Consider the following 115,343-nt stretch of genomic DNA (forward strand, 5'->3'; position numbering starts at 1 on the left):
ACTGGCCAAGGACAAGAACCGTGAAGGGCGCGGTTACTCCTTCGAGGTGATGCGGGCACGAATGCTCTACACCACGAAGCACAAGAAGAAGGCACCGACTGCGAAGGTCTCTCCTTTCTACAAGAAAACCATCGGTTACGGACTGCCGGACTTCGCAGAGGAACTCAACTACGGAGTCGATCTATCAACCATCTGATAATGGTATCAGGTTGGTGGGGTAAAGGTGCCCCATCAACCATTAAATCCGTATACCCCTTTATTACTGACGGCCTGAGTGTATCACTGGGTGTGAAAAACCTGACTGACGAAGAGCCATCACGTGTTGCTAATGGCAGCGACGGTGGCACAGTGCCGGAAGTGTTCGACACTATTGGCCGTCAGATCTATGGTGGCGTAACTTACAAGTTCTAAGTTTTTGTTGGTGTAATACGAAACCCGCCGTAATGGCGGGTTTTTTGTTTTCAACTTTTGGTTATTTGGTATTACCAATTCTGTTGCCGCTTTTGTAATCAATCATAGTTGAGTACCAGTACATAACGCGCTAGGGTGGTGTAATACGTGGTAACAGAGGCAACGACAATGGATCATTACGCAGCACTAAAAGCCAATGTTGGCTTGCTGGGAACAAAGCTGGGCGACACTATTCGTAGCCAGTTGGGCGATGCACTGCTGGAGCGGGTCGAGCAGATCCGGTTATTATCCAAGGCCGCGCGGCAGGGGGATGAATCACAGGCTGACAAGCTAAAGCAGGTACTGCGCAGTTTAACCGACGACGAGTTATTGCCGGTAGCACGGGCCTTTGCCCAGTTTCTGAATTTAGCTAACCTGGCTGAACAGCACCACACCATCAGCCGTATTGGCCATACCAGTATTGAAAAACCCGAGCCGCTGGCGGAATTGTTTAGCTTGCTGGACGACAAACAACTCGACGCTGCTCAAGTGCAACAAGCAGTAGCAAATCTGTCTATTGAGCTGGTATTAACCGCGCATCCAACCGAAGTATCGCGCCGCACCCTTATTCATAAACTGACCGAAATTGCCGCCTGCTTAACCGAGCTGGAGCAAGAGCTAAGTGCAGCGCAGCAACAAAAAGTAGAGCTGCGTTTAAGTGAACTGATTGCCCAGGCCTGGCATACCAATGAAATTCGTGAGCAACGGCCTACGCCGGTTGATGAAGCTAAATCGGGCTTTGCTGTTATTGAAAGTTCGCTGTGGCAGGCGATACCTGACTTTTTGCGTGAGCTGGATACCAAGCTGATTGACGCTACCGGCAAAGGGCTGGCACTGGATGCCGCGCCGGTGAAATTCTCATCCTGGATGGGCGGCGATCGTGACGGTAACCCTTTTGTTACCGCTAAGGTTACCCGCCAGGTATTGCTGCTTAGCCGCTGGAAAGCTGCAGACTTATTCGCTAAAGATTTGGATTTACTCAGCAGTGAATTATCGATGTATCAGGCCAATGCGGCGCTGCGCGAAGTGGCCGGCGATGCCAGCGAGCCGTACCGGCTGGTGCTGAATAAACTGCGCACCGGCTTATTGCACAGCCGCGACTGGTTAACCGAAGCACTAAAGCACGATCGTTTACAGCGGCCTAACGATTTAATCTGGCATAACCAGCAGTTACTTGAACCCTTGCTGCTGTGTTATCAGTCGTTACTGGACTGCGGTATGGCCGTTATTGCCAATGGCAAGTTGCTGGATACCCTGCGCCGCGCTTATGCCTTTGGCCTGACCTTATTAAAACTGGATATCCGCCAGGACGCCGGCCGCCATGCACAGGTGTTTGGTGAGTTAACCCAGCATCTGGGCCTGGGTGATTACGCAGCCTGGGATGAAGGCGCCCGTCAGGCGTTCTTACTGGCCGAGCTGGCTAACCGGCGGCCACTGTTTCCGAAAAGCTGGCAGCCGTCTGCTGATGTGAAGGAAGTGCTGGATACCTGCGATATTGTTGCCCGCCATGGCAGCGAAGCGCTAAGCACCTATGTTATTTCCATGGCCGGTAAACCGTCTGATGTGCTGGCCGTGCAGCTGCTGTTAAAAGAAGCCGGTATCAGTTTCCCGATGCCGGTAGCGCCATTGTTTGAAACCTTAAGCGATTTACAAAACGCACCGGATTGTATGCGCAAGCTGCTGAGCATCGACTGGTACCGTGGTTACATTAATGGCAAACAGGAGGTGATGATTGGCTACTCTGACTCAGCCAAAGACGCCGGGGTATTTGCTGCTGCCTGGGCACAATACAGTGCCCAGGAGGCGCTGGTAGCCATTTGCCAGCAAGCCAAAGTACAACTTACGCTGTTTCATGGCCGTGGCGGTACTATCGGCCGTGGCGGCGGCCCTGCGCATGCCGCTATTTTGTCACAACCGCCAGGTTCGTTAGCTGGTGGCTTGCGGGTAACCGAGCAGGGCGAGATGATCCGCTTTAAATTCGGCCTGCCGCAATTAGCCGAGCGCAGCCTGGCATTGTATGCCAGCGCCGTGCTCGAAGGCATGTTATTACCCCCTCCGGTGCCAAAACAAAGCTGGCGCGATTTAATGCAGCAACTGGCAGATGATTCCTGCGAGGTTTACCGTGGCGTGGTGCGGCACAATAAAGATTTTGTGCCATATTTCCGTGCAGCCACGCCCGAGCAGGAGCTGGGCCAGTTGCCGCTTGGTAGCCGCCCGGCCAAACGTAATCCCAGCGGCGGGGTAGAAAGCCTGCGGGCAATACCGTGGATTTTCGCCTGGTCGCAAAACCGTTTAATGTTACCAGCCTGGCTCGGGGCCGGCGGCGCCTTAGCCAACGCTGCGAAGCAGAACAAAGCCGCGTTGCTGGATGAGATGCAGCAACAATGGCCGTTTTTTGCTACCCGCATGTCGATGCTGGAAATGGTGTTTTTAAAAGCTGACAGCGAAATAGCTGCTTATTATGACAAAGTGCTGGTACCGGACGAACTGAAGCATTTAGGTCAAAGCCTGCGCAGCCAACTGGCCGATGATCGCCAGTTGCTGCTGAAGCTTATTCACAGCGATACCTTAATGGCAAAAGAAAGCTGGATTAGGGAATCAATAGTGCTGCGCAATACTTATGTTGACCCGTTGCATATTCTGCAAGCCGAGCTGCTGTACCGCGTGCGCCACCAGCCCGAGCGGGTAAACCCGATGATTAGCCGGGCGTTAATGGTTACCATTGCCGGTATTGCCGCCGGTATGCGAAACTCGGGCTAGGGGCTCGTTAGTTACTGAGAAAACCGGCATAATCTGCCGGTTTCTAGCTTCGGGAATGGGTATGGGGTTATATGCGCTATTAGCGTTGGTGTCGGCAATGGCGATGGCCAGCAGCGGTATTATCGCCCGCTATAGCGGCTTGGCGGCGGCCGAGTTAACCTTCTATCGTTTAGCTGTTGGCGGTGTATGTTTACTGCTGTTTGTTAGTTTAACCGGCCGTTTTGCCTTATTAAAAGGCAAGCCCGACTGGCGTATGGCAGTAAACGGCGTACTGCTGGCCAGTTTTATGCTGAGTTTTTTAACGGCTATCGAATATATCAGCCTGGCCAATGCCATTATGCTGGTCTATCTGGCGCCACCGCTGTCGGCTTTTATTGCGCACTGGTTACTGCAGGAAAGGCTCGATTTACCCGATAGCAGCCTGATTGTACTGTCGTTTCTGGGTTTTGCCATGTTACAGCAGTTTAAATTTGACCTGGTGTTAGACGCTGCCCAGTTACCCGGGCTGATGTTTGGCTTGCTGTCACTGTTTGCCTACAGCGGCTTTTTACTGCTAAACCGCCGCGCCCAACCTGCGCATTCACAATTACAGCGCACTTTTTATCAGTTGATGATTGGTGCCTGTTGCGTACTGCCTTTTTTAACCGGCATAAGCTTACCCAGGCCTGATGATATTATCTGGATAGCGCTGGCCGGTATTTTCCCCGGTTTTATTGCTATTTATTGCGCCATAGTAGCATTGCAGCATTTACCAACACGGGTTTATGCCACCCTGGCCTATCTGGAGCCGGTTACCGTGATCATTGCCGGCTGGTGGCTGTTTAACGAAAGCTTAAGTGCATTGCAACTTGGCGGTGTGTTGTTGATTATTATTACCGGTTTAGCCCTGGCACTGCGGCATAAACCGGCGCCGTCAGTGCTGGTATTCGCAGACCGCGCTCAGTTGTAATTGGCCGGCTGCTATAGTTACAGTACTTTTAGCTAAAGCAAAACCGGAGAGCGGATGAAAACACTGCTAGTAGCAGTTATGTTGTTTTGGCTGCCAGGTTATGGCATTGCCATACCACAGGATCATACCGAAGCGGCAGCCATTAAGGTAGTTAATGCCCCTCAGGATCAAGCCATTGCTGAACGCCTGCGCGCTATTACCACTTCGATAGCCGGTATGGAGCATATTGAGATCAGTGTACAGGCCGGCGTGCTGACGTTGAGCGGCGATATAGCCAATACCCAACTGAAAAGTGACGTTGGCGCCATTGCCAACCGGCTGGAAGGTGTGGTGTATGTGCAAAACCAGTTGCAGGAACAACTGGCCGTGCGTTCCCGGCTGGAACCTGCCGCTGAGAAATTCCGCGAAATGCTTAGTACCACTGTGCAAATGCTGCCTCTGTTATTACTGGCAGTGTTGGCGGTGCTGGTTTTTTCACTCGGGGGGAGTTGGTTGGCTAACCGTGGTGCCTTGCTGCGCCGTTTGGGGTTAAGCGAGCTGGCTATCAATCTGGGTATGCGTTTTGTCCGCTTAATTATTACCGGTATTGGCATTCTGATCGCCCTTGAATTGCTAAATGCTACTGCGCTGGTCAGTGCCATGCTGGGGGTGGCCGGGGTTATTGGCATTGCATTGGGCTTTGCCTTTCGCAATATTGTAGAAAACTACCTGGCCGGTGTCTTGCTAAGTACCCGCAATCCTTTCGCTATTGGTGACGCGATCCAGGTCAACAACATGAACGGCAAAGTTGTACGGCTGACATCGCGTGATACCGTGCTGATGACATTGGATGGTAACCACTTACGCATTCCTAACAGCCTGATTATTACCTCGCCAATGACTAATTTTTCCCGTAACCCACTGCGCCGGTTTGAATTTAACGTTGGCGTGTCTGTCGATCTCGATTTACTTGTGGTAAGGCAGTTGGCTATTGCTACCTTACAGGTTATGCCGGGTATTTTAACTGAGCCCAGGCCCCGTGTACTGGTACAGGAGTTGGGCGACAGTGCTGTTACCGTGCGCGTATTTGCCTGGATCGATCAGCAGAAAACCGACTTTTTAAAGGCCCGCAGCGAAGCTATCCGGCTGGTTAAAGCCGCTTTTGATCATGCCGGTATTGAAATGCCGGAGCCGATTTACCGCATCCATATGGCTGAAGCTGACTCCGGGCACGGTAAGGCTCCGGCACAGCCTGTGGCATCGGCTCCAGCCAGGCCAAAGAAACCTGGCAATATTGACCCAACGGTAGATGTGAGTACCGATGACAGTATCGAGCAGCAATTTCATGCCGAATTAACTCAGTCGAATGAGGAAAACTTGTTACCAGCGGCTAAAAAAAGCAGCGCTGGCAGCACTTAGGTTAACCCTGACTGCGCGGTACAAAGTCCAGCACTGTGGCGTTAATGCAGTAACGTGGGCGGCCATTGGGGCCGTCATTAAACACATGGCCTAAATGAATACCGGATACTTTGGCGCGGATCTCAGTGCGGCGCATGCCATAGCTGTTATCCGGTTTTTCAATTACCGCGCCATTAACGGCCTTGGTAAAAGATAACCAGCCGGTGCCGGAGTCAAAGCGGTCGCGGGTGTCAAACAGAGGCGCCCCGCTTAGCTTGTCGGTAAAAACACCATCCGGGGTATTTTTAAAAATTTCATACTGTTGGCAAAAGCGGCTATCGGTGCCTTTATCAAACGCAACATCAAAAGCCTCAGTGTCGCCGAGTTTAAATTTACCCAGTAACAGATAAAACTCGTCCGGGCTTAAGTAGCCCTGGCGGCCAAATACTTCTTTGCCGTCTTGCAGCAGAATAATGGTTGGCGTAGCCCAGGTTGGGGTTTTTAGTGTTAAGCCATTCACTGCGTTGGCATAGCGAAAATGCAGCGGAATATCACCCTGATAACTGTTTGCCACTTCGGCTTTAAATTTTTCGCAATACGGGCAGTAGTTTTCAGCATCTATCACCAGTATATGTTTACCGCTGAGCAAAGCGCTGTTATCCACTGCTGCGGTTTGGCTTTTATTGTCGTTGGCAAAACGCACGCCGGTGGAATGATCGGGGCAATAGCCATTAGGATTTTTCGCAATATAGTCCTGATGATACTGCTCGGCCGGGAAAAACCCGCGTAGCGGCTTTATTTGCGTGGTAATAGCGCCGTAACCGGCCTGGCTCAGCAGCGGTTGGTAAGCGGTCAGCACTTGTTGTGCGGTATCGGCTTGTGCCTGGCTGTTGGTTAAAATAATTGAGCGGTATTGGGTGCCGATATCATTGCCCTGGCGGTTTAGCTGGGTCGGGTCGTGCATTTCAAAGTAGCGCTGCAGCAAAGTAGTCAGGCTGATTACTGCCGGGTTAAAAGTAATTTGCACTACTTCGGCATGGTTGTTCGGGTTATGCTGGTTGCGCTTTTGCGTAATAGCCCGGTATGTGGGCTGTACGCCATTACCATCGGCATAGCCGGATACGGCATCTATTACGCCATCCATAGCTTCAAAGCGTTTTTCTACCCCCCAGAAACAGCCCGCACCCACCACGATAGTGTCGGTGTGGCGTGTGGCCGGCATAGTGTTGTCCTGCGCCTGTGCGGTGCTGCCAAGCAGCATTAACGCTGTAAAGAGTTTGAATAACGTGGAGCGGGCCATAATTACCTCTGCCTGTTGTTACGTTTTACTGCTTACGTAACAGACAGGCAAAAGGTGCATTTGCTTTCAGGTTGGGGTTAATTCAGTTTGGCAAAATCGGTAATATGCTGCAGTGTTTGCTCAATATCAGCACTGCTTATTTGCAGATGGCACACCCAGCGTACGCGTTTTATGGCACCGTTGGTGCTCTGGTAATTACTGCTGGTAAGCCTGATACCACATTCTGCCAGATAGGGCAGTAGCCGCTCTGCCAGTTCAAGGCTGATGTCGGTAAATAAAATATTGCTCTGCACCGGTAAGACACTAAGTTGACCTTGCAGTGCCGGTAACTGTGCCGCTAATACGGCCAGGCCATCGGCTAAACGTTGGCAGTTAGCATGGTCGTCTGCCAGACGATTAATATTGTTCTCCAGCGCATACAGGCCGGCGGCTGCCAGAATGCCAGTTTGGCGCATACCGCCGCCGAGCATTTTGCGCACCCGTTTTGCCCGGGCGATAAAATTAGCTGAGCCCAGCAATAACGACCCTACCGGGCAGCCTAAACCTTTAGATAAACACAGCGATACCGAATCAAAACCCGTGCACAGCCAGCGAACCATTTGCTGTGGCGTTGTATTGTGTTGTGGTGCCAGCACCACAGCGGCATTCATCAACCTGGCACCATCTATATGGCAAGCCAGGCCTTTGTCTTTTGCCAGTGCCGCCACATCGCGCATATAGCTAAGCGGTAGCACCTTACCGCCAATGGTGTTTTCAATCACAATTAAACGGGTGCGGGCAAAATGCGGATCGTCGGGCTTTATTGCGGCAGCAATATCGCTTAGCAACAAAGTACCGTCGCTTTGCAGCTCCAGCGGTTGCGGCTGAATAGAACCCAATACCGCCATGCCACCGCCTTCCCATTTATAGGTATGCCACTGCTGGCCAACAATAGCTTCATCACCACGCTGGCAATGGCTCATCATGGCAATCAGATTGGTCTGGGTGCCGCTGGGCGCGAACAGTGCGGCTTCAAAGCCAAGCATGTCGGCAGCGTAACGTTGTAATTCCAGCGTAGTGGGGTCGTCGTTAAATACGTCATCGCCTAAAGCCGCGTTGAACATACGCTCTTTCATGGCAACAGAAGGTTGGGTTACGGTATCGCTGCGAAAATCCGGCATTTTATGCTCCGCGGTAACAGAAGGTGTTCAGCGTAAAACGATGCTGCCGCTTGTGCAATCAGAACAGGTTAAAGCGCAGGTTTTTTCGCCGGAAAGGAGTGGCTAAAAGCAGAAGCAAGCCAGACAGAATAGTACGAACCGGCTTGCCCACGTCAACGCGCCGTAAACCCTTCCGTGGGGGCTCGACTCAGGCATCCCTGCCTTCAACGGTTGACTTAGAGCAAGTCGATTCGTACTAACTCAGCGATTAATAAAAGCTGATTTTAAAATCGACACCAAAGGTACGTGGTTCGTTAACAAAACCGGTCAGGTTGCTAAAATCGATAGCACCTTTCAGGTTGTCCTGATCGGTAATATTGCGGCCAAACACGCCTACTTCGTAATTACTGTCGTAATTAACATAGGCTATGCGCAAACCGGCTTCGTAGTTATTGTTTGATTTAAACTCGGCTGACTCATACAGAAACAGGTTGGTTTTACCCTGTAACTGATAATCGCCGTACACATAAATCTCACCACCCTGTACCGGGAAATCATAGCGCGCGTTTAACGTCAGAATAGTTTTTGGCGCCTGCGGGAACGGGTTACCGTTAATTAGTGCTAAATCCTGCGCGTTAAGCGGGTCCAGCACGGTACACAGGCCAGAGCCGCACGGTGCTACTGTTAAGTTGTCGTCTTTCAGCTCGGTTTTATTGTAGCTAAAACCGCCGCCCAGGCTCAGGTTGGCCAGCACACGGTAATCGAAGTCAACTTCAAAGCCGTAACCGACGCCTTTGTCGGCGTTAATCAACTGGTTGCCCTGGGTTTCACCACCAATGGCAGATAACTGAATATCGTCAATGGTGTAGTAGAACACCGCGCCGTTCAGACGCAAGGTATTGTCCAGTAAGTCTGATTTAGCGCCTACTTCAAATGACGTAATGGTTTCTGAATCAGCGACTGACGGTGGTGCTTCAAACGCCACATCACGGCCCTGAATAGACTGGGCGCGAAAGCCCTCTGCTACGCGGGAAAATAAGCTGGTTTTATCGGTTAAGCGGTAGTTGGCGCTTAATTCCCAGCTGATTTGGTCGTCAGATACCTTGATGGGATCATACTGCTGAATTTGTGCAGCACCGATAACCAGAGCAAAGCCGTTAACATTTTGTTGGCCTACCGAGAAAGTTTTTACATCGTCGGTATAACGGATACCGGCGGTAACATCTAATTTATCGGTAAATTTATAGGTGGTTTGGCCAAACAGCGCCCAACTGGTATTGCCGTGGAACACTTCGGTAGCACCAAAAAAGCCGTCAATACTGTTTACGCCAAAGGTTGAATCGAAGTAAAAACCACCGGCTTGCCAGCTTAGCGGGCCAGAGGTGTCGCTGGCCAGGCGGATTTCCTGCGTGTACTGTTTTAAATCTTTTAACTGATCTTCAGTGACCGCATTGTCCGGGTTAGCAGGACCGGCCTGGCCGGGATTACCGCCGTCAATATCGCCAATACCACCACCATCTGCGCGCTCCAGTGCTGAAATGCTGGTAAGTGTCATGCCATTAAAGCGGAAGTCAAACTTCAGTGAGGCGCCCCAGGCATCGTAACTCTGGCGGTTGTAGCCGTCAGCGTCATAAGCCACCGTATCGCGATCATAATTTTCGTTTAGCTTGTCGCTGCCCGGAGTCAGAATATTTTTGCGAAACAGGCTCGATGTGCCGTCGTAATTACGGGAATGTACATTTAACAGCGCATCGAAGTCGGCTGTTTCATATAAAAACTGTAAGCGGCCGGCGCGTTCATTGTAGCCACCCATTACGTCGCTTTCGCCGGTGTAGCTGTTGTCTACCCAGTTGCTGCGATGCTGTGATAATAATGAAAGACGGGCGGATAATTCATCGGTTAATCCGCCGCCTGCCGCACCTTCGAGGTTAAATTGGCCAAGGGTGCCAGCAGTGGTTTTAACATAAGCATCAAAATCCTGGCTTGGCTTTACGCTGTCAAATTTAATAATACCAGCTGTAGTGTTACGGCCGAATAAGGTACCTTGCGGGCCGCGGATCACTTCTACCTGTTGCACATCAAACAGCGGGAAGCTTTTTAAAATTACGTTTTCCATCACCACGTCATCCATAATAATGGACACCGGTTGTGATGCAGCTAAGTCAAAATCAGTATTCCCTAAACCACGGATATAAAAACGTGGTGCCGCACGACCGTTAGAGGTTTCGGCATACAGGCCCGGTACCTTAATGGCCAGCGCGGTAATGTCATCACCGGAAGAGAAAATGGTGTCAAACTTTTCGCCGGACAGGGTGGCAATAGAGATTGGCACTTCCTGAATACTCTGGCTGCGCTTTTGCGCGGTAACAGTAATGGTTTCCAGTTCCTGTTGCTTGCCGCCTTGGTCTTTGTCACTTTCCTGTGCCAGTAACACAGGAGAAAAACCAACAGCTGCACTAAACAGGCCGGCCTGAATGGCCGCTGACAACACCGACTTAGTAAATAGCTTCATTAAGGTGAACCTTTTATTGAGGATTACGATTGTTTTGTATGCTTGTTGTAACGAACACTTTGCTGGAGTGACCACAGCGTTTGTTGCGTTTATACCGGCTTAATATAGCATTTTGTCGCAAAAAATACTCAACTTAGCGTAGTTTGGCGGTTATTTTGTCAGCGGTTTGATCAAAACCGGTGTAGGCTCGTATCGATACACAGATGCACTATTTGAGAGCGTTATATGAGAGAGCTATGCGCAAGGTAATTTTTTTGCTGTTTTATTGCAGTATGCTGATAAGTGGGCATGCAGCTACCACAGGCTGGCAAACGGCAAAACAGCTGAAAGCTGAACTGGTTAGTGAATATCAACAGGTAACGCCGGGGCAAACTGTGCGCCTGGCGCTGCATTTTGTGCCGGACGACCATTGGCATACCTACTGGCAAAACCCTGGCGACTCCGGCCTGGCGACCAGCCTAAACTGGCAACTGCCCGATGGTGTAACGGTTGGTGATATTCAATGGCCGGCACCACACGCCATCGCTGTACCGCCGTTGGTCAATTACGGTTTTGAGGGCGGCACGGTTTTGCTGTCTGATCTTAGCATTGCGGCTGATTACGCCTCTGACACTATTGATATTCAGTTGCAGGCCGACTGGCTGGTATGTGAGGAAGTCTGTATTCCGGCCGAGGCACAATTTAGCCTGACATTACCGGTGGGCCGCGACGCTATCTTAGCGCAAGAGTACAGCGCTTTATTTAGCCAGGCACAGCAGCAACTGCCGCAGCCGCTGAATATCAGTGGCCAGTTTGATACCTCCGGCGGGGCTTTTTCTGCCGTAATTGACTGGCAGCAACCTACAGAGATAAGCGCTTTTTTTGTGGCTGCAACAGAGTTGGTTGATCATGCCGCTACGCAGCAAATCAGCCAGCAAGGCGCGCAGTTACTGCTGCAACAACCATTAAATACCTATTTTTCCGGCGTGGATGATCAAATTGAACTGGTATTGGTGAGTGCAGACACCGCCTACAGCGTGCAACTGACAAAAAGTGGCCAACTGGCAGGCAATGGAAAAACTGCGGCGGAAATTCTGGTCACCCAGGGCCAGCAAAGCAGCACCGCACTATGGCTAATTTTACTGATGGCTGCAACCGGCGGCCTGATCCTGAACTTAATGCCCTGCGTATTTCCGGTATTGTCGCTAAAAGCGCTGAGTATTGCGGCTAACAGCACACAACAGGCACAGCAAAAACGTGATGCATTATTCTACAGTGCTGGTGTAATACTCAGTTTTGTTGCTCTGGCGCTGCTACTTATTACGTTGCGTGCCGCCGGGGCTGCCATAGGCTGGGGTTTTCAGTTACAAAGCCCTTACATGGTAGCGTTGCTGGTGTATTTGCTGTTCGCGCTGGGGTTAAGTTTATCCGGTGTTGTGCAATTTGGCCTGGGCTTGATGAACACCGGGGGAGCGCTTACTGCCGCTAAAGGTAGCAAAGGCTCGTTTTTTACCGGCGTACTGGCGGTAATAGTAGCTAGCCCGTGCACGGCGCCCTTTATGGGCTCTGCGCTGGGCTATGCGGTAACCCAAAGCGCCCCGGTGGCGCTGCTAGTATTTGCGGCGCTGGGGTTGGGCATGGCACTGCCGTTTTTGTTGCTGGCGTTTGTACCGGGTTTTGCCCGGCTATTACCCAAACCCGGCGCCTGGATGGACACATTAAAGCAGGTGCTGGCGTATCCGTTGTATTTAAGCGCTGTCTGGCTGTTGTGGGTATACGGCCGTCAGGCCGGGGTTGATGCTCAGGCATTGCTGTTAATTGGTCTGGTATGTGTGGCGGGCGCCTGCTGGTTGTGGGGCCGTAAGCAACTGGCTCAGGCGGGCCGTGTTGGTGCAGGTATAGCAGTGTTATTGGTATTGTTGGCATTAGCCTTACCCTTAGTGGCGCCACAACCAGCCGCACCACAGGCACAAAACGGTGATACACAACACTGGCAGCCGTGGTCTGCCGCTACGCTTAAGCAGCTGCGGGAGCATGGTAAACCGGTGCTGGTTAATATGACCGCCGACTGGTGTATTACCTGCCTGGTAAACGAGCGGGTGGCGCTAAATACCGACAGCAGCAAAGCCGCGCTGGCATTGTACGATGTCACTTACTTAAAAGGCGACTGGACACTGCGTGACAGCGCCATAACCGAGTATTTACGGTTGTATCAGCGTGATGGTGTGCCATTGTATGTGTTGTACTGGCCGGGGCAGCCGCCACAAGTGTTGCCACAGATTTTAACCCCTGACACTTTGCCGCAGACGTTAGCGCGACTGAGTAGTCAACCTTAACGGCCTGACAGGCCCGGATAATAAAGGAGTAAACATTATGAAATTACGTCATCTGGTACTGGCTGCTTCGGCAGCATTATTGTCGTTGGGTTTAAGTGCAGCACCACAAGTAGGTGCACCGGCCCCTGACTTTACCGTAGTGGATACCAAAGGTGCCAGCCACAGCCTGAGCGATTTTGCCGGCAAAAATGTGGTACTGGAATGGACGAACCATGATTGCCCGTTTGTAGTGAAACATTACAGTGGCAATATGCAGGCACTGCAGAGTGATCTGACCGGGCAGGATGTGGTATGGCTTACCGTTATTTCATCTGCACCGGGCAAACAGGGGCATGTTAGCCCGGCTAAAGCAGATGAGCTTACCGCCAGCCGCGATGCGGCACCTACGGCCGTAGTGTTTGATGAAAGTGGCGTAGTGGGTAAAGCCTATGATGCCAAAACCACGCCGCATATGTATGTCATAGATAAAGCCGGTGTACTGCAGTATATGGGCGGGATAGACAGTATTCCGTCTGCCAAAGTGGACGATATCAGCAAAGCCACACCACTTTTTGCCAACGCTGCCAAAGCTGTACTGGCCGGTGGAAAGCCCGATCCGGCCGTTACCAAGCCTTATGGTTGCAGCATTAAGTATTAATTAGCTGCCGGCACAGACACCACGGCCAGATAAATGGCCGTGGTGTCTTTTTGATGGAGGCCTTTTAATACCGGGTTAATTTTGCAGATATCGTACCAGCGTGAGTACCTGGTCAATACCTGCCAGCTCGTTACGCTGCAGAATCAGCTCGCGCCCCAGTTTCAGGGCTTTGCGCTCACTCTGCCCGCGTAAGGTGCCGTCGCTGATACTGTCTAAATCGGCAACATGCGCCAGGCCAACTGTACGGCGGATCAGCTCACAACCGGCATAACCCAGAGTATCGCGAAACACTTGTTGTATAAAGCGTTGCTGGTATAGGCTGTTTTGCAGTGTCGGTTCGCGGCATTCATTGCTCATCAACTGTTTAAACTGCTTTTCAAACTCCTGCCACAGGGTTTGCACTTGCGACAGCAGATAATCCTGATGGCGCTGGCGAGTCTCAGTGTCCTGTGTCAGGCCGAAATGGCCAAGGTAGTTCAGCAGCAAATTACCTGTCAGGCTGCCGACATCAAAGCCAATAGGGCCATAAAAGCCAAATTCAGCATCAATCAGTTTACAGTTCTCGTCGTTAATAAAGATGCTGCCGGTATGCACATCGCCATGCAGTAAGGCCTGTGGCTGAGATAAAAAGCCAGCTTTTAGCTGTGCCACTTCGGCTTGCAGTGCTTCGTCGTGCCACAGCTGCAGGGCATCGTTACGTATTTCACTGTGAATATTATTGCGCTCGTGGTTACAGTAGGGGTCGGTAAAGAATAAATCCTCAGTAATCAGGCACAGCTCCGGGTTTAAAAACTGGCCAACCTGCTGCTTCTTGTTCGGGCCTGTTAAGGCGAAATCACTGGTGTAGTACAGTGTATTCGCCAGGTAGGTTGCCAGCTGTGGCGCCAGATGTAAGAACTGCTTCCCGGCTACCAGTTCGGTGCGCAAAATGCGGTAATCTTTTAAATCTTCCATCAGGATGGCAGCCAGAGCGGCATCGTAATGCAGTACTTCTACCGTATGGTCCGGGCACAATTTGCGGTGTTTTAACAACACTTCGGCTTCAATACGGGCGCGCTCTATAGTCAGTGGCCAGCTTTCGCCTACACAGCGGGCATAGGGCAGAGCCTGTTTTACAATAAGGCTGGTGCCTTTGTCATTAATGACCCGAAATACCAGATTCAGATTGCCGTCACCGAACTCTTCACAGCTTAATTTACTGTGATCGCCAAACAGGCCGCTGTGCTCATCAGCAAAGCGCATTGCATCGTCAGTGGTAAAGGTACGGTAGTCTGTCATCCTGGCTCTCATCGCTTGTGTTGAAAATAGCAGGGCTGCATAATCGCAAACCTTATAGACGTCTGCAACGCCAAACAGGAATAAGCTATGAAAAACTTAACGGCACTGAGTCTGAAAACTGTACAGGGCGAATTGTATGTGCTGGATCAGACCTTACTGCCACAGCAGCAAAAATGGTTGCCTTGTCAGACAGTTAACGGCATGGTTGCCATGATTAAAGCACTACAGTTACGCGGTGCGCCTGCTATTGGTATTGGTGCTTGTTTATTATTGGCCTACCGGGCCCGCGTTGGCGACAGCCGTGAACAGTTGTTACTGGATGCCGAAGTGCTGCGCGCTGCCCGGCCCACGGCAGTTAACCTGATGAATAACCTCGACAGTATGATAGCAGCACTGCAGCAGAGCGATTTTAAAACGGCTGCTATTGACTGTGCCGGGCAGCTGTTCGCTGAAGATGTACAGCTATGCCTGAATATGGCGCGCCATGGCGCCGCTTTGGTACAACAGGGCGAACAACTGTTAACGCACTGCAATACCGGCGGCCTGGCCACAGCCGGTGTAGGTACAGCCCTTGGCGTAATTAATCTGGCACATCAGCAGGGTAAAAATATCCGCCTGTGGGTAGATGAAACCCGGCCATTGCTGCAGGGCGGGCGCTTAACCGCCTGGGAGTGTCTGCAGCTGGGTATTCCGTATCAGCTTATTTGCGACAATATGGCTGCTATGCTGATGGCGCGCGGTCAGGTTGATCGTATTTTTGTCGGCTCCGACCGCATTGCCGCTAACGGTGACTTCGCTAATAAAGTTGGCACTTACTCACTGGCGGTGCTGGCGCATTATCATAAAGTGCCATTTTATGTGGTGGCACCACATACCACGGTAGACTTAGCCTGCACCGATGGCAGCGCTATCCCGATTGAGCAGCGCCATGGCAATGAAGTTCGCGGTGTCAGCGGGGCTTTTGGCACTGCAATTTGGGCACCGGAAGATGCGGTGGTATTTAACCCGGCGTTTGATGTTACACCCGCAGCGCTGGTTACCGGCTGGGTGCTGGATACCGGCGTATATTCACAAGCTGATATCGCCGCCGGGGTGTTAATGCAGTTTGCTCAGGCATAGGAAAAAAGCAACAGCTGCAACACTCGCCTTGGCTCGTCACAGCAACTCGCTCGCGCTGGCGCGCTCACTCAGACACTCTGTGACGCCCAATTCGAGGTTCCAGCTGTTCGCTATCGCGTAGATTCCGACGCAAAAAAAGCAGAGTTACACCGGGGAGTAGTAACTCTGCATACACGGGGGAGTGTAATCTTTGTTGCAGTAAACAGGCGCTTACTCTGTTTACTGCCGGGGTTGCCTTACAAGTTAGTGCAGGCGCTTACTCCGCAATAACCTTTTGTTTCTGTTACTTTGCAGAAGTTACTTACTCTGCTGACACCATCGCGATGTCTAAGCCGCTGTTGGCTTTGTTCAGTGCTAACTCTAACCGTTGCAGGTTATGCTGACTTACGTCGCTGCGATTTAACTCAGCTGCGCGTTTAAAGTCGGCCAGTGCTGACAGGTTATTGTTTTGTAACAGGCGCAGTACGCCACGGTTAGTCAGGGCGTAAGCACGCATTTCGCGCTTGTCGCTGTTGCTGACATGGTGGAACTGCTGTGCTGCAGATACTGCGCTGTCACAGGCATCTGATGCCTGCTCAAGTTTGCCGCTTTTGGTAAAGCCAACGCACAGGCTCATCTGACGTGAGAACTTATCTACTTCAGCAGTGCTGTTTAAGGTTTCGCTGATACCCTGATCAAATTGACCGGCCTGTAAGGCTGCTACGCCAGGAGTATCTTCAATAAGTACCATTTTATAGCCATTGGTGTTGGCTGATGCGAGAAATGAACCCGAGGCCATCAGCATCAACGCCAAAGAACTGCCTAATTTAACTGATCTCGCTTTCATAGTGTGTTGCTCCCAATTTCCCATCCAGGCAGCCGCTATCGGTCTGCAGGTGTAAGTTTGAGCAAAAGCACTAAACTTGACAAACGATAAAAAAAAATGCGACAGGTGAAATAAATTCACCTGTAACTCGCTACTGTTTGTCATATAACGAAAGAGGGAGGAGCTTTACTTATCTAAATGAAAGCTCTGCAGGATCCAGTCGATCAACAACTGAATTTCCTCGCGGTGGGGGTCATTGTCGTGTCGCACCAGATAGTAGCGATCCCGGCTAAGCAGTTCTTGCTCGAATAAGCGTTGCAGGCTGCCATTGGTAAACCAGCCGTTGCTGATCGGTAGTGGGATTAGCGCTACACCTAAGCCCTGCTGTGCTGCACGCGCTACGCTGAACATGCTGTCCAGCTGAATAATTTGTTTGGGCCTGAAATTATGGTAACCCACGTGTTCTGCCCAGCGATGCCAGGCATAAGGGCGGGCCTGATGCAGCAGCAGTGGTACTTTCTCCAGAATGCGATAGCCCTGACTGTGCCATTGCTGGTATTGCTGAGCATTACAAGCTGGCACATAGCTTATGGGGAATAAGTCGTAGGCGGTGCTTTCTTCCGGTTTTTTACCCGACAGAATAATCGACAGATCGGTATATTTCTGGCTGTCGCGGCGTGATTTTACTGTTTCCAGCTTCAGGTTAATATTTGGGTATTGCTCGGACCAGCCAATAAGCCGCGGCACAAATAATTCACTGGCAAAAAACTCCGGCATCGAAATACTGACTTCCAGCATCCGTTGGACCTGGCTGAATTCGCCTATAGTAGCCGCCAGCTGCTGCATTAGTGGTTGAATAGACTGGTAAAAACGTTTGCCGGTTTCTGTCAGCACTATGGCACGGGTTTGGCGTTCAAATAATTGCAGGTTGAGGTTGTCCTCCAGCTGTTTAATCTGGTGGCTTACTGCAGAGGGTGTCAGGTACAGCCGTTTTGCCGTTTCTTTAAAGCTTAAACAGTCTGCCGCGACACAAAAACAACGCAGGCCGCGCATGGGTGTATGCATTGGCATTATGTAGCACTCAATCTCGTTTGTTAGTCGCTGGTTATAGTCGACGAAGGTTGCATTATCATTAACAACACTGAATTTATGCTTAACGCACTGCATAAACTGCACCAATGCTGAACCCAAGTAAAATCATAGCTGAGAGATTTGCAATGATGACTGACTGCGCCAGTTTAGCGCAGCGGCTGCATTAAAATATAGCCGCTGGCAAGAAAATATGTAGATAAATTGTTATTTAAATCAGTGTGCTGGCGCAGGGCTATGTTAGCAAGGGAAAATGGCGGGCTATGCTACTACCGGTGAAGTTGGCTACCCAGCCGTCGGCATTATTAAACAGCCGGATGGCGGTAAATTCCGGTTCGCTGCCCATGTCAAACCAGTGGGTAGTGCCGGCGGGTACGCTGATCAGATCGTTCTGTTGGCACAATACCTGGTACACCTTACCGGCAATATGCAGGCAGAACAGGCCCTGGCCACGGACAAAAAAGCGCACTTCATCTTCACTGTGAGTATGTTCTGCCAGAAACTTTTGCCGTAACGCGGTTTTGTCAGGGTGATTAGCGCTAAGCGAAATAACATCCACGGTAATATAGCCCCGCTCGCGCTTTAAGCGCTGAATATCTGCTGCATATGCCTGCAGGATGTCGTCGTTGCTGCTGTGTGCGGTGACCGGCGCATTGGCTTGCCATTGCTCAAAACGGATACCTGCTTTGGCCAGCTCGGCGCTGATATGTTCGTTGTTGCTGGTATCAAGTAATGAGGTTGTAGCGTTATCGCTGCTGTATACAGTTAGACGGCTCATGGTATTTGCTCCGGGATTTGGTCAAAACTATGGGCAATGGGGTGATCCGCAGCTGGCTGGCTTTCTCGGATCAACTGCACTGTGGCAATACCCAGTGCTCTGGCAGCATCAAGTTCTGCTACTACGTCAGACAAAAATAACACCTGTTTTGGCGGCAGCTGCAACTGCTGCAAAATAGCGGCATAAGATGAAATATCGCGTTTGGCGCCAATACGGGTGTCAAAATAGCCGTTAAACAGCGGCGTTAAATCGCCATAATCGCTGTACTGAAACAATAATTGCTGCGCCTGCACAGAACCCGAGCTGTAGACATAAAGCTTGATGCCAAGGCTATGCCAATGTTGCAACTGCGTAGCCGCATCGGCATACAGGTGGCCGGTAAAAGCACCGCTCTGGTAGCCATGTTGCCACACCATACCCTGTAAGGCTTTTAATGGCGTTATTTTTTTATCTTCAGCTATCCATGCCAGTAATTGGGTAATAATCAGCTCTGTGCTGGCGGCTGGCTGCTGCATCAGCTCGCGGCAGGCGGCCAGCGCTGCTGCAACGTCGGGCTGCACAGTATTGGCCCGGATAAAAGCGGGTAGCTCACGGGCGGCATAGGGGAAGAGTATATCAGTAACAAAACTTATCCGGCTGGTGGTGCCTTCAATATCAGTAATAACGGCGGAATACTTCACGGTTTACCTTGCTAGCTTTAATCGTTCCAGCTCGCAGTTTATAAGAAACTCCCAGCCTTCTAAATGCCTTTTTGCCTGTTCCAGGCTGTTGCCCCAAACATAAAGGCCATGGCCGCGCACCAATAAAGCAAAATTCAGCGGTTGCTGTTGCCAGCGCTGCGCTACTTGTTGCGCCAGTGCCGGAATGTCCTGGGTATTGTCAAACAGCGCCAGCGGGCAGGGTGTTGCATGACTGCTGTTGCCACTAATGGCTTTTTGCATTTCATAACCCTGAAAGTCATAGCTGTCCTGGTTTATCAGCCGCGAAAATACCGTAGCATGCACCGAATGCGTATGCAGTACGGCTTTAATCCGGCTGTCCAGCTGATAAAGCTGGGCATGCAGAGCGGTTTCGGCAGACGGTATGCCAGGGCAGGTTAGCTGACCATTTTGCCAGCTCACGGGGAGTAAATCTTGCGGGCTTAACTCGCCTTTGTCTTTGCCAGAAGCGGTAATCAAGGCGCTGTGCCCGGTGTTGCGCACAGAAAAGTTGCCGCCGGTAGCTGGCACCCAGTGCCGGCTGGCGATCCATCGCCCTAACGCGCATAAAGCGATGGCATTGGGGTTAATCTGATGCAGCTGGGCAGAGTCATTCATTATTATCGGGCCTGGTTGTTACACGTTTGAACGTTTAGATGTCTATACATAAAACGGGCTAAATGATAGCATTCAAGCCGGTTTTCGCAACTTTTTCTTGCCAGCATGACATTCAAAAGCAAACTGCCAACCGTTGGCACTACTATCTTCAGCCAGATGTCGCAACTGGCTGCACAGCATCAAGCCATTAATTTATCTCAGGGTTTTCCCGATTTTGCTCCCGACAGTTTATTGCTGCAGTATCTGAGTGATTACAGCCAGCAGGGGCTTAATCAGTATGCGCCTATGCCGGGTATAGCGCCGCTGCGCGAGCAAATTGCGGCTTTGGTGCAACGCTGTTATGGCCGTGCAGTGTGTGCCGAACAGCAGGTAACAGTAACCAGCGGTGCGACCGAAGCATTGTTTGTTGCTATTAGCGCTGTAGTGGCGCCGGGCGACGAAGTGATCGTGTTTGACCCGGCCTACGACAGCTATGCACCGGCGATTCAGTTAAACGGTGGCACAGCGGTCCATATTGCGCTTAATGCGCCAGATTACCGCATTAACTGGCAGCAGGTGGCTGATGCCATCACAGCCCGCACCAAACTGATTGTTGTTAATAGTCCGCATAACCCAACCGGCATGGTGTTTAACCTTAATGACTGGCAGCAGTTGCAGCAGCTGGTGCTGCAGCATAATTTGTACTGTATCAGCGATGAAGTATATGAACATATGGTATTTGATGCAGCGCTGCAGCTTAGTGCCAACAATTTTGCTGAACTGGCGCAGCGTAGTTTTATCATGTCGTCTTTTGGTAAAACCTTTCATGTTACCGGCTGGAAACTGGGGTACTGCGTGGCGCCGGGCGCATTAACGGCTGAGTTTCGCAAAATACATCAGTATGTCACCTTCTCCAGTTTTACTCCGGCACAGTATGCTATCGCAGGTATGCTGCAGCATCAGTCGCAGCAGGTCAGTGGTTTGGCTGCGTTTTATCAGTATAAGCGTGATCAGTTTGCCAGCCTGTTACAAGGCAGCAGGTTGCAGCTATTGCCTTGTCAGGGCACCTATTTTCAGCTGGCAGATTACAGTGCTATTAGTGAGCTGGACGACGTAGCGTTTTGCCGCTGGCTGACAACCGAGCACAAAGTGGCGGCAATTCCGCTATCGGTGTTTTACAACCAGCCACCACAGCGCCGAATCATCCGTTTTTGCTTCGCTAAACAAAGCGATACGCTAAAAGCTGCTGCGGAGGTGTTATGTCAGATATAACAATGCCGCTTAATGTTGCGCTGGTGCAAACCGCTCTGGTATGGCAAAACCCGTTAGCAAACCGGCAACAGCTGGCAGAGCAAATAAGCCGCATTGAGGGCGCGGATATCATTTTATTGCCAGAAATGTTTACTACAGGGTTTTCGATGCAAAGCCAGCATATTGCTGAACCCGAAGGCGACACCCTGGGTTGGCTGCAACAACAGGCGCAGCAGATTGGCGCGGCGCTGGTTGGCTCGGTGGCAACGCGCACAGATAAGGGTTGTGTTAACCGCTGCTATTTTGTGACACCAGAAGGCCAGGTAACGGCCTATGACAAAAAACATCTGTTTCGCATGGCAGGTGAGCATCAGGCTTATATAGCGGGTGATCAGCGTGTAGTGGTGAGCTGGCGCGGTTGGCGTTTTTTATTGCAGGTGTGCTACGACCTGCGTTTTCCGGTGTTTAGCCGTAATTGCCATGATTACGATGTCGCGCTGTATGTTGCTAACTGGCCGGCGGCCCGGCGCCATGCCTGGCGCACGTTGTTGCAGGCACGGGCAATAGAGAACCAGGCCTTTGTGCTGGGCTGCAACCGTGTTGGTAGCGACGGCAATAACGTGGAATATAGCGGTGACAGTCTGATTGTCGATTATCTGGGGCAGGCTGTCGCAGATCATGCCCCGGCACAAGCCAGTGTGCTGCGTGCTACGTTAGACTATGCACAGCTTAAACAGTACCGGCAACTATTTCCGGCCCATCTTGATGCTGATGCTTTTGTGCTGAGCTAAGCTTTTACAGTCCTGCAGTATTTTCATTTACCGGTATTACAAGGAGCGGCTATGTCGCGCTTACACCCCACCGCGGTGATCTTCAGCGGTTTTTTCTTATTGGGTAACCTTATTATTCTCTGGGGTATGTTACTGCCCGACATGGCAAAAGCGTTAAATATGGCACCGGCGATCAGTGGTGTGTTTTTCAGCCTAATGTCGATAGGTACTATTGTCGGCGCCATCATTGGCGGCAAATACGTGCAGAAGTTTCATTTTCTGCGCTTATTTGCATTTTTAGCTATTACTGAATCGATTTTGTTAAGCCTGCTATCAGTGGTGGGCAACTGGCAAGTGCTACTGCCCCTGATTGTATTGGTGGGGCTGACTTATTCAGTGATGTTTACCATCGGCCATACTCTTATTGCCCGGCTGTTTGCCAATAAACGTGCCGCCATGATGGGGCTGATGGATTTTATGTTTAGCCTTGGCACCTTAACGGCACCGCTGTGGGTGGTGATGCTGTACTGGGTGCTGGATGACTGGCGCTGGCCAATCCGCATTATTGCGCTATGCCTGTTATTTGTCGGCTTGTATAGCTGGCAGGTTGCCAGAATGCAGCCTGTATTGGCTGGGCGCAGCCCCAGTGGCGGTAAAAGCTTGTCTTATATTACCGTGCTCCGGCAGCCTATTTTTTTGCTGCTGTTACTGGTGATGGTGGGCTACGGGGCGGCAGAATGGGGCCAGGGTAACTGGTTTGTCAGCTATGCGGTAGACGGTTTGGGCTATCAGGCCGAAAATGCCCGCTTGCTATTGGCCTGGTTTACCGGCGGTATGGTGTTAAGCCGGCTGGGCTTTGCGCTACTGTTGCGCTGGTTAAGCAGTGCTCAGCTTATGTTGCTGTTAGGCGCTTTTACTGTTGTTGGCGCTTTTGTGGTTAAGTTAAGCGCGGGTAGCGAATTGCTGGCGCTGGGCAACTTGTTGCTGGGGCTGGGTGTGGGAGGCTTGTTTCCGCTAATGTTATCTACTGCGATGGATCTGGACAGTGACAATGGCCCGGTATTATCCGGCATTGCCAGTATTGGTAGCTCAATTGGCTTCCAGTTTGCCGGTTTGTTAACCGGTGTTTGGGCGCAGCAGGCCGGTATTGCGCAGGCATTTTGGCTGATACCACTGGCCAGCATCTGGCTATTTGGCTGTTTGTGGCTGTTTCAGCGCCGCTTAGGCAGGGCTTGACCACAGCCGTATTCGCAGTAACACTATACGGCCATAACTAACATGAGTTTAACCAGTGAGCGAAATTAACTGGGCTGCCCTGCAACAGGCAGCACAACAAGCCGCCGCGCAGGCTTATGCGCCTTACAGCAAATTCCCCGTCGGCGTGGCGATACTGGCCGAAAGTGGCAAAATTTATACCGGCTGCAACGTTGAAAACGCCTCATACGGTGGCACAGTGTGCGCTGAGCGCAACGCCATAGGCGCTGCCGTGGTGGCAGGTGAGCGCAAATTTACCGCGCTGATGGTGTACACACCGCAAGACATGCTTACGCCGCCGTGCGGTATCTGCCGCCAGGTTATTGCCGAATTTTTCAGCCCCAATGCACCTATAGCCAGTTGTAACCATTTGCATCAGCAACAAAACTGGAGCTTAGGTGAATTACTGCCAGCGGCTTTTACACCCACCTATCTGGCTAACAGCACAAAAGTTGGAGCTTAATAGATGATCCCACAGGAAATAATTAAAACCAAACGCAACGGCGGCAATTTAAACCAGGCTGAAATTCAGCAGTTTGTCCGCGGTTTAACCGACGACAGCTTCAGTGAAGGTCAGGTAGCTGCACTGGCAATGGCCATTTATTTAAATGGTATGCAAACCGACGAAATTGTAGCGCTAACGCTGGCCATGCGTGACAGCGGCACTGTGCTTAACTGGCAGGGCAAGTTAAATGGCCCGGTGGTAGATAAACACAGCACCGGCGGTGTTGGTGACAAGGTCACCTTAATGCTGGCGCCTATGGTTGCGGCCTGTGGTGCCTTTATGCCCAGTATTGCCGGCCGCGGCTTGGGCCATACCGGCGGCACGGTAGATAAGCTGGAAACTATTCCCGGTTACAGCTGCACTCAATCACTGGAAAAAATTCAACAGTTATTGCCACAGTTAGGGTGCGTTATTGTGGGCCAGAGCAGCCAGCTGGCACCTGCCGACCGGCGCTTATATGCCATTCGTGATGTGACTGCCACGGTGGAGTCTATTCCGTTGATTACGGCGTCTATTTTATCGAAAAAGCTATCTGAAGGTTTAGATGCGCTGGTAATGGACGTAAAAATTGGTAACGGCGCCATTATGCGTACCGTCGATGATGCTTCGGCACTGGCCAGCAGTATTGTTAATGTGGCCAATGGCGCTGGCGTGCGAACGCGGGCGCTGCTAACCGATATGAACCAGATTTTAGGCACTACTGCCGGTAATGCGCTGGAAGTGATCGAAACGCTGGATTATTTAACCGGCAAATACCGTGAGCCACGCTTGCACCAGGTTACGCTGGAGCTGGGCGCTAATATGCTGATGTTGGGTAGTTTATATCCGGACAAGGCCAGTGCTACTGTTGCACTGGAACATAGCTTAAGCTCGGGTAAAGCAGCTGAAATTTTTGCCAAAATGGTGGCAGCTTTAGGCGGCCCGGCTGATTTAATGGAAAAACCCCAGCAGTATTTAGCCGTTGCGCCGGTGGTGCAGGATATTATTGCCCCCCAAAGCGGTTACCTGGGTTACAACAATACTGTGGGCTTAGGTATGGCGGTAGTGCGTTTGGGCGGTGGCCGCTCGCATCCCAGCCAGCAGATTAATCCTGCAGTGGGCTTTAGCCATATTCTGCCAGCAGGTAGCAAGGTACAGCAGGGCGATGTGATCGCCAAAGTACATGCTGCCAGTAAAGATGCAGCAGTAGGTGCAGCAGGTGAGTATCTGGCTGCACTGAGTGTGGCAAGCACGACAGCGCCGTATCCGCTGGTGCACCATACTATTGGTTGAGTAAGTGACAGAATAAGTGGCTGATTGACGTTATGCCCCGTTATTGACTACAGTTAAACCAGTCAATTCCGGGGTGCATCCATGCTATTACGTTGTCTGCTTTTGCTGCTGGCCAGCAGTGCATACGCTAAGCCACAACTTACCTGGCTGCAAACCGACTGGCCGCCGCATCAGATTGTCAGCGGCCCGTTTCAGGGCCAGGGTACCTTTGATTTACTGCAACAACAGATTGTGACGGCACTGCCGCAATTTAACCATCAAACCCGTTTGGTTAGCCTGGCACGGTTGGAGCAGATTTTTCAGCAGTCAGAAACCGGTAGCTGTGCGCTGGGAACTTTATACTCGCAAGAACGTGCGCAAAACCGGGTGTTTTCTGTACCTATGGCAGTAGGGCCGGCGGTGGCAGTGGGTTATATTGCCGGCAAACTGACAACGCATCCGGCCATGCAGCCCGAAGGTGTAGATATCCGCATGCTGGCGCTGGATAAAACTATCCGGGGGGCGTTTCAACCTAACCGGCTATACCCCGCTGTCATTGTACCGCTGCTGCAGCACCCTGACAGTAATCTGAGCAGCCACGCCTTTACCAGTGAAATCAATGCGGCCGGCTTGCTGGCGGGTAACCGGGTGGATTACGTGGTGGAGTATCCGGAGCGGATGCAGTATTACAATCAGTTGCTGCCTGAAACCGCTGTATTGGAACACCGGGCGATAGTGGGCGCTAATGTGGCCAGTGTGTCTTATATTACCTGTAGTCAGGATAGTATAGGGCAGGCAGCTATCGAGGCAATAGATCAGGTATTGCCAGTGTTGTGGCAAAGTCCGGAGTATCTGCAGGCGATGCAGCGCTGGCTGGATAACAGTGCCCAACGCCGGTTGAGCACTGATCTGCAGCAACTGCAACAACAGGCGTTAATGCAGCTTAAGCCGCGGCCGGACGATGCGGTTGATACGGGCAACTAAACTGATCACCAGCATTTTTATCCAGCCGTGCAGCGCCACCTGATGCATACGATACAGCGAAATGTAGGCCAGCCGGGCAATACGGCCTTCTATCATCATGGCGCCGCCGATTAAGTTACCCATCAGGCTACCTACAGTACCAAAACGGCTGAGTGAAATGAGCGAGCCGTGATCTTTATAATGGAAATCGCGCAGCGCCTTGCCCTGCAATTCCGCCATAATATTGGTCGCAACCAGGCTGGCCATCTGATGCGCCGACTGCGCCCGTGGCGGCACCCATTTATTATCTGCCAGCGGGCAACCGGCGCAATCGCCAATGGCGTAAATGCGGTTATCCAGCGTGGTTTGCAGCTTGCTGTTTACCAGTAGCTGATTGATGCGGTTATTTTCCAGCCCGTCGAGCTGATGCAGAAAATCCGGTGCTTTAATCCCGGCAGCCCACACCATCAATTCAGCATCCAGATGTTCATCGCCCAATTGCAGCCCGTTAGCATCGGCTGCAGTCACTTTTGTACTGGTGCGCACATGCACACCCAGCTTTTGCAGCTCTTTTAAAGCGGCAGCGGCAATGCGCTCCGGTAGCGCGGGCAAAATACGCGGCCCGGCTTCTATTACACTGATATTCAGCCGGCCTTTACGTAAATCGGCGAAGCCATATAAATTCAGCTCTGCTGCGGCATGATATAACTCGGCGGCCAGTTCAACCCCGGTAGCACCGGCGCCCACTATAGCGATATTTAATTTATCTTTCGGATGGCCGGGTGAATTCAGCTTTAAATAGGCACCCAGCAAATGGCGCTGAAAACGCTGCGCCTGGGACGGGCTGTCTAAAAAGATACAATGCTCAGCCACCCCCGGCGTATTAAAGTGGTTAGATACACTACCAATGGCCAGTACCAGATAGTCATAGGCCAGCTCACGCGCCGCCAGTACCTCTTCACCATCATCGGCATATACCGGGGCTAAAGTAACAGTTTTTTGCTGCCGGTTCAGGCCGTAAAAACTACCCAGCTGAAAATCAAAACCGTGGGTTGCGGCATGGGCCCGGTAACTAAGCTGATCAATTTCCACGTCCAGTGTGCCGGTGGCAACTTCATGCAGAAGCGGTTTCCAGATATGGGTTTGGTTGCGGTCAATCAGGGTGATATGCGCTTTGCCTTTACGGCCAAGTTTGTTGCCTAAGCGGGTGGCCAGCTCAAGGCCGCCAGCCCCTCCGCCAATAACCACTATGCGCGGGCGTGTCATATGCTACTTCCTTCTGTGAAAAATAAAGCAGTACAACATCTTGCCGTTAAACTACGGGCAAGAAAAAACCGGCGCGAAGGCCGGTTTTGTCAGTTAACTTTTTTGCCGTTTCATGGCATCGAAGAACTCGTCGTTGGTTTTGGTCATCAACAGACGATCTATCAGGAATTCCATACACTCGGTTTCATCCATCGGGTGCAGAATTTTGCGCAGGATCCACATTTTCTGTAGTTCTTCAGGTGAAGCCAGCAGTTCTTCGCGGCGGGTGCCGGAGCGGTTAAATTCAATGGCCGGGAATACCCGACGCTCAGCAATTTTACGCGACAGGTGCAGTTCCATATTACCTGTACCTTTAAATTCTTCGTAAATGACTTCGTCCATCTTCGAGCCGGTATCCACCAGCGCAGTAGCAATAATGGTTAAGCTGCCGCCTTCTTCAACATTACGGGCCGCACCGAAAAAACGCTTCGGTTTGTGCAGAGCATTGGCGTCGACACCACCGGTTAATACCTTGCCTGAGCTTGGAATAACAGTGTTATAGGCGCGGGCTAAACGGGTAATAGAGTCAAGCAGGATGATAACGTCTTTTTTGTGCTCAACCAGGCGTTTGGCTTTTTCGATTACCATTTCAGCAACCTGCACGTGGCGGCTGGCTGGTTCATCGAAGGTTGAGGCAATAACTTCGCCTTTTACCAGACGCTGCATTTCGGTTACTTCTTCCGGCCGCTCGTCAATCAGCAGCACCATTAACACGCAATCCGGGTGGTTAGCAGCAATAGACTGGGCGATGTTTTGCAGCAAAATGGTTTTACCGGCTTTGGGTGGTGCCACGATTAAGCCGCGCTGGCCTTTACCGATAGGCGAAGCTAAATCCAGTACCCGGGCGGTGATATCTTCACGGCTGCCGTTACCACGTTCCATGCGCAAACGTGAGTTAGCATGCAGCGGGGTTAAGTTTTCAAACAGAATTTTGTTACGCGCCTGTTCCGGGCGGCCGAAGTTAACTTCGTTTACCTTTAACAGTGCAAAGTAGCGCTCGCCTTCTTTGGGCGGGCGGATTAAACCGGAAATGCTGTCACCGGTGCGCAGGTTAAAGCGGCGGATCTGGCTGGGTGAAACGTAAATGTCGTCTGGGCCGGCTAAGTAAGAGCTATCGCTGGAGCGCAGAAAACCAAAACCGTCCTGCAGGATTTCCAGACAACCATCACCGAAAATTTCTTCGCCGTTCTTGGCGTGGGATTTTAAAATGGCGAAAATAATGTCCTGTTTGCGCAGGCGGGCCATATTTTCCTGGCCCATAGACTCAGCCAATTCAACCAGCTCGCTAATTGGCTTCAGTTTCAGTTCTGTTAAATGCATATTGATTGGGTTTCTTGTTGATATATAAACAGGGTAATGCTTATCGGTTCGATAAAATAAGGTTTGGAAGTGGTTTTTTCGACAGACAAGCGTGGTTTAGAACGTTTAATTGGCTACACAATAGCAGTTGGCTACTGGTGCGTCCAGCGTTGAAACAGAAAAAGGCGTATAAAAATACGCCTTTTTTCAATTTACTCAGATGTTACCGTCAAGAAACTCTTTTAACTGAGTTTTCGACAGGGCACCAACCTTAGTGGCAGCAACCTGACCGTTTTTAAATAACAGCAGGGTAGGAATACCACGAATACCGAATTTTGGTGGCGTGTTCGGGTTGTGGTCAATATTCACTTTAGCCACTGTGACTTTACCGGCATATTCTTTTGCCACGTCTTCCAGAATAGGAGCGATCATTTTACATGGACCACACCATTCCGCCCAAAAGTCGACTAAAACCGGTGCATCGGCTTTTAGCACGTCGGTTTCAAAACTGTCATCAGAAACCTGTAAAATATTTTCGCTCATTAATGTCTCCGCTAGTACGATGCAGCCCGGCTGCAAAAAAGTGTTATCAATTTAAACGTGGCTGTTCCTTATTGCAAGCGTAACGGTTATGCTTAGCGCCGTATGAATAAAACACACTTAACTTCGCATAAATTCGCCGATTTCGCATTGGCGCCACAGGTTCTTGACGCGTTAACCGCGCAAGGTTACGGCTATTGTACGCCCATTCAGGCCCAATGTTTACCACTAGCGCTAGCCGGTAAAGATATTGCCGGCCAGGCCCAAACAGGTACGGGTAAAACACTGGCGTTCTTAACCGCTACTTTCCACCATTTGCTTACCCATGAGCCCAAAGGTTCTGGTCAGCCGCGTGCCATTATTATGGCTCCTACGCGAGAGCTGGCGGTACAGATCCATCAGGACGCAAAAATACTGGCTGATAACGCCGGTTTACGTCTTGGCTTAATTTATGGGGGCGAAGGGTACGATACTCAACGCCAGCTGTTGGAAAATGGCGTAGATATTTTAATTGGTACCACAGGCCGCTTAATAGATTATTTAAAGCAGGGCTTGTACGACTTATCCCAAATTCAGGTAGTGGTGCTGGACGAAGCTGATCGCATGTTCGATTTGGGCTTTATTAAAGACATCCGCTTTATGTTTAACCGTATGCCGCCGGCGACAGAGCGTTTGAGCTTGTTGTTCTCAGCTACCTTGTCTTATAAGGTACAGGAACTGGCGTTTGAGAAAATGAATCAGCCGGTGCATATCCATGTTGCGCCGGAAGAAATGACCGGTAGCCGTATCAGCGAAGAGCTGTTTTATCCGTCAGACGAACATAAACTGCCATTGCTGTTAACACTGATGGAAGAAGAGTGGCCGGATAAAGCCATTGTATTTGCTAACACCAAACACTGGTGTGAAGAAGTACACGCCTGGCTGGAGGCTGATGGCCACCGTGTTGGTTTACTTACCGGTGATGTTATTCAGAAAAAACGCCTGCGCATTTTAGAGGACTTCACCAGCGGCAAGCTGGATATTCTGGTTGCCACCGACGTTGCGGCGCGTGGCCTGCATATTCCTAAAGTAAGCCATGTATTTAACTATGACTTACCGGACGACTGCGAAGACTATGTGCACCGGATTGGCCGTACCGGCCGGGCCGGTGAAAGCGGTAAAGCCATTAGCTTTGCCTGCGAGCGGTATGCGCTTAACCTGACAGCCATTGAAGACTATATTCGTCATGCTGTGCCGGTAAGCCAGTACGATGCCAGTGCCCTGCTGGATGATATTAAAGCGCCGAAGCCGCGGGTTCGCCGCCGCGCCGGTCAGGCCAGAACCGGCAGTCGTAGTGGCCCGGGTGGACGTAGCAGTAATGGCGCAAGAGCTCCTCGCAACCGTCCTCGTTAATCCGGCGCTGTCTGCCGACCAATCACCGCATCAGGATATCTATGCGGTGATTGATCTTGGCTCAAACAGCTTCCATATGCTGATGGTCAAGGTTGTTGGTGGCTCAGTGCAGGTTATAGGCCGGGTAAAACGCAAAGTACGCCTGGCCGCCGGTTTAAATGAAAACCTGGTACTTAGCCGCAAAGCGATGAAACGCGGCTGGGAGTGTTTAGCCTTGTTTGCTGAACGTTTGCAGGATATCCCGCCGCAAAATATCCGTATTGTTGGCACCGCTACGTTGCGGCTGGCAAAAAATGTTAAAACCTTCCTCAAAGAAGCCGAGGCTATTTTAGGCCAGAAAGTGACGGTGATCAGCGGTGAAGACGAAGCCCGCATCATTTACCTGGGTGTAGCCCATACTTCAAACAGTGACAGCAACCGGCTGGTGATCGACATTGGCGGTGCCAGTACTGAAGTGGTGATTGGTGCCGGTTTCACGCCGCAACTGTTGTCCAGCCTGAATATGGGCTGCGTCACTTATCTGGAACGCTATTTCAGTGACGACGAGCTAAGTGAAGATAATTTTAGCCAGGCCATAGCTGCAGCAGAGCAAGAGGCGGCATCTATTGCCGAGCAGTACCGGCAAACCGGCTGGCAACTGGCAGTTGGTGCATCCGGTACTGTGCAGGCGATGCAGGAAATACTGGTTGCTCAGGGTAAAGATGAAGTGATTACCCTAAGCCGGCTGGAAGATATTATGCAGCAGGCACTGGCGTGTGGCCGGATGGAGCAATTGACCATTGTTGGCCTGGCGCAAGAGCGTAAGCAGGTATTTCCGTCCGGGCTGGCTATTTTAATTGCCTTGTTCCGTAAGCTGCATATCAGCGGCATGACCTTGTCCGGCGGTGCACTGCGGGAGGGCGTGTTGTATAGCATGTTGCCGCAACTGCAACATACTGATGTTCGCAACCGTACCGTTGCCAGTTTGATGGTGCGCTATTTTATCGACCAGCGCCATGCCGAGCGGGTAGCAGAAATGGCCTGTGAGCTGGCCAGTCAGTTACAAAGCCGCTGGGATCTGCAGAAATTTGAAGGCCACAGCATGCTCAGAAGTGGTGCTTTACTGCATGAACTGGGCTTACTGATCGAATATAAAAATCACCATCATCATGGTGCTTATATTATTAACCATTCCGATTTGCCCGGTTTTACCCGCGCCCAGCAGCAACTGGTGATGGCTCTGGTGCATAACCACCGGGCTGATATCAGCCGCGAAATTATTGCCCGCCAAACCATGACGTCAGTGCTGCTAACGGTACGTTTAACACGTATTTTACGTCTGGCCGTGATTTTATCCATGCGCCGGCGACACGAAGTATTGCCGCAGGTAAATATCAGCAGCAAAGGTGAGCAGTTAACGTTGAAAATGCCGGAAGGTTGGTTGGATCAGCATCCGCTGATGCGGGCTGAACTGGAGCAGGAAATGCAGTACCAGCAACAAACTGGTTGGGAACTCATTATAAAGTAAGCGCTGTTGGCCGGGTAAATATTACCGAAAAGTGTGTAATTTTTGCCCGGCAGCCCGTTGCCAAAAGTGATGGCGACGGGCCGGCAAGCAAGTGCTGACACATCTGAATTGCTCATTTTATGGTATGATGCCGCATGCTATCGGGCTGCCGCTACTGCCAGAAGGCGCGGTAGTGTAATCATCAGCTTGCTGATGCACTATCAGAGACCTGTTTTTCACATCGTCCAGTTTCATCCGTCCGGCAGTTACTTCTTGCTGGTTACCGTTACTATCAACACGAATCATCGGTAAGTCGCCAAGGTGGCCTTGTCCGTCCGGGCCCGCATGCTGATTGGTATCCGCCGGATCTAGATGGCTGCCTGCACTGGCCGCCGCCTGGCGTTCGCCATCTTTTATTGCTGGCTCACAGCTGGGGTTCTGGTGGACGTGAAAACCATGTTCCCCCGCCTGCAGCCCCTTTAACTCGGGTTTAAATACCAAGCCGTCAGCTGTTTCAGTAATGGTAATGGTGCCGGTACTGTCACCTACACCGTCTGCAGTCACTTTATTCATCCGTACTTTAACGCTGTTACCAGCTTGCCCGCCAGCATTGCCGGGCATAGGTGCCGGGGTGCTAACACCACTTGGCGCCGACGGTGGGTTTGGATCCGGGTTGCAGCCCAGTAATAGGCCTGCAGCGAGTAACGGCAGGGGCAATATCCGCAGTTTCATAATAATCTCCTTCATTATCGGCTAAGTAACATCAACTACGGCTATTGGGTTGCAAATTCAGCGCCAACACTGGTAGCAGCAAAAATGGCATGAGCTTTGCCTTTTAACAGAACAGCAGATTGAGCCGTCAGCAGGAGACAGGTCATGCCTTATAACAAGCACAGCGAATTGCCCGATAGCGTAAAGGACACTTTACCCGCCCATGCTCAGGACATTTATCAGGCAGCGTTTAACAATGCCTGGGACGAATATGCCGATCCGGATAAACGCCGTGGTGACGACAGCCGGGAAGAGGTGGCGCATAAAGTAGCCTGGGCAGCGGTAAAGCAGAGTTATGAAAAGAATGAGGCGGGAAAATGGGTAAAAAAGTAACTGACATTGCACGGAGCCTGGATGCCTTATCTTAACGTGGGTGATGGCCACCAGTTGCATTATGAGCTGCAGGGGGACCCTGCGGCAGAGGTGCCGCTGTTGTTTGTGCACGGCGGCCCGGGCGCCGGTGTCAGGGCCGATGATAAACAGCTGTTTGCCAAGTTGCAGCGCCCGGTAATTTACTATGATCAACGGGGCTGCGGTAATAGCAAATTTGAACAACGGCTAACTGCTAATACGACTGAGCATTTAATTGCAGATATAGAATTACTGCGCCGTACGCTGGCTGTCGAACAACTGATACTGGTCGGTGGCAGTTGGGGCAGCACCTTGAGCTTACTGTATGCCATCCGTTATCCGCAGCATGTGGTAAGGATGGTGCTGTGGGGCATTTTTTTATGCCGGCAGCAGGAACTGGACTGGTTTTACCTGCATGGAGCCAATCAGTTATATCCGGAAGAGTATCAGCGCTTTATTCAGCAGGTAGATTATGCCAGTGACCCTGTCGCAGCTTATTTTGAAAAGTTATCCAGCGCCAGCCAGCAGCAACAAGCCGCTGCCAGCTGGGCCAGGTGGGAAGCAGTCAATTCGTTTCTGATGCCAGACGAGGCCCAGATAGAGCGTTTTAGCGAAACAGACCATTGCCTGCCGATGGCGTTACTTGAAAGCTACTATTTTAAAAAACAGGCATTTTTGCCACCGGACTATATTTTACGTAACAGCATGCGCTTGCAGGCCATACCGGTTGATATTGTGCAGGGCCGTTACGATACCATTTGCCCGTGTGATGCGGCCTGGCAGTTGTCTAACCGGCTGGAGCAGGTTCAGCTGCATATTTCACCACTGGCAGCGCATGATGCTGCTGAGCCGGAAAATTTCCGCGCCCTGCGGGCACTGTTACTGGATCTGGAGCCAGCGACGGGCGACTGACAGCAAGGGGGTTCATCGGGCATACAGCTTGGCAAGCTATACCTGTTAATACTGTATATGTTAACGGCGCGTAAATAATTAATGCGGCAATATCACCGCGGGGAATATTTCATTGTGACATCAGACACTGCACAAAATAGTAAAGCGGCGAAGAGCGATGCAAAGCCTCGCAGCAAAATGTCGGCACTATTCGGGGTTGCCGGCAGCTTATTGTTTGTCGCCATCGTACTGGTTTTACTGGTGCATTTTGGTGTGCATGAAGAGGTGTTACATCTGCTGCAGTGGTTTAAGCAACAGGGTGCCTGGGCGCCGGTACTGTTTATGTTAATTATGGCAGCTGTAGTGGTATTGTTGCTGCCGGGAGCCCTATTTACTGTGGGCGCCGGTTTTGTTTTCGGTGTGGCGGCAGGCTCGGTCTATGTATTACTGGGTACCACCGTGGGTGCCGTGTTAGCGTTTTTGATTGCACGCTACTGTTTTGGCCAGCGCGCCAGAGAATTTGTTATGGCGCGGGCAAAGCTAAAGTTGGTAAACGACGAGCTGACGCCAAATGGCTGGAAGATAGTGCTGCTAACCCGGCTGATCCCGTTTTTCCCCGGTAAAATTTCTAATTACTTTTTTGGTTTAACCCAGTTCTCGCTACGGGGATATATCGGTGGCTCGTTGCTGGGTTTTATTCCGTTTACTGTGCACAACGTGTATCTGGGCTCATTGATTGCTGATATCTCCAGTTTTGATTTTACCTCACGCGAACGCTCTGTGTGGGAGTGGGGCCTGTATGCCGGCGGTCTGTTGGCAGCTATTGCAGTGATTATTTATCTTAACCGTCTGGCCAGCCGGGCGCTGGCGCAATATACCGAACAAGATACCCAAAAGGAGCCTGACTGATGACCTGGTTAAAATGGCTACCGTGGCGTTATGTGGTGCGCTATGTGGCGCACAAACATGGTTTTATAGACCCCATTGCCTTGCTGGCACGGCTGCATAATTTTGCCCAGCCGTCAGAGGTAGGTGAACCGATAGAACTGCTGCGTGCCGGTGTGGTGTTTCATGCCCGCGGCCTGATTAACAGCCGGGTGATCCAGCATAATCTGGACTGGGTGTGGCCATACTGGATTGAACGGCAATTTGACCCTTACGATGTGTCGTTTATCCCAAGGGCATTTTCCATTACCCATATTAACCTGACCCATCGTAACTGGACGGCCATAGGTTGGCCGGACTGCCCTGAGTTACCGATTGTCGATCCCAGAGGCCTGCTTACACCCTTTCTGGATGGCTGGTCGCTGGACGCCTGGATTATGCCGCAGCAGGGAGAGTATTTGTTGCCATCCAGAGCATTGCAGTGTCAGCAGCAGCTGCGAATGGCCGGAGACATTAGTATCAGCACTGAAACAGTATTACAGGGTATGACACTGGTCACTCAGGCATCGGTCGAGCTTGAAGACGGCATTGCGGTATGCAAATTGCGGTTGCGGGCTAAATCAGACCAGCAAGGTTATCTGGTGCTGGCGCTGCGGCCACAAAACCCGGAAGGCATCAGCTTTATTCACCGTGTAAGGCTAAACTCAGAGCGGACTGCCTGGCAGGTTGATGATAATAAGCGGGTAGAGTTCAGCCGCAAGGCGGAACGGCACCATGTATCTACCTATCGCCAGGGTGACGTTTATATTCATCTGAACGATGCACAGGAACAGACCGATGGTGTCTGTGATGTCGGTATGGTTACTGCTGCGGCGCTGTTTGCGTTGCCAGCTGACGAGTGGCAGGAGCTGGAAGTGTCGGTGCCGCTGACAACTGAGCGCAACGAACAACTGCAAACAGATGCCTGGCGCCAGGAGCAACAGAAAACCTGCAAGCTGACCTGCCCGGATGCGCACTATCAGTTTTTATATGATGCGGCGGTCACGTCATTAATTCTGCACTCGCCGGAAGATGTTTACCCCGGCCCTTATACCTATAAACGGTTCTGGTTTCGGGATGCAGCTTTTATTATTCACGCCTTACTGTGTGCCGGCCTGACTGAACGTGCCGAGCGGGCGCTGAATCAGTTTCCACCACGCCAGACATTACTGGGCTATTTTCGCTCGCAGGAAGGCGAATGGGATGCTAACGGGGAAGTATTGTGGATCCTCAAACGCTATTTTGAGATGACCGGCCGCAAAATGCCCGCCGACTGGCATGGCCCGGTGCAAAGCGGTGCGCGCTGGATAAGCCGTAAACGTTTGTCCGACAAACCCGATACACCTCACGCTGGCCTGTTGCCACCTGGGTTTAGCGCTGAACACCTTGGGCCCAATGATTATTACTATTGGGATGATTTTTGGGGAGTAGCCGGTTTACAGGCGGCTTCTACCTTATTTGCCAGCACAGATCTGCAGCAGCAACACGAATTCGCCCAGGCCGCTACCAGCTTTAGTGCAGCGATAGATAAAAGCCTGGCGCAATGTGCACAGCGTTTAAAGCGGCCCGGCATGCCGGCATCGCCTTACCGCCGTCTGGATGCCGGAGCTATTGGTTCACTGGCAGCGGGTTATCCGGTGCAATTATGGGCGCCTGACGATCCCCGCCTGCTTGATACTGTTGAGTTCTTGCTGCAGCGCTGTTTTGTTAAAGATGCCTTTTATCAGGATATGATCCATTCAGGGTTAAATGCCTATTTAACCCTGCATGTGGCACAGGTGTTATTACGGGCGAAAGACCCGCGTTATTTAACGTTAATGGATGCGGTGGCTGCACTGGCGTCACCTACCGGGCAATGGCCTGAGGCCATTCATCCGGCTACCGGCGGCGGTTGTATGGGGGATGGCCACCATGTTTGGGCGGCTGCCGAATGGTTGTTGATGATACGTAACTGTTTTGTCCGTGAAGAAGGCCAGACTTTGGTGTTATGTGGTGGCGTGCCCCAGCGCTGGCTGGGCCCGCAGACACCAGTCTACTTTGGCCCGGCGCCAACCAGTTTTGGCAGTATCAGTGTGGAGATCACGGTGAGTGCTGAAAGTGGCGTTTTAGTTAAATGGCAGGCTGACTGGCACAATGGCAGCGCACCTGTAATGGAGATAACCCTGCCAGGGTATGTGGCGGTAACAGCACAAGCTGCTACCGGGGCAGTGACCTTGAGTAAACAAGAGGCGTAACAGATGAATATTGCGATCTTCACCAATACTTTCACTCCCCATGTTGGTGGGGTGGCTCGCTCAGTTGAAGCCTTTGTGGCAGAGTATCGCCAGCTGGGCCACAAGGTATTGGTGGTAGCGCCGGAGTTTGCTGATATGCCCGAAGATGAAACGGATGTAGTACGTATTGCTGCAATCCAGAATTTCAATGCCAGCGATTTTTCTGTAGCCCTGCCGATCCATGACCAGCTCAGTGAAATACTGGATGCGTTTGCGCCAGACATTATTCACTCTCAGCATCCGTTCCTGTTGGGGATGACAGCGCTACGCACTGCCCGCTACCGAAAGCTGCCACTGGTATTTACGCATCACACCTTGTATGAGCAGTATACCCACTATATACCCGGTGATTCTGCCACTATGCAGCGCTTTGCCATTGAGCTGGCAACCCGTTATGCCAATTTATGCGATCAGGTTATTGCTCCCAGCCAGAGCATTGCTGAGATGTTGCAGCAGCGCGGCGTGACTACACCTGTTACGGTGATCCCTACCGGGGTCTGTATTGAGCGATTCGCCCGGGGTAACGGTGATGCGGTACGGCAGCAATTGGCGATCCCGGCAGACGCTGTTGTTATTGGCCATCTGGGGCGGCTGGCTTCAGAGAAAAACCTTGAGTTTCTGGCTCATGCGGTGGCAAATGTTGCGGTTGAACGTGCTGCAGTACATTTTCTGGTGGTGGGTGCAGGCCCGTCTGAAGCTACTATCCGACAAGTATTTGCGCAGGCAGGCATCAGCAACAAGCTGCATATGGCGGGTATTTTACAGCAACAACAGTTAACGGATGCATTGCATGCTATGGACATCTTTGCATTTGCCTCAGGTAGTGAAACGCAGGGCATAGTGCTGGCCGAAGCTATGGCCGCCGGCTTGCCAGTGGTTGCATTAGATGCACCGGGTGTGCGCGAAGTGGTAAAAGATGGTGACAATGGGTTGTTGTTGTATGACAAAACCACCGCCGCGTTCAGTGCTGCGCTGTGCCGGTTAGTTGAAGCGCCGGCACAACAACTGGCATTGCTGCAGCAAGGCGCCAGAGACACAGCTGACGCTTTTTCCATGGCATGTTCGGCTGATAAAGCACTGCAGTGTTTTAGCGCTTTGCTGGACAATCAGCCCGCTGCAGCCAGAACCGAGCGGGACTGGGAAGATGTTTTGGAATGGGTCAAAGCGGAGTGGGACATTTTGCGTAGCGTTGCCGTGGCAGGTACAGCCGCTGTTGGCAGCACTTTGTTTGCGGACAGCAAAGAGTAACGCTGCTCAGTAAACCTGATAACCAGCTACTAAACCTGGAGGTTTATGTTAAGTCGTATCGAAGTTTGGTTCCGTTGGGCGCGGCGCAGCCTGAGCCGCAGCCATTGGCTGGCAAGGCTGTTACAGTTGCCTGTTTCAACCGGCTCAGGGGTGCGGCCAGGGCTTCTTATGTTGCAAATAGACGGGTTGTCGCAGCCAGAATTGCAACGCGCTTTAGACCGTGGCGAAATGCCATTTTTACGCCGCCTGCTAAAGAAAGAACATTACACCTTACATGCGCATTATTCCGGCTTGCCAGCTACGACACCGGCAGTGCAGGCTGAACTGTTTTATGGTGTTAAAACTGCCGTGCCGGCATTTTCATATTGTGATCACTGCTCTGGCAGTGTGGTAAAAATGCTGCAACCTGATACTGCAGCTCAGGTAGAAGATCGGCTGACGAAGATGAGCGATGAGGCACTGCTAAAGGACGGCAGCGCTTATTCTAATATTTATACCGGCGGAGCTGCAGAGTCACACTTTTGTGCTTCTGCTTTGGGCTGGGGGCCGGCTTTACGCAGTGCAAATCCGTTGGTACTACTGGTGCTGATTATTACTAATTTATACAGTGTACTGCGAATTATCGGGCTGTTTTTTCTTGAGCTTGGGCTGGCACTGGGTGACTTTTTCCGCGGTTTAATCAAAGGGCATGACTTTTTCAGTGAGCTTAAGTTTGTGCCTACCCGGGTGGCTATTTCTATAGTGTTGCGTGAGCTTTGCGTTATCGGTGGCAAAATTGACCTCAGTCGTGGCATGCCAGTGGTACATATCAACTTTCTGGGTTATGACGAACAATCACACCGGCGTGGCCCGTCTTCTTTATTTGCGCACTGGACACTAAAAGGCATAGACGACAGCATTGCCAGGCTGTGGCGTGCGGCTAACCGTGCACAGTGGCGCAGATATGAAGTATGGATCTATTCCGATCATGGTCAGGCAAAAGTGAAGCCTTATCATCAGCTGCGGGGCTATTCGTTGGAGCAGGCGGTAGAGCAAAGCTTTGCCAGGTTACATGCACAGCCTGTCAGCCCCAGTGTGCGGAAGGCTGACAGCATCCAGACTCAACGGGTCAGATTACTGGGCGGCAATAAAGTACAACGGTTATTTGCTGTACGCGGCGGCCCTGCCAATGCTGGCCAGGATAGGGTAACTGAGGCAGCTATTCAGGTTGCTGCGCTTGGGCCGGTAGGGCATATTTATTTTCCGGCGCCGCTGACAGAGCAAGACTACCATTTTGTTGCGACTGAATTAGTGGTGGAGCATAAAGTCCCGCTGGTACTGCGGCTTGAAGCGCCTGACCTGCTGCGGGCGACAACGGATGATGGTGACTTCTATCTGCCACATGACAGTGCGCGTATATTCGGCGCTGAGCATCCGTTTCTGGACAGTCTCAGTGACGATTTATTGCGGTTGTGTCAGCACGCTGATGCCGGCGATCTGGTTGTAATGGGCTGGCGCAACGGCGTAACCGCGCAGTCGTTTGCCGATGAAAATGGCGCCCATGCCGGTGCCACGCCAGAGGAAACCAATGGTTTTGCTTTATTACCGGCAGATACGCTTTTAGTGTCTGGCAATAACAGCTATCTGCGCCCGCGTGATTTATATCATGCTGCTTTACACTATCTTGGTCGTTCGCCGCAACAGCAAGCGCCCAGCCGCTCTGCACGGCCGGCAGAACAAACAGACACCTTACGGGTAATGACTTACAACGTACATAGCTGCATCGGCCTGGATGGCAAAGTGGATGTAGAGCGTGTAGCCAGAGTGATTGCGCAGGCTAACCCTGATGTAGTTGCACTGCAAGAATTGGATGTTGGGCGAGATCGCAGTTTGGGCTTAGATCAGGCCCAGCTTATAGCCCGGTATCTGGAAATGGAGTTTCATTTTCATCCGGCTATGCACATGGAAGAAGAACGTTACGGCGATGCTATTCTAACCCATCTGCCACTACGGTTAGTAAAGGCCGGGCCGTTACCGGGCCTGGCTGACAGGCCGAAATTGGAACCTCGAGGTGCGATTTGGGCTGCGGTGCAGTTTAATGGCCAGGAAGTGCAGATTATTAATACCCATCTGGGGTTGCAGCCGCGCGAGCGGCTGGCGCAGATAGACTGTTTGCTGGGTAAAGACTGGCTGGGCCACGCAGATTGCCGTGGGCCAGTGGTGCTGTGCGGTGACTTGAATGCGCAGCCCAACTCGCAAGTGTGCCGGCGTATTACAGCCCAGTTGCAGGATTCGCAAACTTTGCTGGCGCAGCACCGGCCAGCAGGTACTTTTCCCAGCCGGTTTGCTGCCTTACGTATTGATCATATTTTTGTCAGCCAGGCTGTGGCGGTAACAGCAGTCGACATACCCAGCTCTCAATTGGCGAAGGTGGCATCAGACCATTTACCCTTACTGGTGCAATTGCGGATCCCGCACGACGCAGCTTCAATGACAGATTAAGCCTGTTTTAGCCAAATGGCTGCTTTTTTGGCGAAATAGGTCAAAATGCCGTCGGCACCGGCACGTTTAAATGCGAGTAATGATTCCATAATCACCGGTTGCTCAGCCAGCCAGCCATTTTGAATGGCGGCCATATGCATGGCATATTCGCCACTGACCTGATAGGCAAAGGTTGGTACGCCAAATTCATCTTTTACCCGGCGTACTATATCCAGGTATGGCATACCGGGTTTCACCATTACCATATCGGCGCCTTCTTCCAGATCCTGTGCTACTTCGTGTAAGGCTTCGTTGCTGTTGGCCGGATCCATCTGGTAGGTTTTTTTATTGCCACCCTTTAAATTACCGGCAGAACCCACCGCATCGCGAAACGGGCCGTAATAGCTTGAGGCATACTTGGCTGAATAAGCCATAATGCGGGTGTTAACAAAGCCAGCCTCTTCCAGCGCTTCGCGAATGGCGCCGATGCGGCCGTCCATCATATCCGATGGCGCTATGACATCAGCACCGGCTTGGGCATGCGACAGTGCCTGCTTAATCAGAGCGGCAGTTGTAATGTCATTGATGACATAGCCATTGTCATCAATAATGCCGTCCTGACCATGAGTGGTAAACGGATCTAATGCAACATCTGTAATAATACCAAGCTCAGGCACCTGTTGTTTTAGCAGCCGCACCGCGCGCTGTGCTAAGGCTTCCGGATTCCAAGCTTCTTCGGCCTGCAGTGACTTTTTATCCGCAGAGGTAACCGGAAACAGGGCTATGGCCGGAATGCCCAGCTCGGCAAGCTCTTTGGCTTCAACCAGCAGCAGGTCGAGGCTAAGGCGCTCAATACCGGGCATAGAGGCAATGGCTTCGCGTTTATTATCACCTTCGATAATAAACATCGGGTAAATTAAGTCATTCACCGTCAACTGGTTTTCTGCCATTAAGCGGCGGCTGAAATCATGTTCACGCATACGGCGTAAACGGCTGGCGGGGAAGAAACGGTTAGTATTCATGCAGCTCTCCTGTGCGCTCAGGGCTAATTCTACGTTGCCCGGGCGGATAACTCTGTACCTGATTTCTGCCGTTGGCTTTAGCGCTGTATAAGGCTTTATCGGCGAAATTTATATATTCGTCACAATCGCTATGTGTACCCGGAATCGCGCTGTAACAACCCGCACTCAGGGTAACTGCCGGTGGCTGAGTGCTGCTATCCAGCTGTTGGCGAATTTGCTCTGCCAAATCTGCTGCGCCATCCAGATCGGTGTTGGGCAGTATCAGTGCAAACTCTTCACCGCCGTAGCGGCATAGCTTATCGCCCGGGCGTTTTACCAATTGCTGAATTAAGCGGGCAACTGTTTTTATCACCTGATCACCGGCCAGATGCCCATGATTGTCATTAACTTGTTTAAAGTAATCAATATCCAGTAATACCAACGCAAGCGGGCGCTGTTCGCGGCGGCTGCGTTTTAATTCAGCATTCATTTGCCGGTTAAAATAGGCGCGGTTAAATACACCGGAAAGGGCATCAGTTTCGGTTTGTTGCTGTAGCAACTGGTTTTTTTCTGCCAGCTCTTCCAGTGCAATTTGCAGTTCAAAACTGTGGCTGCGTAGCTGGCTCTCCAGCTCTGCGGCGGTACGTTGCCAGCGCATGAGTTTAATAGCGCCAAGCACACCTGTGATACCAATGCCGGTTATCATGCCTATAAAAAAGTACGGCAGCAGTTCAGGCATAAGCAGTGCTCAAGCTATGTTGAAAACCAAATAAACGGCGGCTGTTTTGCCATGTCAGTGTTGCCAGCTCGTCCATGCTACGATTAGTTAGCCGGGCTACCATTTGGGCAATAACCGGCAGGTAAGCCGGTTCATTACGGCGGCTTTTAGGTTTAGGCTGCATAGTGCGGGGCAGTAAATAAGGGGCATCGGTTTCCAGCAACAGTTTGTCAGCTGGGATATAACTCAGTGCCTGCTGCAAGGCTTCACCACGGCGTTCATCACACACCCAGCCGGTAATACCAATATAAAGCCCCAGTTCCAGATAAGCCTTTAACTGCGCTACATCGCCGGTAAAACAATGCACTACACCATGGCTGACTTGCTGTTCTTTTAGCATGGCAAGCTGAGTAGTAAAGGCATCGCGTTCATGCAGGTAAACCGGTTTACCACATAGGCCTGCCAGTTGTAATTGTTCTGCAAAAACCTGTTGTTGCTGATCTCTGGGAGAGAAGTCACGGTTAAAATCGAGACCACACTCGCCAATAGCTACCACTTCAGCTTGTCTGCTTAACGCTTGCAGCTGTATCAGCCAGTCAGATTTAACATTAGCTGCCTGATGTGGGTGCACACCAGCGGTACTAACACAACTACGGTGCTGCTGGCAAAAAGTAATATTCTGCCGGCTCTCATCGATATCGCTGCCAATCAACAACAATTGAGCTACGTCAGCCTGTGCTGCCCGCTCAATTACAGCTGCCCTGTCGTTATCAAACTGGCTGCTGAACAGATTGACACCGATATCACACCACATTACTGTTCACGCCGGACACGGATAGTACGGTTGTTAATATCATTGCCCAGAAAAAACGAATTTAGCGCGCCACGTTTTATATAATGTTGTTCACCGGCAGCGATTTTATAATAATCGGTGCCGTTCTGACGCCAAATCTGGCCATTATCAAACTCGACAATAAGCTCTTTGCGTGGGCTATAACGCACTTCTTTTACGCTCAGGTAAAGTTGATCCGGCGCGTCTTCGTCTACCTTACGGTGCTCAATACCAAAGTCTGCTGCAGGCTGTTTTTGTACTGTGGTGTTAGTCGCAGCAACTGCTGCAGCTGGCGCTGCAGCAGTTGTTGTTGCCGGTGTAGCAGTATTATTGGGTGTCACAGTAGTTGCAGTGACTGCCGGAATAGCGTCATAACAGCTTAAACGGCGCAACGCATTTTGCTCAGCACGGCAAAGCTCCAGTGCCTGCTCTAGTGGTATAGCTGCAACGGGCAGGCTGGTAACGGCAATTAAAGCCGCTAATATTACTTTCATAGTGAATCTTCCTGTTTTTCTTCTGTTTTTTCGGTAGTGGCTGGTTGATAAAAGCGGCTGAGTGCCAGGCCAAGTTCAAATAATAACCACATAGGTACCGCCAGTAAGGTTTGCGACAGTACATCAGGTGGTGTCAGCATCATGCCTAAAATAAAAGCGCCAACGACAATATAAGGGCGCTTTTCTGCCAGCTCGGCACGGGTAGTAACACCGGTCCAGACCATCAGCAAAATGGCTACCGGAATTTCAAACGACAGGCCAAAAGCAAAAAATAGCTTCAGTACAAAATCAAGGTAATTGCTGATATCGGTAGCTACAGTGACCCCTTCCGGTGCAACACTGGTAAAAAAACCAAAAATAATTGGAAAGACAATAAAATACGCAAAAGCTATACCGCTATAAAACAGTAACGTACTGCTTATCACCAGTGGCGCCATCAGCCGTTTTTCGCGGCTATACAGCGCTGGTGCTATAAACTGCCACACTTGTAGCAGGATATAAGGAATGGCAACGCATATAGCAACAATAAAGGTTAATTTAAACGGTGCAAAAAAGGGCGCAGCGACATCGGTTGCAATCATGCTGCTATTTTCCGGCAATACCGCCATCAGCGGCTGTGCCAGTATGTGATATATTTCTTGCGCAAAAGCGGCCAGACAGGCGAAGACAATTATTACCGCCACAACGCAGCGTAGCAGACGATTGCGTAGTTCGATTAAATGTCCGAGTAAACTGTCGGGGTTGGCGTTAAAGCTCATGTTTATTATCTTTACTGCTGGTTATCGAAGAAATGGGCGTGTTTACATCAGCAGCCGCTTGTTTCAACTCAGCCAGCGCCGCTTTTTCCTGCTCTGTCAGGTTAAGCAGGCCTTTGGCTTCAGCATCTTTCAATTTCTGATGCAGTTCATGGGTTCGCAAATCATCATTTAGCTCTGCCTGCATCTGTTGTCCGAACTGCTTAATGCTGCGCACGGTCTTATGCACCGAGCGAATAGCACCGGGCAGCCGCTCTGGCCCCAGTACCAGCAAGGCGACAACGCCAATCACAACCAGCTCCCAGAAACCCATTTACACTTTATCTTTAGTGTCGCTGGCCTCAGTGGCCGCATTTTTATTCGTGCTGCTAGCCGCTTTACTTTGTTCGTTCAGCTGTGCTGGCTGTTCTGCTGCTTCATCGTCAGATGGTGAGTCTTTAATGGAACTGCGAAACCCCTTTATTGCCGAGCCTAAATCTGTGCCTATACCGCGCAGCTTTTTAGTGCCGAACAGTAAAACTATGATGGCTAAGACGATAAGTAACTGCCAAATACTAATATTGCCGAACATGCTGTTTCCTCTGATTAATGCCTGACACTGTCTGTGTCCGGCGCAGTATATGTCGTTGTTATGACAAATCTATTATCGCACAAACGCTTTAACGCCAAAGCCTGCACTTACCGCCAGCAATAATACTGCCAGAGTGTGGTTGCCGATACTGAACACTATACTAGCACTGATCAGTGCCGCCGCTGCAAACGTAGCCGCAACTATTTGTTGTCTGGCTTTTTGCTGCTGGCCTGCCAGTTGCTGTAGCTGTTGTAACAGTTGTCTTTGTTGTCTGGGGCCTTGTTCAAGGTACTGATGCAGCAGATTTGGCATTTGTGGCAATTTTTCTGCCCAAAATGGCAGGTTTTCTTTAACCTGACGCCATATAGCCGGTAGACCAACCTGCTGTTTGACCCAGTTTTCCAAAAATGGTTTTGCTGTTTTCCATAAATCCAGTTGCGGATACAGCTGGCGGCCCAGTCCTTCAATATACAACAGTGTTTTCTGTAATAACACCAACTGCGGCTGAACTTGCATATCAAAACGTCGGGCAGTGCTGAACAGGTTCAGTAGTACATGGCCAAACGAGATTTCAGCCAGTGGCTTTTGAAAAATAGGCTCGCATACGGTGCGAATGGCACTTTCAAACTCTTCTACTTTGGTATGGGCCGGTACCCAGCCGGAGTCCACATGTAACTGGGCTACTTTTTTATAATCGCGGTTAAAAAAGGCAACAAAGTTTTCCGCCAGATAACGCTTATCTTCCGCATTTAATGTGCCGACAATGCCGCAGTCAATACCAATATATTTTGGGTTCGCCGGGGTTTCGCGGGAGACAAAAATATTGCCCGGGTGCATGTCAGCATGAAAGAAGCTGTCGCGGAATACCTGAGTAAAAAACACTTCCACACCACGTTTGGCCAGCAGCTCCATATCAGTGCCCTGTGCTTCAAGCGCCGCAATATCCGCTACCGGTATGCCGTAAATCCGCTCCATTACCATCACATTGGCGCGGCTGTAATCGCTGTAGACAAAGGGAATATACAACGAGTCTGAGCCTTCGAAGTTGCGCCGCAACTGAATAGCGTTGGCGGCTTCACGTTGCAGATCCAGTTCATCCAGAATAGTTTTACGGTATTCCGATACCACCTCACGTGGTCGTAAACGCTTACCATCGGGTAAAAAGCGTGCTGCCGCATCAGCCAGAGTATCCATCAAGGCTAAATCTGCCAGGATTTGTTGCTTAATGTCTGGCCGGATAACTTTAATCACGACATCTGCCAGGCTGCCATCGGCCTGCAGTAGTTGTGCGGTATGTACCTGAGCAATAGAGGCTGATGCCAGCGGAGTCTGGTTAAAGTCAGCAAACAGCTGGGCAATGTTATCCAGCTCCAGTGCTTGTTCAATCAGCTGCTGTGCTTTGGCACCGTCAAAGGGCGGTACTTTATCCTGTAGCTTGGCCAGCTCGTCGGCTAGCTGTGGTGGAAACAAGTCACGACGGGTTGACAACATCTGGCCGAATTTAACCCAAACCGGGCCCAGGCTTTGCAGCGCCAACCGCAACCGCACGCCAACTGGCTGGTCCGGGTGGCGGTTACGCAGCCAGAACAAACTGCGGCGCAACATCCGCGCATACCAGGGTTGCCATTGTGCGGGGATCAATTCATCCAGGCCGAACTGCAAAAGGGTTTTCTGGATTTGATAAAAACGGCTGATACGCACTATAACTCCTGAAAAGCTTGCAGTTGTTGCTGCATAACATCAACTTTGGCTGCCAATTCGCTGACGGCGGCACTAAATTGGGTCATCTCAATAGCAGTGGGGGTTAATTGCAGTTCATCTTGCGCCAGTTCAGCACTAAGCTGATGTAAAGCTGCGGTTTTACCACTCAGATACTGATGTATATGGCGTAAGCTCAGTGCAATTTTATGCGCGCTGGCGTCCCCGACATAGGCAGACAGTGTTTGCTGCCAGTCCGGATCAAGCTGCTGGAAAAAATGGCTGTACTGCTGCGCAACCTGAATATCGCCGTCTATTTGCAGTGCATCGGCTTTTATCAGCCGGGTTAGCTGGCTGGGGTCGCGTAGCAAACGCAGGCTGGCTAAGTCAGTTTCTATTGCACAATCTACCGCTTCGTCATGCTGATTAAATAAAATGCCCTGAGCGCTGGCACTGAGTACCAGTGTAACCGGCCACTCCCGTAGCCGGAACGATAACTGCTTACCATATAACCGGCCAAGCCTGCCTGCAGCCAGAGGATCCATAGCAATTAACCGGGCCATGGTTTTTTCTGCCACGGCGCACAGTAGCTGGGGCAGTAAAGGTAACATCAGAATTTATAGCCCCGGTGTAATGCTACTATGCCGCCGGTCAGGTTGTGGTAGCTGACTTCGGCAAAGCCGGCGTCCTGCATCATGCTTTTCAGCGTCTCCTGATCCGGATGCATACGGATAGACTCAGCCAGATACTGATAGCTTTCTTTGTCGTTGGCAACCAGTTGGCCAATAGTGGGCAGTAGTTTAAACGAGTACAGATCATACACCTTGCTTAGCCATTGCTGTTCTGGTTTAGAAAACTCCAGCACCAGCAAACGACCACCTGGCTTTAATACCCGGAACATAGAGCGCAGTGCTGCGTCTTTATCAGTTACGTTACGTAAACCAAAACCAATACTGATAATGTCAAAACTGTTATCGGCAAAGGGCAGGGCTTCGGCATTGGCCTGTACATATTCAATATTGTTGACCAAACCCAGATCGCGCAGTTTGTCGCGGCCCACATTAAGCATAGAGGCATTAATGTCTGCCAGTACGACTTTGCCGCCTGGCCCGACCCGTTTTGAAAACAACGCCGTGATATCACCGGTACCGCCGGCCAGATCAAGCACCTGTTGGCCCGGGCGCACACCGCTGCAGTCGATAGTGAACCGTTTCCACAGCCGGTGAATGCCAAGCGACATTAAGTCGTTCATCACATCGTATTTGGCGGCGACGGAATGAAACACATTCGCTACCATTGACACTTTCTGCTCGGCGGCAACGGTTTTAAAGCCAAAGTGCGTAGTGTTAGGGTTCTGATCTGTCATGCTGCAGGCCTGTTGGCGAAGAAATGTGGCTAGTGTAAAAGATAAAGCTGCGCCAGCCAACTTATCTGTTGGCTTTTATAACCTAAGCGGGCAGCGCCAGCATAGTTTCGCTGGCAACCTGATTCCGGCCGCGCTGTTTGGCCAGTGTTAATACGTCGGTAGTGCGTGCTAAAAACTGATACCAGTTTTCACTGTGCTGATACAAAGATACGCCCAATGAAATAGTCACTTTGGGTAAGGCTTTCTTACTGCGGGCTGAGACAAAACGCAGTTTTTCCACACCGCGGCGCACCTGTTCAGCAATTTCACTGGCGCTGCGTAAATCGACATCCGGCAGCAGGATCAGAAACTCTTCTCCGCCCGCGCGCACCGGTAAACCACTGCTTTGCACATAACTGCTGATTTTACGTGCTACTTTCGACAAAATAACGTCACCAATAGCACTGCCATAATCCTGGTTAAAGCGGCTGAAATGATCCAGATCTATAGCAATGGCGGCCACCCGCCGGCCAGGTTGCTCAGTAAACCATAACTCCAGCTGATGTTGCATCGCCGAGCGGTTATATAAGCCGGTTAGCGGATCCAACTGACGTTGTAACTTAAGTTGTTCCAGTTCATGCCGTAACTGATGGCTTTGTTGATTGGCTTGTTCCAATTGCTGTTGCAACTGATACTGACCGGAGCGGAACTCTTGCGTTTGCTGACGCAGTTGTTCTACCGCCGAAAGGATATTTTCGCCATTTTGCTGTTGTTGCTGCAATTGCAGTAAGCTGAAATCCAGCTGTTGCAAGTAATCGGCAACTTGCTCAGCAGCAAGATCGGTATAACCGGTAAGGCGGCTGACAATGCCCGAGGCATCCTGTAACAGTTGTTCTTGTTGTGGGTTGGCCGGGGTCAGATAGCGGCTATATAAATCCGCCATAATAAAGTCATCAAACGGAGTTTTTGCACTCAGCTTATGTTCAATTGCAGTGCACAGCGCAGCGTGATGACCGCTGATATAGTCGTAGCACACAGCATAATTTACCGGATGAGCTGCAAGGCCGGCACGCTGTAAAAATACTTTTACCTGCGCGGCTTTCTCGCTGGCTTGTTCCAGTGAATCCTGATACTTCATAAGACCACGTATAACTCCGCTGGCAGGCTGCTGTTTCGCGCCTGATTTGTTAACGAATACATCGCTAAGCCCATAGTACGCGATTCTGTGCGACAGGCAACAGCTCTGTCTGACAAAAAAATACAGCTGTTGAATTTAACATCAGATTGGCCGGATTATCGACACTCAGCCAACCCTACTTTGGTAGTAAAAACGGTAAAAAGCAGCTTTGTCTGGTTTAGTTGCCTGTAATCTGTGAATAAAGCAGATACAATCGAAGCGTCTTTTTTGTGGGAATAACCAAAATGAAAACCACTGTAAATATTAAATCACTGTTTTTAACTGTAATGTGTACAGTTTTATTGTCGGCGTGCGCAACAACGGCGCACAATAGTGACAAGCAGTTTACCGAACTGGCACAACAACTGTGGCAGGCACAACAGCAACTCAATGAAACAGCACCGGGCGAGCTGACCGATATGTCGCCACAGGCGCTGGAGCAGCGGCACCAACAGCGTCTGGGCTGGCAGGCCAGGTTACAACAGATTGATGTTAAAGCACTGTCTGAACAAAACCAGATTAACCATGCAATTTTAGCCTATCGTCTGGCCGATCAGATTGATGAATACCGCTTTGGCGCACATTTAATGCCGCTGACTTCAGAATCCGGCTTTCATACCAACCTTGGCTTTATGGTGCAGCGTGGCAGCTTTAAAACGGCAGCAGATTATCAGCACTATTTGCAAAAACTCGCTGCTATTCCCCGTTATATGCAGCAGCAAACAGACTGGATGAAGCAGGGCCTGGCTAAAGGCGTAACCCAACCTAAGGCTGTGCTGAAAGGCTTTGAACAAAGCATTATTTCCTATGTTGTACAGGACCCTACGCAAAGCGTGTTCTATCAACCTTTTAACCGTAAACCGGCATTTATCAGCGAAACTGAATGGCAGCAGCTTACCGCCCAGGCCGTTGAGCAGATTACACAGGCAGTAAACCCGGCCTATCAGGCGTTTTATGATTTTATGGTTAAAGAGTATCTGCCAGGTGCCCGCGACACTATTGCCGCCAGCGCTTTACCAGACGGCGCTGCGTTTTACCAAAACCGGCTGGAGCATTACACCACACTAAAGCTGACACCACAGCAGGTACATCAAACCGGGCTGGATGAGGTAAAGCGCATCCGGGCACAGATGCAGCAGGTAATTGATCAGCTTTGCTTTACCGGCAGTTTTGCTGAATTTATCCAGTACTTGCGTACCGATCCGCAATTTTATGCCAAAACACCCGATGAGTTGATGCGCTATGCCGCTTATCTGGCGAAAAAAGCTGATGCCGAACTACCAAAATTATTTAAAACTCTGCCGCGTACACCTTATGGTGTGGTTCCGGTACCGGCAGAAATTGCCCCTAAATACACTACTGGCCGCTATTCAGGGCCGACGCGGGATGATCAGGCCGGTTTCTACTGGGTTAATACTTATGCGCTGGATCGCAGGCCATTATACGAAATGGAAGCCCTGACTCTGCACGAAGCTGTGCCAGGTCATCATTTACAGATTGCACTGGCGCGTGAACATGCCGAATTGCCAGACTACCGCCGTAGCTTTTATACCTCAGCTTTCGGCGAAGGCTGGGGGTTGTACGCTGAGTATCTGGGATTGGAAATGGGCTTTTATCAGGAACCCTACAGCAATTTTGGCCGCCTGACCTATGAAATGTGGCGTGCTGCGCGGTTGGTGGTAGACACCGGCATGCATACCATGGGCTGGAGCCGTCAACAGGCGATAGATTTTCTGGCGCAGAACACCGCTTTATCGATGCACAACGTAACGACCGAAATAGATCGCTATATCAGCTGGCCGGCACAGGCGCTGTCTTATAAATTGGGTGAAATTACCATTAAGCAGCTGCGCGCAGAAGCCGAGCAGGCATTGGGCGAGCGTTTTAATGTGCGCGAGTTTCATGACGTGGTGCTAAGTAATGGCAGCGTGCCGCTGGCAGTGCTGGAACAGCAGGTTCGTGCTTACATTGCCCGGCAGCAAAAAACCTAGTTGTACAGTCTGGCAGCAACCGGGATAAACAGGAAGTAAAGCCGCATGGTGTGGATGTTGTTGATAGGCGTGTTAGTTTTAGCGTTGCTGTACATACTGTGGCAGATGGAATTGGTTGGTAAAACAAACAAAAGCCTGCAAGCTAAGTTGCAACAACGTGAGCAGGAATTATTGCGTATGCAGCAGGCGGTGTTTCAGCTGGCCGAGCAGCAAAAAATGCTGCTTGAACAGCGGTTAAGCAAGCTGGTACTTGAGTCGCGGTTAAGTAAGCAGGAAATGGCGGCGATACAATTAATATGTCAGTTATTACCGCTGGTTACCCGCGAGTCCTGTAGCAAAGCAGTACCGGCACAACAAACCATTAAATTGTATTTACGGCAGCATAAAACGCTGGAGTTTGGTCAACTGGAATTGATGATGATAAAGCATAGCCGCCTTACGGCATTATGGCAGAACAACAGCCTGATATCGTATTTGCAGTTATGTACCGTTGCCGTAGCGCTGGCAGAAGAAACTCAGGCGCAGCTTAACAGCGCCTGAGTTCGTATTCAGTGTCGTAGAATAACGCTGGGCTCGGTGTCAATCTGCCCTTCAATATCAATAGCGGCTATTTTGCCATCTGCTGTCAGCACCGCAAGGTTACCTTCGGCCATATGGCGAACGAACAATAAATCGTAACCAAATCGCTGTAATTCAGCGACAGAAAACTTTTGTGCCAGATTAAGATCTTCCCAGAAATAATGTATATCCTTATCCATCTGGCGCCGTTCGTGTGTCATGTCAGGCTCCAACTACCAGGTACAACAGGTTTCAGGTTACATCAGGTATGCGGATCAGACAAGCTGCATTATGGTTTGCCATTGCGCTTCGTTAACCGGCATAACAGAAAGCCTGCTGCCTTTTTGTACAACAGGCAGCCCACTGAGCTTAGCCGAGCTTTTTAGTTTGTCCAGCGAAATTATCGCTGGCAGTTTGCGTTCAAATATCAGATCTACGGCTATCCAGCGCGGGTTATCTGTTGAAGATTTACTGTCAAAATAAATGCTTGCTGAATTAAACTGGCTGGGATCAGGATAAGCCGACCGCACAACTCTGGTAATGCCGGCTACTCCGATCAGTTTGCAACTGGAGTGGTAGATAAACACCTTATCGCCAGATTTCACACCGTCGCGCAGCATATTACGCGCCTGATAATTACGCACGCCCTCCCACACTATTGGCGTGTCGGGAGCATTGGCAAAATCATCAATACTGCATTCGGACGGTTCTGTTTTAAATAACCAATAAGCCATCTTTGCTGATCTCCGTAGTTTGCGGCAGAATATCATTATATTTTACCGCAACGGAACAGAAGGTGGGGCTATGAGTCAGGTATTACAGAATTTGCTGGCATTACTGAAACTGGAAACCATAGAGCAGGGCCTGTATCGTGGCCAAAGCCAGGATTTGGGTTTTAAGGCGGTATTTGGTGGCCAGGTGATGGGGCAGGCATTATCTGCTGCAAAAGAAACCATGGCCGAAGAGCGTAAAGTACATTCGTTTCATTCTTATTTTTTACGCCCCGGCGACGCTAGCAAGCCGATAGTATATGAAGTTGAAAATATTCGTGACGGTAAAAGTTTTAGTACGCGCCGGGTAAGTGCCATTCAGTTTGGTAAACCGATATTTTATTTAACAGCGTCCTTTCAGGCAGAAGAAAGCGGTTTTGAGCATCAGGACTCAATGCCAACGGTGCCGGGCCCTGAGCAGCTGGTATCCGACCTGGAGTTTTATCAACAACACGCCGAGCTGATTCCCGATAGCCTGCGCAGTAAGTTTATTTGTGAAAAGCCGATTGAAATGCGGCCGGTGGATTTTCAAAACCCGTTTAAGCCACAAATAAGTGCCGCTAAACGCTATGTCTGGTTTAAAGCCAACGGCGCTATGCCGGATGACTTACGTGTACATAAATATTTGCTGGCCTATGCATCTGATTTTAACTTTCTGCCTACGGCATTGCAGCCACATGGTAAGTCGTTTATGGCGCCGAATATGCAGGTAGCCACTATTGATCATGCCATGTGGTTTCATCAGGATTTCCGCTTCGACGACTGGTTACTTTATGCCGTAGACAGCCCCAGCGCGTCAGGCGGCCGTGGCCTGGTTCGTGGCCAGTTTTTTAACCGCGACGGTGTGCTGGTTGCTTCTACCATACAAGAAGGGGTTATCCGCGCTTACCCCACCAGCCGCTAAGCCGCTCTGGTGGGGATAATGCTGTGGATGCTTTGCAGTACTTCATTGCGCAGTAAACAGCTAATTGTGTCTTTTAGCTGATGCAACTGCGCGGTAGCGCTGACACGGCTTTGCTCATCAGTTTGAGTGTAGCCATTGTCTTTAAGAGCATTGAGTAGTGTACTGAACAGCTGTTTATCATAGTATTCCGGCGCAGTAATACCATGCAGGCTTAACAGGCGCTGCGCCAGTTCATGGCTGTGCTTTTCCAGATCAGCGCGGCTTTGCGGGCCCTGGTTTTCGATTAGCTGCAACACCATGGCATAGCGCTGTAACGTGTGCTCGGCGTTGTTGGCCAGCAAGCTGAGCATAAAGTAACCAGTACTGTGCTGTGTTGGTGCCCGGTAGCTGTCGCCATCTTGCTCAACCAGCCCGCCAGCAACCAGATGCTGCAGTATGCTACTGCAGTAAGCCTCAACCGTATTGATACTGAGAAACAGCTCCTGTTGCAGCAGTGGATACAACTGCTGTACCACGATATTCAGCTGCTGCTGGCTGATATCCCGCTGATGCAGAATGCTGCTGGCAATAATGGCTGGCAGCATAAATAAATGCAGCACGTTGTTGCGATAGTAACTGAGTAATATCGCATTGTTGTCGGTCAGGCTGATTAACTGGCCGAAACTGTCACTGTGTTGCTGCACTTTTTGCAGACTCAGCGCATGCTCGACCAACTGCGCTGCGGGCTCTTGCGGCAGCGTCATTTGCCCGTGGTAAGGTGCCGCCCGCTGCAGTGCCAGATAGAAGTCAATTTGCTGTTCCAGTTCAGTGCGCGTTAGAGTGTGTTTGTCTGTTGCCAATAAACACAGGGCTATCAGGTTGATGCTGTTCAGTGCTGCAGCCTGATTAATACGCTGCATCATATTGTCGGCCAGTTGCGCAACTACCGGGTTTAGCCATTGCGGTTTTTGTACTTCCAGCGCATCTATATCCTGCTTCCAGTCAGGTACGTGCTGGTTCAGATAGTTATTCAGTGTTACAGGCTCGCCAAAGTTGACGTAACCATAGCCGTAATCACGCAGGTTTCGGATGGCTTTTATCACGCCCCAGGCCGATTCCTTCTGCTTGCCGGAGCCTTTTAACTCGCGCAGGTAAGTGTTTACTTCCATCACATGCTCGTAGCCCAGATAAACCGGTACCAGCGTCACTGGCCGCTCTATACCGCGCAGCATAGACTGCAACGTCATTGCCAGCATGCCGGTTTTCGGTTGCAGTAAGCGGCCTGTGCGGCTACGCCCGCCTTCGGTGTAGTATTTTATTGAATAGCCTTTGCTGAACAACTGGCATAAGTATTCACGAAATACCGCAGAATACAGTTTATTACCGCTGAAACTACGACGGATAAAAAATGCGCCACCGCGGCGGAATATGGTGCCGGCAGGCCAGAAGTTCAGGTTAATACCTGCAGCAATATGCGGTGGTGCCAAGCCTTGCTGATAAATAACATAACTTAGCAGCAGGTAATCCATATGGCTGCGATGGCAGGGGATATAGACAATTTCATGGCCTTTTTGTGCCAGGTCACGCAGCATATCAGCGTTATTTACCTTAATGCCGGTGTAAAGTTTATGCCATAACCAGCGCAGTACTCTGTCGCCTACACGCAGCGTTGATGCCCGGTAGTCAGCGGCAATTTCCAGCAGCAGTTTATGTGCTTCTTGCCGGGCGGCTTTTACCGGTATGCGCTTGGCTTTGGCTTCATCATCAATGGCTTTTTTCAGCGCGGGTGCTGCCAGCAAAGCATTAAACAACTGTGGGCGGTTAGCCAGCTTAGGCCCGTTTGCAGCCAGGCGTTGACGATAAAAATGAAACCGCGACATACGCAGCAGCTTATGTGCGGTTTGCTCGTCGCTGCCAAATTGTGCTGCCATTTGTTGCAGCGATACCGGGCGGCTAAACCGTACCAGGCTATGGCGGCCGGATAGCAGCACAATTAATAATTTTGCCAGCCAGTTGGGTGCATGCGCTTCCCCTATCAGGCCTTTAATACTATTTTCCTTACCTGGTGCCCGGCCCCACAATAGTGATACTGGTACCAATTGTGCGTTTAGCGCCGGATCAGCCAGGTGAGCCTGCAGTAATGCCTGGCCCTGAGCCAGAGCAGTGGTTTTACCGCGTTTAACTAGCAGAGTATGCGGTTTTTCAAGAAATAACGTCCGCGGGTGCATGCTGCCGTTCAGGCTGACATTGTCATTTGGATCCGGCAGCGCCAACTTGGCACAAATACGCCTTATTGCTGCCAGATCTGCGGCAGATTCGGTTGTACAGATATAAAACAGCGGGCTGCTGGTATCCAGTGCCAGCTCGGCAACCGGTTGCTCCGGAACAACTTTGTACTTCAGCAATGGCCACATCGGCCATTTTAACAAGGCAGCAAATAACTTAACTGGCCGAAACATACCTGACCCCCTGGAAAAAAGGCGCTTAGCATAGCATGGAAGCGTTAGCGGGAAAATTACCTGCTGCAGGCCATACTTGCATTTGCACTTTGGCTGTATATACTGACAGTATTCACTGTACAGGTAACCAGCACTATGAGACCTCTGACACCAAGACAGGCAGAAATTCTGCAATTGATAAAAACCTATCAGCAAGATAGCGGTATGCCGCCAACCCGGGCAGAGATCGCCCAGCAGTTAGGCTTTAAATCGGCAAATGCGGCTGAAGAGCATTTAAAAGCGCTGGCAAAAAAAGGCGTCATTGAAATGATGCCGGGTACCTCCCGCGGTATTCGCCTGGTAGACACCGACGAGCCAGAGCAACTGGGTTTGCCATTAATTGGTAAAGTGGCAGCAGGCCAGCCGATCCTGGCAACAGAGCATGTGCAGGATTATTACCAGGTAGATGCCAACCTGTTTAAACCTCATGCTGATTTTTTGCTACGGGTACAGGGTATGAGTATGCAGGATATTGGTATTCTGGACGGCGACTTGCTGGCCGTGCATAAAACCAGTCAGGCGCAGCCTGGTCAGGTTATTGTGGCCCGCGTTGATGAAGATGTGACCGTTAAACGGTTTCAGCGCGACGGCAACACCGTATTACTGCAACCGGAAAATAAAAACTTTGACGTGATCAAAGTAGACTTACGCGCTCAGCATTTTGCCATTGAAGGCTTGGCTGTAGGCGTTATTCGTAATGGTAGTTGGTTATAATTTGTACTAACCTCAATAGGTTATTTGTTAACAAGCGCTGGTATGACCACTAAGGTTTGCCGGCGCTTTTGTTATTTAGGGGTTTACACTGAGACGGATTTGGATAATTCTTAGGCTGAAACTGATTAAAAAATAACAACAGGGTCAGTTTTTGGTTTCAGCGCTAGCCCCGAAACCACAGGTAATAATAACAATAATAAACTGATGAAACTTCATACATGGGTTCGGTGTGGGTGGGTAAGAACCGTGTAGTACTGTGTACTTAGTTTCTGCAGTTTGCTTTGCAAAATGACAGAGGAGAAGTCCAGTGACGAAAACGCGTAGTCTTCGTTGGTCGCTGCCAACCCTGCTTTTAGCTGCAACAGTTGATGCAACAGATATGCCCTTGAATATGACCAGGGGCGTAACAGAAATCAGTCAGCAGGTTTATGATTTGCATATGACTATTTTCTGGATTTGTTGTGCAATTGGGGCAGTGGTGTTCGGGATCATGTTCTGGTCTATCGTTCGCCATCGAAAAGCGCGGGGAGTGCAGCCAGCCCAATTCCATGAAAGTACCAAAGTAGAAATACTCTGGACCGCTATACCGGTATTAATTCTGATCCTTATGGCCATTCCGGCTACCAAAACCCTTATTGCAATGGAAGATACCACAGAGGCCGATGTCACTGTGTTGGTAACCGGTTCGCAGTGGAAATGGCATTACAAATACCTTGAGAACGATGTTGAATTTTACTCTTTGCTGGCTACGCCTAAAGAGCAGATTACCAACAGGTTTGCCAAAGGAGAGAACTATCTGCTGGAAGTTGACCGGCCGCTGGTGATCCCCACCGGCAAAAAAGTACGTTTTCTGATGACCTCTGATGATGTGATCCACTCCTGGTGGGTACCCGCTTTCGCGGTAAAAAAAGATGCTAACCCCGGCTTTATTAACGAAGCCTGGACCCGGGTAGATGAGCCCGGTATTTATCGTGGTCAGTGTGCTGAGCTATGCGGCAAAGATCATGGTTTTATGCCAATAGTGGTGATTGCCAAGAGCCCGGCTGACTATGAGCAGTGGGTTAATGGTGAAGCCGAGCGCATTGCAAAAGCAAAAGCTGAAGAGCAAGAACTGCTGGCAATGAACATGAGTATGGAAGAGTTGATGAGCGTAGGTGCCCGTACTTATACCGCCTACTGTGCAGCTTGCCATCAGCCTAGCGGTGAGGGTTTGCCTGGTATTTTCCCGGCGCTTAAAGGCAGTGCCATGGCATTGAATGATATGCCGGGCCATATCAATATCGTGCTCAATGGTAAAGCCGGAACCTCCATGCAGGCTTATGCCAGGCAGTTGAGTTTAAAAGAAATTGCTGCCGTAATTACCTATGAGCGTAATGCCTGGGGTAACAATACCGGTGAACTGGTGCAGGCTGCTGATGTGCATGCCGTCATGCAAGGTAAAGGGGAATAACCGATGAGTGCAGTAGTGACAGATCATGAGCACGAACATCATGACCATAAACCCAGCGGCATAAAGCGCTGGTTATATACCACCAACCACAAAGATATCGGCACCATGTACCTGGTGTTTGCGCTGATTATGTTTTTTATCGGCGGCGCTATGGCAATGGTGATCCGCGCTGAGTTATTTCAGCCCGGTATGCAGTTTGTAGAGCCTAACTTTTTCAACCAGATGACGACAGTACACGGCCTGATCATGGTATTTGGTGCAGTAATGCCGGCCTTTACCGGGCTGGCAAACTGGATGATACCAATGATGATTGGGGCGCCGGATATGGCGTTGCCGCGGATGAACAACTGGAGTTTCTGGATCCTGCCGTTTGCATTTTTAATTCTGTTAATGTCGCTGTTTATGCCGGGCGGCGGCCCCAGTTTCGGCTGGACTTTCTACGCACCGTTATCCACCACCTATAGCGGTGACAGTACGGCGTTGTTTGTGTTTTCAGTGCACATCATGGGTATATCGTCCATCATGGGTGCCATTAACGTTATCGTGACCATCTTTAACCTGCGTGCACCGGGCATGACCTGGATGAAAATGCCGTTGTTTGTCTGGACCTGGCTGATTACTGCCTTCCTGCTGATCATGGTCATGCCGGTGTTAGCGGGTGTGGTAACGATGGTACTGACAGATAAATACTTCGGTACCAGTTTCTTTGATGCTGCCGGTGGCGGCGATCCGGTGCTGTTTCAGCATATTTTCTGGTTTTTCGGCCACCCTGAAGTGTACATCATGATTTTACCGGCCTTTGGCATAGTGTCGAGCATAGTGCCCACCTTTGCCCGCAAGCCGCTGTTTGGCTATGCCTCTATGGTGTATGCCACTTCCAGTATTGCGTTGCTGTCATTTCTGGTATGGGCGCACCATATGTTTACCACTGGTATGCCGGTAGCGGGGGCGCTGTTCTTTATGTACTGCACCATGCTGATAGCGGTGCCCACCGGGGTAAAAGTATTTAACTGGGTGGCCACCATGTGGCGCGGCGCTATGACGTTTGAAGTGCCAATGATGTTCGCACTGGCGTTTATTGTGCTCTTTACCATTGGTGGTTTCTCGGGCCTGATGCTGGCGATTACTCCGGCAGATTTTCAGTATCACGATACCTACTTTGTGGTAGCGCATTTCCACTACGTGCTGGTAACAGGTGCGGTGTTCTCGATTATTGCTGCTGCTTACTACTGGTTACCCAAGTGGACCGGGCATATGTATGACGAAAAGCTGGGGCAATGGCATTTCTGGTGCTCTCTGATTTCAGTCAACATGCTGTTTTTCCCGATGCACTTTGTCGGCCTGGCAGGTATGCCGCGGCGTATTCCGGATTACGCGCTGCAGTTTGCTGACTTTAATGCCTTTATCAGTATTGGTGGTTTTCTGTTCGGCGCCTCGCAGCTGATTTTTGTGGCGGTGCTGGTGAAATGTGCCCGTGGTGGTGAAAAAGCTACCGCGCAGGTATGGGAAGGTGCCGAAGGTCTGGAATGGGAAGTACCATCACCTGCGCCGTATCACACCTTTGAAACGCCACCGGTCATTAAGTAGGAGCGCGTTATGGCACTAAAACATAAACCGTTAACCTTTAAGCTGGCTGTAACCGCTTTGGCGATGTTTGGTTTTGGTTTTGCGCTGGTGCCGTTATATGACGTGTTCTGTGATCTGACCGGCTTAAATGGTAAAACCGCTGCGACGGCTGCCAGTGCCGATGCGGCACTGATTGATACCAGCCGTGAAGTGGTGATTGAGTTTATTGCCCGGCCAAACAAAGAAATGCCCTGGGTGTTTAAGCCAGAGGTGCGTCGCATGACAGTGCACCCCGGTGAAATTCATATTATGAATTATCTGGCTGAAAACCCAACGGGGCGAATGATTGTTGGCCAGGCGGTACCATCAGTGTCACCTGGTCAGGCCGCGTTGTACTTTCACAAAATAGAGTGTTTTTGCTTTACCCAGCAGCAGTTGGCGGGCGGTAAAAACATGCTGATGCCGTTACAGTTTTATGTCGACCCGGCACTGCCCAGCCAGTTTTCCACCATTACGCTGTCGTATACGCTTTATGACGTAACCAGCGCCTGGACCGGTGACACTGCTGCGTCGTCACAACTTGGGGAATAACATGAGTAAAACTTACGAAAAATATTATGTTCCCGCCCAGAGCCCATGGCCGATAGTCGGGGCTGTGGCGCTGTTTTTAATTGCCCTTGGCGCAGGTAACTATGTTAACGAAGTGACCAGACAGCAACCGGGTTTTGGCGGCTATATGCTGGCAGCCGGTTTTGTCGTCCTGATTTTTATGCTGTTTGGCTGGTTTAAAAACGTTATTGATGAATCGATGAGTGGTTTATACAGTGCACAGATGGACCGCTCATTCCGCCAGGGTATGAGCTGGTTTATTGTCTCTGAAGTCATGTTTTTTATGGCGTTCTTCGGAGCCTTGTTCTATGGCCGGGTAATAGCGCTGGACTGGCTGAGCGGTGGCAGTAATAACGCCATGACGTTTGAAGTTTTGTGGCCCAGCTTTGAAGCAATGTGGCCGCTGGTGAAAACGCCTGGTGGTATTGAAACTCAGGCTATGCCAGCTACCGGCTTGCCGCTTATCAACACTGCCATTCTGGTTATTTCCTCTGTTACGTTGCATTTCGCCCATACCGGGCTGGAGCAGAATAAACGCGGCCAGTTAAAAATAATGTTATTGGTAACCTTATTGCTGGGTGCCACTTTCCTGGGTTTACAGGTGTATGAGTATATTCATGCTTACCGTGATCTGGGGTTAACGCTGGCATCAGGCTTTTACGGCAATACGTTCTTTTTATTAACCGGCTTTCACGGCATGCATGTGACGCTGGGGGCCATTATTCTGTTGTTTGTGTTTTTCCGCGTGCTTAAAGGCCATTTTACGCCAGAGAAACACTTCGCCTTCCAGGCCGCAGCCTGGTATTGGCACTTTGTTGATGTGGTTTGGTTGTGCCTTTATGTATTTGTTTACGTGATCTGATGCTAGTAAGGCCTGGGGTTTTGATCCAGAAACCCCAGCGCCTGCGCGATAAAGATCAGTATCAGCACCAGGGCAGAAAACATGACACGGCGACCAAGGTAGCGCGACATTTTTACCTCTGGCTCAGGTTGTCGCAGCATCACCAGCCCTGCACGCACCAGATTGGCAATAATAAAAAGTAGTAGCGCTATGATAATAATTTTAAGCAACATCAGTAACACTCTCCGGGATAGGTGTTATGCGCGTTAAACTGGCTAACCAGGTTTTCGCACTTAATACGCTGTGGGTCATTCTCACTTTGACTGCTTTTGCCATTTTAATCAACTTGTCCTGGTGGCAGCTAAGCCGTGCCGCTGAAAAAACCGAGCAGCTGGCGCGTTTGGCACAATTGCAGGCAGAGGGTGCCGTCACGCCGGCGCAATTAACCCAGCTGGTGGTTACTGATATTGATGGCGTGCCGTTAAAAGGGCAAGGCAGTTGGCTGGCGCCTTATGTCTGGTTGCTGGACAACCAGATTGTTAACGGCAGAGTGGGTTATGACGTAATAGTGCCGGTGCAAGCGGTAGGTATGACCAGACCACTGCTGGTTAATCTGGGCTGGCTGGCCGGGGCTGACAGCCGCGACATATTGCCGCAGCTTGATATTGCCAGTGAGTTTGCGCTGGACGGTTTACTGCGTACTAAGGTAGATGGCCTGATATTGCTTGGCCAGAACGCTGAAGATCACGGCCAGTGGCCGATGCGGATCCAGCAGATAGATTATGCTGAACTGGCGCAACAAAGCGGCCTGGAGCTTTATCCGGCTTTGTTATACCAACAGCATGCCAGTGCTTTTACACCGCACTATCAGCCGGTTGTACTATCACCAGAGAAGCACCGCGGCTATGCGCTGCAGTGGTTTTTACTGGCAGTTGCCGTAGTGGGCGTAGCGTTGGCTGCCAGTCATCAGGGGAAAGCTAAACATGAATAAGAAAAAATTTCTGCTGTTATTTGTCTTGTGTTGCGCTTTGCCATTGCTGGCTGCCAAACTGGTGCTGGAGTTTGGCTGGTTTAATAGTGGTGTTTCCAGTAAAGGCGAGTGGCAGCAAACTGAAGTGTTTCTGTTAACCGCAACAAGTGCCAAAGCACACTGGCGGCTGGCTGTTGCCCCCAAAGCCGAGTGCGACAAACAGTGCCAGCAGGCATTATTTACCATCCAGCAACTTTATGTCGGGCTGGGGCGCAAGCAGGTGCAAGTGCAGCCTGTGCTGATCAGCGAGCAGATCCCACCGGAAACTTACACGGCTTTTACCCGCCATAGCGCAGTTCAGCCTGTACCAGAGGCGCTACAGAACCGCATTTTACTTATTGATCAGCAAGGGCTGGTGTTGCTGAGCTATCCGGTACCGCTGGTACAAACGGAACTGGCAAGCACTGCCAGTGCCATCCGGCAAGACTTACTTAAACTGCTTAACTATGATCGGACCAGCGTATGAGATCGGAGCCACGTATGAAAACACAACAATGGCTGGCGACCATCGCCGTTTTTCTTACCATGGGTGTTATTTTACTCGGTGCTTACACCAGGCTGACAGATGCCGGGCTGGGCTGCCCGGACTGGCCCGGTTGTTATGGTTTTTTAAAGGTGCCCAAGCAGGAGCATCATATTGCGGCTGCAATGGAGGCATTTCCAGAGCGGCCACTTGAGCCGCATAAAGCCTGGAATGAAATGGTGCACCGGTATTTTGCCGGTAGCCTGGGGCTGTTAATTGCGGCAATATTCTTTGTTGCCTTGCTGCGCAAACAAAGTAGCAGGTTAATACCCACTGCCTTGCTGGCGCTGGTGGTGTTTCAGGCGGCGCTCGGCATGTGGACAGTAACACTGAATTTACTGCCGCTGGTGGTAATGGGGCACTTACTGGGCGGTTTTACGTTGCTAAGCCTGCTGGCAGTGTACTGGTTAAAACTGCATCCCGACTACCGGGTGTATGAGCCTCAGCTGGTATCACTAAAACCTTTTGCCATCCTGGCGGTTGGCGTGCTGACAGTACAGATAGCGTTGGGTGGCTGGACTGCAGCGAATTATGCGGCACTGGCCTGTATAGAGCTACCGGTATGCGAGGCAGGCTGGCTGCAGCGCATGAATATCAGTGAAGCGTTTGATTTACATCTGGGGCATGACGATTACGAGTACGGTGTGATGTCGGCTGAAGCCCGCCAGACAGTGCATGTATTTCATCGCTTAGGGGCTGTCATTACGCTGGTAGTGCTGTCGGCTTTTCTGCTGCAACTGTGGCGCCGTGTTACCAGCACCTTATTAAAGCGGCTTACTTTAGCCGCAGCAGCGTTATTGCTGCTGCAGTTTAGCCTGGGTGTGCTTAATGTTGCGTTGCATTTACCGCTGGCTAACGCGGTGGCACATAACTTTGTGGCCGCTAATTTATTAATGTTGCTGGTAATAATATGTATGCAATTGCGTGCAACTAACCCTACCGGCAAGGAGAGCTTATGACAGCCATTACACGTTCACGCGCGGGTATTAATCGGGCACGCGATTATCTGGAACTGACCAAACCTAAAGTGGTGGCCTTACTGGTACTGACAGCCTGGGTTGGCATGATGCTGGCAGTACCCGGCTTACCGGATTTAATCACCTTACTGGCTGCGACACTGGGTATCGGCTTATTATCGGCAGCCGCAGCAGCGATAAACCACGTGGTAGACAAACGCATTGATGCGCAGATGGCCCGCACATACAGCCGGCCTGTAGCTAAAGGCCGTGTCAGTGCCGCTGAAGCGACCGCTTTTGCGTTTAGCCTGGCATTGCTTGGTTTTGTGCTGTTGTATCTGGCAGTAAATGCGTTAACGGCCTGGTTAACACTGGCCAGCTTGTTTGGCTATGCCGTGGTGTACACTATGTTTTTAAAGCGCGCTACACCACAGAATATCGTTATTGGCGGTTTGGCCGGCGCTATGCCACCGTTGCTGGGCTGGACAGCCATAACCGGCGAGATCCACAGCCATGCGCTGTTGCTGGTAATGATTATTTTTGCCTGGACACCACCGCACTTCTGGGCGTTGGCGATTCACCGCCGTGATGATTATGCCAAAGTGAATATGCCGATGTTGCCGGTAACGCATGGCATTGAATTTACCAAAAGTGTGATCTGTCTTTATACGGTGTTGTTGTTTATTGTTTGCTTAATGCCCTATCTGGTGGGTATGAGCGGCGCTATTTATCTGGTAGGCAGTGCCGTGTTAAACCTGCGTTTTATGCAATATGCCTGGAAACTAAAATTTAATGCCGATGCCGGTACTGCCATGGCAACCTTTAAGTTTTCTATTGTCCATCTGATGGTATTATTTCTGCTGTTATTAGTGGACCATTACTTTAAGGTATCGCCTATCTATGTTTCGTAATTTGCTTTATGTCGCACTTGCTGTAGCGGCAATGGTCGCCGGTGTGTTGTTGTATCAATTTTCGCAGGCCAGTGCCGAGCCAGAGCTGGCACTGGTTTACCCGCAGCCAAGAGCCCTGGCAGACTTTACGCTGACCGACCAGCATGGTGAAACAGTAAACCGCGAGCGCTTGTATGGCCAGTGGACGCTGGCCTTTGTTGGTTACACCTACTGCCCGGATATTTGCCCGTTAACCCTGGCTAAACTGGCCGGTGTGCAGCCCGATTTAGCGGCAATGGTAAAGCAACCGCTTAAAGTATGGTTTATTTCGGTCGACCCGAACCGGGACACCACCGAGCAGCTAAATAATTACGTCAGTTATTTTGAGCAAGCCAATGTGCTGGGCATGACAGCAGGCCATGATCAGCTGTTTCCTTTTGTCCGCCAGCTTGGGCTGATGTACGCACTAAGCAGCACGACACAGGCCGATTATCTGGTTGATCACAGTGCATCTGTGGCGCTGATAAACCCGCAGGGGCAACTGGTTGCCATGTTTAAACCGCCAATGCAGGTGGGAGAGCTGCCCGTTATAAACGCCGAGCAGCTATTAGCAGATTTTCCGTTAGTGCTTAACAAGCTTAACGCTAATTAAGCCACGGCTGGGAATACCAGTAAAAATAGCCTTTATTGCTCAGAGATGGCGCGGTGCAGTTATAACGGCTGCGGCCCCGGTTCAGCGCTTTGCTGGCGGTAACAGTAAAAGTACTATCGTCCAGCCACTGCGGTTGCAGTACTTCGCTACCGGCAAAACATTGCAGTTGGTTGCGGTTAAAGTCGTCTGTTTTCAGTGACAATTTCAGCTGCGGTGGGTTTGCGCTGATAACCGGGTTAACGCCATGATAGTTGGTAATATTAAACGCCAGTGTGCGCAGTTTTTGTGCTAAATCTTTTAAATCAGCATACTGGCCGGCTGCCGGATAACGCGGAATGCGGGTTAATACGGTATGGTTGCCAATAGCGCCGGATTGCTGACCAATACCAATAAAACCCAATTCGGTGACTAACTGTTCCAGTTCACGGCTGTATTCGCCATAAGGATACGCCAGCCATTGATGGCGCTGGCCGGTTACCTGCTCAATTTTATCTTCTGCTGCCAGAATGCTTTGTTTCATCCGTTCACGCCACTGCGACTGGCTTTCACCGGCTTCAGGTCTGGCCATATGTTCATGCCGCATAGCATGGTTTGCCACCAGTACCCCGTCGTCCGACATTTGTTTTACCTGCTGCCAGTTCAGCAAAGGGCCATCACCTTTGTCTATGCTGCCGGGGCTGATAAAAATAGTGTACGGATAGCCAAATTCCTGCAGGATAGGGTGCGCCGTGGTGAAGTTGTTTTCGTAGCTGTCGTCAAAGGTAATTACCACGCTGTTAGGCGCCACCGGCTCGCCTTTTCGCAGCTGGGCGATAAGTACGTCAAGGCCGATAACCTGAAAGTTATTGTCTTTGAAGTGCTGTAAATGGCCACGCAATTCATCGGCGGTAACACTGCTTACACGCGGAGTATCGCTGGCAACATGGTGGTAAATCAGCATCACGGCGGCCTGTGCAGGCAATGTCAGGCTAAGCAGTAATGCAACAAAACATAGAAGGTTTTTCATAAGCAGGGCACCCGCATGGCAACAAAACGAAGCCGTTTTATAGCACAAGCGGGCGTTAAACGCAGCTTTAGTCAGGTAAGCAGCTTGGATCAGTAGTAAGAGTGTTCGCCACGTTGGTGCTCGGTGATGTCACGCACGCCGTTCAGCTCACCACTAAAGCGGTTTAGTAGCTCTTTCTCGATACCTTCTTTGAGCGTTAAATCAACTTGTGAACAGCCATTACAACCGCCACCGAACTGCAAAATGGCTACGCCATCTTTGGTCAGCTCCATTACGCTGACTCTGCCACCGTGGTTAGCCAGTTGCGGGTTAATTTCACTGTCGATAACGTACTGCACCCGTTCCATTAACGAGGCGTCGTCACTCACCTTGCGTACTTTGGCGTTTGGCGCTTTTAATGTCAGCTGCGAGCCCATCTGATCGGTAACAAAATCAATGTCGGCGTCCACTAAGAACGGCTGGCTTTCAGCGTCTACTACCGCATTGAAACCGTTAAAATTCAGGGTTAAGTCGGTGTCTTCTACTGCGTCTGGCGGGCAGTAAGATACGCCACACTCCGCTTGCGCGGTGCCTGGGTTAACTACAAACACCCTGATATTTGTGCCTGCCGGTTGTTTTGACAGCAGCTTGGCAAAATGCAGCTGTGCCTGTTCTGAAATCGTGATCATAATAGTACCTGACTAAATTACTAGGTTAATGGCTATGATACTCCTCCTGTTTCTTTGAAGCCAGCCCCGCTTGAGTTTTGCCGCCTGATCTGGCTAACTTAGCCGCAGCCAAAAGGATATCATTTATGAAATATTACATTACCCTGAGCGCTTTTCTGCTCAGTTTTTGCAGTGCCGCAGCTACTACATATGTGCCAGCGGTGACAGATTCAAGCCTGCCAACACCACAACAGGTGCTGGGGTTTCAGGTTGGCGAATGGCATGCGCGCCATGACCAGATCCAGCGTTACTTTGAACAATTGGCTGCCGCGTCTGGCCGGGCCCAGCTGGAAGTGATTGGCTACACTCATGAACAGCGGCCTTTGCTGCAGATGATCATATCATCTGAGCAAAATTTGCAGCGGCTGGATCAAATCCGCCAGCAACATATTGCTGCCGCACGCCGTGGCGAAGAACTTCGCAGCGATGCTCCGGTGATTATCTGGCTGGGCTACAGCGTGCATGGTAATGAACCCAGTGGTGCAAATGCAGCTGTTTTGCTGGCACAGTATCTGGCTGCTGCTGACAATGATGAGGTGCGCAACTGGCTGAATAATGCCGTTATTCTGCTGCAACCCACGTTAAACCCTGATGGCCATGACCGCTTTGCGCTATGGGCCAATATGCACAAAGGTGCGGCGCCGGTAGCAGATCCACAGCATCGCGAGCATAACGAGCCGTGGCCAAACGGCCGGCCCAACCATTACTGGTTTGATTTAAACCGTGACTGGTTACTATTGCAGCACCCGGAAAGCCGCGCACGCATCGCCCAGTACCAGCAATGGCTACCCAACGTGGTGGGTGACTACCATGAAATGGGCACCAACAGCAGTTACTTCTTTCAGCCGGGCATTCCCAGCCGAAATTATCCGCTAACGCCTAAGCGTAACTTTGAACTGACCAGTGCGCTGGCAAAATATCATGCTGCGGCTTTAGATCAGGCGGGGCAGCTGTATTACACCGAAGAAAGTTTTGATGATTTTTATGTTGGCAAAGGCTCTACCTATCCTGATATTCAAGGCAGCGTTGGCATTTTATTTGAGCAAGCCAGTAGCCGTGGCCATTTGCAGGACAGTATTAATGGCCCGCTGAGTTTCAGTGCCACTATTCAAAACCAGCTGACTACCTCTTTATCAACTATCCGTGGCGCGGTAGATAACCGCCGCGAGCTATTGTCTTATCAGCAGGAGTTTTATAAATCTGCGCAGCAACAAGCAAAAAACAGTAAAGTGAAAGGTTATATGTTGACCGAAAGTGCTGATCAAACACGGTTGGCCGCTTTGCTGGATATATTGCAGCGCCATCATGTTGAGGTGTATCAGTTAAGCCGCGACTGGCAGGACGAAAATGAGAAATACCCGGCGCTCAGCAGCTATTATGTGCCACTGCAACAACCACAATACCGGCTGATTAAAGCGATGTTCAGCACAGAGAAGAACTTTCCTGATAACACCTTTTATGATGTATCAGCCTGGACCTTACCTCACGCTTATAACATCAGCTTTGATACGGTAAACCGTGAACCGGCACAATCGGGCCTGACCGAAACCTGGCAAACCCGCCCGGCAGAGCCAGCGGCGCTGCCGATGGGTGCCTATGCTTATGCGTTTAGCTGGCAGGATCAACAGGCGCCTTTGCTGTTACATGCCCTGCTGACAGAAAAGCTGGTAGTGCGCTCTGCCATGGCAAACTTTACTGCACTCAGTGGCAATGGCGAAGTTAGCCTGCCAGCCGGCACCATGGTGATCGCGGCAGGCTTGCAACAGCAAGCCGACTGGTTTAACCGTTTGCAACGTGTACAGCAGCGCTTCTCGCTGCCGGTGTATGCCATTAATTCTGGCTTAACGCCGCAGGGCAGTGATTTGGGTAGCAATAATTTTGCGGTAGTTAATTTACCCAAAGTATTACTAATGGCAGGGCCGGGTATTAATTCGACTGAAGCCGGCGAGGTTTGGTACAACCTGGAACGGCTGGCTGGCGTGTCGCCATCAATGGCTGAGCCACAGCAATTAAAGCAACTGGATTTAACACGTTACAGCCATATAGTATTGCCGGACGGTAATTATAGCGGCTGGCAAGACGCCGAAGTAAACCAGCTAAAGCGCTGGCTGGATAATGGCGGTGTACTGTGGGGCCATAAGCGCGGTGCAGCCTGGTTGGCACAAACCGGTTTGCTTAAAGCCGATGTATGGCAGGGCGCGGAAATGAGCAGCCTTATTCCAAACAACGACCTGAGCTACAAAGACAAAGAGTTGCTGGCAGGCAAACAACGTATTGCCGGGGCTATTTATCAGGCCGAGCTGGATTTAAGCCATCCGCTGACATTTGGTTTTACCCGTGCCACCTTGCCGGTATTTAAAAACAGTACCTTCCTGCTGCAACCATCAGGATTCCCTTTTGTAAATGTCGCACTTTATAGCGCCACACCACAGTTGGCTGGTTACACTGCGCCAGAGTATGTACCACGCATCAGCCAGAGTGCAGTTTTACTGGCACACAACGTAGGTAAAGGCCGGGTTATAGCTATGTCAGACAACCCTGTATTTCGCGGTTATTTTTATGGCTCCAGCCGCTTATTGGTAAATGCGTTGTACCTAGGTAGTAGTTTCAGCACGGCGACAAATTAGTCTGCCAGCGTTACCGCTATGGTCCAGAGGCTGATCTGCTTAGCGCCATGGCGGCGTAGCAAGCGGCATAGTTCATTGGCGGTAGCGCCGGTGGTAACAACATCATCTACCAACGCCAGATGTGCAGGTACAGTAAGCTCAGGGTGCAGGGTAAAGGCATGGCGCAGGTTAGCCTGGCGCTGTTTGCGGCTAAGGCCAACCTGAGCCTTTTGTTTTTCAGGGCGCTGTAATAATGGCAGCAGCGGTATGCCGAGGGTCGCTGCCGCTGTTTGCGCCAGTAGTTCTGCCTGATTAAAACCCCGCTTGCGCTGCCTGGCCGGGTGCATAGGTACATACACTATCGCCTCCGGCAATTGCGGGCACTGCGCTTTGTACAGTGTCAGTAACGCCGCAAATTGCTGTTGCAGCAGTTGTGCGGCGCCATAATCCTGCTGAAACTTCCAGCGCTGTAACCAGTGCTGATAAGGCTGGCGATAATAGCCAAGGCTAAGCAGTGCATCAAAATGAGGCTTTTTCAGGCCTCTGGCTACCTGTGGTAACCACAACAAATTAAAGTGACAAAGCTGATACGGCAATTGCGGTAACGCCTGCTGACAATAAGTACAAAGCTGGCAGCCGGAGCTGTGCACCGGTAAACTGCACCACAGGCAGGGCGAGGGGAGCAGCAAGTGCCACAGGCGGCCAAACTGAGACAGAAGTTGGGTTAGCAAATCAAATTCCATTTCAATTTACAATTTTATAACTATGGCAGAGAAAATGACTTCAGACAAACCGGTATTGGTATTGTTACATGGCTGGGGAGTAAACCAGGGCGTCTGGCACGGTGTGGCGCAGCAACTGGAAAGCCAGCTGGACGGCAAAATACAGTTGCTCACACCTGACTTACCTGGCTTTGGTTTATGCCGCAACTATCCGCAGCCTTATCAGCTTGATGCTGTGGTGGAGATGCTGGCAGCGCATATCCCGGCGCAAAGTTATGTTTGCGGCTGGTCGTTAGGCGGCCTGCTGGCAATAGCGCTGGCACACCGTTATCCGCACAAAGTAAAGCAGCTGGGTTTAATTGCTGCATCGCCCTGTTTTATGGCTCAGCAAAACTGGCCCGGTATGGCAGAGGCGATTATGCAGCAGTTTGCCCGTGCGTTAAGTGAAAACCTGCCACTGACTATAGAGCGCTTTTTAGCCATTCAGGCGATGGGCAGCAGCAGCGCCCGCGCTGACATTAAAGTACTGAAACAAGCCATAATGGCTTACCCGATGGCAGATATCACCGCGGTGGAAGGTGCACTGCAATTACTTAAACTTGACCTGCGACAGCAGTTTGCTGCATTAACCCAGCCTGTAGCAGGCTTTTTTGGCCGCTTAGATTCACTCGTACCGGTAAAAGTAACTGATTTACTACAGCAATTGCAGCCGCACGGCCAGTTTGTAGTGGCAGCCCATGCATCACACGCGCCTTTTATCTCGCATCAGGACGAGTTTATACAATGGCTTAGGCTGTGGCTTAACTGAATGCTGTGTTACAGCTAACCCGCTTTACTCTGGGCTGGCTTTCTTTTTAGCTGGTTTTGGTTAATAATTAGCCACTATAGCTAATGTTGCAGGAGTTGTACCATGGACATTCAATCCGCGTTGTATTCTGGTGTGCAGGGGTTTCAGCGTGCCAGTGCAGGTGTCACGGATGCGACAATTGATATTAACCGCCAGACCCGTGCGAACCGGCTAAATGAAACCGAGCAGGCCGTTACACAGGCTGCGGCCACAGAGCAGCCGCGCCAGTTGCAAACTGCTGAACAACCCGGCTCGCTAACCAGTAATTTAGTGCAGTTAGGTCAGGAAGAGCGTAACGCTCAGGCCAATGTAAAAAGTATTCAAACCGCCGACGAGGTATTGGGTACTGTGATCGATATCCGGGTCTGAGCAAAATGCTGGTATCAAATTATCCTAATGTCAGTATTAACACCGCCAATCCGCCAACGGAGATGGCGCGGCGTGATGCTGTGCGGCGGGATTTATTTGAACCGGTAAAAGAAACCGCCAAATCCGGCGCAGAAAAACCGGTGGCTACTGATGAAAAAGCCCGGCCTGGTAACAATGGCGGGGCGCAGGTTAATCTGTATGATGCCAGCGGCAAAGAAACAGAAACCCAGCAGGCGATAGATGGCCGTGGTGAAAACGCAGACAGCCAGCAGCAAAACGATAAAGGTGAAGACGCCCCACAACAACAGGCTGAACAGCAGGAACAACAAGCGATCCGGGAGCTTAAAGCTCGGGATCAGGAAGTAAAAACGCACGAGCAGGCCCATGCGGCAGTTGGTGGTCGCTATGCCGGGGCGCCAAGCTACTCGTACGAGCTAGGCCCTGATGGCAAGCAATATGCTGTCGGCGGCGAAGTACAGATAGACATTTCGCCGATACCCGGTGACCCGCAAGCGACAGTGCAGAAAATGCAGCAGGTACGCGCCGCAGCCATGGCGCCGGCAGAGCCTTCGGCAGCAGACCGACGTATTGCGGCAGAAGCGGCTCAGCGCCAAATTCAGGCACAGGCCGAACTGGTTAAACAAAATTCAGCCGCAGGGCAAAGCAACGAGACAGAACAAACCGCAGCCAGTACCGGCTTTGCCGAACAGGTCGCGCAAACCGATATCAGCTACAGTGTGTCAGATAACAACGGCGGCAGCGCCGTGGTGTACCCGCAGCGCGATACGCTGGCCAGCTCAGCACAAATGCAACTGCGCCGCAGTGTTATTGCCGGGTTTTATCAAACGGCAACAGAGCCGCAAATTAAGCAATCACTGCAACAGGTTTAGCGGGTATAGCACACACCATTCCCGTTATTTTAACTACTTCTTCAGTTTGGCAAAGGCTTCAGCAAACGCATTGCCCATAGCGGCATTGTTGTCGGCCGGCTTGGCCTGGCGTGGCGCTGCCGGTCTGTTACTTTGCTGCCGTGGTGCGGTTTTATCAGTCGCTCTGTCCGCATTTTTCGGCGCCGGTTGTTCGTCCATCCGCATCGTCAGAGCAATGCGTTTGCGTTCAATATCGACTTCCAGCACTTTTACTTTTACCACATCACCGGCTTTTACCACCTGATGCGGATCACTGACAAATTTATCGGTCAGCGACGAGATATGTACCAAGCCATCCTGATGCACACCAATATCAACAAAGGCGCCAAAGTTAGTCACGTTAGTTACCACACCTTCGAGCAGCATGCCGTCTTTGAGGTCTTTTAACGTTTCTACACCGTCTTTAAAGCTGGCAGTTTTAAATTCCGGCCGCGGATCGCGGCCGGGTTTGTCCAGCTCTTTTAAAATATCGGTAATCGTTGGCACACCAAAATGCTCGTCGGCAAAGGTTTTGGCATCAATGCTTTTTAAGAAACTGCTGTTACCGATAATCTGCTCAACCGATTTCTGATGAGCGCTGATAATTTTTTCTACCAGCGGGTAAGCCTCGGGGTGCACCGATGATGCATCCAGCGGGTTTTTGCCGTTGTTAATGCGTAAAAAGCCTGCTGCCTGCTCATAAGCTTTGGGCCCCAACCGTGGCACTTTTAACAGCTCTTTACGCTCGTTAAAACGGCCGTTCGTGTCGCGGTAAACAACAATATTTTGTGCCAGAGTTTTATTTAACCCCGCCACACGGGCCAGCAGGGGAACCGAAGCGGTGTTTAAATCAACGCCGACCGCGTTTACGCAGTCTTCTACTACGCCGTCGAGTGATTTAGTCAGCAGGCTTTGGTTTACGTCGTGCTGATACTGGCCAACACCAATGGCTTTGGGTTCAATTTTTACCAGTTCGGCTAACGGGTCCTGCAAGCGGCGGCCGATAGATACGGCGCCACGCAGCGATACATCCAGATCCGGAAACTCCAGCGCCGCCAGCTCAGAGGCGGAATATATTGACGCGCCGGCTTCTGACACCATGATTTTTTGCAGTTTTTGTGCCGGCAGAGCTTTTAATACATCGGCGGCCAACTTGTCGGTTTCGCGCGATGCGGTGCCGTTACCTATGGCAATCAGTTCTATTTTATGTTGCTGACACAGTGCTACCAGAGTGCGCACCGATTTATCCCACATATTTTGTGGCGCATGCGGAAATATAGTGGTTTGGCTAAGCAATTTACCGGTTTCGTCAATGGCGGTTACTTTAACGCCGGTGCGCAGGCCGGGGTCCAGCGCCAGTGTGTTGCGCATACCGGCCGGTGCTGCCATTAGCAGGTCTTTCAGGTTGCGGGCAAATACTTTAATGGCTTCTTCTTCGGCCTTTTCGCGCAGTTCGCTTAGCAGATCATTTTCTAAATGCAGGTGCAGCTTTACTTTCCAGGTCCATTGCACGGCTGTGCGTAAAAACGCATCTGCGGCGCGGCCTTCGTCTTTAATGTTAAAGTGACTGGCCACCATTTGTTCGCACAGGCTGTGGGCAGTTTCTTCATTGGCGTCGGGCACTAACTGCAGTTGCAGCACACCTTCGTTACGGCCGCGGAACATGGCCAGCGCACGGTGCGACGGCGTGCTTTTCCAGCTTTCTGTATGCGCAAAGTAATCGCGGAATTTAGCGCCTTCCTGCTCTTTACCGGCAACCAGGGTGCTTTTTAGTACCGCGTGTTGTGCCAGATGCTGGCGCAAGCGGGCCAGCAGGTTCGCATCTTCGGCAAAGCGCTCCATCAGAATATACTTGGCACCATCAAGTACGGCTTTTACATCGGCAAAACCGGCCTCGGCATTGATAAACGCAGCCGCTTCTGTTTCCGGATTTAACTTCGGATTGGCCTGCAGTGCATCGGCCAGCGGCAATATGCCGGCTTCAATCGCGATCTGGCCCTTGGTGCGGCGTTTAGCTTTATACGGCAGATATAAATCTTCCAGCCGGGTTTTGTTGTCGGCAGCCAGTATGTCTTGTTTTAACTCAGCGGTTAATTTGCCTTGTTCGTCTATGGTTTTTAAGATCACCTGGCGGCGCTCTTCCAGCTCGCGCAGGTAAGTTAAACGCTGTTCCAGATGCCGCAATTGCGTATCGTCCAAACCACCGGTCACTTCTTTGCGGTAACGGGCAATAAAAGGCACTGTGGCGCCTTCTTCCAATAACGCGATAGTCGCGGAAACTTGCTCTGGGCGGGCGGCAATTTCTGCTGCAATTTGTTTAACAATCATAGACATAAACACAGAATTCCTGATTAAAAAGCACCGTTAAGGTGAAAAACATCAAACTAAAAACACGGCAATATATGCCGATTGTCCACTTTGTGCGGCAAAAAATCCAATCCGGCGCTGTTTTGCCGCTATCAGCTGTAGCGTATTTGGGTAATAAACCACAGTTTATTGCCTGTAGGGGTAGGTACCAAGGCGTCATCGTCTACGCTTTTTTTCAGCAGTGCCCGCGCCATGGGGGAATCAATAGAAATGTAATCTTTGCGGCCGTATATTTCATCCGGCCCGACAATACGAAAATTCAGCTGTTCGCCCCGTTCGTTTTCAATCTCAACCCAGGCACCAAAAAATACCTTGCCGTCTTGCTGCGGCGAGTAATCTACCACACGCAGCACTTCCAGCCGTTTGCGTAAAAAACGAATGCGGCGATCCGTTTCGCGCAGCAGTTTTTTATTGTACTGATAATCAGCGTTTTCACTGCGATCACCCAGGCTGGCAGCCCAGGCTACTTTGGCGGTTACGTCGGGGCGTTTTTCCCGCCATAAATAGTTCAGCTCATGTTGTAAGGCTTCAAAACCTTCACGGGTTATTAAATCGGTGCGCATGGTGTTGGTGTCGTTCGGTAAAAGCAGGCCGGGAATGGTAGCAGTTTTTGCTGTTACTCAGCTATAGCCAGCCACAGAGCGTTATACAGACAAACTTTGTAACATAAAGAAGCGCCAAGGTTTTTCGCCGTGGCGGTTTTTTCGTTTATAGTGAAGCAAATATTGTGGAGGCTTCACTATGGCCAGTTCAGAAACCCCAAAAATTCTGGTAGTTGACGATGATATGCGTTTACGTGCCTTGCTGGAACGTTATCTGGTTGAGCAGGGTTATATAGTACGCAGCGTAGCAAATTATGAGCAGATGCAACGCTTGATGGAACGGGAGAACTTTCATCTGGTGGTGCTGGACTTAATGCTGCCCGGTGAAGACGGCTTATCTATCTGCCGCCGGCTGCGCCAGCAGGAGAACGAAATTCCGATTATTATGCTCACTGCCAAAGGCGATGAGGTTGATCGTATTATCGGCCTGGAAATGGGCGCTGATGACTACCTGCCCAAGCCGTTTAACCCGCGCGAGCTGTTGGCGCGTATCCGCGCGGTAATGCGGCGCAAAAGTAAAGAGCTGCCGGGTGCCCCCAGCCAGGCCGAGGGCATGGTGGAGTTTGGCCCGTTTAAATTTAATCTGGCCACGCGCGAAATGCGCAAAGGCGATCAACTATTACCACTCACCAGTGGCGAATATGCCGTACTTAAAGTGCTGGTAAGCCACCCGCGTGAACCGTTATCGCGTGACAAACTAATGAACCAGGCGCGGGGCCGCGACTATTCCGCTATGGAGCGCAGCATCGATGTGCAGGTATCGCGCCTGCGCCGCATGTTAGAAGATGACGCCGCTAACCCGCGCTATATTCAAACGGTGTGGGGCCTGGGGTATGTGTTTGTACCGGATGGCAGCGTCAGTTAGATGCGCTGCTTCCCGCGCAGTGCCTTTGGCCAGACCGTTTTCCTCATCGGCCTGTTGCTGTTGATTAATCAGTTGGTGTCTTATCTTTCGGTGGCGTTTTATGTGATAAAACCCACCACGCAGCAAATTAACCACCTGATTGCCAAACAAATTAAAGTGGTTTTTATTGATGTCGGGCATCAGCAATCGGTTTTATCCAATGAGCTGACAGAACGTTTTCGCGAAGCCACCGGCATTGAAGTGTATACCGAGCAGCAGGCATTGCAGCAGGGCCTGGCAGAGGCCAGTTACTACGGTTATTTCTCTGATCTGATGTCGCGTGAACTGGGCGGTGCCGCTGAAGTGCGGGTAGCACAGGGCGAAACCTATGCTTTTTGGGTGCGGCCGCCACAGGCACCGCATTACTGGGTAAAAGTACCGCTTACCGGGCTGGATGAAACCGACTTTTCACCACTGACGTTTTATCTGCTGATGATAGGCGTGCTAAGTGTCGGCGGTGGCTGGTTGTTTGCCCGCCAGTTAAACCGGCCACTAAAAAGCCTGCAGCAGGCGGCATTACAGGTAGGCGGCGGCGAGTTTCCGCCACCTTTGCCAGAGCATAAAGGCTCTACCGAAATTATTGCTGTAACCAAAGCCTTTAATTATATGGCGCGCGGTATTCGCCAGCTTGAGCAGGACAGAGCCTTGCTGATGGCCGGGGTATCGCACGATTTACGCACTCCGCTAACCCGTATCCGGTTGGCGTCGGAGATGATGCAGGAGCCGGATAACTGGATTCGGGAGGGCATTATTAACGATATTGAAGATATGAACGCCATTATCGACCAGTTTATCGACTACCTGCGCCACCACAAAGAAGAACCCGGCCAGAAAGAAAACCTTAATACCCTGGTACGTGAACTGGTGCAGGCCGAGCATTTACAGCAACGCCATATTGCAACCTTGCTGGCAGATAATTTACCCGACGTGATGTTAAGGCGGATTGCCATAAAACGCCTGCTCAATAACCTGCTGGAAAACGCCCTGCGTTACAGCGATGGCGATATTGAAATCACCACCGGCTACGAGCGCAACCGTAAACGTATTTACCTGCAAATTCGCGATCATGGCCCCGGTATACCGGAAAACCAAATGAAAGCCATGTTTGAACCCTTCACCCAGGGCGATATAGCCCGCGGCAGCGGTGGTTCAGGCCTGGGGCTGGCTATTATTAAGAAAATAGTCGATATGCACCATGGCGATATAACGCTGCACAACCACGCTTACGGCGGCTTAGTGGTAACGGTGTATTTGCCGGTAAGGTAGCACTTTGATTTGTAAAGGTTGTTGCAAAATTAGTGTTCCGTTCATAACATTCACACGCTTGGGTTGTATAAAAACAACCCGTTTCGCTTGAAATTTCATCAATCTCAGGTTGTTAGTAATAAAAAATCTGGCTGCTTAGCCGGATTTTTTTATGTCTACTGCCTTTGGTTAGCAGCATTACTGCTTTTCAAGCAGAGTATCACTGGTCGAGTTTTCAATATCATGGTGATGGTAAGACGATAAACAGCCTGACACCGCATCCATTATACCTTAACCTTGGTACAGAGGCTGAAACGCGCAGAGAAGCCTACAAAGCATTATTTAGTCACGATATTACTGATGAGGATATGCGGGAATTACGGCAATGCTTAAAGCATAACTACCCGTTGGGCGGCGAGCGTTTTCGGGCAGAGATAGAGCATATGCTTGGTGTGCGGTTAGAGCGGCAGGGGCCGGGTAGACCGATGAAGGCATATTAGCTCCGCCCCCTTTTTTCCGCTCGGAATATGTATGGTCCAGTTATGCTATGAATGCGCCTGGCAAGCAATCTGTATTGTGCCAGCCGTACCCGTGCTATCTGGCTCTGGCAGATTCTGAGGCAGAGCGGCAACAAGCCTATCGTGATTTGTTCAAAGCCGAAGTTAACGAAGCGCTGTTATGTGATATTCGCAGTGCGGTAAAAAGTGGTATGGCGCTGGGGAATGACAGGTTCAAGCAGGAAGTAGCAGATTTAACGGGACGACGGCAGCAAATGGGGCAAAGGGGCCGGCCTGAAGGGTGGCGAAAGCAGGTTTAATTTTGATCTGACCCCAATTACTCGGACCCCAATTACTCGTGGACCCCAATTACTCGTGACCCCAATTACTCGAGAGCGATTGCCAAACAGGTTATATTTACAACAGCACAGTGGCGCAAGACCTTGCGCCACTGTATACACTTGCTGGATACGAGGAGTTACAACATTGAATGGGAAGGCTAAATTCGTGGGGATCCCTCAGGGCTTGAAGTTAACCGGTCTAAGTATAGAAATATATGATGGAACTGATTAATATCATCTGCTATTAAGCAGAAAATAGTTTCCCAGGAGTATATGTGTACAAATTTCATTTAGTATTTATATTTTTATTCATTGTGTCTGGCTGCAGTTTTCAGTCTGCGGAAGAACGTTTTTACAGTAAAAAGGAGTTGTTTAATAAGTCAGGAATATATCAGGCCGATATAGTGTCAGATAGCGAGGAGGTTTACTTTTTTCTACAAGCAAGAGATGTTAATAGTGCTTCTGATGAGAAGACTACATTAATGGCAACAATTATTGAGCTGGATGAACAAACGGTGCTTTCTCTTCCGGTTATGGTTTCGCCTATGTATGTAAATAAACTGGAGAAGTTTCAGGCAGAGTGGTGTATTGACAACGCAAATCAGCAAGCAAAAATAGGCTGTAAAAAAAATGCTCAGCAAATCGCAAAATACTACTCAGCACTTAATACAAATCAGCCGTCAGCGAGGTTTATGGACAGCTTCAAAATAAAAGGTCAGCAATCCATAGTTTTTCCTTCGGGTAATAGGAAACTGAAAGTGCTGTTATATCAATCTCAGTGGGCTGGCAGGGGGTATTTGGCAACGTTTGATATTGATAATTTAGAATTTATACCGGGAGAGTATTATTTCTATTTTGATGTGGAAAGAGGTATCGGCGGATACATTAGTAAAATTACAGCATGGGTTGAGTCTGGTATTGATGGAAATACCTTATGGCAGCAAGTCATAAATAAATGAATAGTAGTAGTGAATTCATGAGCAGATATAAAGAAGTAAGAGTCAGACACAAAATATTGTGGTGGTATTGCTTTGCGGCTTTTTTAACTTTGGCGGTTCAGGCAAAGGAGTATTTACAGCCTGAACCTCAACAAATAAAAAAAATCTTGCAAGAACTTGCTCCTGCTTGGGAGCTTCTTTCCGACGATTTTGATAATAGCCCAGAGCTATTTATCGCTTTGGCTTATCGCTATGGCCGGGGTGTTGATATAGATATGGATATTGCTATGGCAATGTACATTTCTGCCGCAGAAAAAGGTGTAGCTAAAGCACAGAAAGATCTGATTGATCTGTTCCAGAAAGGGCAGGAAATCCCACAGGATGTTACTAAAGCACGATATTGGGCAAAGATATATGCATCACAAAGTAAGCCGACTATTGTGATGGCATTAGCAAACTTGTTTATGGAAGGACATCAGCAATTCCCGAAGAATCCGCAACGTGCGTTAGAGCTGTATCAGGACGCGGCATCAAAGGGTTTTGTTAATGCGCAGATGAAGTTATTTGATATTTATACACAAGGACAGATTGTTCCTCAGGATTTAAATAAAGCTCGATATTGGCTCGAAAAAGCGGCTGAACAGAATGAACCATTAGCAATAGTGAAGCTTGGACTTGTATATCAGGAAGGTCGCGGTATTGCACCAGATAATACTAGAGCTTTACAACTGTACCACAAGGCTGCTGAATTGGGGCAGGCAGAAGCTCAGTTATTGCTGGGCACTTATTATTCGGTAGGTAAATTTGTTGAACGGAGTGATACAGAGGCTGTGAAATGGTTTCGTTTGGCTGCTGCACAGAACAGTATGTATGCTCAGTTTCTATTAGGTGTACTTTATGAATCTGGTTCAGGAGTGAAAAAGAATTTATATCAGGCGGCAGAGTTGTATAGCAAGGCTGCCAACCAAGGGTATGATAAAGCTCAAGAACAGTTGGCGAAGCTGAATAAAAAGTATATGCCACTAAACACTGATGAGTTTGATTATCGTCTGGTTAACTTGGCAGAGCGTGATCTGCAACAGCTGGCAAAGAATTTTTATGAGCGAAATATTACTGACCCGGCTATTTTGGATCTGGTCGCCAGAACGGTATTGCTGCGGTATAACGCGGATAATAGCTACACTGTTGATGCATTAGCCTGGTTTTGCAAAGCTTTAGCGCAAAGCAACAACGCAAGGTATCGTCAGACATTGGAGTTTATAGTAGCTGAGGGAAATTCATTTAAACTTAGGCGGCATGCCAGAGCGAGTTTAGATAAATTGCCTGTTGCGCAGGTCGAGCAATATCAAATTTCTAATTCGCAGACATTGATTATTAGCAGCCATTAAGGTTTGTGTAAAATAAACGGGGTCAGATCAAAATTAAATAGACTAAGCTTAAGCCATCGATCAGCAACCTAAGTAGCTGTTATGGCGAGACTCCCCCGTGTCCATTTAGCCGGTGTGCCAGAGCATGTTATTCAGCGTGGTAACAACCGGCAAGCTTGTTTTTACTGCGACGATGATTTTGGTTTTTATATTGTCCCGTTCATATCGTTCACACGCTTGGGTTGTCCCGTTCATACCGTTCGCACACCGGGGACGGGTAAAAACAACCGGATTTTGTTGGATATTTAATCAGTTTCCGGTTGTTAACCATAAAAAATCTGGCGCTTTCGCCGGATTTTTTATGTCTGTTGCCTTTGGTTAGCCGCTTTCTGTATTTCAGGCAGGGTAAGGCGGCATCCTGTGCGAATGCTGTTTTTTTATCCTGCCATAAAACGGTTGCTGCTAATCAGGCACGTAGTAGCCACATAACACCCCCTGCCATGCACTAACCCACTGCGCCTGATCTGCATTTTTGTTCTGCCTGCCTTGCCATACTTCGGCAGGAGTTAGCCCACCTAAATTCTGATGAGTTCGGATTTGGTTATACCAAGCGCGGTAAATCGCCAGCTCGGTTTGGAGATCACATTGGTTGAAGTTTAGCTGCTGCCATTTCTGTTTAAACGTACCAAAGAAGCGCTCAATTCTGCCGTTTTGCCAAGGGCTGGCAACCTTTGTTGTTTGGTGTTTAATGCCGAGTAATTTCAGGCAACTTTTTAACCACCATGAATTAAAACAGGCTTCGTTATCGGTACGGATAAATTTGGGCAAGCCGAATTGTTTTATCGACTGGCAGATTTCCAGAAGCAGCACATCGGAATGTTTAGAGCTCAGCTCCCGCAGCGCAATACTCAGCCTTGAACCGTGATCAACAATCCCCAGCACCAGCTTTTGCTGCTTGTTCAGTGTCACCGTCGTTAAATCCATGCCCCAGGTTTGGTTAACCGGCAAGGTGCGCGGTGGCTTGTGCTTAATATCCCGGCGCAGAATGCGTATCTGGTACTGCTGATTTTTTATCTGATAGTAAACAAAGGTTTTCCCCACGCTATCACCGTTATGGCCGTAGCGCTGGTTAAACAACTCCGCTACTTTACCCGCCCCGTAGCCGGATATAGCCGCCAGATAGAGCACCTTATCCACCACCCATTGCGGCTTTTTACGGTTTTTGCAGTAACGCTGTGTTGGCAAATTTGCTGTAATGGATTTGGCATAAAAAGGTTTTGCTGGTTTTGCAGTAAAGCGGCTAAACCAGCCAGTCAACACCAGCAATAAGCTGAAGCTTATATAAATTAATAACTTTAAAAGCATGTTGTTTGTAGTTCGCTGCACAGGGTTCTGAGTATACACATCCCTGATGATCGTCCTCCCGGCTCGGACGTCCTTTGTCCTCGCGTTCAGCCCTAAGAAAGCTGCGCGCCCTCGCTTTCTTCGAGACGGGCTTCACCCTGCAAGGCAGTAAATTCAGCGCCGCAGGCGATATAAATAAACGGGGTCAGATCAAAATTAAATAAACGGGGTCAGATCAAAATTAAATAGACTAAGCTTAAGCCATCGATCAGCAACCTAAGTAGCTGTTATGGCGAGACTCCCCCGTGTCCATTTAGCCGGTGTGCCAGAACATGTTATTCAGCGTGGTAACAACCGGCAGGTGTGTTTTGCGAATGACGAAGATTTTGCTGCTTATACCCATTGGCTGAAAGAGTATTCGGATGCCTTTGGTGTCCACATTCACGCCTGGGTATTTATGACTAACCATGTGCATCTGCTTTGTACCGCATCTGACGATAGTGGCATTAGCTTAATGATGCAAAGCCTGGGCAGGCAATATGTACGGTACTTTAACCAGCGTTACAAACGCAGTGGCACCTTGTGGGAAGGACGGTTTAAATCCTGCTTGGTGCAGGAAGAACACTATGTTTTGGCGGTGTACCGCTACATAGAAATAAACCCGGTGCGGGCAGGTATGGTGAGCTCGCCTTCGTCATATGCTTGGTCCAGTTATGCTATTAATGCGCTTGGTAAACAATCGGCTTTGTGTCAGCCGCACCCGTGCTATCTGGCTCTGGCAGATTCTGAGGCAGAGCGGCAACAAGCCTATCGTGATTTGTTCAAAGCCGAAGTTAATGAAGCGCTGTTATGTGATATTCGCAGTGCGGTAAAAAGTGGTATGGCGCTGGGGAATGACAGGTTCAAGCAGGAAGTAGCAGATTTAACGGGACGACGGCAGCAAATGGGGCAAAGGGGTCGGCCTGAAGGGTGGCGAAAGCAGGTTTAATTTTGATCTGACCCCAATTATCGAAATAATAACTACTCTCTAGGTCGGCCAGATGGTCAATTTATAACTACAGCTAAAGAAATGAATCAAGCAATTAACGATGCAGGTGGAGATTCAGCAGTGCTGGGGAAACTTTTTGGTGTCGACACTTGGAATGGACAGAACCTTATAAGAATAGACATTGATAACCCAACAAGTTTGAATCCTAGACTGCCCACACATAACAACAGTGGGGCAAATGCTAATTTTGTTCCGGGTGGTAAAACATCTGGAGGCATTTCTGAAGTTGTTGTAGATGTTATCCCACCGGAAAAAGTATGGGTAACTCCTGTTAAGCCAATTTCTGAAGGTCGTAAATAATGAAGAGCTCTTACTATGTTTTGGGTATTGGATATAAAGTGTCAGATTATGAAAAAAAACACCCTTATGAAGTATGGTTAGATATTGATAATGCGGATGCTCCCCTTGTGATGCTGGAGGGAAGAGGGATGGGTGGCATCGGTGGTAGCTTTAAACCAAGTGATATAATAGAGCCTCAATGGAAAGAGCATCTTATTATCTCCAATACAGAATGGCTGATTCCTTTATGTATAGATGCAGCTCAAAATAGAAATATGCTTGATTTTAAATTGGTGCTGGAGACATATAACTATCTTCATAACTGCTCTCCTACTCAAGTCTCAAAATGACCGTTCCTTCCGGGTATCCAAATAAGTGATCCCACCATTAATCACTGCCATTGTCCCGTTCATACCGTTCGCACACCGGGGACGGGTAAAAACAACCGGATTTTGTTGGATATTTAATCAGCTCCTGGTTGTTAACCATAAAAAATCTGGCTGCTCAGCCGGATTTTTTTATGTCTGTTGCTTTTGGTTAGCCGCTTTTCTGTTTTTCAGGCAGGGTAAGGCGGCATCCTGTGCGAATGCTGTTTTTCGTTCTGTAAGAAGTAGTAGCCGTTGCACAATTCGGCCCTCCTTAAAATAAACACTTGACCTTAAGTTAGCTTGAGGTCATAGCTTTTGGTGCTGTTTTACTGCTGCCAGCTTCTGGCAGGGGTTAAGCTAAACTGTTAGCGGCAATCTCAAGGTTATAGGGGGTAAAGTGCAATCTATTATTCAGGTAAACAATTTAAGCAAAACCTATCCATCCGGTTTTCAGGCGTTGCAAAACATTCAATTGGATATTCGCCGTGGTGAAATTTTCGCTTTGCTGGGGCCGAACGGGGCTGGCAAAACTACTTTAATCAGTATTATCTGTGGCATTGTTAACCCGGGCGAGGGCACTGTACTGGTAGACGGCCTGGACATAGTGCAGCAGTACCGCAAGGCCCGCCAGCGCATAGGCCTGGTGCCGCAGGAGTTGTCGGTCAGTATTTTTGAAACAGTGTGGGATACCGTTAGCTTTAGCCGGGGGTTATTTGGTAAACCGGCTGACCCGGCTTATTTGCAGCAACTGCTGCGCGATTTATCACTGTGGGATAAAAAAGACAGCAAAATTATGACCTTGTCTGGCGGTATGAAACGGCGGGTATTAATAGCTAAAGCGCTGGCGCACCAGCCGCAAATTTTATTTCTGGATGAACCTACCGCCGGGGTCGATGTTGAGCTGCGCCGGGATATGTGGCAGATGATCCGCCGGCTGCGCGACAGTGGCGTGACTATTATTCTTACCACGCATTATATTGAAGAAGCCGAAGATATGGCCGATCGCATTGGCGTGATCCGTGCCGGTAAATTGATCCTGGTCGATGACAAAACCAGCCTGATGCAAAAACTGGGTAAAAAGCAATTGCTGTTGCAGCTGACCACGCCATTGCAGCAAATCCCGGTGGCGCTGGCCGGATATCAGTTGCAGTTATCTGCTGATAACAACCAGCTGATATACACCTTTGATGCACAGCAGGAGCAGGCCACGATCACCAGCTTGTTACGCCAGTTGAATACTCAGGGCATAGAGTTCAGTGATCTGCACACCAGAGAAAGCTCGCTGGAAGATATCTTTATCAGCCTGATGGGAGATGCCGCATGAATTTTTACGCCATTAAAGCCATTTACCTGTTTGAGCTAGCCCGTACCTGGCGCACGCTGATGCAAAGTATTGCCTCACCGGTGTTATCTACCTCGTTGTATTTTATTGTGTTTGGCTCTGCTATCGGCTCGCGCATGGTAGCGATAGATGGCATTAGCTATGGCGCCTTTATAGTGCCGGGCTTAATTATGCTGACGGTGCTGACAGAGAGCACATCGAATGCCTCTTTTGGTATTTATATGCCGAAATTCTCCGGTACTATTTACGAGATTCTATCGGCACCGGTGTCGGCAGTAGAAATTATTCTCGGCTATGTCGGCGCGGCAGCCAGTAAGGCTATTTTACTGGGGTTAATTATCCTGTTTACGGCGCAGTTTTTTGTCGATTTCAGCATAATGCACCCGCTATGGATGCTGACTTTTTTAGTGCTTACCGCCATTAGCTTTAGCCTGTTTGGTTTTATTATCGGTGTGTTGGCTAACAGCTTTGAACAACTGCAAATTGTGCCGCTGATGGTGATCACGCCGTTAACCTTTTTAGGCGGCAGCTTTTATTCCATCAGTATGCTGCCACCGCTGTGGCAACAAATTACCTTGTTTAACCCGGTGGTATATCTGATCAGTGGTTTTCGCTGGAGTTTTTACGGTGTGGCCGATGTTAATGTTGGCCTGAGCCTGGCAATGATTTTGCTGTTTATGGCCAGCTGTATTGCGGTAATCTGCTGGATTTTCCACACCGGCTATAAAGTTAAGGTGTAAGCCCGTGAACAGCTGGCAGTGCGGCTGTCAGCTGTTCACTCAGTGCTTTAACAATGACTTGATCCTGCCAGTACAAATTATGCGACAACGGGTTCCAGCTGGCGGTTAACCAGCTGAAAAAGCCACCGCCGCTGGCGTTAATTTCAATATCGGTTACCAGTGCGGCATAGCCATCTGATAACTCGGCCAGTGGCCAGCCCAGTACATCGTCTTTGTCGTAGTAGTTGTGCCAGATAAAAGCGCTGTTGGGCTTAGTGAACGGAATTATTTGCTCCATCGCATGGGCGGCAACGAAGATCGGAATATTGCAGCCGGTGGTAATAAGGCTAACCAGACGATCACCGCGTAAAAACGCGATATCCTCCTCAGTTAGCCAACTATCGCCGCTGATGGCCGCCTGATAGCGTTTTATATCCCGCCAGATGCCGGCTGCCGGTTTTAGCCCGGCTTTGGCTTGCTGGGCATCCCACAAGTAGCACGACAACACATGGCAGCCTAATGAATGTGCCAGTAACACCAGCTTGCCGTCGGCGGTTAACTGCTGTTTGGCCAGATACAGTGCGCGGGCTATTTTCAGCTGGCTGTAATGATACAAACTATGTGGATGCTCTTTACGATGTTCCAGCGCCGCGGCGTCGGCAAAACCAAACAACATAAAGCGGCGCAGTTTGCTCCACCGCAGGCGTGTACCTGTAGCCTGCCACACCCGCTGCTCGTTGTACTGCAGTAAGTCCTGATAATACACGGTGCCGTAATACAGCGGCGCTGTGGAAACACTTTGCTTCAACCGAGCAAACAGTTTGTCGGCGTAATCCGGCTGGGTTTCGCCCATGCCATGAATTGTCACCAGCGCTACGGTTTTCATCGCTCAGGCCTGTTGCTGTTTGCGCTGTTGCTCCAGATAGGCATACAGCTGCTCGGTAAAAAAGCCGTGCATTAAAAAGCGCTGGCCTAAATTCCACGGCCCGACTAAATAATGCGGGTACTTGTTATAGGCCATTTCGCTCAGCGACTTATCGCCAACCAAATCACCGATGCGGATAGCAATGGATTGATCGAGGTTAAAACCGTTAATGGCATCGCGGTATTCTTCCCGCGTTAGCAGCAGGCAGAATAAACACATAAACAGCGCATGGGCGCTTTCAAAATCCAGCCATTGCGTACGTCTCTCAGTAAATTCAAACTGCGCCATATCAATGCTTTGCCAGTGCTGCCAGTTAAGCGCGTTTGCTGCTAACGGCTGCTTTGGGTGGTGCCAGCTGCCAAGCTCAGCAAATAAACGAAACAGCTGCTAATCATGCTCAACAAAGCTGGCGTGTTGCATATCGGCAACGCATTTTGGGTACAGTTGCACCGGGGTAAAATCGCTATTGGGGCTATTGGCCGCCAGAAAGTTCAGCACATTAGATTCAGTGGCATAGTGGCGTAAAATCAGTAAGTTGGCTTCTTTGCTGACAAAATGGGTGCAAAACCAGCAAATCAGCTGTTGCAGGCGGGTATGGGCACTAAATTGCGGCAACGGCAGGCGCTTAAACAACCAGGTGATATGCAGCAAAATTGCAAAGATAAACTGCAGCAGTGGCCGCACGCCCCAGCGCAGCGGGTTTTGTAAGTCTTTTAACCATAAATCCAGTGCCGCTTGCTCGATTGGCAGCGAGTTATCCTTAGCAATGGCCTTTAAATAGGCGCTTGGGCCGCTGCTGTTATGACGATCAGTACTCATGCTCTACCTCTTCCAGTTGCAGGCAATATAACCTGGCGGTAACACGGGCGGTGCGCACTATGGCCGTTAGCTGCGCCGGGCTTTGGCATAAGCGGTCGATCAACTGATACAGCTTTTGCATATGGTCGTCATCGTTAGCGCCGTGGTAGCGCATAAAGCGGGTAAAGCTGCCATCGCCGCAGGTGGTTTTATCTATTTGCGCGGCCCAGTCGTTGGCCATTTTCTGGCCCAGGCCTTCAATGATCCACATGGCGCCGATTAAATCGACCGGATTGGGCTGGCCGGCACGGTACATTAAAAAGCCGTGCAGCGCTTCGGTGCCGATATTACGCGGCGCGTTTTGGATGTCGCTTAAGCTGCCGCCGGCGGCAACGTAATCGCGTTCTAACATTTCATAGTCGCGGTGCTCTTCACGGGCATGGCCGATAATGGTTGAACGCACATCGCTGTAATCGCGCTCAAAGCTTGAGGCACTGCGGCTGATCCAGCGTGAGCCCTCTATTACTTGCTGGCGCCAGTTCAGCAGCAGTTGGCAATAATCGGCTTTACTGAACTGGCCACGTTCTAACCGTTGCAGCAGCGGCACGCGGCCGAGCTGGCGCTCAAATTCAAACCAGACCCGCATTAGCGCCTGTAAACACTGTTGGCCCTGCGGGCTTAGTACTTGCTCTGTCATTCAGGCCTCCACTACGGTCAGTTGCATATAGGCATTATTAAAGCGGCCACTCTCCGGCACCATGCATACTATGGTATCGCCGGTTTTATAGCTTTGCGTGCGGCGAAATTCGTCCAGCATAATAAAAATAGATGCACAGCCGGTATTGCCGCGAGTGTACAGGTTGCTGTACCACTTATGCTCAGCAATGCCAACGCCGGCGCGCTGCAACATGTCGAAGATTTTGCCGCGAAAATAATGCGATGAGTAATGGCACAATACGTGGTCGACCTTGTCCGGTTGCACACGGCCCTCGGCGATTAAGCGCAGGTAACCATCTACGCCCAGCTTAACGATATTTTCCAGCAGCCGCACATCCTGGCGAATAAGCAAGGCGCCGGCCGCTTCGGCCTGGGCATAAGTGGCGTAATCCTGCCAGCTTTGGCTATGGTCGCTATCCGTTGGGTAGCCCACGCTCATACACACCGGATAGGCATCGGCATGCGAAAAGCTGCGGATCCAGTCAATACGGAAACACTGGCCGCGCGCCTGGGTTTCCAGCAGCAGGGCACCGGCGCCGTCGGATAACATCCAGCGCAGAAACTCGGCGTTAAAATCCAGTGCTGTGCCGGCGGCCTCATAACGGCTGGCTTTAAATAAGCGCGAGGTCAATTCGCTGGCCACCACTAACGCATTGGGCTGCTCGCCGGCTTTCAGGTTAGTAAAGGCGGCTTTTAGCGCCATCATACTGCCGGAGCAAATGCCATGGCTGCTGTGTAACTCGATATCACTTAAGCCCAATTCAGCCTGCAGCATAGAGCCAAAGCCCGGCAGCACCACATCGCCCTGGCTGGTGGCGGCGCTTAGCATCTTAATCTGCCGTTTGCCGATAAAGCTGCCGGTTAAGCAGTGCTCTGCTGCCCGTGCCGCCATTGTGGCATTAGAAAACAGGGTGTTGTGGTTAGCATCAATGGCATAGTGCCGCGTATGAATACCGTTAGACTGCAAAATGCGCCGCTTTAACCGGCTGGGTTTGCCATGTACTAAACCTAACAGCGGCTCCATTTCGTCATTGCTGATCGGCGGGCCGGGTAAAAAGTGGCCGCTGGCGGTGATATACACACTCATGCATTCACCTTACGCTGTTTTAGTGCCACTTTTAAGCAGCGCAGGTTTTCTTCCATATAGGGCAGCACGCACACCACTGCCATAAAGCCCAGATAATAGGGCAGGTAAGTATCGCCGCCGTGGGCGTAAGGCATGCGCTGAAAATAAAACTCGCCCTGCCAGTTAAATGTCAGCAGCTTAACCACCACCGGATAGTTAATCACGGCAATTAACAGCAACATATACAGTGGCAAGGTGGCTAAATAATTATGCGCATGCATTTCCCACAAGCTGATATGGCGCTTGGGCGCGGCATAATGCACGTCATAGTGGGCTACCAGTTCATGTGCCAGCCAAGCGGCAATGCAAATCAACATAATCAGCACATTTACCTTAAACAGCAGGCAAAGCAAAATCGGCACCGCCATCTGGATGCCCATCAACGAGTGAATAAGCGACTCTTTTAAGCCCGAGGTATGTTCAATGCGGGTAGCGCGGTGGCAGCACCAGTCAACAAAACCGGCAATACCCCAAAGCGGCAAAAACACATACAACATTAACTGAATAAGCAACTGATTGGTTTGCAACACCGGACTCCTGTTGGTGCTAATACTGCGGCGTACTATAGCGCAAGGTTAATGGTTTGTAGATTATTTTCTGGTTGCCCGGTTGCCGCATTTAAAATGCCTTATGCGCGCTGCCGCACCGAACGACACAAATAACAAGCTCATTGTATGCTACCGGATAGTGCATTTCTGCGCTGTCTGAGCTGACAACGAGGTTTATATGAATAAGTTTCATGCAAAGTTGCTGCTTGCCGCAGCAATCACGCTGGCGTTAGGCAGTGCACAGGTTGTAGCCGATGATAAAACGGCCGCAAAAGCGAAAAGCGGGCCGGTAGTTGATGCCCGCCAGGAAGCGCAAATCTGGACCACCTACACGCTAAGCCCTTATTTACGGGCCAATGACTTAACCGTTACGGTGCTGGATGGCAAAGCCACGCTTAGCGGCAATGTAGAAGACGATGTTCACAAAGATCTGGCCGGTGCTATTGCTGCGGGTGTTAATGGTATTAGCGATGTTGACAACAAAATTACCGTAGATGCCGACTACAAAGCGCCTGATCGCAGTAGTACCCGCGGTTACGGCGATGTGGTGGATGATGCCACTATTACTACAGCAATAAAGTCAAAATTACTGTGGAGCAAGCATACCGAAGGTATGGACACCAAAGTGGTAACTAACGCAGGCAAAGTCGAGTTAAGCGGCACTGTGGCCACCCAGCAAGCAAAACAGCAGGCCGAAAAGCTGGCAAAAAATACTGATGGTGTGCGTTCGGTAGATAATAAATTGCAGGTTAGTGACAAAACCGCTGACGGCAAAATCTATAAAAAAGCCGATGCGGAAAAAGGCAGCGTGATCGCCGATAGCTGGATTACCACCAAGGTTAAATCGACTTTTATGTATTCCAGTAATGTTGCCGGGTCTGATATTTCGGTTAAGACCGATAAAGGTGTGGTTACGCTGGCTGGTGAAGTAGGCAGCGGTGCAGAGCAGGCACTGGCCATTGAGCTGGCACAGAATATCCGTGGTGTAAAAAGTGTTACATCACGCCAGCTTGTTTTTTAAGCGGTTAACCTGGCGGGCCTGGGTTTACCGGCCCAGACCAGCTTTTGTTTAAACCTTATTAACCGGACAAGGTTGGCATTGATATGAATGAACCTCAGTATGCAAACCCGCAACTGCTGCGTAACGCTATGTTGCAGCTTAATTTTGAAGCCTTAAGTGCTGAAATGGTGCGCATGCGCTGCGAAGTTATACTGCAACAAAATATCTGGCTGCAACAACAGCAGCATTTATTACAGCACAACCAGTTGTTGCTGTTAACCTTGATGCAGGCGGTTAGCCAAAATGCCAATACCCAAACCAAACTGCAGCAACTTACCCTCGACAGCCAGTGCGATGCACTAACAAAAACACTTAACCGCAATATTATGCTGGACCGTATCAGCCAGGCCATCAGCATGGCGAAACGACAGCAAAGCCATTTTGCACTGTTATTTATTGATCTGGACCGGTTTAAACCGGTAAATGATCAGTATGGCCATGCTGCCGGTGATGCAGTAATACTGCAGGTTTGCGAACGTTTAACTGCTGCCGTGCGAGACAGTGATGCGATAAGCCGGCACGGTGGTGATGAATTTCTGTTGCTGCTTAACGACATTAAAGATAACCAGGCGGCCACCTTGTTTGCCAACAGGCTGGTACAGGCTCTGGCACAACCGTACCAGATCGCAGGGGCTAGCGTTGTATTGTCCGCCAGTATTGGCATTGCATTATATCCTGAGCACAGCCACAGCGCTAAAGCCCTGATTAGCTGCGCAGACGCTGCTATGTACCGTGCCAAGCAACAAGGTGGCAGCCGGGCATGTTAAAACCTGGCGTAAAGTTGTTATTGCTATGCGCGCCAGCGCACAGACAGCCGCTGGTTTTAACCGCATAGTGAACCAGGGCTCACCTTCGCTGCAGCCCCGATTGATCAGGAGCTACAGATGAAAAAACACATTGCCGACACTCTGGTTAGTGCAGAGCCTTTATCCGGGGTACGATTTGGCAAACGCTGGCTGTTGCTGGCCAGCGCTGTTGCATTATTAAGTGGCTGCGCTTCTGCGCCTGTGCCACCCACCGCTGAAATGCAAGCTGCAGAACGTGCCATTGGCACTGCCGAGCAGGCCCAGGTGGTGCGTTACACCACTGTCGAACTTGATACCGCGCGTAAAGAGCTGGCAGCAGCACGCTTAGCCATAACCGAAGAAAATATGCCACAGGCCAAACGGCTGGCACTGCAAGCTCAGTTAAATGCCGAGCTGGCTCTGGCGCGTGCTGAGCTTATTAAAGCTCAGGCAGTGAATAAAGATATGCAACAAAGTATCGACGCCGTGCAGCAGGAAGCTCAGCGTAATATGTCAGGGGTAAAACTATGAACCGTATGCTTTCTTCAGAAAAAATGTCTTTTAGCAAAACCTTGCTTAGCTTAAGTTTGGCTGCAGTGTTTGTAGCCGGTTGTGCCAGCGCACCGAAAAGCCCGGAGGGTGCAGCTAATGTGCGCCAGCAGCTTATTCAGTTGCAGGGCAACCAGCAGTTGGCGGTGTTAGCACCACTGGCAATAAAAGAAGCTGAGCAAGCTGTTATTGCCGCTGAACAGCCAGAAAAAAATGCCGCTTTGGCCGCCCACAGGGTGATCATGGCTGAACGCAAAGTGAGTATGGCCAGCACACAGGCGCAAACCCGCCAGTTGGAGTTACAGCGCGACAGCTTAAGCCAGAAACGTGATGAAGTGCGCCTTAGCGCCCGCACTCAGGAAGCGGCCAGCGCCCGTGCAGACGCCAGTGATGCGCGCAGTGATGCCGAGATGGCCCGTTCACAAGCCAGTAATGCCCAGGCCAACGCCGCCATGGCACGCCAGCAAGCCGATGCTGCAGCCGCAACCGCCGCTGCCACTACGGCAGACTTGCGGGCACAAATAGCCGAGCTAAATGCCAGGCCAACCGACAGAGGCTTAGTGGTAACACTGGGCGATGTGTTGTTTGACACCGGCAGGGCCAACCTGAAAAACGGTAGCAGTAATCATCTGGATAAACTGGCGGTGTTTTTAAACGCCCATCCAACACGAACGGCGCAAATTGAAGGCCATACCGACGACGTCGGCTCTGACTCAGCCAATATGTTGTTATCACAGCGGCGTGCTGACACAGTAAAAGCATTTTTAGTGGCGCAGGGTATTGCTGCCAGCCGGCTGGATGCTTCCGGTAAAGGCGAAACTACCCCACTGGCCAGTAATGCGTCAGCTGATGGCAAGCAGCAAAACCGCCGGGTAGAAGTGATTATCGCCAATATTGCCGAGTAACGGTTTGTTAAGCGTTAACCCGATCAACACACCCGCTGCGGCGGGTGTTTTTTTGCCTGTTAGGGTGTGCCTTGCTCTGCTAATAAGCGTTTTGCGCTATCGGGTACGGGTTCGCCCAGCAAGCGGCGGTAATTGTCTATTCCTACCTGATAGCATTCACAGGCAGCATGTTGCAACGCAGGCCGATTTAATATGCTTATCATGCCGCGGCTATAACTAATATATTGTTTTTGTTGTAAAATACCTGCCGCTACGGTAACGCCACTGCGCCGTACGCCTAACATATCTGCCAGAAACTGATGCGTCAGGTGAAAGTCATTACTATGCGCCCGGTCATGGCTCATTAACAGCCAGCGCGCCAGGCGATACTCCAGCTCGTGAAAATGCGCGCAAGCCGTACTTTGTGATAGCTGCGCCATTAATACATACAGATACTGTTGTAATATATTTTGTAGCTGCGGGCAGTCATGCAGCAGTTGCTGCAGCGCGGCAATATCAATACGCCAGGCAGTGCCTTTACCTTGCACCACCGCTTGCATCGGCGCTGTGGTTATACCCAGCGCCAGTGTAACGCCCAGCATACCTTCATTGCCAATTAAGCCTATTTCCAGCGGTTTGTGGCCGGCCAGTTTGGTTACCAGCGAAATAAAACCACTTAGCGGAAAATACAAATAGCGGTAACGCTGCCGGGGTTCACACAGCACTGCGCCAAACTCCAGTGCTACCACATCACAATGTTGCAACAGCAAAACACGTTCTTTTTCTGACAGCAAATTAACTAAATGATTAGTAATAAGCGGAACAGCTAAAACAGGCATGGTGCTGGCCTTTAGCACTGGCGGTGCCGCAATGGCGCAAGACAGGTGCTGTGCCGTCTTGGCTTTTCAGTATACCGGTTTTACGTTATGCCTCTGTGCGCTAAGGCACTCAGTAACACCAATTAATGATTCACCTTGCTCCAGCTAAGCTGATGCGCCTGATTGTCTAAGGGCAGTGCCAGGCAATGCTGACTGACAAAAACGGGGGAGTCAGCAGTAATAAGTACCCCATCCAGCGTCAGCTCTGCCTGTTGATCATGAGTTTGCTTAATACACAGGGCATAACTGCTATTGCCAATTGTTACGGTAGCGCTAAAACCCGGCCAGTGTGCCGGCAGGCAAGGGGCAATATGTATATGGCTGCCATGGCGGCTAATGCCCAGCAGGCTTTCTACACCGGCGCGGTACATCCAGCCGGCAGCTCCGGTATACCAGCTCCAGCCACCCCGGCCAGTGTGCGGTGGCACCGAGTAAATATCAGCGGCTACCACATAAGGCTCCAGCTGATACCGGTTAACGGCTGCCGGGGTTAACGCATGGTTTAGCGGATTTAACATGCTAAACAGCTGATGCGCTTTGTCGGCCTGGCCTAATCGGGCAAAAGCCATTACTACCCACATGGCAGCATGGCTGTACTGGCCGCCGTTTTCTCTAAGCCCCGGCGGATAGCCTTTTATATAACCGGGGTTATGTGCGCTTTGATCAAACGGTGGGGTAAACAACAACAGTAATTGCTGCCGTTGCTGCACTAAGTGTTTATCTACCGCCGCCATTGCCGCGGTAGCACGCTGTGGCTCTGCCACGCCCGACAACACCGCCCATGACTGGCTTAGTGAGTCTATCTGGCATTCGTCACTGTGCTGGCTGCCAAGCCAGCTGCCATCATCGTAGGTGGCGCGTTTATACCAGTTGCCGTCCCAGCCATATTGTTCTATTGCCTTAAGCAAAGTGTTGCTGTGGGCCTGCCATAACGCTGCACGGGGATCACACCGGGCCGTTGCCAGCGGGATAAATTGTGCCAGGGTGGTTAGCAGCAGCCAGCCAAGCCAGATACTCTCGCCTTTACCGCCGGCACCAACCTGATCCATACCGTCGTTCCAGTCGCCGCTGCCCATCAGTGGCAAACCGCGTTCACTGCTTAAGCTGATGGCTTGATCCAAGCCACGGGCGCAGTGCTCATACAAAGGCGCGACTGCATCGGTAGGCATCGGCTGGAAAAACGCATCATGCTGGCCCGGTTCCAGTTGCGGCCCCTGCAAAAAGCTGATGCTTTCATCCAGCACAGCGCTGTCGCCTGAGGTATCGATATAGCGGGCGCAGGCAAAGGCCAGCCATACCCTGTCGTCAGAAATACGGCTTCGCACGCCCTGGCCGCTGTGTGGCAGCCACCAATGCTGCACATCACCTTCAACAAACTGACGCTGTGCTGCCCGTAATAAATGTGCCCGGGTCAGCTCTGGCGCGGCAAAGCTAAGAGCCATAGTGTCTTGCAGCTGATCGCGAAAACCATAAGCGCCGCTGGCCTGATAAAAGGCGGCGCGGGCATTAATACGACAGGCAATGGTTTGATACAACAGCCAGCCGTTTAGCATAATGTCCATTGCGCGGTCCGGCGTTTTTACCTGCACCGCCTGTAACAGCTGCTGCCAGTGCAGGTGTACCTTATGCAGCTCTGCTGCTAAATCGGCCTGGCGGTAGCGTTGCACCAGTGCCAGTGCGCTGGCTTTATCGGCGGTTTGGCCCAGCAAAAACACCAGCTCAATTTGCTCACCCGGTGCCAGGCTCAGGCTATGTTGCAAGGCCGCGCATGGGTCCAGTGCTGCACCTGCGTTGGCGCTGAGTAATTGCAGCTGCGCCAGTGCCAGTGGGCTTTGTACACTGCGGTTACGGCCAATAAATTCGGTGCGATCGGCCGTCCAGCCCGATAGCGGCGTGTTAGTGCCAAGGGCGGCAAAAGCCACTTTGCCGACAAAAGCGGTTTGCCACGGGTTTTGTGCCAGCAATACTGAGTGCTCGTGGTCAAATTCACTGATTAAATAAGGTGCACAGGCAGCACGGTCACGGCCCAGTACCCATTCGGCATAAGCCGTTACCCGTAACTGGCGCCGTTTATCTGAGGTATTGCGCAGTGTCAGGCGGGAAATTTTCACCGGCTCGTCCAGCGGCACATATTGCAGCAGGCTTAAGTGAACGCCCGCAGCCTGGTGCACAAAGCGGCTGTAGCCAAAGCCGTGGCAGGCACTATAATGGCCGCCGTCGTTTATTGGTGCGCTGGTGGCGGTAAACAGCTGGCCGCTGTCTTCGTCCTGCACATAAATAGCTTCTGCACACGGATCAGTAACCGGATCGTTCGACCAGGGCGTTAGCTGGTTTTCGCGGCTGCTTTGTGCCCAGCTATAACCGCTGCCACTGGCCGACACCTGAAAGCCAAACTGCGCGTTGGCTATAACATTCAGCCACGGCATCGGCGTGCGCTGGTAGTTGTGCAGCAAAATGACATACTCACGGCCATCGCTGGCAAAGCCGCCCAGGCCGTTAAAAAACTCCAGCTCGCTGCTGATGTAGTCTGCTGTTGCTGCGGTATCGGCGATGCCTGGCCGGGGCGCTAGTTTTGCAGCCGGGTACTGTGGCGGCAGTTTTGCTGCCGCTGTTGCCGGCTCTGGTGTCAGGCGTTGTAACTGGCGCTGCAGGGTGCCGCGCCTGGCATATAACACTACTCTGGCAATGGAGGCCAGCAAGCTGCGGCTGGCCACACTCATCAGGTCGGCGCGCAGCGTATACACATTACCTTTGGCTAACTGCGGACTGCTGTCAGCTTGCGGGGCACTGGCTGACAGCACTGCCGCCGGCCTGCTCTGGCTACTGCGTACCAGTGTTTCTATCGCCTGTTGCAAATCCTGCACGTAAGAGCTGGCGCGTTCGTTAATAATCACCAGATCAACCGGCAATTGCTTCAGGTGCCAGTATTCATGTGCCCGCAGTAACTGGCGCACGTTATCAATATCTTCAATGTCGTCAATATGCAGTAACAGTATTGGTAAATCGCCGGAGATACCGTGCTGCCATACACCAGACTGCGGCCCGGCACCGCGGCTGATAGCAGCTGGCGGCGCGCGAAAGCGGCTGTCGTTGTACAGCAAGGGGCCGGTAAGGCGCTGAAACAGCGCGGCTTCAGCCACAGTAACAGTAAGATGGCGCAACTGCACCTGTGCCAGTGTCCAGGCCAGTGTGGCGGCGCGTTCAAAGGCACTGTATTCGTTATGCTGGGTGATCAGTTGCAGTAGCTCTTCGCGCGAGTTGGCCAGCAGTGTCCAGAATGCGACTTTCAGTTGCTTACCCGCACCCAGCGTAACTGTAGGGCGCAAACACAGAATAGGGTCCAGCACGGTGCCGCTGCTGTTACTTAATGGCTGGTTGCGTTGCATAGCTCGCGCTTGTTGCAAGCTGGTGCCGGCACCAAAAAACTGCGCCCGATCGGTTTCATATTGCAGCGGGGCGCCGCTGTTACCTTCAACTACCGCAAAGTGGCCCAGCCACAGTGGTTGCTCGTGCGGTGTACGCGGCCGGCGGGTAGCGATAATGGCACCGTGTGCGCTGATAAATTCAGTTTGCACAAACAACTTGGAAAACGCCGGGTGAGCGTTGTCACTGGCCGCGCTGCTTAGTACCAGTTCAGCGTAAGAGGTGAGTTCAAGTTCTTTGTCGTGCCGGCTGTGGTTGCATAAGGTGATGCAACGTACTTCACCGTTATGTTCAGATGCCACCACCACGGTTACCTTGGCGCTGATGTCCTGCTGCTTTTCGCCGCACTGTGTGCTGAATTCTGCGCCGTCTTCACTAAAGGTTACGCTAAAGCTGGCCGCTGTGGTGTGCGGGCTGTCACTTGCCAGTGGCTGCAGGCTGGTTGCCCAGAACTGTGGGTTATTGCGCTCGCGCAGCAAAATATAGCTACCGCAGCTATCCAGGCTACTGTCGGCGCGCCAGCGGGTGATGGCAATACCGCGCCAGCGGCTGTAACCGCTGCCAGCGGCGCTAAGCATAACACTGTAGTTGCCGTTGCTAAGAATGTGCGTGTGCGGCGCCCCGGTTGCGGTTGGGTCCAGGCTTAGCTCGGTCAGTGATTCACTGCTGCTGCCGGCGGCAATAGTTACCGCCTCTGCTTTGGGGTGAGCATTAAGCACATCGCGCGGTACCCGCTCCTGCAACAACAGTTCACAGGCGCTGATCATCGGTTCGCGGTGAAAACGGCTGCGCATCAGGCCCTGTTGCAGGGTGTTAAGCACCGCTATCAGTGTCATGCCCTGATGGTGCGCCATAAAACTTTGCACCAGCACGGGTTGGGCTGGGTCTGGCAACCGGGCCGGGGTATAGTCTATCGCCTCAAAAAAGCCGTAATCGCCCAGCGCGCCCAGTTGTTGCAACCGGGCAAAGTTGCTGCAGGCAGCAGGGGCATCTACCATACTGGCCAGCGCGGTAGCGTAGGGGGCTATTACCAGGTTTTGCGCCAGGCCGCGTTTTAAGCCCAGCCCCGGCACACCAAAGTTAGAATACTGGTAGGTAAGGTGCAGATCGCGGGCATTGTAGGCCGATTCTGAAATACCCCAGGGCACATTGTGTTGCCGGGCATAACTGATTTGCCGCGCCACAATCAGCCGGTTGCTTTGCTCCAGCAGGCTGCCTACTGCGGCACGCATAACCAGTGACGGCATCAGATATTCAAACATTGAACCCGACCAGGACAACAGCGCCGCGCCCGCACCCAGCGGGGTAGCGCCGCGGCCCAGCCTGAACCAGTGTTTGGCGTCGATATCGCCTTTGGCAATGGCAAACAGGCTGGCAAGGCGGGCTTCAGAGGCCAGTAAATCGTAACAGCTGTTGTCGAGCTTATTGTCGGCAACGGTATAACCAATCGACAGCAAATTACGCTCGGTATTAAGCAAAAAGGCAAAGTTCATTTGTAATGCCATGGCCCGGCTTTGTGCGGCCAGTGTGGTAAAGCGCTGGCGTAACTGATGCTGCTGTGCGCTGTCGGCCAAATTGTCCTGCTGGTGCTGGTTAAGCGTGTGCAGTAAGGCGCTGATATAAAACAACAGGTTGTCACTGTGCGGTTGTCCGGCGCTAGCAGCCGGTTGTTGCTCACAGGCGCTGCGATATAAAAGCTGCGCGTCAGTGGCCAGCCGGATAAGCTCTTTATGCAGCGGCGCCGGGCGAAAAGTAGCACTGAGTAACTGTGCCATTTTTTCCAGGCTGATATGCAGCTGCTGATTATGCTGCAGGCTGTTGTCGCACTGTTGCAGGCAAAGTTGCGCCAGTGCCAGGGTGTCTGTCAGCCCCTGCAATGCCAACGGAGCCAGCAGTTGTTGTTGCCAGTCTTCCAGGCTGTTAGCCAGCGCCAGCAGGTGGCCGGCCAGATTGCCGCTGTCAACTGATGAGATATACGCCGGTGCTAACGGTTGCAAAGTCTGGGTATCGTACCAGTTATAAAAGTGGCCCTGATACAGGCTAAGCCGCTGTAACGTAGCAAAGGTTTGTTCCAGTTTATCGGCACTGGCATGGCTGCCCAGCCAGCCGAAATCCCGTGCGCTAACAACCGACAGCAAATACACGCCAATATTGGTGGGCGAGGTACGATGGGCAATAACCGGCTCGGGCAATTGCTGGAAATTATCCGGTGGCAGCCAGTTGTCATCAGCGCTGACAAAACGCTCGAAAAAGCGCCAGGTGCGCCGGGCTACCAGGCGCAGGCTATTGGCCTCAGGTGCGGTCAGTGGCCGGGTTTGCTGCTGGCCTGTAGGCAGGCTTAGCCAGTACATCAGCGCCGGTGCCAGTTGCCATAACAGCAGCAGTGGGGCCAGTAATACCAGATTATGCGGTGCCTGCCACAGCACCAGCGCAGCGGTTAGCCAGGCCAACACCAGCCCGGGTGCCATCTGGCGGTAATAGCCGGCCAGGCTTAGCGGCCGGTGAGCACTGTTTTGTGCCGTGGTGACCCACTGCAGCAGCTGTTTGCGGCTTACCAGCACACGCCACAACGTAACGCTGATGGCGTGGCCCATGCGCCAGGCCTGATCGGCCAGTAAAATAACCTGTAGCAGGCTTTGGCTCAGGGTTTGGCTAATATCGGCCAGCAGGTTGCCATACAGGCTGCGCAGCGCAATAGCGCCGCCGTTTTGTAAAATACTGTGCTGCGGCAATAAGGTAAAACGGCGCATCAGTAAGGTGGGTAACAGCAATACGGCCAGTAGCAACAGGGTGGTATTAAGCGCCAGCGGCCAGGGCAGCAGCAGGGCCAGCACTAAAGCGATAAAACCAGCCGGTGCCAGCATTGAGCGGCGCAGGTTATCCAGCATTTTCCAGCGGCCCAGTAACGGCATGCCAGCTTGGGCACTGCGCGGCTTGTTAAATGCGCAGCATAGCCAGGGCAACAACTGCCAGTCGCCGCGGGTCCAGCGGTGTTGTCGTTTAACGACAACGTCGTACCGGGTTGGGAAATCCTCTACTACTTCAATGTCTGATACCAGGCCGGCACGGGCAAAGATGCCTTCAAACAGATCATGGCTTAGCATGCTGTTGTCCGGCACTCTGGTGTTTAACGCCGCATGAAAAGCCTCTACATCGTAGATGCCTTTACCGGTAAACGAGCCTTCGGCAAATAAATCCTGATACAAATCAGACACGGCGCTGGCGTAGGGGTCGATACCGGCCGGGCCAGAACTTAAGCGCAAATAGCGCGAACCTTGCTCAGCGAGTGCCAGTGCCGGTGTTACCCGTGGCTGCAAAATGCCATAGCCGGCAATAATACGTTGCTGGCGCGGGCAAAACTGCGGCTGGTTTAACGGGTGCGCCATCTTACCCACCAGCTTAACGGCTGCATTGCGCGGCAGCCGGGTATCAGCATCCAGCGTGATCACATAACGCACCTGTGCCGGCACCAGGTTAGATAACAACGGGTACTGGGCGCTGCTGCCACAAAAAGGGTTATCACCATCGCTACCGGTGTTTTCTGTACTGCGTAGCGCCTGGTTTAAATCGGCCAGCTTGCCGCGTTTGCGCTCGCGGCCCATCCAGCTTTGCTCGGCAGGGTTATAACTGCGCTGGCGATGTAACAATAAAAAACGTGGCCCGGCCAGGCCTGTGCCATAGTGGTGATTTAAGGTAGCAATGCCGTCTATCGCTTGCTGTAGCAGCGGCTGATCTGTTGGCTGGTGCTGTACAGGGGCGTCAGCAAAATCTGATAGCAGCGCAAAGCTGATATCGCCATTACCGGCTGCCAGATAGTGTTCTTCCAGCCGCTGCAGGTGCTGGTGCAGTTCGGTGCTACTGGTTAGCAACACCGGCACCGCGATCAGGGTGCGCAGTTCAGAGGGAATACCGTCGGCCAGTTCCAGAGCCGGTAGCAGCTGCGCACCGTTATAGCGGCTGGCCATATTCTGTAGCAGGGCGCTGGCCACTTCGCTGAGTGGAATCGCGGCCAGCAACAACAGCCACAGCCAGTTAATGCCTGTAATAGCCAACAGCCAGCCCGCCAAAAGCAGTAAGCCAGAACTTAACAACACAAACAGGCTGATATAACCTTTAATACCCCGGCTGCTAATACAATGACGCAGCCAGCGCCCGGCACTGCGTTTAATGCTCAGCTGTTGCTCAAATGCCTGCCGGCCGTTGCCCACTAAATAGTAGCCGCAGTCGGCTTCGCGCCCGGCCTGTATCGGGTTGCTGCATTTCGCGGCCGCTAAGCGGGCAGTTTGCAATACAGCGGCGGCAATCGTCAGCTCCGGGCTTTTAGCGCGGCGGGCCAGCTGTTCAATGGCTGTGCGATACAGGTTGCGGCTGGCAAAATCCATTTCGTTAAAGCGGCTGCCGTCGGCCAGCTGCTGATCTACCAGGCTGACGCTTTCAAACAGTTCTGTCCAGTCGATGGCGGAAATGCGCCGCATACTGGTAATAACATTACGCACACTAACGTTAGACGCCCCCAGCCGTTGCTGAGCTCTTTGCACCACAGTGTCAATGCTATCGCCCTGTACGGCCAGTTGCTGACTAAGCCATTGCAGGGCTGGTGTAACGCCAGGATCCTGATCACGCAGCCGTTTGGCCAGTTGGGCGGCAAAGTTGTCGCTTAACGCCGTGCCGTGCTTAACCCTATTTAGCTTAGCCACTTCATACTGCCAATCTGCGCCGGCTATTAATGCATCGGCCAGTTGATCAGCCTCTGAGCGCTGGCGCAGGCCCAGGCTGATTTGATCGGTTAAACGGCGCAGGTTTTCAATCAGCACTATGCGTAGTGTAATGGCCACTGCCCACAGCTCACCAATACTCAGCGGCTGTACTTGCTGATAAGCAATTAAAAAGCGTTTTAATATGGCCGGGTCAAAATGGCTGTCGGTATGGGCTACGTAAGCCCAGGCAATGCCCAACACCCGCGGATAGCCGCTAAAGGGGCCAGTGGCAAGCTTGGGCAATTGGCGGTAATAGCCGGGTGGCAGGTCGTCGCGAATTTCACGGATTTGCTGTTCAACAATATGGTAGTTATCCAGCAGCCATTCGGCCGCGGGTACTATGCTATGGCCAGCCTGTAACTCCGTAGCGCTAACGCGGTAAGCGGCCAGCAGAGTATGGGCGTTGGCTGTCAGCCGTTGCTGTAACGCGGGCCGGCAATACTGGCGAACCTGTTGTAACAGCGTAAATTCGCTGACCACGGGCTGGGTTTTCGCCAGGCTATGCGCATGCAATTCCAGCCGCTCAACACTAAACAGCTCGGCACGAACCGGGCTGGTTTGTTGCCATAGTTCGGGGATAAACCAATTGCTGCTGCGCTGGTGCAGCGTGAAAAACGGCTGTAACAGTAAAGCAGAGGTGTCACGGAAAAAAGTACGGAAAACAGACATAGCAACCTGCAGCTAATAGCATAAGCGGTAACGGCTTAGCTTACAGTGCAGTTAGCCTGTTGTCGGTTCGATGCCGTACATAGCTGACGATAATGTGGTTAACACTAACAGTTAGTTGGGCAGCACAGGTTTTTTGCAGGTATGCTCGTGCTGCTTTAGCGGCAGCAAGCGGTCGGTTTCAGCTTTTACCACTTCGTAGCATTCACAGCTTAGTTGTTCCAGTTTAGGCCGGTTGGTAACAATGATATGGCCACGGCTGTAGTCAATAACGCCTTGTCGTTGCAAACGGCCAGCAGCTTCGGTTACGCCTTCACGGCGCACGCCCAGCATATTGGCAATCAGCTCTTGTGTCATAACCAGATGGTTGTCTTTCAGCCGGTCCAGCGACAGCAATAACCAGCGGCATAATTGCTGATCAATACTATGGTGGCGGTTACACACCGCAGTTTGGGCCATTTGCGTAATTAACGCCTGTGAGTAACGCAACATTAAATGCAGCAGCTCGCCATGGCGGCCAAATTCATCTTTCATCCGTTGGCCCAGTAGCCGGTAAGCAAAACCGGCACTTTGCACCAGGGCCCGGCTGGTGGTGCTTTCGCCGCCCATAAACAGCGCAACGCCAATCAGGCCTTCGTAACCTACGACAGAAATTTCAGCCGAGGCACCATTTTCCATGACATACAACAACGACACTATGCAATCGGTAGGAAAATACACATAGCGCATAACATCGCCAGGCTCGTACAGCACCTTACCCAATGACATTTCTACTAACTCCAGATGCGGGAATAAACGCTGCTGTACGTCAGTAGAAAGGGCGTCAAGCAAAAGATTTTGCGTTGGATGGTGTTTAGCTGTGGCACAGTGTTGCTGTGATGCCAACTGCGGCATAACGATGTCCTTGAGTGAGTGCGGATAGGTTATGAGTATAGTTAAGCAAAATGTTAACTCTGTGCGCCAGCGAACATAAAATTAAAAGCAGTATTATTTAACCCGCATGTCATTTTTTACCGCGGTAACACCGGTAACTTCACGTGCTACCCGTATGGCGGTGTTAATGTCCTCTGCAGAGCTGACAAAGCCACTTAGTTGTACTACGCCTTTAAAGGTTTCGACATTAATTTCGCTGACTTTAAGCGAGGCAGTATTAAAAATAGCGGCTTTTACCTTAGTGGTAATCACTGTGTCGTCTACATATTCACCTGTGCCTTCCCGGGTAGCAGTTGCGCCACAGCCTGCCAATGTCAGGCTAATTAAGCCTACCAGTAAAATAGCGAAAATATGATGGGTTTTCATGGGGTATATCCTTGTTGTTAAGGGGATGAATCGGTTTTTTACCCTTAAACAGTAAACCTGAATGCGGCTGAAGTATGTGCGCTATCGCACCTTAGAGTGGTATTTGTTTGCTGTTATACCCGTACGTATTCTGCCCGTTAATATAAACGGGCTTTTATCTGGTTATGTGGGATACCGCACATACAGCAGTAAAAACCGCGCGGTATAATAAAGCCCTTTTCATAATTTACAGGTAAGTTGCTATGTTAGAAACAATCATTGTGCTGCTGGTAATTCTTTGGGCGTTGGGGCTGGTGTCTTCTTACACCATGGGCGGCTTTATTCATATTTTGCTGATTGTAGCTCTGGTTGTAGTAGCAATACGTTTGCTCCGCGGCCGCAGGATCTGATTTTGCACAGGGGCAAGGAGCATTATGCAACATAAACTCAGTGTAATAAGCCATATTCACGGAGCCTTGCCGTCAACGCAAAAGATATTGCTGTCGCCAAGACGCAGCTATGCCGAATTGCAGCAAGCGCTGCAACGGGCAGAAAGTATTACCGAGCGTACCTTGTGCGAACTATTGGCGCTGCAACAAAGCCAGTTGTTGGGTACTAAGGCTGAAGCGACTGATAAACTGCCAATACAACCCCAGCTAAGCTTCATGATTAAGCAGGCTCAGCGCCATGGCAGCAGTTTTGCCGTGTTGTTTGTGCAACTGGATCATTATAAAAATATTTATGACGGCCACGGTGTGGAGGTGGCTAAACAGCTTAGCGAAGCAACTCTTGCCCGTATGGTAGCGACACTGCGCGATTGTGACAGCATCAGCCAGCAGGCTGATGATCAATTTTTACTGCTGATCACCGATGTGTCACGTATTTATGATGCTGTGCTGGTAGCGGAAAAGCTAAAACAGAAACTGTCGATCTTACACGGCGTGTCTGTAATGCCGCTGGGGATCACTGTCAGCATTGGTATCAGCCGTTTTCCGCAAGATGGTAACGACGCCGGCTTACTAATAGAAAGAGCTGCCGCCGCGCTGCTGCATGCGCAGAACCGGGGCGGTAATCAGTTCTCGTTATTGCGCTAAATCCGTTGCTGCGTTAAAACAGCCTGTATTAGCTGCATTGCAGTAACAGGCAGGCAAACACCACATTTTTATAGCCGTCACTTGTTTTATACTCGCGGTAGCCGTTAGTCGGTGCTATCGCCAGCAGATAACACTGGCCATTTATATCACATTGCTCTGTTACGCTACCTTGCTGCGCCCTTTGGTATAACGCTGCTGGCAACGGTAAGCGGGTGCCAATTTGCCAGTTAGCATGGCTGGCAGAAATAATCTTACCTGCATGATCAATATAACAGGCACTATAGCCCGTTTTAATGTCGCCCTGCTCATTTTTGGGGAGAATATCGCTTAGCATTGCCCTGAATTGGGGCAGGCTGTCAAACACCAGGCCTATACCGCCAATAACCTGCTCTGGCTCTGTCGGGTGGAACAGTGCCGCATTGTAAATATAGGTAGCCTGCTGCTGATACAAGGCGCTGGGTACAAAAGTGCTGACGCTGTATTGCTGCGGCTGTGTCAGTTGCAGGCAACTGGCGGCACCGGTGCTATCGTCAATTTTACTGATGCCGCTACCGGTAGTTGAAATGGCGACTAAATGCTGTGCCGTGTTGTACAGGTAAATAGTGTGATACACGGTATATAAGCTATTGATGTAATTCAGCTCTGCTGATAACTGTTGCTGTTGTGCGGCATCTACAGGGTTTTGGGCTAAAGCCTGGCGAAAACTGGCATTTTGTGCCCACCAGCGGCAATCGTTTGCCCGCTCGTACAGGTTGCGATCCATAATATCAGCCGCCAGTTCTGCCAATGTAGTTAACTCCTGCAGCAGGCTGTGCATAATGGTGGCACCCAGCTCGTCGATCGAAGACGAAAACACCTGATAAATATTCTGGCCAATGCCTCTGATGGCATTAAGCACCGGGATAAACTCTATAGCATCTTTGCGCGCTGCGGCAATTTCGCCGTTTAGCACGATTAAACTCAGTTCATCATTCACGTGCATGGACTCACGCTTGATGGCCAGCAACGCCGGGAACAGCTGGCCATCTGCCGTGCTGCCTGTGCTGTCGCTGTTTACCAAACTGGTGGCAAGCAGCTGCAGCGGTGTCCACATTTGTACCTGCCAGCCGGGGCCAAAATACTGCTGATACCCGCGGCTGTTAGCAAAACTGACCAGATAGCTGTGTTGCTCGTGTTGTTGCAAATTCAGATAATTTGCCACGGCAGCCTTGGTTTGGGCGGGCAATTGCGCCGGACCAGAGCTAAAAGCTACTGTGCCGTCAGCATTCACCAGCGCTAAAATACTGTGTGGGTTTGCTACCAGTAATTTACTGAAAATGGTGTTTAGCTCATCTGCGATATTAAAACACAGGCACAACACGCCAAGCGGCTGGCCAGCATCACCGTATACTGGCTGTGAGTAAATCAGGCTTAAGCTTTTATCGGGCTGTAAATCACTATAGCGGCAGGTTTCGCTGTAATGGCTGCCACGCTCAAGGCTGTATTGCAGCAGCGGGTCGGCCGAGTGGGTTTGTTTATACTGCTGGTTTAGCCGCAGCATAATAGTGCCGTCCAGGCCTAGCAACACCACATCGTCATAGACAGAATAATTGGCGACATAATGCTGCAGGTGCTGGTGTAGCTTGCCATGCAATTCAGCATCGGCCAGAGGCTGGGCCATAAAATGGCAAATTTGCTGATCTGTTGCCAGAAAGCCAATATCGGCAGTGCGTTCAAACAGGTTGCGGATTAACACATCTATTGCCATCTGGCAGCAGGCTTTGTCGTGCAGCAGCACTTTTTTAGTTTGTTCCTGCAGCAGGTTATCAATCAGGGTATGTTGCAGCTGATTAAAGCGCCGCTTAGTGATATCCATACTGGTAAGAATGTCTGAGCCAAGGCGTAAACTGTTAATTTTGCCTATCAGGCTTACTTTTCCCCACCAATCGTCCAATTGTTGCAGTTTTTGCTCATGCTGCAGCACGCCTTGCATGCTGGCTTTAAGTATCGCTTTATGTCGTTCTACAAATAGCTGCATAACCAGTTACTACTCCGGGCTTCTAGCCCTGTGGCTGTTCCTCATGATTTTATGCAAACTATCTGCCAGAGTTAAATCAGTAGGGGCCCGGCCAAGCCCCTGTGACGGTGTTACAGGTATTGCTGCAGAAACTTAAGATAAGCCTGCTGGGCGGTAATGCGGTTACTCTTTTTCAAAAAACCGTGGCCTTCGTCCGGAAATAGCACATATTCTACCGGTACGTTATTAGCACGAATGGCGGCGACCATTTCATCGCTTTCTACCTGCAGTACCCGCGGATCGTTAGCGCCTTGCACCACCAGCACCGGTTTTTTCACTTTATCAGCGTGAAACAGTGGTGAAATACGGCGTAAGCGTTCGCCGTCTACCGCCGGATCGCCAAGCTCCGCATATAACGATTCACGAAATGCTTCCCACCATGGCGGAATGCTTTCCAGCGTGCGTACCCAGTTGGTTACACCAAAAATATTAATACCCAGCTTAAACTCGTCGGTAAAGGCCATGGCGGCCATAGTCAGGTAGCCGCCATAGCTGCCGCCCATCACGCCGATACGATCGGTGGCCACCCAGTCGAGGCTTTGCAGGTACTTTTTGCCATAGACGATGTCTTGTAAATCGTCTTCGCCGTGGCGTAAATCGTCCAGATGAAAGAAGGTTTTGCCATAACCAGAAGAGCCGCGGTTATTCACCGCTAACACTGCATAACCCTGGTTTACCAGATGCTGAACAACAGGGCTGTAGCCGGTGCGTGACTGGCCGCCTGGGCCGCCGTGGATCCAAATCAGAGCCGGTACTTTTGCTGTGGCGCTGGCTTGCTTTGGTTGATACAGCAATGCCGGTATGGTTAAGTCATCAAAGCTGTTGTACCGCACGACACGGCTTTGCACCAGATTGCTTTCATCAATACTGCTGTCCAGTGCCTGGGTTAAGCGCTGAGCCTGGCTATCGCCCAGTTTCCAGACATATAAATTAGACGGGCTGTTGTCGGCATTGAGGTAAAAGCTCAGGTACTGGCTGTCGGCCGAAAAGGTTACGCCACGTAAATCGCCCGCTGGCAATGGCGGTAATTGCAGGCTTTGGCCGCTTTGTTGCTCAGTAATGCTGATGACGGTAGAGGCATCGGCATTAATACCCTGTACCTGATATTTCTTGTCATCACTGAAGTAAATAAAGCTGATATCCCAGTCGGCGCGGCTGTAAGGGCTGGTTTCACCATTGGTAAGGTTATAGCTGTAGGCGGCAACAAACTCGCTGTTACCGTCGGTGCCAAACAGCAGGGTGCTGCTATCCGGGGTAAAGCCATATACGTTATGTGAAACATTACCGTCATGCTCTGTTAGTAGCGTGGCGCTGGGTTCTTTTGCCTGTAAGTCGATTAAATACAGGTTGTTATCGGCGTTGTTGCGCTCTTTACTTAATGCCAGATAACGGCCGTTTTTACTGACAGCATCAATGCTGTAACCGTCGTTGTTTTCGTATATCAGTGTGCGGCTGTAGTCGGTGCCGTTGTAGTGATATAAATCGAAAAACCGCGCGTCGCGCTCATTGCTGGTAATAAAAAAACTGCCATCGTCATGCCAGCCGGCAAAAGCGGCTTTTAGTTTGTCGCCGGGGGTAAGGTCATGCACTGTGCCATCAAGTTCGCGCAGATAAATATGATTTAGCTCGTTGCCACCCTGATCTGCGGTATACAGCAAGCGATCATCATTCGGAAACCAGCTAACGGGAAAGGCCGGGTCGCTATCCGACTGCGTTAACGGTTGCCAGTCTTTGCCGTCCAGACTAACCCGGTACAGGTTAAACACGCCGCTTTCATCGGACGCGACCAGCAGGGCGCTGGCATTATGGTTAATGTCGTTGCCCAGGTAAGTTTTAGTAGCAAAAAATTGCTCGGCGCTGTACTGCGGTATGGTGGTACTTACGCTTGGTTCGGCAGTATTGCTGGCGGCAACAGTGGTGGGTGGCGCTTTATCGCAGCCGGTTAATATAACCGAGCTTAACAGCAGGGCGAGGGTAAGACGCGATAGCATGATAATGTCCTTATGTCGGGGTAAAACACTAAGTCGCGACTGCCTGCTCTGCGACGGCTTGTAATGCCGGTAACCGGCTGATGTAATAAAATTGAGCTAACAAAATTGAGCTAACAAAACTCAGCTAAAGCTAGCGTAAAAACTTCTGCACATAAGAGCAGCTGGCCTGCAGCTGATACTGCTGTGCTTTAGCCCATGCCAGACCGTGGCGTACCAGTTTTTCTGCCAGCCCTTTGCCCCGAAACGCCGGAGGGACAAAGGTATGATGGAAATTAATCTGGTTGCCGGTTAACTGGTAGTCCAGCACGGCCTCTGCACCATCGAGGGTCATAACAAAACGCTGCTGCTGTGGCTGATGTACTATAGTGGCCTCTGTCATGCGTCTTCTCCCAGCCAGGGGGTTTGTGGTAATTGCGCCAGATGGGCGGCATAGCGCTCTAAATTAAAGCTTTGCTGATGTTCAATCACATCAATCATTTCAGGTGCTAAGGCGCAGGCGATCAGCTCAACCGCTTCTTCCCGGCTGTGGCCGGTCATGCGCAGGCGCATTAAGGTTTCGGTTACTTGTTTCGGGTAATTGTCAGCCAGCTGGTTTTCTACCACTTCAAACAGCATGGCTTGATCGAGCAGTTCTTCGCTCATAAAGGCCTCAGTATTGCATTTGTGCATTGTATTGTAGTTGCGCCAGTATGGAATATCTGCAGGCGCTTGCCAATCGGCTGCGGAAAAAAGCTTACGCCAGATAGTATTTAGCTGTGGCTTTGGCTAAGCTGGGGCGCTCTGCAGTTTGAATTAAGAACACTATGCAACAGGAAAATTATGGCTGGCGCGGCCGTATGCAGGCGCTTGGCCCCGGTATTTTAATGGCTACGGCGGCTATTGGTGGTTCGCACCTGGTGGCGTCTACGCAATCGGGGGCCTTATTTGGCTGGCAGCTGGCCTGGCTGATTTTGCTGGTTAATGTGCTGAAGTATCCGTTTTTCCGTTTTGGTGTCGAATACACGCTAACCCGTAAAGAAAGCCTGCTGGTGGGGTATCAGCGTAAGGGCCGCGGTTATTTTTACAGTTTTATTGTGCTGAATATTATTGCTGCCGTGGTCAATACCGCCGGGGTACTGCTGCTAACCGCCAGCCTGTTGCAATATGCGTTGCCGGGTAATTTGTCGGTTACCTTGTTGTGCTGGGGCATACTGGCGGCCTGTTTGCTGATTTTGCTGCTGGGCCATTACAAAGCGCTGGATAATGTGTCGAAGCTGATTATGATACTGCTGACATTTACCACGCTGATTGCTGTGGTAATAGCCTGGTACAATGGTGCTCAGGCACCGCAGGACTATGTTGGCCCTTCGCCCTGGACACTGGCCAGCCTGGGCTTTTTGGTAGCGCTGATGGGCTGGATGCCGGCACCGATAGAAATATCGGCCATCAGCTCGCTGTGGTTAAAAGCCAAACAACGCCATACCCATATAACCCGCGCCCAGGGCCTGTTTGATTTTAATCTGGGTTATTGGCTCACCGCCGCTCTGGCACTGGTGTTTTTATCTCTGGGTGCTTTGGTGCAATACGGTAGCGAGCAACCTATTGCGCTGGCAGGCAGCGCCTTTGCCCAGCAGTTAATGAATATGTATGCCAGCACCATTGGCGATTGGGCACGGCCGCTGGTAGCGCTAATTGCCTTCTTATGTATGTTTGGCACCACCATTACCGTGCTGGACGGTTACGCCCGCACTTTGCATGCCTCTTTTGCCCAACTGGGCTGGATTAAACACCCGGCGGCGCTGAATTACTGGCTGATAGCTCAGGCCGCTTGCGGTATGGCAATGATCCTGTTTTTTAAAGCTGCTCTGGCACCTATGTTAACTTTTGCCATGACATTGGCATTTTTAACCACACCGGTATTTGCCTGGTTAAATTACAGCCTGATGCGCGGAGACGGTGCCATAGTGCTGAGCTGGCCGCTGCGGCTACTTAGCTGGGCCGGTTTATTCTATCTGAGTGGTTTTTCATTGCTGTTTTTGGGCTGGTACAGTGGCTTACTGGGTTAACTGAAGGGGCTGGCCAATGGGGTTTAGTACAGTGTTGTTGTTTCTGTTACAACTGCTGCTGATTTTACTGGCTGCGCAGCTTATGGGGCGATTGGCCCGCTTTATTGGCCAGCCCAAAGTAGTGGGTGAGATGATTGCCGGTGTGCTGCTGGGGCCGTCGTTATTTGGCTGGCTGGCGCCACAGTTGCAGCAAAGCATTTTTACCGCCGACACCCGCAGCTGGCTGTACTTTGGCGCCCAGCTTGGTGTGGGCTTGTATATGTTTCTGGTCGGGCTGGAATTTAACACCCGGCTGTTTAAACATCATGCAAAAAGCGCAGTCAGCGTATCCTTAGCCGGTATGTTAGTGCCTTTTGCCTGTGCCGCCTTGCTGTGTTTATGGCTTACCGATACGCCTGGGCTGTTTGCGGCCGATATTTCTTATTTTAACGCCGCCTTATTTATGGGTGCTGCCATTGCTATTACGGCCTTTCCGATGCTGGCGCGCATTATTTATGAGCGTGGTTTAGCCGGTACACCACTGGGCACCATGGCGCTGGCAGCCGGTGCCATCGACGATGCCGCTGCCTGGCTGGTGCTGGCTTTTGTGCTTGCCAGCTTTGGCGGTGGCACTGAGTTGCTGTTTAAAGCGCTGCTGGGGGGCGGTTTATATGCGTTTATCATGCTAACCCGGGTACGGCGCTGGCTGCAGCCGCTGGCGGATAATATCGCCCGCAATAACCATATGAGTTATGTGCAGTTTATTGGCATTATGCTGTTATTTGCCGTGTCGGCTTACAGCATGGATTGGGTCGGCCTGCATGCGGTATTCGGCGGCTTTTTACTGGGTATTGCTATGCCACGCGGCGTAATAGTGGAGCAACTGCGTAAGCGGCTGGAAAAATTCACTATTTTGCTATTGCTGCCAATGTTTTTTACCTATTCCGGCCTGAATACACAACTGGATGTGCTGGGTTCATGGCAGGTATTATCGGTAGCGCTGGCGGTGCTGGCTGTTTCTGTATTTGCCAAAGGCGTGGCCTGTTGGGCGGCAGCCCGGCTAAATGGTGCAGATAACCGCACGGCTATGGCCATAGGCGCACTAATGAATGCGCGCGGCCTGATGGAGCTGATTATTATTAATATCGCGCTAAGTTATGGCGTTATCCAGCCGGCGTTATTTTCGATTATGGTGGTAATGGCGATAGTCACCACGCTGATGGCATCACCATTATTCCAGTGGGTATACGGCAGGCATCAGCCAAAACCAACGGCAATCTGAAGTTGCCGTTGGTGCATGATGCCAGTTAAAAACTACAACGCCAGCGTTTTTTCGCCGCGGGCAATGCCCGAAGCGCCGCTGCGCACTACTTCCATTATTGGCGTAGTGCCCAGCGCCTGGATAAAGGCATCCAGTTTGTCGCTGGTGCCGACCAGCTGAATGGTGTAGGTGGCCGGGGTTACGTCGATAATCTGGCCGCGGAAAATATCGGCACAGCGTTTTACTTCTTCACGCTGGTTGCCGCTGGCTTTTACTTTTACCAGCATCAGTTCGCGCTCAATATGTGCTGCCTCGCTGATATCTGACACCTTTACCACTTCAATCAGTTTGTGCAGTTGCTTACTGATTTGCTCTATCACCTGATCATTGCCATGGGTTACCAGGGTTAAGCGTGACAGGGTTGGATCTTCGGTGGCGGCCACATTTAGTGAGTCAATGTTATAGCCACGCTGGGCAAACAGGCCAACTAAACGGGCTAAAGCGCCGGATTCGTTTTCCAGCAGAACAGAAATAATATGCCGCATGTTAAGTCCTCTCTGTTTTGCTTAAAAACATATCGTTCATGGCGCCACCCGGCACCTGCATCGGGTAAACGTGCTCTTTCGGGTCGATATGAATATCTAAAAACACCAGGCGGTCTTTTAATGCAAAGGCGCGCTCCAATGCTGGTTGCAGTTCTTCCGGTGTGGTAACACGAATGCCAACATGGCCATAAGCCTCAGCCAGTTTGACAAAATCGGGCAGCGAATCCATGTACGAGCTGGCGTAGCGCGACTCGTAATTCATATCCTGCCACTGTTTAACCATGCCTAAATAGCCGTTATTCAGGTTAATAATTTTTACGCCTAAACCATATTGCTTACAGGTAGACAGCTCCTGAATATTCATCTGAATAGAGCCCTCGCCGGTAACGCAGACAACATCGGCATCGGGGTAATTCAGCTTTACACCCATCGCGGCCGGCAGGCCAAAGCCCATGGTGCCAAGGCCACCGGAGTTGATCCAGCGGTTGGGCTTATTGAACTTGTAATATTGCGCGGCAAACATCTGGTGCTGGCCTACGTCACTGCAAACATAAGCTTCGCCTTTGGTGATTTTACTTAGCTGCTCAATCACATATTGTGGTTTTAACAGCGGTGCTGTGGTGTCGTAGCGGCCACCGTGTACAGTGCGCCATTGTTCTATTTGTTGCCACCAGAGCTCCAGCGCGGCGCTGTCTAACTTTTTCTTTTTTTGCTTCAGCAGGGCCAGCATATCGGTCAGTACCGGCTGTACTAAGCCAACGATAGGAATATGGGTATTAATGGTTTTACTGATACTGGCCGGGTCGATATCAATATGAATAATGGTGGCATCCGGGCAGAATTTTTTCGTGTTATTGGTTACGCGATCGTCAAAGCGGGCACCTACTGCCAGAATCACATCGGCATGGTGCATGGTCTGGTTGGCCTCATAGCTGCCGTGCATACCCAGCATACCGACAAACTGTTTATCGTCGGCCGGATAGGCGCCTAAACCCATCAGAGTATTGGTTACCGGCAGGTTTAGCAGCTGGGCCAGTTCGGTCAGTTCGTTTGATGCGCCACCCATAATTACACCGCCACCGGCATATAGAATCGGCTTTTTCGCTGCCAGCAATGCTGTAACGGCTTTTTTAATCTGGCCGCTGTGGCCCTGCTGCTTTGGCTGATATGAGCGCAGGTTAATCTCGGCAGGGTAGTGATACGCAAATGTCTGGTTTGGCATGGTCATATCTTTAGGGATATCCAGCACCACCGGGCCTGGCCGGCCGGTTTGCGCGATATGAAAGGCCTTTTTAATTAAATAGGGAATATCTTCAGGCCGGCGTACAGACATATTGTGCTTACAAATCGGCCGCGAGATACCCAGCATGTCGGTTTCCTGAAATGCATCACCGCCAATTAGGTGGCTCATTACCTGGCCGGTTAGCACCACCATTGGAATAGAATCCATATAAGCAGTAGCAATACCGGTTACTGCATTGGTGGCGCCGGGGCCGGAGGTTACCAGCACGACACCGGCTTTGCCACTGGCACGGGCGTAAGCATCGGCCATATGGGTAGCGGCTTGTTCATGTCGTACTAAGACATGCTTAACTTTATTTTGCTGAAACAGTGCATCGTAAATATGTAATACAGCGCCACCCGGATAACCGTACAGGTATTCGACACCCTCATCGGCTAGGGCACGTATTACCATGGCGGCACCGGATAACATTTCTGTTGCTCTGGTGGAGTCGGCTGACTTATCGTCTGGCTGGGTTTGGCTGGTCATTATGCTATCTCATAGTTTGCTGTGGCAAATACAACACGCCACGGCTTTGCAGGCAAAGACGCGGGTGAATTTTCCTAAAGCAGCCAAAGGCCGCTTTAATGCTGTGTGCTACGTGGACTGGTTAAACAGGATAAGCTGTTAAACTCAAACTATGGCGCTATGGTTATTTGCTGCTGAGCAGTCATTTTTGTGCGCTATATTAATTTACGTGATAGACGGCCGGATGTCGATGCTTTTTTCCGTCGTTTTAGCGGCTATTGTCAGCACTTACAAGGCTTGCAAAGCCACGGCTGTGCCCACATAGTAAGACACAATTGAATTTTGATCTGCCAGCACAGGATTTTTGTTTTATGCACCAGCCTATCATTGATGTTTCTATTAATAACGCCCGTGAGGTACTGGATGCCTCAATGCAGAAACTG

105 protein-coding genes and 2 pseudogenes (1 of these 107 running past the window's edge) are annotated in these 115,343 nt (G+C 50.9%); 58 read left to right on the plus strand and 49 right to left on the minus strand.

The features are described from left to right. The 5 genes and pseudogenes from BLW68_RS15030 to BLW68_RS15050 form a co-directional block, all read left to right on the plus strand. Positions 1-196, plus strand: a pseudogene (locus BLW68_RS15030) (ISL3 family transposase); the annotation flags it as partial. A gap of 2 nt (positions 197-198) precedes the next feature. After that, positions 199-411, plus strand: coding sequence for a TonB-dependent receptor (locus BLW68_RS21275; protein ID WP_218141387.1), 213 nt, complete (start codon positions 199-201; stop codon positions 409-411). Positions 412-579: 168 nt separating this feature from the next. Then, on the plus strand, positions 580-3,210 hold the full coding sequence (gene ppc, locus BLW68_RS15040; RefSeq protein WP_092795146.1) for a phosphoenolpyruvate carboxylase: 2,631 nt from the start codon (positions 580-582) through the stop codon (positions 3,208-3,210). A gap of 61 nt (positions 3,211-3,271) precedes the next feature. After that, on the plus strand, positions 3,272-4,159 hold the full coding sequence (locus tag BLW68_RS15045) for a DMT family transporter (RefSeq protein ID WP_092795400.1): 888 nt from the start codon (positions 3,272-3,274) through the stop codon (positions 4,157-4,159). A 54-nt stretch (positions 4,160-4,213) separates the two neighbouring features. Then, entirely contained in the window at positions 4,214-5,557 is a 1,344-nt protein-coding gene (locus tag BLW68_RS15050) for a mechanosensitive ion channel family protein (protein WP_092795148.1), read from the plus strand. Position 5,558: 1 nt separating this feature from the next. On the opposite strand, the gene msrA is transcribed toward BLW68_RS15050, so the two are convergent. The 3 genes from msrA to BLW68_RS15065 form a co-directional block, all read right to left on the minus strand. Continuing rightward, positions 5,559-6,836 carry a peptide-methionine (S)-S-oxide reductase MsrA gene (msrA, locus tag BLW68_RS15055; protein WP_092795150.1) on the minus strand — a complete coding sequence of 426 codons (1,278 nt, stop codon included), beginning with the start codon at positions 6,834-6,836 and terminating at the stop codon, positions 5,559-5,561. A 77-nt stretch (positions 6,837-6,913) separates the two neighbouring features. Then, positions 6,914-7,996: a low-specificity L-threonine aldolase gene (ltaE, locus tag BLW68_RS15060; protein WP_092795153.1), complete on the minus strand. Its 1,083-nt coding sequence runs from the start codon at positions 7,994-7,996 to the stop codon at positions 6,914-6,916. A gap of 247 nt (positions 7,997-8,243) precedes the next feature. Beyond that, the gene (locus BLW68_RS15065; protein ID WP_092795155.1) at positions 8,244-10,487 is read right to left on the minus strand and encodes a TonB-dependent receptor; all 2,244 of its coding nucleotides are present in this window, start codon (positions 10,485-10,487) and stop codon (positions 8,244-8,246) included. Positions 10,488-10,723: 236 nt separating this feature from the next. On the opposite strand from BLW68_RS15065, the gene BLW68_RS15070 reads away from it, so the two are divergent. Then, complete coding sequence (locus BLW68_RS15070) at positions 10,724-12,802, plus strand: protein-disulfide reductase DsbD family protein (RefSeq protein WP_092795158.1); 2,079 nt, start codon at positions 10,724-10,726, stop codon at positions 12,800-12,802. A gap of 37 nt (positions 12,803-12,839) precedes the next feature. Continuing rightward, positions 12,840-13,439 (plus strand): redoxin domain-containing protein, encoded by a 600-nt coding sequence (locus BLW68_RS15075; RefSeq protein WP_092795160.1) that lies wholly within the window; start codon positions 12,840-12,842, stop codon positions 13,437-13,439. Positions 13,440-13,514: 75 nt separating this feature from the next. Here BLW68_RS15075 and mtnK read toward each other — a convergent pair whose 3' ends face one another. Next, positions 13,515-14,717: an S-methyl-5-thioribose kinase gene (mtnK, locus tag BLW68_RS15080; protein WP_092795162.1), complete on the minus strand. Its 1,203-nt coding sequence runs from the start codon at positions 14,715-14,717 to the stop codon at positions 13,515-13,517. 87 nt (positions 14,718-14,804) lie between these two features. Here mtnK and mtnA point away from each other — a divergent pair, with 87 nt between their 5' ends. Further along, positions 14,805-15,836 (plus strand): S-methyl-5-thioribose-1-phosphate isomerase, encoded by a 1,032-nt coding sequence (gene mtnA, locus BLW68_RS15085; protein ID WP_092795166.1) that lies wholly within the window; start codon positions 14,805-14,807, stop codon positions 15,834-15,836. A 301-nt stretch (positions 15,837-16,137) separates the two neighbouring features. On the opposite strand, the gene BLW68_RS15090 is transcribed toward mtnA, so the two are convergent. The 5 genes from BLW68_RS15090 to BLW68_RS15110 all read right to left on the minus strand — a co-directional run bounded on the left by BLW68_RS15090 (position 16,138) and on the right by BLW68_RS15110 (position 19,824). Then, a complete protein-coding gene (locus tag BLW68_RS15090; RefSeq protein WP_092795401.1) occupies positions 16,138-16,662 on the minus strand; it encodes a hypothetical protein in 525 nt (174 codons plus the stop codon). Positions 16,663-16,827: 165 nt separating this feature from the next. After that, positions 16,828-17,694: a LysR family transcriptional regulator gene (locus BLW68_RS15095; protein ID WP_245728357.1), complete on the minus strand. Its 867-nt coding sequence runs from the start codon at positions 17,692-17,694 to the stop codon at positions 16,828-16,830. A 271-nt stretch (positions 17,695-17,965) separates the two neighbouring features. Then, positions 17,966-18,508, minus strand: coding sequence for a 1,2-dihydroxy-3-keto-5-methylthiopentene dioxygenase (locus BLW68_RS15100; protein ID WP_092795172.1), 543 nt, complete (start codon positions 18,506-18,508; stop codon positions 17,966-17,968). Further along, positions 18,505-19,188: an acireductone synthase gene (gene mtnC / locus BLW68_RS15105; RefSeq protein ID WP_092795175.1), complete on the minus strand. Its 684-nt coding sequence runs from the start codon at positions 19,186-19,188 to the stop codon at positions 18,505-18,507. The genes BLW68_RS15100 and mtnC overlap by 4 nt, the downstream gene beginning before the upstream one ends. A gap of 3 nt (positions 19,189-19,191) precedes the next feature. Then, a complete protein-coding gene (locus BLW68_RS15110; protein WP_092795177.1) occupies positions 19,192-19,824 on the minus strand; it encodes a methylthioribulose 1-phosphate dehydratase in 633 nt (210 codons plus the stop codon). Between the two features lie 105 nt (positions 19,825-19,929). On the opposite strand from BLW68_RS15110, the gene BLW68_RS15115 reads away from it, so the two are divergent. The 6 genes from BLW68_RS15115 to BLW68_RS15140 all read left to right on the plus strand — a co-directional run bounded on the left by BLW68_RS15115 (position 19,930) and on the right by BLW68_RS15140 (position 25,818). Next, complete coding sequence (locus BLW68_RS15115) at positions 19,930-21,075, plus strand: methionine aminotransferase (RefSeq protein ID WP_092795179.1); 1,146 nt, start codon at positions 19,930-19,932, stop codon at positions 21,073-21,075. After that, entirely contained in the window at positions 21,063-21,845 is a 783-nt protein-coding gene (locus BLW68_RS15120) for an amidohydrolase (RefSeq protein WP_092795182.1), read from the plus strand. The genes BLW68_RS15115 and BLW68_RS15120 overlap by 13 nt, the downstream gene beginning before the upstream one ends. A 51-nt stretch (positions 21,846-21,896) precedes the next feature. Beyond that, a complete protein-coding gene (locus tag BLW68_RS15125; protein ID WP_092795185.1) occupies positions 21,897-23,060 on the plus strand; it encodes an MFS transporter in 1,164 nt (387 codons plus the stop codon). A gap of 55 nt (positions 23,061-23,115) precedes the next feature. Next, positions 23,116-23,541: a cytidine deaminase gene (locus tag BLW68_RS15130; RefSeq protein WP_092795188.1), complete on the plus strand. Its 426-nt coding sequence runs from the start codon at positions 23,116-23,118 to the stop codon at positions 23,539-23,541. 3 nt (positions 23,542-23,544) lie between these two features. Next, entirely contained in the window at positions 23,545-24,855 is a 1,311-nt protein-coding gene (deoA, locus tag BLW68_RS15135; protein ID WP_092795190.1) for a thymidine phosphorylase, read from the plus strand. Positions 24,856-24,936: 81 nt separating this feature from the next. Next, positions 24,937-25,818 carry a TIGR02285 family protein gene (locus tag BLW68_RS15140; protein WP_092795194.1) on the plus strand — a complete coding sequence of 294 codons (882 nt, stop codon included), beginning with the start codon at positions 24,937-24,939 and terminating at the stop codon, positions 25,816-25,818. Here BLW68_RS15140 and BLW68_RS15145 read toward each other — a convergent pair. The 3 genes from BLW68_RS15145 to trxA all read right to left on the minus strand — a co-directional run bounded on the left by BLW68_RS15145 (position 25,768) and on the right by trxA (position 28,944). Next, positions 25,768-27,063 (minus strand): NAD(P)/FAD-dependent oxidoreductase, encoded by a 1,296-nt coding sequence (locus BLW68_RS15145; RefSeq protein WP_092795196.1) that lies wholly within the window; start codon positions 27,061-27,063, stop codon positions 25,768-25,770. The two genes, BLW68_RS15140 and BLW68_RS15145, sit on opposite strands and share 51 nt — an antisense overlap. Before the next feature lie 93 nt (positions 27,064-27,156). After that, complete coding sequence (gene rho / locus BLW68_RS15150) at positions 27,157-28,422, minus strand: transcription termination factor Rho (RefSeq protein WP_092795198.1); 1,266 nt, start codon at positions 28,420-28,422, stop codon at positions 27,157-27,159. 195 nt (positions 28,423-28,617) lie between these two features. After that, complete coding sequence (trxA, locus tag BLW68_RS15155; RefSeq protein ID WP_068237566.1) at positions 28,618-28,944, minus strand: thioredoxin TrxA; 327 nt, start codon at positions 28,942-28,944, stop codon at positions 28,618-28,620. Positions 28,945-29,046: 102 nt separating this feature from the next. On the opposite strand from trxA, the gene rhlB reads away from it, so the two are divergent. Beyond that, complete coding sequence (gene rhlB, locus BLW68_RS15160; RefSeq protein ID WP_092795200.1) at positions 29,047-30,333, plus strand: ATP-dependent RNA helicase RhlB; 1,287 nt, start codon at positions 29,047-29,049, stop codon at positions 30,331-30,333. Beyond that, on the plus strand, positions 30,275-31,840 hold the full coding sequence (gene gppA / locus BLW68_RS15165; RefSeq protein WP_342741264.1) for a guanosine-5'-triphosphate,3'-diphosphate diphosphatase: 1,566 nt from the start codon (positions 30,275-30,277) through the stop codon (positions 31,838-31,840). Before rhlB ends, gppA begins: the two co-directional genes overlap by 59 nt. Before the next feature lie 117 nt (positions 31,841-31,957). Here gppA and sodC read toward each other — a convergent pair whose 3' ends face one another. After that, on the minus strand, positions 31,958-32,551 hold the full coding sequence (gene sodC / locus BLW68_RS15170) for a superoxide dismutase family protein (protein WP_218141388.1): 594 nt from the start codon (positions 32,549-32,551) through the stop codon (positions 31,958-31,960). Positions 32,552-32,695: 144 nt separating this feature from the next. On the opposite strand from sodC, the gene chaB reads away from it, so the two are divergent. The 6 genes from chaB to BLW68_RS15200 all read left to right on the plus strand — a co-directional run bounded on the left by chaB (position 32,696) and on the right by BLW68_RS15200 (position 40,758). Continuing rightward, positions 32,696-32,923 (plus strand): putative cation transport regulator ChaB, encoded by a 228-nt coding sequence (gene chaB / locus BLW68_RS15175; protein WP_092795206.1) that lies wholly within the window; start codon positions 32,696-32,698, stop codon positions 32,921-32,923. 21 nt (positions 32,924-32,944) lie between these two features. Continuing rightward, on the plus strand, positions 32,945-33,853 hold the full coding sequence (gene pip / locus BLW68_RS15180; RefSeq protein WP_092795208.1) for a prolyl aminopeptidase: 909 nt from the start codon (positions 32,945-32,947) through the stop codon (positions 33,851-33,853). 114 nt (positions 33,854-33,967) lie between these two features. Then, positions 33,968-34,741 (plus strand): TVP38/TMEM64 family protein, encoded by a 774-nt coding sequence (locus BLW68_RS15185; RefSeq protein WP_218141389.1) that lies wholly within the window; start codon positions 33,968-33,970, stop codon positions 34,739-34,741. After that, the gene (locus BLW68_RS15190; RefSeq protein ID WP_092795213.1) at positions 34,741-36,990 is read left to right on the plus strand and encodes a hypothetical protein; all 2,250 of its coding nucleotides are present in this window, start codon (positions 34,741-34,743) and stop codon (positions 36,988-36,990) included. Before BLW68_RS15185 ends, BLW68_RS15190 begins: the two co-directional genes overlap by 1 nt. Positions 36,991-36,993: 3 nt before the next feature. Continuing rightward, positions 36,994-38,277 (plus strand): glycosyltransferase, encoded by a 1,284-nt coding sequence (locus BLW68_RS15195; RefSeq protein WP_092795215.1) that lies wholly within the window; start codon positions 36,994-36,996, stop codon positions 38,275-38,277. Between the two features lie 168 nt (positions 38,278-38,445). Continuing rightward, positions 38,446-40,758 carry an endonuclease/exonuclease/phosphatase family protein gene (locus BLW68_RS15200; protein ID WP_218141390.1) on the plus strand — a complete coding sequence of 771 codons (2,313 nt, stop codon included), beginning with the start codon at positions 38,446-38,448 and terminating at the stop codon, positions 40,756-40,758. On the opposite strand, the gene hemB is transcribed toward BLW68_RS15200, so the two are convergent. The 11 genes from hemB to BLW68_RS15255 form a co-directional block, all read right to left on the minus strand. After that, positions 40,755-41,759 (minus strand): porphobilinogen synthase, encoded by a 1,005-nt coding sequence (gene hemB / locus BLW68_RS15205; protein ID WP_092795219.1) that lies wholly within the window; start codon positions 41,757-41,759, stop codon positions 40,755-40,757. The genes BLW68_RS15200 and hemB overlap by 4 nt on opposite strands. After that, positions 41,749-42,477 carry a GGDEF domain-containing protein gene (locus BLW68_RS15210; RefSeq protein WP_092795222.1) on the minus strand — a complete coding sequence of 243 codons (729 nt, stop codon included), beginning with the start codon at positions 42,475-42,477 and terminating at the stop codon, positions 41,749-41,751. Before BLW68_RS15210 ends, hemB begins: the two co-directional genes overlap by 11 nt. After that, a complete protein-coding gene (locus BLW68_RS15215; protein ID WP_092795224.1) occupies positions 42,470-43,270 on the minus strand; it encodes a TatD family hydrolase in 801 nt (266 codons plus the stop codon). Before BLW68_RS15215 ends, BLW68_RS15210 begins: the two co-directional genes overlap by 8 nt. Then, a complete protein-coding gene (locus BLW68_RS15220; RefSeq protein ID WP_092795227.1) occupies positions 43,270-43,782 on the minus strand; it encodes a hypothetical protein in 513 nt (170 codons plus the stop codon). Before BLW68_RS15220 ends, BLW68_RS15215 begins: the two co-directional genes overlap by 1 nt. Then, a complete protein-coding gene (gene tatC / locus BLW68_RS15225) occupies positions 43,779-44,540 on the minus strand; it encodes a twin-arginine translocase subunit TatC (protein ID WP_092795231.1) in 762 nt (253 codons plus the stop codon). Before tatC ends, BLW68_RS15220 begins: the two co-directional genes overlap by 4 nt. Further along, complete coding sequence (gene tatB, locus BLW68_RS15230) at positions 44,530-44,850, minus strand: Sec-independent protein translocase protein TatB (protein WP_092795234.1); 321 nt, start codon at positions 44,848-44,850, stop codon at positions 44,530-44,532. Before tatB ends, tatC begins: the two co-directional genes overlap by 11 nt. Then, positions 44,851-45,108 carry a twin-arginine translocase TatA/TatE family subunit gene (gene tatA / locus BLW68_RS15235; RefSeq protein ID WP_092795236.1) on the minus strand — a complete coding sequence of 86 codons (258 nt, stop codon included), beginning with the start codon at positions 45,106-45,108 and terminating at the stop codon, positions 44,851-44,853. A gap of 72 nt (positions 45,109-45,180) precedes the next feature. Then, a complete protein-coding gene (gene ubiB / locus BLW68_RS15240) occupies positions 45,181-46,809 on the minus strand; it encodes a ubiquinone biosynthesis regulatory protein kinase UbiB (RefSeq protein WP_092795238.1) in 1,629 nt (542 codons plus the stop codon). After that, entirely contained in the window at positions 46,809-47,417 is a 609-nt protein-coding gene (locus BLW68_RS15245; protein ID WP_092795240.1) for a ubiquinone biosynthesis accessory factor UbiJ, read from the minus strand. Before BLW68_RS15245 ends, ubiB begins: the two co-directional genes overlap by 1 nt. After that, complete coding sequence (ubiE, locus tag BLW68_RS15250) at positions 47,417-48,172, minus strand: bifunctional demethylmenaquinone methyltransferase/2-methoxy-6-polyprenyl-1,4-benzoquinol methylase UbiE (protein WP_092795242.1); 756 nt, start codon at positions 48,170-48,172, stop codon at positions 47,417-47,419. The genes BLW68_RS15245 and ubiE overlap by 1 nt, the downstream gene beginning before the upstream one ends. A gap of 82 nt (positions 48,173-48,254) precedes the next feature. Beyond that, entirely contained in the window at positions 48,255-49,289 is a 1,035-nt protein-coding gene (locus tag BLW68_RS15255; protein WP_092795244.1) for a GGDEF domain-containing protein, read from the minus strand. 284 nt (positions 49,290-49,573) lie between these two features. Between BLW68_RS15255 and BLW68_RS15260 the strand changes: the two genes are divergently transcribed. Both BLW68_RS15260 and BLW68_RS15265 read left to right on the plus strand, forming a co-directional pair. Next, a complete protein-coding gene (locus BLW68_RS15260) occupies positions 49,574-51,319 on the plus strand; it encodes a DUF885 domain-containing protein (RefSeq protein WP_092795246.1) in 1,746 nt (581 codons plus the stop codon). Between the two features lie 45 nt (positions 51,320-51,364). Beyond that, positions 51,365-51,859: a hypothetical protein gene (locus tag BLW68_RS15265; RefSeq protein WP_092795248.1), complete on the plus strand. Its 495-nt coding sequence runs from the start codon at positions 51,365-51,367 to the stop codon at positions 51,857-51,859. Positions 51,860-51,867: 8 nt separating this feature from the next. Here the strand turns inward: BLW68_RS15265 and BLW68_RS15270 are convergent, their stop codons facing one another. After that, positions 51,868-52,098, minus strand: coding sequence for a hypothetical protein (locus BLW68_RS15270; RefSeq protein WP_092795250.1), 231 nt, complete (start codon positions 52,096-52,098; stop codon positions 51,868-51,870). Between the two features lie 54 nt (positions 52,099-52,152). Further along, positions 52,153-52,611: an EVE domain-containing protein gene (locus BLW68_RS15275; protein ID WP_092795252.1), complete on the minus strand. Its 459-nt coding sequence runs from the start codon at positions 52,609-52,611 to the stop codon at positions 52,153-52,155. A gap of 70 nt (positions 52,612-52,681) precedes the next feature. Here BLW68_RS15275 and tesB point away from each other — a divergent pair, with 70 nt between their 5' ends. Beyond that, entirely contained in the window at positions 52,682-53,551 is an 870-nt protein-coding gene (gene tesB, locus BLW68_RS15280; protein WP_092795254.1) for an acyl-CoA thioesterase II, read from the plus strand. Here tesB and plsB read toward each other — a convergent pair. Continuing rightward, the gene (plsB, locus tag BLW68_RS15285; protein ID WP_092795256.1) at positions 53,548-55,989 is read right to left on the minus strand and encodes a glycerol-3-phosphate 1-O-acyltransferase PlsB; all 2,442 of its coding nucleotides are present in this window, start codon (positions 55,987-55,989) and stop codon (positions 53,548-53,550) included. The genes tesB and plsB overlap by 4 nt on opposite strands. A 135-nt stretch (positions 55,990-56,124) precedes the next feature. On the opposite strand from plsB, the gene lexA reads away from it, so the two are divergent. The 5 genes from lexA (at position 56,125) to BLW68_RS15310 (ending at position 61,229) form a co-directional block, all read left to right on the plus strand. After that, the gene (lexA, locus tag BLW68_RS15290; protein ID WP_092795260.1) at positions 56,125-56,742 is read left to right on the plus strand and encodes a transcriptional repressor LexA; all 618 of its coding nucleotides are present in this window, start codon (positions 56,125-56,127) and stop codon (positions 56,740-56,742) included. Between the two features lie 307 nt (positions 56,743-57,049). After that, positions 57,050-58,192 carry a cytochrome c oxidase subunit II gene (gene coxB, locus BLW68_RS15295; RefSeq protein ID WP_331161693.1) on the plus strand — a complete coding sequence of 381 codons (1,143 nt, stop codon included), beginning with the start codon at positions 57,050-57,052 and terminating at the stop codon, positions 58,190-58,192. Between the two features lie 3 nt (positions 58,193-58,195). Next, a complete protein-coding gene (gene ctaD, locus BLW68_RS15300; protein WP_092795264.1) occupies positions 58,196-59,779 on the plus strand; it encodes a cytochrome c oxidase subunit I in 1,584 nt (527 codons plus the stop codon). A 9-nt stretch (positions 59,780-59,788) separates the two neighbouring features. Continuing rightward, positions 59,789-60,349, plus strand: coding sequence for a cytochrome c oxidase assembly protein (locus BLW68_RS15305; protein WP_092795266.1), 561 nt, complete (start codon positions 59,789-59,791; stop codon positions 60,347-60,349). A 1-nt stretch (position 60,350) separates the two neighbouring features. Beyond that, positions 60,351-61,229, plus strand: a complete 879-nt coding sequence (locus BLW68_RS15310; RefSeq protein ID WP_092795268.1) for a cytochrome c oxidase subunit 3 — start codon at positions 60,351-60,353, stop codon at positions 61,227-61,229. A 2-nt stretch (positions 61,230-61,231) separates the two neighbouring features. Here BLW68_RS15310 and BLW68_RS15315 read toward each other — a convergent pair whose 3' ends face one another. Further along, on the minus strand, positions 61,232-61,441 hold the full coding sequence (locus BLW68_RS15315) for a DUF2909 domain-containing protein (protein WP_092795271.1): 210 nt from the start codon (positions 61,439-61,441) through the stop codon (positions 61,232-61,234). A 26-nt stretch (positions 61,442-61,467) separates the two neighbouring features. Here BLW68_RS15315 and BLW68_RS15320 point away from each other — a divergent pair, with 26 nt between their 5' ends. The 5 genes from BLW68_RS15320 to BLW68_RS15340 are packed head-to-tail and all read left to right on the plus strand — an operon-like array spanning position 61,468 to position 65,259. Continuing rightward, positions 61,468-62,199 (plus strand): SURF1 family protein, encoded by a 732-nt coding sequence (locus tag BLW68_RS15320; protein ID WP_092795273.1) that lies wholly within the window; start codon positions 61,468-61,470, stop codon positions 62,197-62,199. Continuing rightward, positions 62,192-62,704, plus strand: a complete 513-nt coding sequence (locus BLW68_RS15325) for a hypothetical protein (protein ID WP_092795274.1) — start codon at positions 62,192-62,194, stop codon at positions 62,702-62,704. Before BLW68_RS15320 ends, BLW68_RS15325 begins: the two co-directional genes overlap by 8 nt. Positions 62,705-62,718: 14 nt before the next feature. Then, positions 62,719-63,720, plus strand: coding sequence for a COX15/CtaA family protein (locus BLW68_RS15330; RefSeq protein ID WP_092795276.1), 1,002 nt, complete (start codon positions 62,719-62,721; stop codon positions 63,718-63,720). Further along, a complete protein-coding gene (gene cyoE, locus BLW68_RS15335; RefSeq protein WP_092795278.1) occupies positions 63,717-64,628 on the plus strand; it encodes a heme o synthase in 912 nt (303 codons plus the stop codon). The genes BLW68_RS15330 and cyoE overlap by 4 nt, the downstream gene beginning before the upstream one ends. Continuing rightward, positions 64,618-65,259, plus strand: coding sequence for an SCO family protein (locus BLW68_RS15340; RefSeq protein WP_092795280.1), 642 nt, complete (start codon positions 64,618-64,620; stop codon positions 65,257-65,259). The genes cyoE and BLW68_RS15340 overlap by 11 nt, the downstream gene beginning before the upstream one ends. Here BLW68_RS15340 and BLW68_RS15345 read toward each other — a convergent pair. Both BLW68_RS15345 and nfuA read right to left on the minus strand, forming a co-directional pair. After that, the gene (locus BLW68_RS15345; RefSeq protein ID WP_092795282.1) at positions 65,252-66,265 is read right to left on the minus strand and encodes a polysaccharide deacetylase family protein; all 1,014 of its coding nucleotides are present in this window, start codon (positions 66,263-66,265) and stop codon (positions 65,252-65,254) included. The two genes, BLW68_RS15340 and BLW68_RS15345, sit on opposite strands and share 8 nt — an antisense overlap. A gap of 89 nt (positions 66,266-66,354) precedes the next feature. Continuing rightward, positions 66,355-66,933 (minus strand): Fe-S biogenesis protein NfuA, encoded by a 579-nt coding sequence (gene nfuA, locus BLW68_RS15350; protein WP_092795285.1) that lies wholly within the window; start codon positions 66,931-66,933, stop codon positions 66,355-66,357. A gap of 125 nt (positions 66,934-67,058) precedes the next feature. Here nfuA and BLW68_RS15355 point away from each other — a divergent pair, with 125 nt between their 5' ends. Continuing rightward, positions 67,059-69,599 (plus strand): M14 metallopeptidase family protein, encoded by a 2,541-nt coding sequence (locus tag BLW68_RS15355; protein ID WP_092795287.1) that lies wholly within the window; start codon positions 67,059-67,061, stop codon positions 69,597-69,599. Here the strand turns inward: BLW68_RS15355 and BLW68_RS15360 are convergent. Continuing rightward, positions 69,596-70,309 (minus strand): ComF family protein, encoded by a 714-nt coding sequence (locus tag BLW68_RS15360; RefSeq protein WP_245728358.1) that lies wholly within the window; start codon positions 70,307-70,309, stop codon positions 69,596-69,598. The two genes, BLW68_RS15355 and BLW68_RS15360, sit on opposite strands and share 4 nt — an antisense overlap. Positions 70,310-70,355: 46 nt before the next feature. Here BLW68_RS15360 and bioH point away from each other — a divergent pair, with 46 nt between their 5' ends. The 3 genes from bioH to BLW68_RS15375 all read left to right on the plus strand — a co-directional run bounded on the left by bioH (position 70,356) and on the right by BLW68_RS15375 (position 72,406). Next, complete coding sequence (bioH, locus tag BLW68_RS15365) at positions 70,356-71,108, plus strand: pimeloyl-ACP methyl ester esterase BioH (protein ID WP_245728359.1); 753 nt, start codon at positions 70,356-70,358, stop codon at positions 71,106-71,108. Positions 71,109-71,210: 102 nt separating this feature from the next. Further along, complete coding sequence (locus BLW68_RS15370; RefSeq protein ID WP_092795295.1) at positions 71,211-71,516, plus strand: excinuclease ATPase subunit; 306 nt, start codon at positions 71,211-71,213, stop codon at positions 71,514-71,516. Positions 71,517-71,521: 5 nt separating this feature from the next. Next, entirely contained in the window at positions 71,522-72,406 is an 885-nt protein-coding gene (locus tag BLW68_RS15375; protein WP_092795298.1) for a putative metalloprotease CJM1_0395 family protein, read from the plus strand. Between the two features lie 33 nt (positions 72,407-72,439). Here the strand turns inward: BLW68_RS15375 and BLW68_RS15380 are convergent, their stop codons facing one another. Continuing rightward, complete coding sequence (locus tag BLW68_RS15380) at positions 72,440-74,758, minus strand: Tex family protein (protein WP_092795301.1); 2,319 nt, start codon at positions 74,756-74,758, stop codon at positions 72,440-72,442. Positions 74,759-74,883: 125 nt separating this feature from the next. Further along, positions 74,884-75,354 (minus strand): transcription elongation factor GreB, encoded by a 471-nt coding sequence (gene greB, locus BLW68_RS15385; protein WP_092795305.1) that lies wholly within the window; start codon positions 75,352-75,354, stop codon positions 74,884-74,886. Positions 75,355-75,532: 178 nt separating this feature from the next. Between greB and ompR the strand changes: the two genes are divergently transcribed. From ompR to BLW68_RS15415, 5 genes are all read left to right on the plus strand, one after another. Continuing rightward, positions 75,533-76,258 (plus strand): osmolarity response regulator transcription factor OmpR, encoded by a 726-nt coding sequence (gene ompR / locus BLW68_RS15390; protein WP_092795307.1) that lies wholly within the window; start codon positions 75,533-75,535, stop codon positions 76,256-76,258. Then, positions 76,259-77,563, plus strand: a complete 1,305-nt coding sequence (gene envZ, locus BLW68_RS15395; RefSeq protein ID WP_092795310.1) for a two-component system sensor histidine kinase EnvZ — start codon at positions 76,259-76,261, stop codon at positions 77,561-77,563. It begins immediately after the preceding gene. A gap of 526 nt (positions 77,564-78,089) precedes the next feature. Continuing rightward, positions 78,090-78,359, plus strand: coding sequence for a hypothetical protein (locus BLW68_RS15405; RefSeq protein ID WP_092795316.1), 270 nt, complete (start codon positions 78,090-78,092; stop codon positions 78,357-78,359). Positions 78,360-78,655: 296 nt separating this feature from the next. Further along, complete coding sequence (locus tag BLW68_RS15410; protein WP_092795319.1) at positions 78,656-79,339, plus strand: hypothetical protein; 684 nt, start codon at positions 78,656-78,658, stop codon at positions 79,337-79,339. After that, positions 79,336-80,706 (plus strand): tetratricopeptide repeat protein, encoded by a 1,371-nt coding sequence (locus BLW68_RS15415; RefSeq protein ID WP_092795322.1) that lies wholly within the window; start codon positions 79,336-79,338, stop codon positions 80,704-80,706. Before BLW68_RS15410 ends, BLW68_RS15415 begins: the two co-directional genes overlap by 4 nt. A 441-nt stretch (positions 80,707-81,147) precedes the next feature. Here the strand turns inward: BLW68_RS15415 and BLW68_RS15425 are convergent, their stop codons facing one another. Then, on the minus strand, positions 81,148-82,005 hold the full coding sequence (locus BLW68_RS15425; protein ID WP_245728362.1) for an integrase core domain-containing protein: 858 nt from the start codon (positions 82,003-82,005) through the stop codon (positions 81,148-81,150). A gap of 313 nt (positions 82,006-82,318) precedes the next feature. Between BLW68_RS15425 and BLW68_RS15430 the strand changes: the two genes are divergently transcribed. The 5 genes from BLW68_RS15430 (at position 82,319) to BLW68_RS15450 (ending at position 85,806) form a co-directional block, all read left to right on the plus strand. Then, on the plus strand, positions 82,319-83,017 hold the full coding sequence (locus BLW68_RS15430; RefSeq protein WP_092795326.1) for a transposase: 699 nt from the start codon (positions 82,319-82,321) through the stop codon (positions 83,015-83,017). 81 nt (positions 83,018-83,098) lie between these two features. Then, positions 83,099-83,377 (plus strand): hypothetical protein, encoded by a 279-nt coding sequence (locus BLW68_RS15435; RefSeq protein WP_092795328.1) that lies wholly within the window; start codon positions 83,099-83,101, stop codon positions 83,375-83,377. Continuing rightward, on the plus strand, positions 83,377-83,706 hold the full coding sequence (locus BLW68_RS15440) for a hypothetical protein (RefSeq protein ID WP_092795330.1): 330 nt from the start codon (positions 83,377-83,379) through the stop codon (positions 83,704-83,706). The genes BLW68_RS15435 and BLW68_RS15440 overlap by 1 nt, the downstream gene beginning before the upstream one ends. Positions 83,707-84,121: 415 nt before the next feature. Further along, on the plus strand, positions 84,122-85,048 hold the full coding sequence (locus BLW68_RS15445) for an ABC transporter ATP-binding protein (RefSeq protein WP_092795332.1): 927 nt from the start codon (positions 84,122-84,124) through the stop codon (positions 85,046-85,048). Continuing rightward, positions 85,045-85,806 carry an ABC transporter permease gene (locus tag BLW68_RS15450; protein ID WP_092795334.1) on the plus strand — a complete coding sequence of 254 codons (762 nt, stop codon included), beginning with the start codon at positions 85,045-85,047 and terminating at the stop codon, positions 85,804-85,806. Before BLW68_RS15445 ends, BLW68_RS15450 begins: the two co-directional genes overlap by 4 nt. On the opposite strand, the gene BLW68_RS15455 is transcribed toward BLW68_RS15450, so the two are convergent. The 5 genes and pseudogenes from BLW68_RS15455 to BLW68_RS15475 form a co-directional block, all read right to left on the minus strand. After that, complete coding sequence (locus tag BLW68_RS15455) at positions 85,796-86,671, minus strand: hypothetical protein (protein WP_092795336.1); 876 nt, start codon at positions 86,669-86,671, stop codon at positions 85,796-85,798. The two genes, BLW68_RS15450 and BLW68_RS15455, sit on opposite strands and share 11 nt — an antisense overlap. Positions 86,672-86,674: 3 nt before the next feature. Then, a pseudogene (locus tag BLW68_RS21690) lies at positions 86,675-87,529 on the minus strand (DUF6999 family protein). Beyond that, positions 87,519-88,205, minus strand: a complete 687-nt coding sequence (locus BLW68_RS15465; protein ID WP_092795338.1) for a hypothetical protein — start codon at positions 88,203-88,205, stop codon at positions 87,519-87,521. Before BLW68_RS15465 ends, BLW68_RS21690 begins: the two are co-directional and overlap by 11 nt. Further along, positions 88,206-89,312, minus strand: coding sequence for a beta-ketoacyl-ACP synthase III (locus BLW68_RS15470; protein ID WP_092795340.1), 1,107 nt, complete (start codon positions 89,310-89,312; stop codon positions 88,206-88,208). Then, complete coding sequence (locus BLW68_RS15475; protein ID WP_092795341.1) at positions 89,309-89,881, minus strand: diguanylate cyclase; 573 nt, start codon at positions 89,879-89,881, stop codon at positions 89,309-89,311. Before BLW68_RS15475 ends, BLW68_RS15470 begins: the two co-directional genes overlap by 4 nt. A 196-nt stretch (positions 89,882-90,077) precedes the next feature. On the opposite strand from BLW68_RS15475, the gene BLW68_RS15480 reads away from it, so the two are divergent. The 4 genes from BLW68_RS15480 to BLW68_RS15495 all read left to right on the plus strand — a co-directional run bounded on the left by BLW68_RS15480 (position 90,078) and on the right by BLW68_RS15495 (position 93,198). Then, positions 90,078-90,920 (plus strand): BON domain-containing protein, encoded by an 843-nt coding sequence (locus BLW68_RS15480; RefSeq protein ID WP_092795343.1) that lies wholly within the window; start codon positions 90,078-90,080, stop codon positions 90,918-90,920. A gap of 83 nt (positions 90,921-91,003) precedes the next feature. Then, complete coding sequence (locus BLW68_RS15485; protein ID WP_092795345.1) at positions 91,004-91,726, plus strand: GGDEF domain-containing protein; 723 nt, start codon at positions 91,004-91,006, stop codon at positions 91,724-91,726. Between the two features lie 117 nt (positions 91,727-91,843). Then, positions 91,844-92,275: a DUF4398 domain-containing protein gene (locus BLW68_RS15490; RefSeq protein WP_092795346.1), complete on the plus strand. Its 432-nt coding sequence runs from the start codon at positions 91,844-91,846 to the stop codon at positions 92,273-92,275. Beyond that, on the plus strand, positions 92,272-93,198 hold the full coding sequence (locus BLW68_RS15495) for an OmpA family protein (RefSeq protein WP_218141391.1): 927 nt from the start codon (positions 92,272-92,274) through the stop codon (positions 93,196-93,198). The genes BLW68_RS15490 and BLW68_RS15495 overlap by 4 nt, the downstream gene beginning before the upstream one ends. Positions 93,199-93,257: 59 nt before the next feature. Here the strand turns inward: BLW68_RS15495 and BLW68_RS15500 are convergent, their stop codons facing one another. The 4 genes from BLW68_RS15500 to BLW68_RS15515 form a co-directional block, all read right to left on the minus strand. Next, positions 93,258-94,016, minus strand: a complete 759-nt coding sequence (locus BLW68_RS15500; protein ID WP_092795348.1) for a Crp/Fnr family transcriptional regulator — start codon at positions 94,014-94,016, stop codon at positions 93,258-93,260. Positions 94,017-94,138: 122 nt separating this feature from the next. Beyond that, positions 94,139-102,904, minus strand: a complete 8,766-nt coding sequence (locus BLW68_RS15505; RefSeq protein WP_092795350.1) for a glycoside hydrolase family 94 protein — start codon at positions 102,902-102,904, stop codon at positions 94,139-94,141. A 111-nt stretch (positions 102,905-103,015) separates the two neighbouring features. Continuing rightward, entirely contained in the window at positions 103,016-103,795 is a 780-nt protein-coding gene (locus tag BLW68_RS15510; RefSeq protein WP_092795352.1) for a Crp/Fnr family transcriptional regulator, read from the minus strand. Positions 103,796-103,888: 93 nt separating this feature from the next. Beyond that, positions 103,889-104,200, minus strand: a complete 312-nt coding sequence (locus tag BLW68_RS15515; protein WP_092795354.1) for a BON domain-containing protein — start codon at positions 104,198-104,200, stop codon at positions 103,889-103,891. Between the two features lie 242 nt (positions 104,201-104,442). On the opposite strand from BLW68_RS15515, the gene BLW68_RS20980 reads away from it, so the two are divergent. Beyond that, positions 104,443-104,589: a lmo0937 family membrane protein gene (locus BLW68_RS20980; RefSeq protein WP_143039971.1), complete on the plus strand. Its 147-nt coding sequence runs from the start codon at positions 104,443-104,445 to the stop codon at positions 104,587-104,589. 24 nt (positions 104,590-104,613) lie between these two features. Continuing rightward, positions 104,614-105,273: a GGDEF domain-containing protein gene (locus BLW68_RS15520; protein WP_092795356.1), complete on the plus strand. Its 660-nt coding sequence runs from the start codon at positions 104,614-104,616 to the stop codon at positions 105,271-105,273. Between the two features lie 28 nt (positions 105,274-105,301). On the opposite strand, the gene BLW68_RS15525 is transcribed toward BLW68_RS15520, so the two are convergent. From BLW68_RS15525 to BLW68_RS15540, 4 genes are all read right to left on the minus strand, one after another. Next, entirely contained in the window at positions 105,302-107,290 is a 1,989-nt protein-coding gene (locus BLW68_RS15525; RefSeq protein ID WP_092795358.1) for a cache domain-containing protein, read from the minus strand. 110 nt (positions 107,291-107,400) lie between these two features. Beyond that, positions 107,401-109,320 (minus strand): S9 family peptidase, encoded by a 1,920-nt coding sequence (locus BLW68_RS15530; RefSeq protein WP_092795360.1) that lies wholly within the window; start codon positions 109,318-109,320, stop codon positions 107,401-107,403. Between the two features lie 130 nt (positions 109,321-109,450). Then, positions 109,451-109,699 (minus strand): GNAT family N-acetyltransferase, encoded by a 249-nt coding sequence (locus BLW68_RS15535; protein ID WP_092795362.1) that lies wholly within the window; start codon positions 109,697-109,699, stop codon positions 109,451-109,453. Further along, positions 109,696-109,962, minus strand: a complete 267-nt coding sequence (locus tag BLW68_RS15540; protein ID WP_068237755.1) for a hypothetical protein — start codon at positions 109,960-109,962, stop codon at positions 109,696-109,698. Before BLW68_RS15540 ends, BLW68_RS15535 begins: the two co-directional genes overlap by 4 nt. Positions 109,963-110,123: 161 nt before the next feature. Between BLW68_RS15540 and BLW68_RS15545 the strand changes: the two genes are divergently transcribed. Both BLW68_RS15545 and BLW68_RS15550 read left to right on the plus strand, forming a co-directional pair. After that, complete coding sequence (locus BLW68_RS15545; RefSeq protein WP_092795364.1) at positions 110,124-111,365, plus strand: NRAMP family divalent metal transporter; 1,242 nt, start codon at positions 110,124-110,126, stop codon at positions 111,363-111,365. Positions 111,366-111,381: 16 nt separating this feature from the next. Next, on the plus strand, positions 111,382-112,626 hold the full coding sequence (locus BLW68_RS15550; protein WP_092795366.1) for a cation:proton antiporter: 1,245 nt from the start codon (positions 111,382-111,384) through the stop codon (positions 112,624-112,626). A gap of 32 nt (positions 112,627-112,658) precedes the next feature. Here the strand turns inward: BLW68_RS15550 and ilvN are convergent, their stop codons facing one another. Both ilvN and BLW68_RS15560 read right to left on the minus strand, forming a co-directional pair. Further along, a complete protein-coding gene (ilvN, locus tag BLW68_RS15555) occupies positions 112,659-113,150 on the minus strand; it encodes an acetolactate synthase small subunit (protein WP_068237383.1) in 492 nt (163 codons plus the stop codon). Position 113,151: 1 nt separating this feature from the next. After that, positions 113,152-114,921 (minus strand): acetolactate synthase 3 large subunit, encoded by a 1,770-nt coding sequence (locus BLW68_RS15560; RefSeq protein ID WP_177172262.1) that lies wholly within the window; start codon positions 114,919-114,921, stop codon positions 113,152-113,154. 350 nt (positions 114,922-115,271) lie between these two features. Between BLW68_RS15560 and BLW68_RS15570 the strand changes: the two genes are divergently transcribed. Next, positions 115,272-115,343 carry the beginning of a co-chaperone YbbN gene (locus BLW68_RS15570; RefSeq protein WP_092795404.1) on the plus strand. 786 nt of this gene lie beyond the right edge of the window, so the window shows 72 of its 858 coding nt (coding positions 1-72); the start codon lies at positions 115,272-115,274; its stop codon lies beyond the right edge, outside the window.

Source organism: Rheinheimera pacifica (assembly GCF_900108485.1).
GTDB lineage: Bacteria > Pseudomonadota > Gammaproteobacteria > Enterobacterales > Alteromonadaceae > Alishewanella > Alishewanella pacifica.

Excerpts from the sequence above, each read along its gene's own strand:
- BLW68_RS15275 (WP_092795252.1), bottom strand. The coding sequence starts at position 52,611 with ATGGCTTATTGGTTATTTAAAACAGAACCGTCCGAATGCAGTATTGAT.
- BLW68_RS15215 (WP_092795224.1), bottom strand. The coding sequence starts at position 43,270 with ATGTGGTGTGATATCGGTGTCAATCTGTTCAGCAGCCAGTTTGATAAC.
- BLW68_RS15125 (WP_092795185.1), top strand. The coding sequence starts at position 21,897 with ATGTCGCGCTTACACCCCACCGCGGTGATCTTCAGCGGTTTTTTCTTA.
- BLW68_RS15195 (WP_092795215.1), top strand. The coding sequence starts at position 36,994 with ATGAATATTGCGATCTTCACCAATACTTTCACTCCCCATGTTGGTGGG.
- BLW68_RS15375 (WP_092795298.1), top strand. The coding sequence starts at position 71,522 with ATGCTGGTATCAAATTATCCTAATGTCAGTATTAACACCGCCAATCCG.
- BLW68_RS15100 (WP_092795172.1), bottom strand. The coding sequence starts at position 18,508 with ATGAGCCGTCTAACTGTATACAGCAGCGATAACGCTACAACCTCATTA.
- BLW68_RS15115 (WP_092795179.1), top strand. The coding sequence starts at position 19,930 with ATGACATTCAAAAGCAAACTGCCAACCGTTGGCACTACTATCTTCAGC.
- BLW68_RS15270 (WP_092795250.1), bottom strand. The coding sequence starts at position 52,098 with ATGACACACGAACGGCGCCAGATGGATAAGGATATACATTATTTCTGG.
- tatB (WP_092795234.1), bottom strand. The coding sequence starts at position 44,850 with ATGGGTTTCTGGGAGCTGGTTGTGATTGGCGTTGTCGCCTTGCTGGTA.
- BLW68_RS15450 (WP_092795334.1), top strand. The coding sequence starts at position 85,045 with ATGAATTTTTACGCCATTAAAGCCATTTACCTGTTTGAGCTAGCCCGT.
- BLW68_RS15120 (WP_092795182.1), top strand. The coding sequence starts at position 21,063 with ATGTCAGATATAACAATGCCGCTTAATGTTGCGCTGGTGCAAACCGCT.
- plsB (WP_092795256.1), bottom strand. The coding sequence starts at position 55,989 with ATGTTTCGGCCAGTTAAGTTATTTGCTGCCTTGTTAAAATGGCCGATG.
- BLW68_RS15355 (WP_092795287.1), top strand. The coding sequence starts at position 67,059 with ATGAAATATTACATTACCCTGAGCGCTTTTCTGCTCAGTTTTTGCAGT.
- BLW68_RS15095 (WP_245728357.1), bottom strand. The coding sequence starts at position 17,694 with ATGCGCGGCCTGCGTTGTTTTTGTGTCGCGGCAGACTGTTTAAGCTTT.
- hemB (WP_092795219.1), bottom strand. The coding sequence starts at position 41,759 with ATGAATACTAACCGTTTCTTCCCCGCCAGCCGTTTACGCCGTATGCGT.
- mtnK (WP_092795162.1), bottom strand. The coding sequence starts at position 14,717 with ATGACAGACTACCGTACCTTTACCACTGACGATGCAATGCGCTTTGCT.
- envZ (WP_092795310.1), top strand. The coding sequence starts at position 76,259 with ATGCGCTGCTTCCCGCGCAGTGCCTTTGGCCAGACCGTTTTCCTCATC.
- BLW68_RS15510 (WP_092795352.1), bottom strand. The coding sequence starts at position 103,795 with ATGCCGCAGTTGGCATCACAGCAACACTGTGCCACAGCTAAACACCAT.
- BLW68_RS15465 (WP_092795338.1), bottom strand. The coding sequence starts at position 88,205 with ATGACAGAGCAAGTACTAAGCCCGCAGGGCCAACAGTGTTTACAGGCG.
- nfuA (WP_092795285.1), bottom strand. The coding sequence starts at position 66,933 with ATGATCACGATTTCAGAACAGGCACAGCTGCATTTTGCCAAGCTGCTG.
- BLW68_RS15405 (WP_092795316.1), top strand. The coding sequence starts at position 78,090 with ATGAATGCGCCTGGCAAGCAATCTGTATTGTGCCAGCCGTACCCGTGC.
- BLW68_RS15140 (WP_092795194.1), top strand. The coding sequence starts at position 24,937 with ATGCTATTACGTTGTCTGCTTTTGCTGCTGGCCAGCAGTGCATACGCT.
- deoA (WP_092795190.1), top strand. The coding sequence starts at position 23,545 with ATGATCCCACAGGAAATAATTAAAACCAAACGCAACGGCGGCAATTTA.
- BLW68_RS15505 (WP_092795350.1), bottom strand. The coding sequence starts at position 102,904 with ATGTCTGTTTTCCGTACTTTTTTCCGTGACACCTCTGCTTTACTGTTA.
- BLW68_RS20980 (WP_143039971.1), top strand. The coding sequence starts at position 104,443 with ATGTTAGAAACAATCATTGTGCTGCTGGTAATTCTTTGGGCGTTGGGG.
- sodC (WP_218141388.1), bottom strand. The coding sequence starts at position 32,551 with ATGAAACTGCGGATATTGCCCCTGCCGTTACTCGCTGCAGGCCTATTA.
- BLW68_RS15075 (WP_092795160.1), top strand. The coding sequence starts at position 12,840 with ATGAAATTACGTCATCTGGTACTGGCTGCTTCGGCAGCATTATTGTCG.
- bioH (WP_245728359.1), top strand. The coding sequence starts at position 70,356 with ATGACTTCAGACAAACCGGTATTGGTATTGTTACATGGCTGGGGAGTA.
- BLW68_RS15305 (WP_092795266.1), top strand. The coding sequence starts at position 59,789 with ATGGCACTAAAACATAAACCGTTAACCTTTAAGCTGGCTGTAACCGCT.
- BLW68_RS15515 (WP_092795354.1), bottom strand. The coding sequence starts at position 104,200 with ATGAAAACCCATCATATTTTCGCTATTTTACTGGTAGGCTTAATTAGC.
- BLW68_RS15325 (WP_092795274.1), top strand. The coding sequence starts at position 62,192 with ATGAATAAGAAAAAATTTCTGCTGTTATTTGTCTTGTGTTGCGCTTTG.
- rhlB (WP_092795200.1), top strand. The coding sequence starts at position 29,047 with ATGAATAAAACACACTTAACTTCGCATAAATTCGCCGATTTCGCATTG.
- BLW68_RS21275 (WP_218141387.1), top strand. The coding sequence starts at position 199 with ATGGTATCAGGTTGGTGGGGTAAAGGTGCCCCATCAACCATTAAATCC.
- BLW68_RS15455 (WP_092795336.1), bottom strand. The coding sequence starts at position 86,671 with ATGAAAACCGTAGCGCTGGTGACAATTCATGGCATGGGCGAAACCCAG.
- ltaE (WP_092795153.1), bottom strand. The coding sequence starts at position 7,996 with ATGCCGGATTTTCGCAGCGATACCGTAACCCAACCTTCTGTTGCCATG.
- BLW68_RS15190 (WP_092795213.1), top strand. The coding sequence starts at position 34,741 with ATGACCTGGTTAAAATGGCTACCGTGGCGTTATGTGGTGCGCTATGTG.
- mtnA (WP_092795166.1), top strand. The coding sequence starts at position 14,805 with ATGAAAAACTTAACGGCACTGAGTCTGAAAACTGTACAGGGCGAATTG.
- BLW68_RS15535 (WP_092795362.1), bottom strand. The coding sequence starts at position 109,699 with ATGACAGAGGCCACTATAGTACATCAGCCACAGCAGCAGCGTTTTGTT.
- BLW68_RS15260 (WP_092795246.1), top strand. The coding sequence starts at position 49,574 with ATGAAAACCACTGTAAATATTAAATCACTGTTTTTAACTGTAATGTGT.
- BLW68_RS15145 (WP_092795196.1), bottom strand. The coding sequence starts at position 27,063 with ATGACACGCCCGCGCATAGTGGTTATTGGCGGAGGGGCTGGCGGCCTT.
- BLW68_RS15550 (WP_092795366.1), top strand. The coding sequence starts at position 111,382 with ATGGGGTTTAGTACAGTGTTGTTGTTTCTGTTACAACTGCTGCTGATT.
- ppc (WP_092795146.1), top strand. The coding sequence starts at position 580 with ATGGATCATTACGCAGCACTAAAAGCCAATGTTGGCTTGCTGGGAACA.
- BLW68_RS15530 (WP_092795360.1), bottom strand. The coding sequence starts at position 109,320 with ATGCTATCGCGTCTTACCCTCGCCCTGCTGTTAAGCTCGGTTATATTA.
- BLW68_RS15560 (WP_177172262.1), bottom strand. The coding sequence starts at position 114,921 with ATGACCAGCCAAACCCAGCCAGACGATAAGTCAGCCGACTCCACCAGA.
- BLW68_RS15210 (WP_092795222.1), bottom strand. The coding sequence starts at position 42,477 with ATGCCTGAACTGCTGCCGTACTTTTTTATAGGCATGATAACCGGCATT.
- lexA (WP_092795260.1), top strand. The coding sequence starts at position 56,125 with ATGAGACCTCTGACACCAAGACAGGCAGAAATTCTGCAATTGATAAAA.
- ctaD (WP_092795264.1), top strand. The coding sequence starts at position 58,196 with ATGAGTGCAGTAGTGACAGATCATGAGCACGAACATCATGACCATAAA.
- greB (WP_092795305.1), bottom strand. The coding sequence starts at position 75,354 with ATGCGCACCGATTTAATAACCCGTGAAGGTTTTGAAGCCTTACAACAT.
- BLW68_RS15245 (WP_092795240.1), bottom strand. The coding sequence starts at position 47,417 with ATGTTACCTTTACTGCCCCAGCTACTGTGCGCCGTGGCAGAAAAAACC.
- pip (WP_092795208.1), top strand. The coding sequence starts at position 32,945 with ATGCCTTATCTTAACGTGGGTGATGGCCACCAGTTGCATTATGAGCTG.
- BLW68_RS15330 (WP_092795276.1), top strand. The coding sequence starts at position 62,719 with ATGAAAACACAACAATGGCTGGCGACCATCGCCGTTTTTCTTACCATG.
- BLW68_RS15540 (WP_068237755.1), bottom strand. The coding sequence starts at position 109,962 with ATGAGCGAAGAACTGCTCGATCAAGCCATGCTGTTTGAAGTGGTAGAA.
- BLW68_RS15345 (WP_092795282.1), bottom strand. The coding sequence starts at position 66,265 with ATGAAAAACCTTCTATGTTTTGTTGCATTACTGCTTAGCCTGACATTG.
- BLW68_RS15485 (WP_092795345.1), top strand. The coding sequence starts at position 91,004 with ATGAATGAACCTCAGTATGCAAACCCGCAACTGCTGCGTAACGCTATG.
- BLW68_RS15370 (WP_092795295.1), top strand. The coding sequence starts at position 71,211 with ATGGACATTCAATCCGCGTTGTATTCTGGTGTGCAGGGGTTTCAGCGT.
- BLW68_RS15435 (WP_092795328.1), top strand. The coding sequence starts at position 83,099 with ATGAATCAAGCAATTAACGATGCAGGTGGAGATTCAGCAGTGCTGGGG.
- BLW68_RS15065 (WP_092795155.1), bottom strand. The coding sequence starts at position 10,487 with ATGAAGCTATTTACTAAGTCGGTGTTGTCAGCGGCCATTCAGGCCGGC.
- BLW68_RS15320 (WP_092795273.1), top strand. The coding sequence starts at position 61,468 with ATGCGCGTTAAACTGGCTAACCAGGTTTTCGCACTTAATACGCTGTGG.
- BLW68_RS15265 (WP_092795248.1), top strand. The coding sequence starts at position 51,365 with ATGGTGTGGATGTTGTTGATAGGCGTGTTAGTTTTAGCGTTGCTGTAC.
- ilvN (WP_068237383.1), bottom strand. The coding sequence starts at position 113,150 with ATGCGGCATATTATTTCTGTTCTGCTGGAAAACGAATCCGGCGCTTTA.
- BLW68_RS15490 (WP_092795346.1), top strand. The coding sequence starts at position 91,844 with ATGAAAAAACACATTGCCGACACTCTGGTTAGTGCAGAGCCTTTATCC.
- BLW68_RS15110 (WP_092795177.1), bottom strand. The coding sequence starts at position 19,824 with ATGAATGACTCTGCCCAGCTGCATCAGATTAACCCCAATGCCATCGCT.
- ompR (WP_092795307.1), top strand. The coding sequence starts at position 75,533 with ATGGCCAGTTCAGAAACCCCAAAAATTCTGGTAGTTGACGATGATATG.
- ubiE (WP_092795242.1), bottom strand. The coding sequence starts at position 48,172 with ATGACAGATCAGAACCCTAACACTACGCACTTTGGCTTTAAAACCGTT.
- chaB (WP_092795206.1), top strand. The coding sequence starts at position 32,696 with ATGCCTTATAACAAGCACAGCGAATTGCCCGATAGCGTAAAGGACACT.
- BLW68_RS15050 (WP_092795148.1), top strand. The coding sequence starts at position 4,214 with ATGAAAACACTGCTAGTAGCAGTTATGTTGTTTTGGCTGCCAGGTTAT.
- BLW68_RS15415 (WP_092795322.1), top strand. The coding sequence starts at position 79,336 with ATGAATAGTAGTAGTGAATTCATGAGCAGATATAAAGAAGTAAGAGTC.
- BLW68_RS15430 (WP_092795326.1), top strand. The coding sequence starts at position 82,319 with ATGGCGAGACTCCCCCGTGTCCATTTAGCCGGTGTGCCAGAACATGTT.
- rho (WP_092795198.1), bottom strand. The coding sequence starts at position 28,422 with ATGCATTTAACAGAACTGAAACTGAAGCCAATTAGCGAGCTGGTTGAA.
- BLW68_RS15525 (WP_092795358.1), bottom strand. The coding sequence starts at position 107,290 with ATGCAGCTATTTGTAGAACGACATAAAGCGATACTTAAAGCCAGCATG.
- BLW68_RS15340 (WP_092795280.1), top strand. The coding sequence starts at position 64,618 with ATGTTTCGTAATTTGCTTTATGTCGCACTTGCTGTAGCGGCAATGGTC.
- BLW68_RS15470 (WP_092795340.1), bottom strand. The coding sequence starts at position 89,312 with ATGAGTGTGTATATCACCGCCAGCGGCCACTTTTTACCCGGCCCGCCG.
- tesB (WP_092795254.1), top strand. The coding sequence starts at position 52,682 with ATGAGTCAGGTATTACAGAATTTGCTGGCATTACTGAAACTGGAAACC.
- BLW68_RS15440 (WP_092795330.1), top strand. The coding sequence starts at position 83,377 with ATGAAGAGCTCTTACTATGTTTTGGGTATTGGATATAAAGTGTCAGAT.
- BLW68_RS15045 (WP_092795400.1), top strand. The coding sequence starts at position 3,272 with ATGGGGTTATATGCGCTATTAGCGTTGGTGTCGGCAATGGCGATGGCC.
- tatA (WP_092795236.1), bottom strand. The coding sequence starts at position 45,108 with ATGTTCGGCAATATTAGTATTTGGCAGTTACTTATCGTCTTAGCCATC.
- BLW68_RS15495 (WP_218141391.1), top strand. The coding sequence starts at position 92,272 with ATGAACCGTATGCTTTCTTCAGAAAAAATGTCTTTTAGCAAAACCTTG.
- BLW68_RS15380 (WP_092795301.1), bottom strand. The coding sequence starts at position 74,758 with ATGTCTATGATTGTTAAACAAATTGCAGCAGAAATTGCCGCCCGCCCA.
- BLW68_RS15480 (WP_092795343.1), top strand. The coding sequence starts at position 90,078 with ATGAATAAGTTTCATGCAAAGTTGCTGCTTGCCGCAGCAATCACGCTG.
- BLW68_RS15070 (WP_092795158.1), top strand. The coding sequence starts at position 10,724 with ATGCGCAAGGTAATTTTTTTGCTGTTTTATTGCAGTATGCTGATAAGT.
- BLW68_RS15310 (WP_092795268.1), top strand. The coding sequence starts at position 60,351 with ATGAGTAAAACTTACGAAAAATATTATGTTCCCGCCCAGAGCCCATGG.
- BLW68_RS15545 (WP_092795364.1), top strand. The coding sequence starts at position 110,124 with ATGCAACAGGAAAATTATGGCTGGCGCGGCCGTATGCAGGCGCTTGGC.
- BLW68_RS15255 (WP_092795244.1), bottom strand. The coding sequence starts at position 49,289 with ATGAAGTATCAGGATTCACTGGAACAAGCCAGCGAGAAAGCCGCGCAG.
- BLW68_RS15090 (WP_092795401.1), bottom strand. The coding sequence starts at position 16,662 with ATGAAAGCGAGATCAGTTAAATTAGGCAGTTCTTTGGCGTTGATGCTG.
- BLW68_RS15520 (WP_092795356.1), top strand. The coding sequence starts at position 104,614 with ATGCAACATAAACTCAGTGTAATAAGCCATATTCACGGAGCCTTGCCG.
- BLW68_RS15200 (WP_218141390.1), top strand. The coding sequence starts at position 38,446 with ATGTTGCAAATAGACGGGTTGTCGCAGCCAGAATTGCAACGCGCTTTA.
- BLW68_RS15220 (WP_092795227.1), bottom strand. The coding sequence starts at position 43,782 with ATGAAAGTAATATTAGCGGCTTTAATTGCCGTTACCAGCCTGCCCGTT.
- msrA (WP_092795150.1), bottom strand. The coding sequence starts at position 6,836 with ATGGCCCGCTCCACGTTATTCAAACTCTTTACAGCGTTAATGCTGCTT.
- cyoE (WP_092795278.1), top strand. The coding sequence starts at position 63,717 with ATGACAGCCATTACACGTTCACGCGCGGGTATTAATCGGGCACGCGAT.
- tatC (WP_092795231.1), bottom strand. The coding sequence starts at position 44,540 with ATGAGCTTTAACGCCAACCCCGACAGTTTACTCGGACATTTAATCGAA.
- BLW68_RS15500 (WP_092795348.1), bottom strand. The coding sequence starts at position 94,016 with ATGCCTGTTTTAGCTGTTCCGCTTATTACTAATCATTTAGTTAATTTG.
- trxA (WP_068237566.1), bottom strand. The coding sequence starts at position 28,944 with ATGAGCGAAAATATTTTACAGGTTTCTGATGACAGTTTTGAAACCGAC.
- BLW68_RS15315 (WP_092795271.1), bottom strand. The coding sequence starts at position 61,441 with ATGTTGCTTAAAATTATTATCATAGCGCTACTACTTTTTATTATTGCC.